The 115,343-nt window shown below is 63.5% G+C and carries 78 protein-coding genes, 3 tRNA genes, 2 pseudogenes and 1 other annotated feature (2 of these 84 cut by a window edge); of the genes and pseudogenes, 43 read left to right on the plus strand and 40 right to left on the minus strand.

Annotated features, from left to right (window positions below):
• Together FHR66_RS07165 and FHR66_RS07170 are read left to right on the plus strand one after the other, a co-directional pair.
• Positions 1-135, plus strand: the 3' end of a protein-coding gene (locus tag FHR66_RS07165) for a YqaA family protein (protein WP_160964919.1). Its footprint begins 480 nt before the window's first position; the window shows 135 of its 615 coding nt (coding positions 481-615); the start codon falls outside the window, past its left edge; the stop codon is at positions 133-135.
• Entirely contained in the window at positions 132-938 is an 807-nt protein-coding gene (locus tag FHR66_RS07170) for a peptidoglycan DD-metalloendopeptidase family protein (protein WP_160964917.1), read from the plus strand. The genes FHR66_RS07165 and FHR66_RS07170 overlap by 4 nt, the downstream gene beginning before the upstream one ends.
• A gap of 338 nt (positions 939-1,276) precedes the next feature.
• Here FHR66_RS07170 and FHR66_RS07175 read toward each other — a convergent pair whose 3' ends face one another.
• Together FHR66_RS07175 and yhbY are read right to left on the minus strand one after the other, a co-directional pair.
• A complete protein-coding gene (locus tag FHR66_RS07175) occupies positions 1,277-1,651 on the minus strand; it encodes an Mth938-like domain-containing protein (RefSeq protein WP_160964915.1) in 375 nt (124 codons plus the stop codon).
• A gap of 19 nt (positions 1,652-1,670) precedes the next feature.
• Positions 1,671-1,976 carry a ribosome assembly RNA-binding protein YhbY gene (gene yhbY / locus FHR66_RS07180; protein WP_160964913.1) on the minus strand — a complete coding sequence of 102 codons (306 nt, stop codon included), beginning with the start codon at positions 1,974-1,976 and terminating at the stop codon, positions 1,671-1,673.
• Between the two features lie 66 nt (positions 1,977-2,042).
• On the opposite strand from yhbY, the gene rlmE reads away from it, so the two are divergent.
• The 21 genes from rlmE (at position 2,043) to FHR66_RS07285 (ending at position 24,090) form a co-directional block, all read left to right on the plus strand.
• Positions 2,043-2,675 (plus strand): 23S rRNA (uridine(2552)-2'-O)-methyltransferase RlmE, encoded by a 633-nt coding sequence (gene rlmE, locus FHR66_RS07185; protein WP_017910618.1) that lies wholly within the window; start codon positions 2,043-2,045, stop codon positions 2,673-2,675.
• Between the two features lie 71 nt (positions 2,676-2,746).
• Entirely contained in the window at positions 2,747-4,684 is a 1,938-nt protein-coding gene (gene ftsH / locus FHR66_RS07190; protein ID WP_160964911.1) for an ATP-dependent zinc metalloprotease FtsH, read from the plus strand.
• A 280-nt stretch (positions 4,685-4,964) separates the two neighbouring features.
• Complete coding sequence (gene folP, locus FHR66_RS07195) at positions 4,965-5,867, plus strand: dihydropteroate synthase (protein ID WP_160964909.1); 903 nt, start codon at positions 4,965-4,967, stop codon at positions 5,865-5,867.
• Positions 5,867-6,817 carry a tRNA (adenosine(37)-N6)-dimethylallyltransferase MiaA gene (gene miaA, locus FHR66_RS07200; protein WP_167087611.1) on the plus strand — a complete coding sequence of 317 codons (951 nt, stop codon included), beginning with the start codon at positions 5,867-5,869 and terminating at the stop codon, positions 6,815-6,817. Before folP ends, miaA begins: the two co-directional genes overlap by 1 nt.
• A gap of 106 nt (positions 6,818-6,923) precedes the next feature.
• Positions 6,924-7,199 carry an RNA chaperone Hfq gene (gene hfq / locus FHR66_RS07205; RefSeq protein WP_010341316.1) on the plus strand — a complete coding sequence of 92 codons (276 nt, stop codon included), beginning with the start codon at positions 6,924-6,926 and terminating at the stop codon, positions 7,197-7,199.
• A gap of 26 nt (positions 7,200-7,225) precedes the next feature.
• The gene (gene hflX, locus FHR66_RS07210) at positions 7,226-8,551 is read left to right on the plus strand and encodes a ribosome rescue GTPase HflX (protein ID WP_160964905.1); all 1,326 of its coding nucleotides are present in this window, start codon (positions 7,226-7,228) and stop codon (positions 8,549-8,551) included.
• 160 nt (positions 8,552-8,711) lie between these two features.
• Positions 8,712-9,206, plus strand: coding sequence for a CinA family protein (locus FHR66_RS07215; protein ID WP_048489001.1), 495 nt, complete (start codon positions 8,712-8,714; stop codon positions 9,204-9,206).
• Between the two features lie 34 nt (positions 9,207-9,240).
• A complete protein-coding gene (gene ubiB / locus FHR66_RS07220) occupies positions 9,241-10,917 on the plus strand; it encodes a 2-polyprenylphenol 6-hydroxylase (RefSeq protein WP_160965205.1) in 1,677 nt (558 codons plus the stop codon).
• Between the two features lie 345 nt (positions 10,918-11,262).
• On the plus strand, positions 11,263-11,898 hold the full coding sequence (gene lexA / locus FHR66_RS07225; RefSeq protein ID WP_160964903.1) for a transcriptional repressor LexA: 636 nt from the start codon (positions 11,263-11,265) through the stop codon (positions 11,896-11,898).
• A 196-nt stretch (positions 11,899-12,094) separates the two neighbouring features.
• The gene (gene recA, locus FHR66_RS07230) at positions 12,095-13,132 is read left to right on the plus strand and encodes a recombinase RecA (RefSeq protein WP_160964901.1); all 1,038 of its coding nucleotides are present in this window, start codon (positions 12,095-12,097) and stop codon (positions 13,130-13,132) included.
• Positions 13,133-13,247: 115 nt separating this feature from the next.
• On the plus strand, positions 13,248-13,742 hold the full coding sequence (gene recX / locus FHR66_RS07235) for a recombination regulator RecX (RefSeq protein WP_160964899.1): 495 nt from the start codon (positions 13,248-13,250) through the stop codon (positions 13,740-13,742).
• A 105-nt stretch (positions 13,743-13,847) separates the two neighbouring features.
• The gene (alaS, locus tag FHR66_RS07240; RefSeq protein WP_160964897.1) at positions 13,848-16,499 is read left to right on the plus strand and encodes an alanine--tRNA ligase; all 2,652 of its coding nucleotides are present in this window, start codon (positions 13,848-13,850) and stop codon (positions 16,497-16,499) included.
• Positions 16,500-16,635: 136 nt separating this feature from the next.
• Positions 16,636-16,851, plus strand: a complete 216-nt coding sequence (csrA, locus tag FHR66_RS07245) for a carbon storage regulator CsrA (RefSeq protein WP_160964895.1) — start codon at positions 16,636-16,638, stop codon at positions 16,849-16,851.
• 82 nt (positions 16,852-16,933) lie between these two features.
• A tRNA-Ser gene (locus FHR66_RS07250) sits at positions 16,934-17,026 on the plus strand.
• A gap of 69 nt (positions 17,027-17,095) precedes the next feature.
• On the plus strand, positions 17,096-18,556 hold the full coding sequence (locus tag FHR66_RS07255; RefSeq protein ID WP_237475225.1) for a site-specific integrase: 1,461 nt from the start codon (positions 17,096-17,098) through the stop codon (positions 18,554-18,556).
• 24 nt (positions 18,557-18,580) lie between these two features.
• Positions 18,581-19,102, plus strand: coding sequence for a hypothetical protein (locus FHR66_RS07260; protein ID WP_160964893.1), 522 nt, complete (start codon positions 18,581-18,583; stop codon positions 19,100-19,102).
• A 277-nt stretch (positions 19,103-19,379) separates the two neighbouring features.
• A complete protein-coding gene (locus tag FHR66_RS07265; RefSeq protein WP_160964891.1) occupies positions 19,380-19,784 on the plus strand; it encodes an H-NS histone family protein in 405 nt (134 codons plus the stop codon).
• Positions 19,785-19,974: 190 nt separating this feature from the next.
• Positions 19,975-20,445, plus strand: a complete 471-nt coding sequence (locus FHR66_RS07270; protein ID WP_237475224.1) for a hypothetical protein — start codon at positions 19,975-19,977, stop codon at positions 20,443-20,445.
• 365 nt (positions 20,446-20,810) lie between these two features.
• Positions 20,811-21,143, plus strand: coding sequence for a hypothetical protein (locus FHR66_RS21040; RefSeq protein WP_237475223.1), 333 nt, complete (start codon positions 20,811-20,813; stop codon positions 21,141-21,143).
• Positions 21,144-21,674: 531 nt separating this feature from the next.
• On the plus strand, positions 21,675-23,687 hold the full coding sequence (locus FHR66_RS21045; RefSeq protein WP_237475222.1) for a BbrUII/HgiDII family restriction enzyme: 2,013 nt from the start codon (positions 21,675-21,677) through the stop codon (positions 23,685-23,687).
• The gene (locus FHR66_RS07285; protein ID WP_160964889.1) at positions 23,680-24,090 is read left to right on the plus strand and encodes a very short patch repair endonuclease; all 411 of its coding nucleotides are present in this window, start codon (positions 23,680-23,682) and stop codon (positions 24,088-24,090) included. The genes FHR66_RS21045 and FHR66_RS07285 overlap by 8 nt, the downstream gene beginning before the upstream one ends.
• A gap of 12 nt (positions 24,091-24,102) precedes the next feature.
• Here the strand turns inward: FHR66_RS07285 and FHR66_RS07290 are convergent, their stop codons facing one another.
• From FHR66_RS07290 to FHR66_RS07305, 4 genes are all read right to left on the minus strand, one after another.
• Positions 24,103-25,149 carry a DNA cytosine methyltransferase gene (locus tag FHR66_RS07290; RefSeq protein WP_160964887.1) on the minus strand — a complete coding sequence of 349 codons (1,047 nt, stop codon included), beginning with the start codon at positions 25,147-25,149 and terminating at the stop codon, positions 24,103-24,105.
• A 129-nt stretch (positions 25,150-25,278) separates the two neighbouring features.
• Complete coding sequence (locus FHR66_RS07295; RefSeq protein WP_202394544.1) at positions 25,279-25,662, minus strand: hypothetical protein; 384 nt, start codon at positions 25,660-25,662, stop codon at positions 25,279-25,281.
• Positions 25,659-25,973, minus strand: a complete 315-nt coding sequence (locus FHR66_RS07300; protein WP_160964885.1) for a hypothetical protein — start codon at positions 25,971-25,973, stop codon at positions 25,659-25,661. Before FHR66_RS07300 ends, FHR66_RS07295 begins: the two co-directional genes overlap by 4 nt.
• A gap of 49 nt (positions 25,974-26,022) precedes the next feature.
• Entirely contained in the window at positions 26,023-26,787 is a 765-nt protein-coding gene (locus FHR66_RS07305) for a hypothetical protein (RefSeq protein ID WP_160964883.1), read from the minus strand.
• 111 nt (positions 26,788-26,898) lie between these two features.
• Here FHR66_RS07305 and FHR66_RS07310 point away from each other — a divergent pair, with 111 nt between their 5' ends.
• Positions 26,899-27,240, plus strand: coding sequence for a helix-turn-helix domain-containing protein (locus FHR66_RS07310; protein ID WP_160964881.1), 342 nt, complete (start codon positions 26,899-26,901; stop codon positions 27,238-27,240).
• Positions 27,241-27,400: 160 nt separating this feature from the next.
• On the plus strand, positions 27,401-28,474 hold the full coding sequence (locus tag FHR66_RS07315) for a CHAT domain-containing protein (RefSeq protein WP_167087613.1): 1,074 nt from the start codon (positions 27,401-27,403) through the stop codon (positions 28,472-28,474).
• 171 nt (positions 28,475-28,645) lie between these two features.
• Here the strand turns inward: FHR66_RS07315 and FHR66_RS07320 are convergent, their stop codons facing one another.
• The 4 genes from FHR66_RS07320 to FHR66_RS07335 form a co-directional block, all read right to left on the minus strand.
• On the minus strand, positions 28,646-29,914 hold the full coding sequence (locus FHR66_RS07320; protein ID WP_160964877.1) for an ATP-binding domain-containing protein: 1,269 nt from the start codon (positions 29,912-29,914) through the stop codon (positions 28,646-28,648).
• On the minus strand, positions 29,911-31,695 hold the full coding sequence (locus FHR66_RS07325; RefSeq protein ID WP_160964875.1) for an ATP-dependent nuclease: 1,785 nt from the start codon (positions 31,693-31,695) through the stop codon (positions 29,911-29,913). Before FHR66_RS07325 ends, FHR66_RS07320 begins: the two co-directional genes overlap by 4 nt.
• Before the next feature lie 84 nt (positions 31,696-31,779).
• On the minus strand, positions 31,780-32,736 hold the full coding sequence (locus FHR66_RS07330; protein ID WP_155617086.1) for a hypothetical protein: 957 nt from the start codon (positions 32,734-32,736) through the stop codon (positions 31,780-31,782).
• A gap of 1,144 nt (positions 32,737-33,880) precedes the next feature.
• A complete protein-coding gene (locus tag FHR66_RS07335; protein ID WP_160964873.1) occupies positions 33,881-35,272 on the minus strand; it encodes a tyrosine-type recombinase/integrase in 1,392 nt (463 codons plus the stop codon).
• Positions 35,273-35,722: 450 nt separating this feature from the next.
• On the opposite strand from FHR66_RS07335, the gene FHR66_RS07340 reads away from it, so the two are divergent.
• Entirely contained in the window at positions 35,723-36,184 is a 462-nt protein-coding gene (locus FHR66_RS07340) for a hypothetical protein (RefSeq protein WP_160964871.1), read from the plus strand.
• Positions 36,185-36,290: 106 nt separating this feature from the next.
• Here FHR66_RS07340 and FHR66_RS07345 read toward each other — a convergent pair whose 3' ends face one another.
• Positions 36,291-36,719, minus strand: a complete 429-nt coding sequence (locus FHR66_RS07345; protein ID WP_237475221.1) for a hypothetical protein — start codon at positions 36,717-36,719, stop codon at positions 36,291-36,293.
• Positions 36,720-36,989: 270 nt separating this feature from the next.
• Between FHR66_RS07345 and FHR66_RS07350 the strand changes: the two genes are divergently transcribed.
• The 7 genes from FHR66_RS07350 to FHR66_RS07380 all read left to right on the plus strand — a co-directional run bounded on the left by FHR66_RS07350 (position 36,990) and on the right by FHR66_RS07380 (position 44,129).
• A complete protein-coding gene (locus tag FHR66_RS07350) occupies positions 36,990-37,469 on the plus strand; it encodes a JAB domain-containing protein (protein ID WP_160964869.1) in 480 nt (159 codons plus the stop codon).
• A 69-nt stretch (positions 37,470-37,538) separates the two neighbouring features.
• Positions 37,539-37,739 carry a hypothetical protein gene (locus FHR66_RS07355; RefSeq protein WP_160964867.1) on the plus strand — a complete coding sequence of 67 codons (201 nt, stop codon included), beginning with the start codon at positions 37,539-37,541 and terminating at the stop codon, positions 37,737-37,739.
• A 108-nt stretch (positions 37,740-37,847) separates the two neighbouring features.
• Positions 37,848-38,537 (plus strand): thermonuclease family protein, encoded by a 690-nt coding sequence (locus FHR66_RS07360; RefSeq protein ID WP_160964865.1) that lies wholly within the window; start codon positions 37,848-37,850, stop codon positions 38,535-38,537.
• 117 nt (positions 38,538-38,654) lie between these two features.
• Positions 38,655-39,314 carry a DUF1629 domain-containing protein gene (locus FHR66_RS07365; RefSeq protein WP_160964863.1) on the plus strand — a complete coding sequence of 220 codons (660 nt, stop codon included), beginning with the start codon at positions 38,655-38,657 and terminating at the stop codon, positions 39,312-39,314.
• A gap of 36 nt (positions 39,315-39,350) precedes the next feature.
• Positions 39,351-41,924, plus strand: coding sequence for an XVIPCD domain-containing protein (locus tag FHR66_RS07370; protein WP_167087615.1), 2,574 nt, complete (start codon positions 39,351-39,353; stop codon positions 41,922-41,924).
• A gap of 151 nt (positions 41,925-42,075) precedes the next feature.
• Positions 42,076-43,524: a hypothetical protein gene (locus FHR66_RS07375; RefSeq protein ID WP_160964859.1), complete on the plus strand. Its 1,449-nt coding sequence runs from the start codon at positions 42,076-42,078 to the stop codon at positions 43,522-43,524.
• Between the two features lie 11 nt (positions 43,525-43,535).
• Positions 43,536-44,129: a hypothetical protein gene (locus FHR66_RS07380; RefSeq protein WP_160964857.1), complete on the plus strand. Its 594-nt coding sequence runs from the start codon at positions 43,536-43,538 to the stop codon at positions 44,127-44,129.
• Positions 44,130-44,301: 172 nt separating this feature from the next.
• Here the strand turns inward: FHR66_RS07380 and FHR66_RS07385 are convergent.
• From FHR66_RS07385 to FHR66_RS21055, 4 genes and pseudogenes are all read right to left on the minus strand, one after another.
• Positions 44,302-45,594, minus strand: a pseudogene (locus FHR66_RS07385) (UvrD-helicase domain-containing protein); the annotation flags it as partial.
• Between the two features lie 17 nt (positions 45,595-45,611).
• Positions 45,612-46,837 (minus strand): IS3 family transposase gene (locus FHR66_RS07390; RefSeq protein WP_160964855.1). Its coding sequence is split into 2 segments (ribosomal slippage): positions 45,612-46,552 and positions 46,552-46,837, totalling 1,227 coding nucleotides; the frame shifts between segments, so codons are not numbered across the junction.
• Positions 46,443-46,559, minus strand: a sequence feature (AL1L pseudoknot). (Overlaps the previous gene by 117 nt.)
• Before the next feature lie 640 nt (positions 46,838-47,477).
• A pseudogene (locus FHR66_RS21050) lies at positions 47,478-48,437 on the minus strand (UvrD-helicase domain-containing protein); the annotation flags it as partial.
• Entirely contained in the window at positions 48,395-48,706 is a 312-nt protein-coding gene (locus FHR66_RS21055; RefSeq protein ID WP_343160652.1) for a hypothetical protein, read from the minus strand. The pseudogene FHR66_RS21050 and the gene FHR66_RS21055, both read right to left, overlap by 43 nt.
• 902 nt (positions 48,707-49,608) lie before the next feature.
• Between FHR66_RS21055 and FHR66_RS07400 the strand changes: the two genes are divergently transcribed.
• A complete protein-coding gene (locus FHR66_RS07400) occupies positions 49,609-50,346 on the plus strand; it encodes a hypothetical protein (RefSeq protein WP_160964853.1) in 738 nt (245 codons plus the stop codon).
• Positions 50,347-50,388: 42 nt separating this feature from the next.
• Here the strand turns inward: FHR66_RS07400 and FHR66_RS07405 are convergent, their stop codons facing one another.
• Positions 50,389-50,691 (minus strand): hypothetical protein, encoded by a 303-nt coding sequence (locus FHR66_RS07405; RefSeq protein WP_160964851.1) that lies wholly within the window; start codon positions 50,689-50,691, stop codon positions 50,389-50,391.
• A gap of 265 nt (positions 50,692-50,956) precedes the next feature.
• On the opposite strand from FHR66_RS07405, the gene FHR66_RS07410 reads away from it, so the two are divergent.
• Entirely contained in the window at positions 50,957-52,567 is a 1,611-nt protein-coding gene (locus tag FHR66_RS07410; RefSeq protein WP_160964849.1) for a MobA/MobL family protein, read from the plus strand.
• Positions 52,568-52,618: 51 nt separating this feature from the next.
• Here the strand turns inward: FHR66_RS07410 and FHR66_RS07415 are convergent, their stop codons facing one another.
• From FHR66_RS07415 to FHR66_RS07475, 13 genes are all read right to left on the minus strand, one after another.
• Positions 52,619-52,984, minus strand: a complete 366-nt coding sequence (locus tag FHR66_RS07415; RefSeq protein ID WP_058359053.1) for a hypothetical protein — start codon at positions 52,982-52,984, stop codon at positions 52,619-52,621.
• An 838-nt stretch (positions 52,985-53,822) separates the two neighbouring features.
• On the minus strand, positions 53,823-54,992 hold the full coding sequence (gene ampC, locus FHR66_RS07420) for a class C beta-lactamase (RefSeq protein WP_160964847.1): 1,170 nt from the start codon (positions 54,990-54,992) through the stop codon (positions 53,823-53,825).
• 144 nt (positions 54,993-55,136) lie between these two features.
• On the minus strand, positions 55,137-56,363 hold the full coding sequence (locus tag FHR66_RS07425; RefSeq protein WP_202394543.1) for an aminotransferase class V-fold PLP-dependent enzyme: 1,227 nt from the start codon (positions 56,361-56,363) through the stop codon (positions 55,137-55,139).
• 67 nt (positions 56,364-56,430) lie between these two features.
• Entirely contained in the window at positions 56,431-57,372 is a 942-nt protein-coding gene (locus FHR66_RS07430) for a 2OG-Fe(II) oxygenase family protein (protein WP_167087617.1), read from the minus strand.
• A gap of 37 nt (positions 57,373-57,409) precedes the next feature.
• Positions 57,410-58,369, minus strand: a complete 960-nt coding sequence (locus FHR66_RS07435; protein WP_160964845.1) for a 2OG-Fe(II) oxygenase family protein — start codon at positions 58,367-58,369, stop codon at positions 57,410-57,412.
• 58 nt (positions 58,370-58,427) lie between these two features.
• Positions 58,428-59,408, minus strand: coding sequence for a 2OG-Fe(II) oxygenase family protein (locus FHR66_RS07440; protein ID WP_456361733.1), 981 nt, complete (start codon positions 59,406-59,408; stop codon positions 58,428-58,430).
• Between the two features lie 63 nt (positions 59,409-59,471).
• A complete protein-coding gene (locus tag FHR66_RS07445) occupies positions 59,472-70,697 on the minus strand; it encodes a non-ribosomal peptide synthetase (RefSeq protein WP_237475220.1) in 11,226 nt (3,741 codons plus the stop codon).
• Positions 70,694-71,929 carry an ABC transporter permease gene (locus FHR66_RS07450; protein ID WP_160964841.1) on the minus strand — a complete coding sequence of 412 codons (1,236 nt, stop codon included), beginning with the start codon at positions 71,927-71,929 and terminating at the stop codon, positions 70,694-70,696. Before FHR66_RS07450 ends, FHR66_RS07445 begins: the two co-directional genes overlap by 4 nt.
• Positions 71,930-71,939: 10 nt before the next feature.
• The gene (locus tag FHR66_RS07455; RefSeq protein WP_160964839.1) at positions 71,940-73,253 is read right to left on the minus strand and encodes an ABC transporter permease; all 1,314 of its coding nucleotides are present in this window, start codon (positions 73,251-73,253) and stop codon (positions 71,940-71,942) included.
• Between the two features lie 67 nt (positions 73,254-73,320).
• Positions 73,321-88,467, minus strand: a complete 15,147-nt coding sequence (locus FHR66_RS07460) for a non-ribosomal peptide synthetase/type I polyketide synthase (protein ID WP_167087619.1) — start codon at positions 88,465-88,467, stop codon at positions 73,321-73,323.
• Positions 88,464-90,167 carry a cyclic peptide export ABC transporter gene (locus FHR66_RS07465; RefSeq protein ID WP_160969564.1) on the minus strand — a complete coding sequence of 568 codons (1,704 nt, stop codon included), beginning with the start codon at positions 90,165-90,167 and terminating at the stop codon, positions 88,464-88,466. The genes FHR66_RS07460 and FHR66_RS07465 overlap by 4 nt, the downstream gene beginning before the upstream one ends.
• 22 nt (positions 90,168-90,189) lie before the next feature.
• On the minus strand, positions 90,190-93,381 hold the full coding sequence (locus tag FHR66_RS07470; protein WP_167087622.1) for a non-ribosomal peptide synthetase: 3,192 nt from the start codon (positions 93,379-93,381) through the stop codon (positions 90,190-90,192).
• Between the two features lie 114 nt (positions 93,382-93,495).
• Complete coding sequence (locus FHR66_RS07475) at positions 93,496-95,811, minus strand: M28 family peptidase (protein ID WP_160969568.1); 2,316 nt, start codon at positions 95,809-95,811, stop codon at positions 93,496-93,498.
• 519 nt (positions 95,812-96,330) lie between these two features.
• Between FHR66_RS07475 and FHR66_RS07480 the strand changes: the two genes are divergently transcribed.
• From FHR66_RS07480 to FHR66_RS07495, 4 genes are all read left to right on the plus strand, one after another.
• A complete protein-coding gene (locus FHR66_RS07480; protein ID WP_160969570.1) occupies positions 96,331-97,239 on the plus strand; it encodes a CmcJ/NvfI family oxidoreductase in 909 nt (302 codons plus the stop codon).
• Positions 97,240-97,320: 81 nt separating this feature from the next.
• Positions 97,321-97,578: a hypothetical protein gene (locus FHR66_RS07485; RefSeq protein WP_160969572.1), complete on the plus strand. Its 258-nt coding sequence runs from the start codon at positions 97,321-97,323 to the stop codon at positions 97,576-97,578.
• Between the two features lie 74 nt (positions 97,579-97,652).
• Positions 97,653-99,119: a phenylacetate--CoA ligase family protein gene (locus tag FHR66_RS07490; protein ID WP_160969574.1), complete on the plus strand. Its 1,467-nt coding sequence runs from the start codon at positions 97,653-97,655 to the stop codon at positions 99,117-99,119.
• A 60-nt stretch (positions 99,120-99,179) separates the two neighbouring features.
• On the plus strand, positions 99,180-100,211 hold the full coding sequence (locus tag FHR66_RS07495) for an alpha/beta fold hydrolase (protein ID WP_160969576.1): 1,032 nt from the start codon (positions 99,180-99,182) through the stop codon (positions 100,209-100,211).
• Positions 100,212-100,326: 115 nt separating this feature from the next.
• Here FHR66_RS07495 and FHR66_RS07500 read toward each other — a convergent pair whose 3' ends face one another.
• The gene (locus FHR66_RS07500) at positions 100,327-101,199 is read right to left on the minus strand and encodes a TauD/TfdA dioxygenase family protein (RefSeq protein ID WP_237475423.1); all 873 of its coding nucleotides are present in this window, start codon (positions 101,197-101,199) and stop codon (positions 100,327-100,329) included.
• Between the two features lie 716 nt (positions 101,200-101,915).
• On the opposite strand from FHR66_RS07500, the gene FHR66_RS07505 reads away from it, so the two are divergent.
• Positions 101,916-102,368, plus strand: a complete 453-nt coding sequence (locus FHR66_RS07505) for a hypothetical protein (protein ID WP_167087624.1) — start codon at positions 101,916-101,918, stop codon at positions 102,366-102,368.
• Between the two features lie 134 nt (positions 102,369-102,502).
• Here FHR66_RS07505 and FHR66_RS07510 read toward each other — a convergent pair whose 3' ends face one another.
• From FHR66_RS07510 to FHR66_RS07530, 5 genes are all read right to left on the minus strand, one after another.
• Entirely contained in the window at positions 102,503-103,090 is a 588-nt protein-coding gene (locus tag FHR66_RS07510) for a hypothetical protein (RefSeq protein WP_237475424.1), read from the minus strand.
• Between the two features lie 879 nt (positions 103,091-103,969).
• On the minus strand, positions 103,970-104,140 hold the full coding sequence (locus tag FHR66_RS07515; RefSeq protein ID WP_160969582.1) for a CsbD family protein: 171 nt from the start codon (positions 104,138-104,140) through the stop codon (positions 103,970-103,972).
• Between the two features lie 296 nt (positions 104,141-104,436).
• Positions 104,437-104,988 (minus strand): CPBP family intramembrane glutamic endopeptidase, encoded by a 552-nt coding sequence (locus FHR66_RS07520; protein ID WP_202394922.1) that lies wholly within the window; start codon positions 104,986-104,988, stop codon positions 104,437-104,439.
• Positions 104,989-105,739: 751 nt separating this feature from the next.
• Positions 105,740-107,878: a glycogen debranching protein GlgX gene (gene glgX, locus FHR66_RS07525; RefSeq protein WP_160969584.1), complete on the minus strand. Its 2,139-nt coding sequence runs from the start codon at positions 107,876-107,878 to the stop codon at positions 105,740-105,742.
• A gap of 237 nt (positions 107,879-108,115) precedes the next feature.
• On the minus strand, positions 108,116-108,817 hold the full coding sequence (locus tag FHR66_RS07530) for a pirin family protein (protein ID WP_160969586.1): 702 nt from the start codon (positions 108,815-108,817) through the stop codon (positions 108,116-108,118).
• 150 nt (positions 108,818-108,967) lie between these two features.
• On the opposite strand from FHR66_RS07530, the gene FHR66_RS07535 reads away from it, so the two are divergent.
• From FHR66_RS07535 to FHR66_RS07545, 3 genes are all read left to right on the plus strand, one after another.
• Positions 108,968-109,903: a LysR substrate-binding domain-containing protein gene (locus FHR66_RS07535; protein ID WP_160969588.1), complete on the plus strand. Its 936-nt coding sequence runs from the start codon at positions 108,968-108,970 to the stop codon at positions 109,901-109,903.
• 352 nt (positions 109,904-110,255) lie between these two features.
• The gene (locus FHR66_RS07540; protein ID WP_160969590.1) at positions 110,256-111,245 is read left to right on the plus strand and encodes a DedA family protein/thiosulfate sulfurtransferase GlpE; all 990 of its coding nucleotides are present in this window, start codon (positions 110,256-110,258) and stop codon (positions 111,243-111,245) included.
• A 371-nt stretch (positions 111,246-111,616) separates the two neighbouring features.
• Positions 111,617-112,411, plus strand: coding sequence for an SDR family NAD(P)-dependent oxidoreductase (locus tag FHR66_RS07545; RefSeq protein WP_160969592.1), 795 nt, complete (start codon positions 111,617-111,619; stop codon positions 112,409-112,411).
• A gap of 222 nt (positions 112,412-112,633) precedes the next feature.
• On the opposite strand, the gene FHR66_RS07550 is transcribed toward FHR66_RS07545, so the two are convergent.
• From FHR66_RS07550 to FHR66_RS07570, 5 genes are all read right to left on the minus strand, one after another.
• A tRNA-Arg gene (locus FHR66_RS07550) sits at positions 112,634-112,710 on the minus strand.
• Between the two features lie 170 nt (positions 112,711-112,880).
• A tRNA-Arg gene (locus FHR66_RS07555) sits at positions 112,881-112,957 on the minus strand.
• A gap of 62 nt (positions 112,958-113,019) precedes the next feature.
• Complete coding sequence (locus FHR66_RS07560) at positions 113,020-113,883, minus strand: alpha/beta hydrolase family protein (RefSeq protein WP_160969594.1); 864 nt, start codon at positions 113,881-113,883, stop codon at positions 113,020-113,022.
• Complete coding sequence (gene thiD, locus FHR66_RS07565) at positions 113,883-114,692, minus strand: bifunctional hydroxymethylpyrimidine kinase/phosphomethylpyrimidine kinase (RefSeq protein ID WP_160969596.1); 810 nt, start codon at positions 114,690-114,692, stop codon at positions 113,883-113,885. Before thiD ends, FHR66_RS07560 begins: the two co-directional genes overlap by 1 nt.
• A gap of 46 nt (positions 114,693-114,738) precedes the next feature.
• On the minus strand, positions 114,739-115,343 hold the 3' portion of the coding sequence (locus FHR66_RS07570) for a YoaK family protein (protein WP_160969598.1). 64 nt of this gene lie beyond the right edge of the window; only the last 605 of its 669 coding nucleotides appear in the window; its start codon lies off the right edge, out of view; its stop codon occupies positions 114,739-114,741.

Genomic DNA, 115,343 nt, shown 5'->3' on the forward strand with positions numbered 1-115,343 from the left:
GCCGGGGCGATCCGCCTCGGCGGGCCGCGCGCGGAAGCCGCGTTGCGCCGCTGGATCGAGCCGCTCGGCTGGGTCGCCTCGGCGATCCTGGCGTTGCTGGTGGTGTGGGTCATATGGAGAGCGAAGGTCGGATGAGCGTCGATCGGGTGGTGCGGAACGGCCTGCGTTGCGGCCTGGGTATGCTGGTCGCAGTGGCGCTCGGCGCCTGCAGCAGCGCCACGGTGGTACGCACGCCCGGCGGTACTCCCGTGCGCGGCAGCGCTGCAGCTTCGGCGCCGCGGGTCTCCGTGCCCAAGCCCGGCGTCAGCGCCACCGTGCGCCGCGGCGACACGCTGTACGCGATCGCCCGCGCCAACAACATCACGCCGCAGGACCTGGCGGGTTGGAACGGCCTGCAGCCGCCGTACACCATCTATCCGGGGCAGTCGCTGAAGCTGTATCCGCCGGGCGGGGCAGTGGCCGCACGACCGGGTAGCGGTCCGGTGACGCCGCCGCCGACATCCGGCGCTGGTGCTGGCGCCGCGGCCCGGCCGCAGGCTGTGCCGGCCCCGGCGCCGGTCAGCAGCGGCTTCTCCTGGCGTTGGCCGGCCGATGGCGTGGTGGTCAGCCGCTTCGTCGGCGGCGAGGCGACCAAGCAGGGCATCGACATCGGCGGCAGCAACGGCGAAGCGGTGCGCGCCGCGGCCGACGGCGTGGTGGTCTATTCCGGCGCCGGCCTGGTCGGCTATGGCGAACTGATCATCGTCAAGCACAACGAACAGTGGCTGTCGGCCTATGGTCACAACCGCAAGCGCCTGGTCAACGAGGGCCAGAACGTCAAGGCCGGCCAGCAGATCGCCGAGATGGGCCACAGCGGCGCGGCCCGCGACATGTTGCACTTCGAGATCCGCTACAACGGCAAGCCGGTCGACCCGCTGCTGTATCTGCCGCCGAAGTAACCGGCCGCGTTGTTACGTGGGTGGATACCCGGCCCGGCGCAGCGCGCGTACGCAATCTGTGGTGCGTTTGTAGGAGCGGCTTCAGCCGCGACCGGAGGCGCCGAGGAATGTCCGGTCGCGGCTGAAGCCGCTCCTACCCAGCGAATGTCGGCTGAGGGCTTCGATCACGCATGCGCCACGACGGCGACACCGGGCGAGCAGGACATTCACCGCGGCGCGTCAATCTTGTCCTTGTAGGAGCGACCGCGCCGTCGGCGACGTCCGCTTGCGGCTCAAGCAGCCCAGATGAAAGCACGGCAGCGGACTGCGTGGGCCGCAGTCCACAGGCATGCTCCGCCTCAACCTTCGAGCAGGAACCCGACCGCCACGCGCCGGCCTTCGGCGGCCAGGACGTTGTAGGTGCGCGCCGCGGCGGCGTTGTTCATCACCTCGATGCCGATGCCGCGGGTCAGGAACAGCGCCATCACCGCCGCGGCCGGAAACACCTGGCGTTCGCCGGTGCCGAGGATCACCAGGGCCGGGTTGAGTTCCAGCAGCGGTTGCAGATGCTGCGGCTGCAGGTCGCCGGCCGGTAGTGCCTGCCAGTCCTCGACCAGGGTATCCGGTGCAAGGATGAAGCTGCGCGTCAGCAGCCGGTCGTTCACCTTGGCCTGGCGGCCGTCGGCCATGCGCAGGGCGTAGGCGTAGTCGGGCAGGTCCTGGGTCAGTTGCATGGGGTCACCGGAGGCGCGCTCAGGCGCGCGGCAGCACGATCTGCCGGTCTTCCTTGGCCGGGCGATACAGGATCGCGGTGTGGCCGATCCGCTGCACCAGCGCGCTGTGCGACTGCTCCACCAGGCTGCCGATGGCGGCGTCGCGGGCCTCGCGGTCGTCGCCGCCGACCTTCACCTTGACCAGTTCGTGGCGCTCCAGCACCTCGTCCAGTTCGGCCAGGAAGGCCGGGGTGACGCCCTTGCTGCCGATCTGCAACAGGGGTTTGAGGTCGTGGGCCAGGCCGCGCAGGAAGCGGTTCTGGGCCGAGGTCAGGCTGATCGACATGCAGGTGGGAGCAGGGTTGGCAAGGGCGATCAGGGTATCATGGCTGCCCCTTCCGACCGTGCGTCCATGGCCACCCGCAGCAAAAGCAGCCAACGCTGGCTCCGCGAACATTTCGCCGATCCCTTCGTGAAGAAGGCCCAGGCCGAAGGCATGCGCTCGCGCGCGGCTTACAAGCTGGAGGAGCTGCTGCAGCGCGACAGGCTGCTGAAGCCGGACATGGTGGTGGTCGATCTGGGCGCCGCCCCGGGTGGCTGGTCGCAGCAGGTGCGCAAGTCGATGGGCGACCGCGGCCGGGTGCTGGCCCTGGACATCCTGGAGATGCCGCCGCTGGCCGGCGTGGAGTTCCTTCACGGTGACTTCAGGGAGGACGCGGTGCTATCGCAGTTCGAGGCCATGCTGGGCGATACCCCGGTAGACCTTGTGCTGTCGGATATGGCCCCCAATAAGAGCGGAATGGATGCGGTCGACCAGCCGCGGATGATGCATCTGGCGGAATTGGCGATGGCGTTCGCCGACAGCCACCTGAAGCCGAATGGTGCGTTCCTGATCAAGCTGTTCCAGGGCGTGGGGTTCGACGACTACATCCGCGACATGCGCCGCCGCTATGAGAAGGTGACCATTCGCAAGCCGGCCGCGTCGCGCAAGCGCTCGCCGGAGGTCTACGCCCTCGGACAGGGCAAGCGCGCCCAGATCAAGTAAGCTGAACGCAAGGCTGAATCCGCAATGCCACGCATCGAGACAGAGTTGAAGGGACACCGGAGCCAATGAGGATGAACGACTTGACCAAGAATCTGCTGTTGTGGGTAGTCGTCGCCGTCGTGCTGATGGTGGTGTTCCAGAGCTTCTCGCCGCGTCTCGCGGGTGGCCCGGGCAGCGACACCGTGACCTACACGCAGTTCCTGAAGGACGTGGACGCCGGGCGGGTGAAGTCGGTCGACTTCACCGACGACACCGGGCAGTCGGTCACCGCGATCCGCTTCAAGCGCACCGACAACAGCGAGGGCACGGTCTACGGGCCGCGCGACGACAAGCTGGTCGACGTGCTGTACAGCAAGAACGTGGAGATGACCCGGCAGAAGCCGGCCAACGGCCCGGGCTTCTGGTCGCTGGTGCTGAACTTCCTGCCGGTCATCCTGATCATCGGCTTCTGGCTGTTCATCATGCGCCAGATGCAGGGCGGTGGCGGCGGTGCCAAGGGCGCGATGTCCTTCGGCAAGTCGCGGGCCAAGCTGCAGGGCGAAGACCAGATCAAGATCACCTTCGCCGACGTCGCTGGTTGCGACGAGGCCAAGGAAGAAGTCGGCGAACTGGTCGACTTCCTGCGCGACCCGACCAAGTTCACCAAGCTCGGCGGCAAGATCCCGCGCGGCGTGCTGATGGTCGGCCCGCCGGGAACCGGCAAGACCCTGCTGGCCAAGGCCATCGCCGGCGAGGCCAAGGTGCCGTTCTTCAGCATCTCCGGTTCGGATTTCGTGGAAATGTTCGTCGGCGTCGGCGCCAGCCGCGTGCGCGACATGTTCGAACAGGCCAAGAAGCACGCGCCGTGCATCATCTTCATCGACGAAATCGATGCGGTCGGCCGTCACCGCGGCGCCGGCCTGGGCGGCGGCCATGACGAGCGCGAGCAGACCCTCAACCAGCTGCTGGTGGAGATGGACGGCTTCGAAGGCGGCGAGGGCGTGATCGTGATCGCCGCGACCAACCGTCCGGACGTGCTGGATCCTGCGCTGCTGCGCCCGGGCCGTTTCGACCGTCAGGTCGTGGTGGGCCTGCCGGACGTGCGCGGCCGCGAGCAGATCCTCAAGGTGCACATGCGCAAGCTGCCGCTGGCCGACGACATCGAGCCGATGGTGATCGCGCGCGGCACGCCGGGCTTCTCCGGCGCCGACCTGGCCAACCTGTGCAACGAGGCGGCCCTGTTCGCCGCGCGCGAGTCGGTCAAGGAAGTGCGCATGGACCACTTCGACCGCGCCCGCGACAAGATCCTGATGGGCGCCGAGCGCCGCTCGATGGCGATGAGCGAGGACGAGAAGACGCTCACCGCCTATCACGAGGCCGGCCACGCCATCGTCGGCCGGCTGGTGCCCGAGCACGACCCGGTCTACAAGGTCACGATCATCCCGCGCGGCCGCGCGCTGGGCGTGACCATGTACCTGCCGGAAGGCGACAAGTACTCGATGAACCGCGTGGCGATCGAGTCGCAGCTGTGCTCGCTGTACGGCGGCCGCGTCGCCGAAGAGCTGATCTTCGGCACCGACAAGGTCACCACCGGCGCGTCCAACGACATCGAGCGTGCGACCAAGATGGCGCGCAACATGGTCACCAAGTGGGGCCTGTCCGACGAGTTGGGGCCGATCGCCTACGGCGAGGAGGACGACGAAGTGTTCCTGGGCCGTTCGGTGACCCAGCACAAGAGCGTCTCCGACGACACCGCGCGTCGCATCGATGAAGTGGTGCGGTCGATCCTCGACAAGGCGTATGCGAAGACCACGCAGATCCTCACCGAGAATCTGGACAAGCTGCACGTGATGGCTAAGTTGCTGCTGGAGTACGAGACCATCGACGTGCCGCAGATCGACGCGATCATGGAAGGCCGCGATCCGCCGCCGCCGATGGGCTGGAACAGGTCCGGCAAGGACGGCGGCAATAACGACAAGGGCAGTTCGCGTCCGCTGCCGCCGATCGCCGGGCCTGCCGAGCAGGTGTAAGCGCGTCGGTGCTTCAAGCACGGAAAAGCCAGGGAGCGATCCCTGGCTTTTTTGTTGGCAGCGGTGCGGGGCCGATCGCATCGGCCCATGCCGATTCGCCGCCTGCGCGCGCGTGGGCGACAATGGCGCTGCGCTGGCCGCAGCTCGTCGCGTCGATGCGATGTGCGTGCCGCGGAAATGCCGTCGCATGCATCCGCCGCCCTGCGTGTGCGGCGGATGCAGCATGGCGCTGCCAGCGCCGTCCCGCCGCCTGCCACGGCCACCACCAGGAGACCCGCCGATGTTCGACACCTCGCCCAGCCTGCAGTGCGGCGCCCACCGGCTCGTGCTCGATCGCCCACGGGTGATGGGCATCGTCAACGTCACCCCGGATTCGTTCTCCGACGGCGGCGCGCATGCCAGCGTGGATGCGGCGGTGGCGCACGGCCTACGCCTGGCCGCGGAGGGTGCCGACCTGCTGGACATCGGCGGCGAGTCGACCCGCCCGGGCGCGACGCCGGTGCCGGTGGAAGAGGAACTGCGGCGGGTGATCCCGGTGATCGAGCGGCTGGCCGCGCAGACCGCGTTGCCGCTGAGCGTGGATAGCTTCAAGCCGGAGGTGATGCGCGCCGCGGTCGCCGCCGGCGCCGGCATGATCAACGACGTGCAGGCGCTGCGGCAGCCCGGCGCGCTGGACGTTGCCGCGGAACTCGGGGTACCGGTGGTGCTGATGCATATGCCCGCCGATGCCTACGCTGCCGGCAGCGCGCCCGGCTACGACGACGTGGTCGGCGAGGTGCACCGGTTCCTGGCCGAGCGCATCTTCGCTGCGGAGATGGCTGGCATCGACAAGCGGCGTCTTGTGGTCGATCCGGGCTTCGGCTTCGGCAAGAGCACCGCCGACAACCTGCAGCTACTGGCGCAGTTGGCGCGGCTGGTCGAGTTGGGCGTGCCGGTGCTGGCCGGCCTGTCGCGCAAGCGCAGCATCGGCGAGCTGACCGGGCGCGAGGCGCCGGAGCAGCGGGTGGCCGGCTCGGTCGCCGCGCATCTGCTGGCCGCGCAACGCGGCGCCATGCTGCTGCGCGTGCACGACGTCGCCGCCACCGTCGACGCGCTGAAGGTCTGGCAGGCACTGCAGGCGGTGCCGTTGCCGCGTGCGGCCACATCGTCCCCGGCGACGATCCGCTGGCCGGACGAGGACTGATGGCGGCCGACCGGCGCCCGCGCGCGATCGCATTGATGGGCCCGACCGCCTCGGGCAAGACCGCCGCGGCGATCGCCCTGGCCGAACGCTGCGGCGGCGAGATCGTCAGCGTCGATTCGGCGCTGGTCTACCGCGGCCTGGACATCGGCGCGGCCAAGCCCGATGCGGCCGAGCGCGCGCGGGTGCCGCACCATCTGCTGGACCTGCGCGATCCCTGGCAGGCCTATTCGGCGGCCGAGTTCGCCGCCGACGCGCGCGCTGCGCTGGAGGCGATCGTCGCCCGCGGCCGCCTGCCGATCCTGGCCGGCGGCACCGGCCTGTACTTCCAGGCGCTGCTGGAGGGGCTGGCGCCGATGCCGGCGGCCGACCCGCAGGTGCGTGCGGCGTTGGTTGCGCAGGCCCAGGCCGAAGGCTGGGCGGCGCTGCACGCGGAACTGCAGCGGATCGACCCGCTGGCCGCGCAGCGGATCCGTCCTGGCGACGCCCAGCGCATCCAGCGTGCGCTGGAGGTGTACCGGCTCAGCGGCCGGCCGATCAGTGCATGGCAGGCAGATCCGGGCCCGCCGCGGCTGCCGCTGCGGGTGCTGAAACTGGTGCTGGCGCCGGCCGATCGCGCCGTGCTGCATGGACGCATCGAAGCCCGCTTCGACGCGATGCTGGGGCAGGGCTTCCTCGACGAAGTGCGCGCCTTGCGTACGCTGCCCGGGATGCAGGCGGTGGCGCAGCCGCTGGAATTGCCGGCGGTGCGCGCGGTCGGCTACCGCCAGGCCTGGGAGTACCTGGACGGCGTTGGCGATGCGGCCGACTTCCGCGCCCGCGCCATCGCCGCCACCCGGCAGCTGGCCAAGCGTCAGCTCACCTGGCTGCGCGGCGAGCAGGACGCGCGCTGGTTCGACCCCGCTCGCGACGCCGGGCACCTGCGGGCCGCGCTGGACGACTTCCTCGGCTGATCGGCGCCGCTGGCGCCCGCGGTTGTGTACCATCGACGTTCCGGACCACGGCAGGGGAGCTGCAGTGCCGTCCCGGACCATAAAAACAATAATTTGGGAGTCAAGCATGTCCAAGGGGCAATCCTTGCAGGATCCTTTCCTCAACGCGTTGCGTCGCGAACGGGTCCCTGTCTCGGTGTATCTGGTCAACGGCATCAAGCTGCAGGGCACGATCGAGTCGTTCGATCAGTTCGTGGTCCTGCTGCGCAATACCGTCAGCCAGATGGTCTACAAACACGCCATTTCCACCGTGGTGCCGGCGCGCAACGTGCGCGTGGGGCCCGGCGGCGGTTATGTGCAGCAGAACGAAGGTGGCAGTGCGGGTGATGATGAAGTCGAGTAGTTCGGTGGCCAAGCGCGGAGCCGCGGGTGTTTGATCGGTCACGCCGCGGCGAACACGCACTGCTGATCCAGCCCTACGCGGGCGGCCCATTGGAAGACGATGTGCTGGAGGAGTTCGCCGACCTGGCGCGCTCGGCCGGTGCCAGCATCGCCGCCACCGTGACCGCGCGCATCGACAAGCCGAGTCCGGCGACGCTGATCGGCAGCGGCAAGCTGGAGGAGGTCAAGGCCGCCGCCGACGCCAGCGGCGCGGATCTGGTGCTGGTCAACCACGCGCTCAGTCCCGGCCAGGAGCGCAACCTGGAGAAGCTCCTGGAGCGGCGCGTGCTCGATCGCACCGGGCTGATCCTGGACATCTTCGCCCAGCGCGCGCGCAGCCACGAAGGCAAGCTGCAGGTCGAACTCGCCCAGTTGCGGCACATGGCCACGCGCCTGGTGCGCGGCTGGACCCACCTGGAGCGCCAGCGCGGCGGCTCGATCGGCCTGCGCGGCCCCGGCGAAACCCAGCTCGAAACCGACCGCCGCCTGCTGCAGAAGCGGGTGGAGCAGTTGCAGAAGCGGCTGGAGAAGGTCGAGGTGCAGCACACCCAGATGCGCCGTGCACGCGTGCGCAGCGAACTGCCGCGGATCGCGGTGGTGGGCTATACCAACGCCGGCAAGTCGACCCTGTTCAATGCGCTGACCGGCGCCGAGGCCTACGCCGCCGACCAGTTGTTCGCGACCCTGGACCCGACCGTGCGGCGCATCGCGCTGCCCGGCGGCAATGCGATGCTGGCCGATACGGTCGGCTTCGTGCGCAACCTGCCGCACGAACTGGTGGCGGCGTTCCGCTCGACCCTGTCCGAGGCGCGCGAGGCCGATCTGCTGCTGCACGTGGTCGACGCGGCCGACCCGCTGCGCGAGGAGCGCATCGCCCAGGTCGACGAGGTGCTGCACGCGGTCGGTGCCGGCGAATTGCCGCAGTTGCTGGTGTTCAACAAGATCGACCGCATCGACGGCGCCGAAGTGCGCCACGACGCGCAGGACGGCGTGCCGGACACGGCGCGGCGCGAGCGGGTGTGGATCTCCGCGCGCGACGGGCGCGGCCTGGACCTGCTGCAGCATGTGCTCGGCCAGCGTCTGGGCCTGCGCCACGTGCAGGGCAGCCTGCGCCTGCCGCCCAGCGCCGGACGCTTGCGCTCGCAGTTGCACCAGTTGCAGGTGATCCGCAGCGAGCAGGCCGACGAGGATGGCTGGCTGCTGCAGGTGGACATTCCGATCACCGAGGCCGAGCGCCTGGCCGCCGCCGCCGACGGCGCGCCGATCCGCGCGCTGCTGCCTCCACGCGAGCAGGAGGAGTGGCAACGGCGCTGAGTGTCGCGTCGGCGTCGCCACGGTCGACGCCGACGGGCGGGCCGGCGCGGCAGCGGCCCATGCGCCGCGTTGGCTGACGGCCGGCCATCCGCCGGCGCGCACAGGCGCGACAGCCACGGCGAATTGGGCTACAAAGCGCACTGGTTTCCCGAGCTGTGCCATGACGCTTCCCACCGATTCGGAGTTGTTGCAACAGGCCACCGCGCTCAGCGACCGCTTGCGCACCGCGCGCGAGCGCCTGGTCACCGCCGAAAGCTGCAGCGGCGGCTGGATCGCCAAGGTGATGACCGACGTCGCCGGGTCTTCGGCCTGGTTCGACTGCGGCATCGTCGCCTACAGCTACGAGGCCAAGCAGGCGTTGCTGGGCGTGCGCCCGCAGACGCTGGAGCATCACGGCGCGGTCAGCCGCGAGACGGTGATCGAGATGGTCTCCGGGGCGCTGGTCAATTCCGGCGCCAGCGTCGCGGTCGCGGTGACCGGCATCGCCGGCCCTGGCGGCGGTTCGCCGGACAAGCCGGTCGGCAGCGTGTGGCTGGGCTGGAAGCGCCGTGGCGGCTACGCCAGCGCGCAGTTGTTTCATTTCCCGGGCGACCGCGACGCGGTGCGCCGGCAGACCGTGGCCGCGGCCCTGCGCGGCCTGGACGCGTTGCTGTGATCGTGGCCGCGCGCCTTCCCCGAGGATGAGCGCGATGTGGGAGGCGTTGAGCACCGTCCGCGACCTGGGACGCCTGCAGGAAATCGCCTCGGTGCTGATCCGCTACGGGTTCGGCGACGTGGTCCGGCGCATCGGCATGGCCGACGTGCTGGAACGCGCCGGGCGCCTGCTGCACTGGCACAACGCCGAGGAGATGTTGCGCATGTCGGCGCCGCAGCGGGTGCGACGCGCGCTGCAGGACCTCGGCCCGACCTTCGTCAAGCTCGGCCAGGTGCTGGCCACTCGCGTGGACCTGCTGCCGCCGGAGTGGATCGACGAACTGGGCGAACTGCAGAACGCCGCGCCGGCGCTGGACTATCCGCAGATCCTGCCGCAGTTGATCGAGGCGCTCGGCGAGGAGCCGACGGCGATCTTCGCCAGGCTCGAGGAAACTCCGCTGGCCGCCGCCTCGCTGGCGCAGACCCACCGGGCGTGGCTGCACGACGGCACCGCGGTGGTGATCAAGGTGCGCCGCCCCGGCATCCGCGAGGTGATCGAGGCCGACCTGCGGCTGCTGGCGCGGCTGGCCGAGATCGTCGAAGCGCGCGCGCCGGACCTGAAGCGCTACCACCCGGCCGCGGTGGTCCACCAGTTCACCCTGTCGCTGCGTCGCGAGCTGGATTTCGCCGGCGAATGCCGCAATGCCGAGCGCATCGCCGCCAACTTCCAGGGACACGACGAGATCGTAATCCCGCGGGTGCACTGGCAGTGGACCTGCGAAACGTTGAACGTGCAGGACTTCGTCGCCGGCATCGGCGGCCGTGACCTGGCCGGAGTCGAAGCCGCTGGCCTGGACCGGCGGCAACTGGCGCGCACCGGCGCCGAGATCGTGCTGAAGATGGTGCTGGAGGACGGCTGTTTCCACGCCGATCCGCATCCGGGCAACATCTTCTATCTGCCGGGCGAGCGCATCGCGGTGATCGACTTCGGCATGGTCGGGCGCATTTCCGAGCAGCGCCGCTACCAGGTGGTGCAACTGCTGCACGGCCTGGTCACGCAGGACGCCGAGGCGGTCGCCGACATCCTGCTGGAGTGGACCGACGGCGAGGTCGAGGTCGACGAGGCGCGCCTGCAACTGGAGATCGCCGCCTTCGTCGACCAGTACCGCGGCGTGCCGCTGAAGGACCTGCGGGTCGGCGCCATGCTCGGCGACGTCACCGCGCTGCTGCGCCAGCACGCGCTGGCGCTGCCGGCCGACCTGGCGCTGATGATCAAGACCTTCCTGACCCTGGAAGGGGTGGGGCGCCAGCTCGATCCGGACTTCGACATGGCCGGCGCCGCCGCCCCGTACCTGGAGCGGGTGATGCTGCAGCGGTTCGCGCCGCGGGCGATGGCCAGGCGCGGCCGCCGCACCGTGCTGGGCGCGCTGGAACTGCTCGGCGACCTGCCGCGCGATACGCGCCGGCTGCTGCAGGCGGCGCGACGCGGACGCCTGCAGTTGAACGTGGAGACCGGCTCGCTGAAGGGCTTCGGCGACCAGGTCAACCGCGCCGCCAACCGCCTGACCATGGGTATCGTCACCGCCGCGCTGATCATCGGCTCGTCGATCGTGATGAACAGCGTCGGCGGCATTTCCAGCCGCTGGCTGCTGGCCATTGGCGTCTGCGGCTTCGTCGGCGCAGCGCTGTCGGGGGTGTGGATCCTGTTTTCGATCTGGCGCAGCGGGCGCTGAGCGCCGCGAGCCTTCGAGCGCGGTCCGCCGCAGGCGTCGAGGCTGCTGGCCAAGCATCGCGCCGCTTCCAATCGAACCGCTTCCACAGGAGTGTCGGCGCGCGTCCTCCCCTGTGGGAGGGGCTTCAGCCCCGACGCGATGTAACCAAGTCGCTCGGCACACATCGCTCTGACACTCTGTAACGACCTGGAAGAACGCGAGAGGCCGCGACGCATCTGCCAATGATGGGCTGCCATCGCAGACTGTCGCGCCGCCCAGCCGCAGCGGCCGGCGACGCCGCCCGCCGGCACCCCGGATTCACACGCCAGTTGCTCGCCAGTCGATTTAGTAGTATTACTACTAACCATGGAACTCACCGAAACCCAGCAGGCGATCCTCGACCTGATCGCCGAGCGCATCGAACACGATGGCGTGCCGCCATCGCAGACCGAGATCGCCCGTGCTTTCGGCTTCAAAGGCGTGCGCGCGGCCCAATATCACCTGGAAGCGCTGGAACAGGCCGGGGCGATCCGCCGCGTGCCCGGGCAGGCGCGCGGTATTCGCTTGCTCGGCGGGGCGGCGGCCCCGGCGCCCGCGCCGCAGGTGGACAGCGCCGACGTGCTGCGCCTGCCGGTGCTCGGACGCGTCGCGGCCGGCCTGCCGATCGGCGCGGACATCGGTTCGGACGACTTCGTGGTGCTGGACCGGGTGTTCTTCTCGCCGGCGCCGGACTACCTGCTGAAGGTGCAGGGCGACTCCATGCGCGACGAAGGCATCTTCGACGGCGACCTGATCGGCGTGCATCGCACCCGCGATGCCCGTTCCGGGCAGATCGTGGTGGCGCGCATCGACGAGGAGATCACGGTCAAGCTGCTGAAGATCGGCAAGGACCGCATCCGCCTGCTGCCGCGCAATCCGGACTACGCGCCGATCGAGGTGTTGCCGGACCAGGAGTTCGCCATCGAAGGCCTGTACTGCGGCCTGCTGCGTCCCAACCGCTGATGCCGTACCGGGAGCAGGGCATGCACTACAGTGCCGGCCGGACTTTTCCGACCCCAGACATCGCCATTCGCCGCTGCCGCAGCCCGGTCCGGACGAATTATTTTCATCTCGCCACGCACTGTCTCAGTCCGTGCGATACCAGGCCTTTACATTGACCTCACTCCGCAAATCCTCCTCACCTTCCAAGGACACCACAATGGACGAGAACAAGAAGCGCGCGCTCGCTGCCGCCCTGAGCCAGATCGAGAAGCAGTTCGGCAAGGGCTCGGTGATGCGGATGGGCGATCGCGTCATCGAAGCAGTGGAAGTGATTCCGACCGGCTCGCTGATGCTGGACATCGCGCTGGGCATCGGCGGCCTGCCGAAGGGCCGCGTGGTCGAGATCTACGGTCCTGAATCCTCGGGCAAGACCACCCTGACCCTGCAGGCCATCGCCCAGTGTCAGAAGAACGGCGGCACCGCCGCGTTCATCGACGCCGAGCACGCGCTGGATCCGATCTACGCCGCCAAGCTGGGCGTCAACGTCGACGAGCTGCTGCTGTCGCAGCCGGACACCGGCGAGCAGGCGCTGGAAATCGCCGACATGCTGGTGCGCTCGGGATCGGTGGACATCGTGGTGGTCGACTCGGTCGCCGCGCTGACCCCCAAGGCCGAAATCGAAGGCGAGATGGGCGATCAGTTGCCGGGCCTGCAGGCACGCCTGATGAGCCAGGCGCTGCGCAAGCTCACCGGCAACATCAAGCGCTCCAACACCCTGGTGGTGTTCATCAACCAGTTGCGCATGAAGATCGGCGTGATGATGCCGGGCCAGAGCCCGGAAGTGACCACTGGCGGCAACGCGCTCAAGTTCTACGCCTCGGTGCGCCTGGATATCCGCCGCATCGGCGCGATCAAGAAGGGCGACGAGATCATCGGCAACCAGACCAAGATCAAGGTGGTCAAGAACAAGCTGGCGCCGCCGTTCAAGCAGGTCATCACCGAGATCCTGTACGGCGAGGGCATCAGCCGCGAAGGCGAACTGATCGACATGGGCGTGGAAGCCAAGCTGGTCGAGAAGGCGGGTGCCTGGTACAGCTACGGCAGCGAGCGTATCGGCCAGGGCAAGGACAATTCTCGCCAGTACCTGCGCGACAACCCGCAGGTGGCGGCGAAGCTGGAAAGCGAGCTGCGCGAGAAGTTCCAGCCTGCGGAAATCGCGCCGAGCGAGGCCGAGGCGGAAGACGCCGACGCGTAATGGTTTTCTGCCGGGGGAGCGGTGGAGTCAGTGCCGCTTGTCTCCCTCGGCAGTCTTGAGCAAACCAGGAGGGCGCGCGCCAGGGACGGCGCATTTGAATGGGGTGGCATGGCCCATGAGCGACGAACAGGGACAAGAAGCACCACGCCGGCGTCGCCGGCAACCGGAGCAGACTCCGTTGCAGAAGGCGCTGGGCCTGCTGGTGCGGCGCGAGCATTCGCGCAAGGAACTGACCCGTAAACTGCGTGCGCGTGGGGTGGAAGCCGACGCCGCCGCCGAAGCGGTGGAGCGCTTGACCGGCGAGGGCTGGCAGGACGACGGCCGTTTCGCCGAACTGCTGGTGCGCAGCCGCGCCGGGGCAGGTTACGGCCCGCTGCATATCCGTGCCGAGCTTGGCACCCACGGCCTGGACAGCGAGGCCATCGCCACCGCGATGGGCGCCTTCGAGGGCGACTGGACCGAAAACGCCCGCGATCTGGTCCGGCGCCGCTTCGGTGCTGCCGGGGCGATGGATCTGCCGCAGCAGCGTAAGGCCGCCGATCTACTGGCGCGGCGCGGTTTCGATGGGGATAGCATCCGCGCCGCCGTGCGCGACGCTGCGGAGGACTGAGCGGGCCGGGCCTGCTACCCTTGGCGAGTTGTCTTGTCCGGTTTCCGGGGCGCCCTCATCTACGAGGGATGCCAGGAAGCCCGTCCGCTCGTCTATAGCCAGCCCATGAACGCACCCGCCAAATTCTCCACCTCCCAGATCCGCAGCGACTTCCTCGACTTCTTCAGGGGCAAGGGCCATACCATCGTGCCGTCCGCACCGCTGGTGCCCGGCAACGATCCGACGCTGCTGTTCACCAATTCCGGCATGGTGCAGTTCAAGGACGTGTTCCTGGGCGCCGAGAAGCGCAGCTACGTGCGCGCGGCGGACGTCCAGCGCTGCCTGCGCGCCGGCGGCAAGCACAATGACCTCGATTCGGTCGGCTACACCGCGCGCCATCACACCTTCTTCGAAATGCTCGGCAACTGGTCGTTCGGCGACTACTTCAAGAAGGACGCCATCGCCTGGGCCTGGGAGTTGCTGACCCAGGTCTGGAAGCTGCCGGCCGAGCGCCTGCTGGTCACCGTCTATCACACCGACGACGAGGCCTACGGCCTGTGGCGCGACATGATCGGCGTGCCTGCCGAGCGCATCGTGCGCATCGGCGACAACAAGGGGGCGCCCTACGCCTCGGACAACTTCTGGCAGATGGCCGACACCGGCCCCTGCGGCCCGTGCACCGAGATCTTCTACGACCACGGCGCGCACATCGCCGGCGGTCCGCCGGGATCGCCCGACGAGGATGGCGACCGCTTCATCGAGATCTGGAATCTGGTGTTCATGCAGTTCGATCGCCAGCCCGACGGCACGTTGGTGCCGCTGCCGGCACCCTGCGTGGACACCGGCATGGGTCTGGAGCGCCTGGCGGCGATCCTGCAGCACGTGCACACCAACTACGAGATCGACCTGTTCCAGACGCTGATCCGCAAGGCGTCCGAGCTGACCGGCACCGCCGACCTCGAGAACAAGTCGCTGCGCGTGATCGCCGATCACATCCGCGCCTGCGCGTTCCTGATCGTCGACGGCGTGCTGCCGTCCAACGAAGGCCGCGGCTACGTGCTGCGCCGGATCATCCGCCGCGCCCTGCGCCATGGCTGGATGCTCGGCGTGCGCCAGCCGTTCTTCAGCAAGCTGGTGCCGACCCTGGTGGAGCTGATGGGCGAGGCCTATCCGGAACTGGCCGCGGCCCAGGACACCGTGCTGCGTGCGCTGCAGGCCGAGGAGGAGCGCTTTGCCGAAACCCTCGACGCCGGCATGAAGATCTTCGAGGACGTCGCCGCCAAGGCGCAGGATGGGGTGATCGCCGGCGAGGATGCTTTCCGCCTGTACGACACCTATGGCTTCCCGCTGGACCTGACCCAGGACATCGCCCGCGAGCGCGACCTGCGCGTGGACGAGCAGGGTTTCGAGACCGCGATGGACGAGCAGCGCCGGCGCGCGCGTGAAGCCGGCAAGTTCGGTGGCGGCGTGCAGCTGCCGGCGGATCTGGTGGCGACCCTGGCCCCGACCGTGTTCCTGGGTTACGACAGCCTGCAGGCCGATGGCCTGCGCGTGGTCGCCCTGCTCAAGGACGGTCGCCCGGTGCAGTCGGCTGAGGCCGGCGACGCGGTGATCGTGCTGACCGACAAGACCCCGTTCTATGCCGAATCCGGCGGCCAGGTCGGCGATCTCGGCACATTGACCGCCGCCGGTACCCGCCTGACGGTCACCGACACACAAAAATTCGCCGGCCAGTTCCATGGCCACGTCGGCACGCTGGAAGAAGGCAGCCTGAAGCTCGGCGATGTGCTCGCCGGCCAGGTCGATGCCGAGCGCCGCGGCGCCACCATCCTCAATCACTCGGCGACGCACCTGCTGCATGCCGCCCTGCGCGAAGTGCTGGGCACTCATGTCCAGCAGAAGGGCTCGCTGGTGGCGCCGGATCGCCTGCGCTTCGACTTCTCGCACTTCCAGCCGATCGGAGCCGAGGAACTGGCGCTGATCGAGCGCAAGGTCAATCAGCAGGTCCGCGCCAACAACGCTGTCGAAGTCCATCAGATGGGCATGCAGGAAGCGCTGGATTTCGGTGCGATGGCGCTGTTCGGCGAAAAGTACGGCGAGCGCGTGCGCGTGCTCAAGATGGGCGACTACTCCACCGAACTGTGCGGCGGCACGCATGTCGGGCGGACTGGCGACATCGGCCTGTTCAAGATCACCAGCGAAGGCGGCGTCTCCGCCGGCGTGCGCCGCATCGAGGCGGTGACCGGGCAGGGCGCGCTGGACTATGTGGCGGCTGAGGAGGCCCGGCTGCGCGAGGCGGCCGACCTGGTCGGCGGCAACAGCCACGACGTGGTCGACAAGATCCGTCAGCTCGGCGATCGGTACAAGCGCATGGAGCGCGAGTTGGAGGCGCTGAAGTCCAAGCTGGCGTCCGGTGCCACCGCCGACCTGGCCGGATCGGCGGTCGACGTCGCCGGCGTGAAGGTCCTGGCGGTGCGGCTGGAAGGCTTCGATGCCAAGGCCCTGCGCGAGGCAATGGACCGCCTGAAGCAGCAGTTGGGCGACAGCGTGATCGTGTTGGCCGGCGCCAGCGAGGGCAAGGTCGCCCTGGTCGCCGGCGTGAACGGCAGCCCAATGGGACGGGTCAAGGCGGGGGAACTGTTGAGCCACATCGCCGGTCAGATCTCGGGCAAGGGCGGCGGCCGCCCGGACCTCGCCCAGGGTGGTGGCGAGGACGGGCCCGCCCTTGCCCCTGCACTCGCTGGCGTCCCCGCCTGGGTCAAGCAACATCTCCCCTGAACATACGCGCGGCGCGCCTTGCTGGCAGGGCGCGGCTTCCCGTAACATCACCCCTCTTTTCACTTTCATTATGGGGCGTGCCGCAGCGCGGGCGCCGTGCCGGTGAAGCCCACCGGTTCCCTGGAGAATTCTAAAAATGTTGATCCTGACTCGCCGGGTAGGCGAAACCTTGATGATCGGCGATTCGGTCACCGTGACGGTGCTTGGGGTCAAGGGCAATCAAGTGCGTATCGGCATCACCGCGCCGAAGGATGTGGCGGTGCATCGCGAAGAGATCTACCAGCGCATCCAGCGCGGCGACGAGCCGAACTCGCACGGCGGTGGTCACGGCGGCGATCAATCTGCCGATTGATGCGTCGAAAGGGTTTACCTGAGACCCCACAACCCGGTATTCTTCGCGCCCGGTCGCGGAAATATCCGCAGCGCAGAAATCCGGAGTGATGCCCGAGTGGCTGAAGGGGCTCCCCTGCTAAGGGAGTATAGGGTCAAAAGCTCTATCGAGGGTTCGAATCCCTCTCACTCCGCCAGTGTCAAGGAAACGCCCGCAAATCAACGATTTGCGGGCGTTTTTCTTTTCGACCACCTTGGACACTCGCTTGGACACTTCCATGCGAGTAGCGCACTACCTCACCCGCGGCGAGACCGGCCGCTTCTACGTTCGTTTGCGCATTCCTGCGGATCTGCAGGCGCGCTTCGGCCGAAAAGTCGTCAAGCGCAGCACCGGCACGACGTGCGATCGCGCCGCGCTTGGCTACGCGTTGCTGATGCAGCAGCGCTATGCTCGAGCCTTCGCAGCCATCAGGAACGGCAGCATGGGATCGGAGCTGGATGAGCTCTTGAGGAGCCTGGAGGGCACGTCGTCGCTCGAACTGATCCTCAAGGACGTGAAGCTGCCGGGCGGGGCCTCGTTCGGGCAGGTGGAGATCAACGACGACAAGGACCTGTCGCTGTTCAAGCAACTGGCGGCGCAGCACTCGGTGTCCTTGCCGTCGTCTACACCGTTCCCGCCGCGCAGGGTCGTCAAGCCCATCGGTGAGGCTCGCCCTGTCGGCCTGACCCTCGCAGATGCGCGCGACAAGTATCTGGTCAGCATCCAGGGCAAGAACACCGCCAAGACCATCGTTCAGAAAACCCGGGCCTTGAAGGACCTGGAGGTCTTCGTGGCCAGCCAGCGCAAAGGCAAGCGTCCCGTGTTGCTGAAGGAGCTGGCGCGCACCGACTTCTCGGAGTGGTTCCTGCACGAGACCGCGCAGAAGCGGGTCATCACCTACATCACCAACCGGTTTTCGGCCTGCGCAGACTTCATCAAGTGGGCGCAGACGGCTGGGCACTACCCGCAGGGCGACAACCCGGCTTCTGGGCACGCCTCCGTGCCCAAGCAGCTGAAGAAGCAGCGGGCGAAGAGCCATGGCTCGCAGGCGTTCACCCCCGACCAGGTCAAGCGCATCTTTGATCCGGAGAACTTCAAGCAGCTGAAGGGCGACGCGGCGCGGTGGCTCCCGCTCATCCTGCTTTACACCGGCGCCCGCTCCAACGAGGTGGCCCGGTTGGAACTGGAGGACTGCCGGGAGGAAGACGGCATCCCCATCTTCCACTTCACCTGGATGGGCGAGGACAAGAGCCTCAAGACCGATGCCAGCGATCGGAAGACACCCGTGCACCCGGACCTCATCAAGATGGGCTTGTGGGAGCGCGTGGAGCGGCTCAAGGCCGCCGGTGAGACAAAGCTCTTCCCCGAGCTGAGCTTCGACGCCAAGAACGGCCCGGCCGGCCGGACCCAGCACGCGTTTTCACGCTACCTGGTCAAGCTGGGCATCAAGGCGCGGGGCGGCGGCAGGGTGGGGCACCACAGCTTCCGAGACACCGTCATCGGCGCGCTGAAGGCCGCCGGGGTCCATCGGGAGTTGCGGGAGGAATACACGGGGCACGAGCTGTCGGATCGGCAGGAGCATGCCCATGCGTATGAGACGGAGTTTAGTCCGAGGGCGCTGGCTGAGGCTTGCCATCCCGCTTTGACTTGGCAGTTGGATACAAAGCTCATTGAGGGCTTTGCCTAATTAATCTTGGTATCGAGGTTGTGTGTGAGCGACTATCACGTGAAGCTTGTCAATGTAAGGTTTAAGAAAATCAAAGAATCTGGAGAAGCGACGGCTGATCAGGTTAGAAACAACTCTTGGGTGGTAAACGCAGGCTTGCCGGTTGAAGTGCAAAGGGGAATAAGAGATTTTGAGTTTGAAGAAGGCTTTGATGGAGAATTGATAGGTGACGAAGATTTTGTGGTCGAAGCATCTGAGCTTGATGGCCGCTGGATCGAGGGCTTTGATATGGCCGTTGGTAGTGAGCTAATGAAGTGTGTATTTTCGGACTCGTTTACCGGCGTGCTGGTCTTCGAGGCCTTATTCATAGGCAGGGGGAGAAAGTCCATATCGCTGCCGAAAAGGTTTCTGGTGTTTCAGGCTGGGAATTCGGGGGCACTCTATTCGTGTCCAGATGTCAATTCTGCTTGGGCGGCAGCTGCCAAGTTGATCAATGGACAAGCACTGAGTAGTGAAGTAAAAGGGCTCAGTCTGTCGCTTCCCCGGAGGCGCGGTCCGCACCCTTGACGGAGTTTGGATTGCCAGTCCACAAGCGCGGAACATCACCAATCTCTTGGTCTTGCCATAGGCTGGGCCTCTCTGGTGCCAGACGAAGAATGCTGCTCTGCCACTGATGTATGCATACATCAGTGGCCGCATCGGCCTCAGCTCTCGCTTGTTCTACCGGGAGCCTCGTTAAGGCAGCCAAAAAGGCTCGATTCCAAAAATCTTCGATTGTCATTGCAGCCATCTCTCAGTGCGGGTAGGCTTTAATAGATCGAATTTCTAATTTGTCAAATTCTCAATGGCCCAATCGTCTCTCGCAACCATCGCTAGCGCTAAATCCAAGCTTGAAGAGGAGCTCCGCAAGCTTGAAGAGCAAGAAGCAACCCTCCGCCAAGAACAGGCTGCTTCGGCTGTAACCGAGATCATCGGCCTGCTGTCCCAATACGGCGAGCACTTCACCCCGAAGCAGAAGGCCGAGCTGGCGGTGGCCATTGGGGTCAGTAGCCCAGGCCGTGGCCTCAAGGCTGCTCCTGCCAAGGCCAAGAAGGAAGTCGCCCCCAAGTATTGGCTACCCCATACCCACGAGACCTGGAGCGGCCGTGGCCGTCCTCCGCGTGCCTTCACGGCTTGGGAGGGCACCGCTGCCTACAAGCAGTGGAAGGCCAGTCACCCGGACGAGAAGTTTCCGAAGTATCCCGGGTAGCCGTCTGGGACGTTTATTTAGAAGAAGCCCTGGATTGCCGGGGCTTCTTGCTTTGGGAAGCTGAGAAAATTTCCAGATGCTGTCTCGCTCTGTGCGACACCTCTCCTATCTACTCCTGCCGTGGCGCGCATCGAATGTGGGGTGCTGGCCGCGAGGGCTGACAAATCAACCAGCGAGGGAGAGAAGAATCATGAGTGACTTGCACTTGGATGCGAACAGCGTTTTCAACGGAATTGTCGTTGCTTTGCTGCTTGGAGGAGGTGGTTGGGCGTTGGGTTGGGCAAGGATGCGGCTAGGTCTGATGAACGACAGGATCACCCTTAAAATCCATCGCGCTGAGCTAAACAAGGTGTTGAACCTTCAGCGGGATCCGGCAAAAGTTACAGCGTTTCTTCTCACCCAACTCCTCTGCTGCTTCGCCATCTTGGGCGTGGCAATGGCGTATTCGACGATCGCTTTTATGGATGGGGGAGCGAAATGGATGGGGCCAGTTGTGTCGATCCTTGGATTGGCCATTTACACCTGTGCCGTCTATGCGATCGGCATCATCATTCGAGTGAAGAAGGGGGCCAAGTATGTGCAGCGTCAGGAAGCGAAAGTTGCGGCGCTTGAGGAGGGGCTTGAGCGACGGAATGTCGCAAAGCAAAAAGCACGGGAATAGTGCTGTAGTTTGCTCACTGGCCCGCGTAAGAGTTTTCTGATGCTGCGGTCAGCCTTCAACTGATCGCACGTCCGTGCGCCTTATGACATCCTGTCTCCGTCGTCTAGGCCACTTCACCCACCATGGTTGGGGGACGGGGGCCAGAACCTCCACCTAAGCGCCGACGACCAGAGGCCTCGCATGCGAGGCCTTTGCTTTTGCGCCTGGGGCTCCTTGGCCAGGCGGGAGCGGGCGTGAGAAGGCCGCCGGCCGGAAGCATCTGTCTATCCTCGTAGACGTTTTGAGCAGCCTTCTTGCTGGTGCTTGCCCGCCCATCTGGCCAGCAGTAGCGTTTCCGCAACGCTTCCCTCGTCAAGGAACGAACGATGAAAACCCTCTCCGGAGCATTGCTCGGATTGGCCGTGCTGGCTGGTGGCCTCTCTCCGGTCGCCAAGGCAGCGGACCAAGTGATGAACCCTGGCGACGTCATCGAGGGCATGGGGGAGCGCGTGCCGCCAGGCAAGAAGAACGTCAGCCTTTCCCCGCTGTTCAAGGCTTACACCTTCGAAAAGGCCGGCCTCAAGTTCCTACAAATAAACTCGCTGCAGGACGAGGTCATCACGGTCATTGTCGTGACCCCGGGCGCTGAGACGCGCCTGCCGATCGGGTCGGCCGCGGGCCAGCCGCTGCTCGTGCTCAAGGGCGATACCGCCAGCTGAGCCGGTATCCCGCAGGAGCTATCCCGGGTGAGCGTCATGTCGAGAGGTTCAGGCTGACCCTAGTTGCTGCCTGGCCGCGTCGGACCAGCCAAGAGAAAGTCCCAGGCGACCTGAGGCTTTGGAGGAGGCGTGTTGTGCCGGCACGCGAGCAGCTCAGGTCGCAGTTGTTCGGCAGCGGTCAGGGTCAGAACGCGCAACCATGCCTCCGGCATGTCGTATGTGCACAAGGTGCGTTTGAAGGTCTGGCGACCAACCACGGGTTGCAAATCAACGGAGACGTGCGGGAGATAGGACCAGAGTCCGGGCGGGACTCAAACGGAGTCGTGTGTCCCGTGTTGCGCCTGACTCTCCTACAGCACGCAAACCAGGAATGACGCCTGACTTGTGAACCTCCAATGTGGCTTCACGCAAAGGGGGCGCTAGCGTAATCTGCTGGTGTCGGCGAACAAGAGTGTGGCACTGAGAAGGGCAATCGCAGGTAGGAGCGCCCACTTAGCACGCAACGAAAGAGTCCGTAATGAGGGAACGGAGATGCCAAAGAAAGTTGTAAAGAAAGGGGTGGCTACCAAATCCTCAGGACAAGGGGGAGGAGCCTCCTCGGGAAAGAAGTACACCTTGCAGATTGAGCTTGGTGTTCTTGACCACCTGGCGGGCAATCTTTACAGCAACGTTCCTGCCGTCTTGACGGAGATGGTGGCTAACGCATGGGATGCCGATGCCAAAGAGGTTCGAATAGATGTCGACCTCAAAGCGGGAAAAATCGTTGTGACCGATGACGGATTTGGCATGACGGCAAAGGACATCAACGAAAAATTCTTGACAGTCGGCTATCGCAAGCGGGAGCAGCCTGGTGGTGACGTGACCCCTGGAGGGCGGCCCGTGATGGGGCGTAAGGGAGTCGGGAAACTCGCACCCTTCTCCATTGCTGACAGCATTGAAGTCTATTCGAGAAGCAAGAATCAAAAGTCCGGCCTTTTGATGACGACCGCCGGTATCAGGGCGGCCAAGAAGCGCAAAAAGGCTTATCATCCGGATGTGCGCGACTCGTCTGAGCTTATTCCAAAAAAGGGGACAAGAATTGTCCTCACTGAGCTAAAAATGGAGAGGTTTCGCCGGCCTAATTTCCGAGATAGGCTTGCGCGACGTTTCTCGGTTATCGGGACATCTGAGTTCAGAGTTTTCTTGGACGGAGTCGAGATAACAGGAGTTGATCGAGGCGACCTTCAAGTCCTGCAATATATTTGGACTATCGGAAGTTGGAAAAAGCCGGACTGGTGCGCTGCCAAGCGAGAGTCCGAGTTGCCCGAAAAGCTTGAAGGTTGGACAGGCGATTGGAAGGTAAAGGGGTGGATTGGGACCTCGCATAAACCTAAAGACCTAGAGAAGGTTTCTGGAAACTTAAATGGCGTTGTTGTGTTGGCACGAGGGAGGCTTTTTCAGGAGAATATATTAGCCAACTTCAATGATGGCAGGCATTACACTAAATATTTGACTGGTCAAATTGATGTCGATTTTTTAGATGATGGCGATGACGACATGGCGACTAGCGATAGGCAGCGCCTTATCGAGGACGACGAGCGCTATGTTCATCTTCAAGCTTATTTAAAGTCCATTTTGAATAAATTGGAGGCCCAGTGGAGTGTTTGGCGTTCCCTGGATGACCCGGAGGTGGTCGAAGATAAGTATCCTCAAGTCAGAAAATGGATAGATTCTCTAGGCGACGAGCGCCATAAAAAAGATGCTAGGAAGTTGATTGGAGCTGTAGAGCGCCTGGCTTTGGCTGAGTCAGAGAAGGTTGAGGTTTTAAAACACTCTATATTCGGCTTTGAGCGAATGAAGTTGAAAGGAAGAACGGCGGAGTTGGCTGAGGCTGTTTCACTCAGTGATGCCGCGTTAATTAAATTGTTTGCCGACCAAGATGCTTTAGAGGCGGGTGTTTATCGCGACATTGTTAAAAGTCGACTCGGTGAGATTCATCTGTTGCGAGATGCTGTGGAGAAGAATGAAAAAGAGAAAGTCATTCAGCAGTTGCTATTCGACCGTCTGTGGCTTCTAGATCCATCATGGGAAAGGGCTACTGGCAGCCCTAGCATTGAAAAGCAGTTTAAACAATTATTCCCCAACCCCAAAAGCGAAAAAGACGAAGGGGAGTCAAAGGGTCGCTTTGACATAACTTATAAGACGGCTGCTGGAAAGCACATCATTGTTGAGTTGAAAAGAGCCAACCGCAAGGTGACTCTGGCAGAGTTGTCAGAGCAAGGTATGAAGTATGTAGATGAACTAACTCGGCTTCTTCATAAGCACGGGGCAATTAAGGTGGGATTTAGTCCGGACATTGAAGTAATATTTGTTTTGGGAAACCGACTTCCTGAGCAGGAAAATAATGTTCAGAGATATAAGAATCAAATGGACGCTATATCCACCGGTTCTCGCGTTAAGACATACGAAGAGCTTGTTTCTCAAGCGCTAGATGCTTATCAGGATTATTTGGAGCAAACTAAAGAGCTTGGTTCACTCTCCGAGTTAATAGAAAGCATTGGTTGACACTCTTTCTAAAGATGCTCGCAGCGCATTAATGCGCTCGGTGAGGCAAAAAAACACTTCTCCTGAAGTGATTGTCCGTCGAGCGGCTCACGCATTGGGTGCACGGTTTAGGCTGCATAAGAAGAGTCTTCCTGGTCGCCCAGACATAGTATTCCCCTCAAGGAAGCTCTGCGTTTTTGTTCACGGTTGTTTCTGGCATCGACATCCAGGCTGCCGGTTGGCGTCTACTCCAGGAACTAATGTCGATTTCTGGCTAGAGAAATTTCGAAGAAATGTAGACAGAGATGCGCGCAAGTCTGAGGAGCTAAAGTCGCTAGGGTGGAGAGTGGAGGTGATTTGGGAGTGCGAAACTCGAAATCAAGAGTTGTTGCGCAATCGCTTAAAGGAAATCCTTTTCCTTTAAGGGTTTTTCTTGTCAGGCTAGGTTTAACTCTTTGAGGTGCTGGCGGAAACTCATTGCGATGACTTCGCCAAGGCGCACGGGAACGGCGTTTCCAATCAGTCTGCCCACTGTCTTGAAGTGGATGGGTTGGCCCTTCTCCGTGAACTGATAGCTCTTCGGAAACGTTTGAAAGATTGCTGCTTCTCGAAGTGAAATTGCTCTGTCTTGCACGGGATGACCAAATCTTCCATTGCCAAATCCATAACACAGAGTGGTCATTGTTGGCGCAGGCTGATCCCAGCGCATTCGGCCATAGACTGAATTAAACGTCTTGCCAGACTCCTCTTTGTGGCAATCCGCTATCAGATCGCTATCCCAATCTGCCCACGTTCCTCCAGGTTTAGACTGCCTGATTCTTTTGAGGTTTATTTCTTTAAGGCTGGCTGCCGTGTGAAGTGGGTCTTTAATGTCGGTCTGGCCCGCAGACAATTCAGGCAGATCGCCAATAGTATCCTTCACGGTTTTATGTTTCCGCGAATGTGTTGGGTCTATAAGTTTGATGCTGCCAAGTCGAGATGCTAGGAACACAAGGCGCCGGCGTTTCTGAGGTATCCCATATTCTCGGCAATCGACTACCCCATACCAAATATGATATCCATCAAATGCTTCGAGGAATTTTTGGAACACTTCATGGGTGGGGAGCTGTGGGACGTTCTCCATTGTTACCAAGTCGGGCTGAGTTTCTTTTACCAGCCGCGCGAACGACTTAAGAAGCCCCCACTTGGCATCTTTGGAAGTATCTTTTCCTTTGGCATACGTCGAAAATGGCTGGCACGGAGCGCATCCAGCCAATAGTGAATATTTGCTTTTTAGGAAGTGACGATTTATGTCTGCCGGGCCAAGGGATTCAACATCCTTTTCCAAGAATTTGGCCCCGGTGTTGTTGTGCTCATACGGAAACCGGCAGGCAGGGTCAACATCAATGCCTGCTCTCACCCAAATTCCTTGGCGCTTCAGTCCATGAGTAAGGCCACCAGCCCCGCAGAAGAGGTCAACGCAGGCGACAGGGATTTCTTGCATGTTTCCATTGACTCCGGTTCAAGACCATTGCCCAGAGCGATGCTCATAGACCCGCTAATTGTAACGCCGTGCCGTGCCCTTTGAACGCTTTGGAAGAGATTGGCAAGGCAGTGAGGGAGTCTTCCGTGACTAAGGCTGGGTCAGTTGGACCCACAGCACCAGCAACACCATCGGCAGCCCGCTCAGGAGCGAAAAGACCCAGAAGGCTCCCATCAATGCCAGTGGCGTCATCACCCACCACTGTCCAGCTGTGAACCCCTGGTCGCGCTGCCGAGCCGCGGAGGCCTCCTGCGGATGGAGCCGCTCCGCTTTCCGCAGACCGCGCCGGGCCATCAGCGGCCCAACGATGAAGCCAAACGGCCCGAGCAGGAGCAGGCTCCACGAGAACCACCAGAAGAACCGGTTGTGGGGCGTCATGACTTTCTTGGGGGCGACGCGCGGTGCGCCGTCCCCACGGAACCCGCCCGCAGCATCCGCCGGCGTGCCGGCCATCGGGTCAGGGTTGGTCTTCATTTCGCGTAGGCCCTCCAGGTTCCGGATTCCCGCACGTAGCGCAGGTTCTTGCTCAGCGGAATCGGCACCTGCCGGCCCTCAATGTTGAGCACGGCTTGGCCGCGGGTATCGCAGCGGTAGCCATCGGCGCCTTCCGCTTCCACGCAGCCGGTGAGTTCGAAGTTCTGGATGTCGGTGACTTGGCCAGCCCCGCTCTGCTGAAGCAGCCTGACGAATGCTTCCTTGGCGTCGTCGGTCGACGGCTTGCCGCTGCAGGCGGTGAGGCCCAAGGCCATGGTCAACGCGACCAGGCCGATCCATGCTTTTTTCATGTCGTTCCTTTGATGAGGGATGGGTGGGGAAGGCGGGCGAGGTCAGGGACTACTGTTTGTCGCGGTTGCCGTCCGGCTTGAAGCCGGCGATCCAGAGCCGGGTGTCCTTGAACGGCGTCAGCATTCCCGAGGGGCCGGGATGCAGGTCGGCGGTCTGGAGGAACCCGGAGACCCAGGCCACGCGCAGGGCGACGTCGACGGCGCGATCGGCGACGCCAGGCCGGCTTACGTTGACGACGAACGGTTGCGCCGGCGGGTTGGGACCCGTGGACCGCTGCGCGCCGGTGTTCCCCTTGCTGGGCGGCACGCGAATGCCGTTGAGGGCGTCCCGGCCTTTCCAGAGAGCCGACGTGTTGAGTTCGGCCGTCTCGCCCAGGTCGTCGGTCTCGGTCAGCTGGGCGTCGGCGCAGGCCCGGAACGTCTCCGTGCTCGAGGCGGCGGGGCTGGTCCAGATGCGCGCTTCGACGGTCCAGCAGGGCAGCTTCTCGCCCCACTCGGTGTAGGTCAGCGCCACCCTGGGCCATTCCAGGCGACCGGCCTGGGCAGCCTGGTGGTTGTCGCCCTTGAAGAGGCCGGGCAGCTTCCCGGCGCCACTAAGGGGCGTGTAGATCGAGCCAGTTCCCTGACTGCCGGCTTTGGTGCTTGCGGTGGGCTTGATGCCCACCATCTGCTTGCCAGCGTCCTTGAGGCTGCCGCCGAGCTGGCGGAAGAAGCCGGGCTTGGGGTCGGAGCCGTCCTGGGCCTGGGCGGAGGTGGGAGCGACCAGCGTCAATGCCAGGAGCGCAGAGAGCGCTCCTTGTCCTGCGTGCTTCATAAGAAAAGCCCCTGTAGACCGCCGGCCTGGCGGCATTTACGATAATCGCAGATGAGAAGCCCGCATCCAAGCGGCACACTGAGGGAATTCAGCTTTCGTGCAATCTTCTCGATGCCCAAACCCAAGACACCGGCCACGGTCTATGGCATGCGCCTGCGCAGTGCGCGGATGGCCATGGGCTGGACCCAGGCCGAACTGGCCGAGCGCATTGGGATGGTGGACAGCGTCTCTGGGGCAACGCGCATGAGCCGTTACGAGACGGGGCAGCATGATCCCGATCCCGCAACAGCAGAGGCGCTAGCGAAAGCATTGAAGCTGCCGGTGGCCTACTTCCACGCAACATCCGACCTGTTGGCGGACATCATCCTTCTCGTATCACGCCTACCGGTGGCGAAGCAGAAGGAAGCGCTGGAACGCCTCAAGGATCTTGCAGGCAAGCACTCCGGCGAATGACGGAGATAGTCGAGCCGGTGCTGACCGATGCTTGGCCGAATCTCAGGCAACGAGATTGTCAAGGCCTAGGATTAGGGATAAGGGATGTTGCCGCACCGGACACCAACGGGTGTTACGCCTTGGTGCGAGCACTGCCTCTAACCTGCATCGAGGAAATCCAATGTCAGTCGACCAGCGCCGCAGGGATGTCGAAAGACATCAAAAGGAAATAGCCCGGCTCCAGACCGAAAAATCTCGAGAAGAGACCAAGGCCGTTGGGGAGAAGAAGAAAGCGTTCGATGCGACGGCGGCCGCAAGTCGGACAAGGTCTGTTTCCACACAGCAGTCGAAGCTGCGCGAGGCCCAGCGCCATGAAGGCAGTGCCGTCGCAATTCAAAAGAAGATAGCTGATCTTGAGACGAAGATAGCCCGGGAGTATGAGCGATTAGGAAATGCCAACCGGCAGCTTTCCGCAGCGCAAGCTCAGGAGCAAAAAAAGCAAGTCCAGGAGGAAAAGAAGAGAGATGCTGAGCGTAAGCGGGCAATGGTAGCGAGCGCGCAAGAGCTGTCTAGGGTCCAAGGCCGTCTTACGCACCACGACCATTTACACCGAAGCACTGAGGCTACTTTGCAGCGGTTACAGGAGTTGCCAGAGCGGCTGACGGTTCTATTTCTCGCGTCTAACCCTTTGGATCAGCAGCAACTTCGACTAGATGAAGAGGCCCGCTTGATCTTGGAGATGATTCGGAAGTCGGAACATCGCGACGTAGTGAAGTTGGAGTCTAGGTGGGCCGTCCAGCCCCTCGATGTGCTGCAAGCGATCAACGAGTGCAGGCCTGGTGTGATTCATTTTAGCGGCCACGGATCCGAAGAGGACGAAATCCTTTTTCAAGACAGCGAGGGTCGGACCAAGCTGGTAAGTAAAGAAGCTATCGTGCAGACAATGATGGCAGCGTCTGGTGACATCCAGCTTGTATTTTTCAACACATGCTTCTCCTACGGACAGGCCGAGGCAATTGTGGCGCATGTTCCATGTGCCATCGGAATGAATACCTCGATCGGGGACACAGCTGCCCGCGTGTTTGCAGCCCAGTTTTACTCTGCGATAGGGTTCGGGCACTCCGTTTCAAGGGCCTTTCAACAAGCGAAAGCTGCCTTGATGTTGGAAGGGATTCCCGAAGAGCAGACGCCGGAGCTATTCACCGCGGAAGGTGTAGATGCCTCAGCCCTGTTGCTCGTTCAGCTCCCTGGTTGATCGACTTAATGACTGCGAAAGACGCCTCAGGTGCTGGCCGTCGGGCTTGCTCAACTAGGGTGCGAGTCGAGAGATAGTGGGATCGTCTCGTAGGGTTTGATGGGGGAATGATCCTCGCGGCATCGGTGAGATGAGGGCCGTCGCCTTCGCGGCAATGGTGAAGACGGGGTGTCATTGCTGTTTGAAGGGTGGCGCATCAAGGTTGTTCTTCGCCTGAACAAGGACGATACACTCCTCCTTCGCCCGCGTCACCGCGTTGTAGAGCAGCCGCCGCTTCTGTTCGTTGTCTCCTGACGTTGCCGCAGGCCAAAGAACGACAACGTGGTCAAACTCCCTGTTCTTTGCTCGGTGCACGGACATGGCCTTGTAGCCGAAATCCGAAGAGCGCTGAAACTTCGCACGGTTGGCGAAAATCTGTTTGATCGTGTCTGAAAGCATCTGTCGAGAGATGGCCACCTCACGCCTGGTTCGAACTAGACGGTCGACCCACTTGGAAACCTCAGCATAAAGGGCAGGGTCTCCTAGGACTCTCACCGCGTCCAGGGCGTCAGCAGGCGTGGTCATGGCAGGCGCAACTATCCGCGCCAAAAGTGCTTCCACGACTTTTGCCTCGGCGTGTTCCCAGCCGATGCGATACGGACCATTGCCATGCTTTGTGGCTCTAGTGGCGGAAACTTCCACAACGCCTTCGGCGAAGGTCTTCACTACAGGGGATATCACCGCCAAGGTCTTTCCCCTCACCTTCCATCCGATTTGATTGCTCAAGAACGTAGCGGCCAGCGGAGCATTGGCCGTTGCTCGGAACGAAAATCCTCGACCAATGGAGAGTTCCATTCCAGACCTTAAAGCCGCGGCGGCATCCAGCAAAGAACCCACGTTGGTCCGCATTGTCCGCTCTAGCCTTACGTGGTCTTCCTGAAGTTGGAGCCACTCCCATGCCGGATTGGGGCGGAGGGCTGGGTCCAGGCATTGGAACTCATCTGCGGCGATGAGCGTCGTCAGTTCTGTTGAAAGGTGGCGAACGATATCAAGCCGGTTTGCCGAAAGGTCCTGAGCCTCGTCAATGATCAAGGTGGGGTAGGACGCCTTCACCCAGAGAACTACTTCGCGGTGGGCGAGTAGTGCTCCGGCCACCCGACATGTTTCGTCGTAGTCCGACTCACGTGGCTCGCCGTAGCGCTCGTGGGTAGCCAGTGATTGCCAGCGTCGAACAATCCGAGCAGCGAAGCTGTCCAAGGTGGTGCAGTCATAGCGGCGCGCCAAGCCCGGGACGCCCGCGAGTCGGTCATCAAGGCGACGGCGGGAGCCATGCATGAAGGTGAGTGCCAATACCTTGCAACCTTCGGCCATCGGCTCTTGTGCGATGACCTCTGCAAGCCTTTGCATTAGGTGGTATGTCTTTCCGCTTCCAGCTCCACCTGAAAAAACGGTGACAGTCATGGCTGGAATACCCAGCCGCTCTTGCTCTGTGCAAAGTGAGCGCTTCCCGTATCGGAGCAGGCCATAGCCATCCCTTCAAATAGTTCGGACGCCCGGCTTCTGCATGCCTCGTTGTCGACGATAGCCTCAGCAAGAGTTTCGTAGAGGACAAGGTCGCACTTCTTTGTCTTTGCATAGGCAACCACCTCCGGCACGCCTGCGTCGCGCAACGCTGGGACTTCTCGTGCGACTACGGCAATCGCAGTTGGGTCAGCAGAAAAAATCCAGGCCAAGAGGTCCTCAAGCATTTGACCTTCAGGCCACCTGATTATCGAACCAGGAGGGACACCCGCTTTTGTTAGTTCCGCGGTGTATCGCAAACCCTCTGCATCGCCATCCACCAGGCAGCAAACGCGTGGATGCACCCGCTGAAGGTCGATCCAAGTCTCTACGACCTTGGCATCCTCGGTAGGAACAAGGCCGACTTCCAGGCCGAAGGAGTGGGCATGCTCGCCCGCCCAGCCTTGCCTAAGCATCAGCGGCTTGAGGAGCGTCTGCAGTAACAGATGATCTGAACGCCCCTCAGGGACCAGCACAAACGAGTGCATGAGGGCGTTTATGACCTCTGTCCGGTTGTGCTGATAGAACTTGCGCTGCCAGTTGGCCGCTTGGCCGTCGAGATTCTTCTCCAAGAAAGGCTTGGCGGTCAGAATTCCGTCAGTGTTTCTGAGCAGCAAAACGGAGGTGGGGTCAGCCATTGCCGCAATGGTTGGAGAGTGGGTCGTAACAAATGTTTGTGAGGACAGTGCCTGCACCCTCAGCACAATCTGCTGCTGGGTTGCCGGAGGTAGATGAAGCTCTGGCTCTTCCAAGGCCATGGTGAAGCCTTCGCCGCCTTTAGCACGGAGTCTTCCAAGCTCCAGGAGAAGGAACAGCCCCTGCAACGAAATCAATCCGTTTCCTTGGCGAGCGGCGGGCACGCTGGGTCCATTCGTCATAGCGTAGTGGGGTGCCACGGCATCCAGCACGGAACGGCTGTCCGTGGAGGTGACGCGAAGCTTCAGCTTGGGAGAGCCGGCGATACACCGTGCAACCTCGTCGTTCACGCTGTTGATGAGGGGCGCAATCTGCTCGTCGTCCTCAATGGCCGCGTCAGGTAATCGCAGCTGGTCCCGCTGGGCGAGGATAGCGCCTGCTGGCTGAGCGGCTGCGGCGTGGATGGTCCTGCGGAAGAGTTCGCTACCCCACGACAGCACTCGGTCCCACGTCCGACTCGCTCTGACAAGGAAGAACCCAAACTGCTGTATGAGTCGACTGGGCACCGCAACGGGCGAGTCTTCATCGAACGGATCGAGTGCGCCATCGTGATCGTGGAAGTAGCGCACGACCTCCACGGTGAGTGACAACCGGTCGAAGTAGGCTTGGACGCCAATCTGGCAACACAGACGTGTGGCGCTCTCGGTTGGCAACGGATGAACCGTGCCAGTTGTATCGTCTAGCCACTTGGGAACAGCGCGACCATCCCTAAACCATTCGGAGTGCTGGTTGGGGTCGTCGCCTTCAAAGCCGGTGATCGTAGCAATCAGTTTGATGCGATCATCTGGCAACGGGTCCGAGCCAAAGAAGTCGTGCTCTGTCAGATCCCGTATAAGGCGGTCCCTGCCGAGCAGCAGAGTAAGCGCCTCGATGACCGTTGTTTTGCCAGTGTTGTTGCTTCCGACAAGCACTACATGTTTATTGAAGCGTAGGTAGCCTTGACGGACGCCACGAAAGCTCTGGATGGAAAGATCTGCGACTCGCATGATTCCCCTAGGCGTTGCTGGCCGATGGTTTTTCCCACGAATGAAGTTGTCTCGTCAAAGGAAAGAGGGCAAGGCTCTCATTTCCTAGCGGTCACGCTCTCTTTCGGCGACATGGCGGTGATACGAACAGAGCGCTTCACCATGATCGTCTAGTCCTAGCGGCTCGGAACAAACGAGGCACTCGCTTGGCTCGAGTTCAAAGCCGCACGCGAAGCAAATCTCCTCACTGTGAACGTAAGCTTCCTCTTGACACTCGGGACAGGTATCCAGAGGATCAGGTTCGCCATCCTTCGCAGCTAAGAAGCTTGCGCCAGAAAAGTGGCTGGGAAGTATGCGGCCGAGCCACTCCTGATTAGAACTGGTGTGACCGCAAGCTCTGCACGCCCACTGAGCCTCAAATGGATTGGTGTTTTGTGGGTGGGTCTGCCTGATAAGCTGGGAGCTACATTCAGGACATCCCTCGCGCTCAATAGCATCCGTTAGCAGGCCAGGGCCATCGATTTGCGCATAAGAAGCCCTGCACTCCGCTCTGAGGCGATCTTCGACCTCCTTTTCTTCCACAAGTAAGGCCCATGCGCTCTCGTCGATCTCCTCCTGAGGATCGACCCCCAAATGCTTTGGCATGAACTGAGAGAGAAAAAGAAGGCCATCAGCGAAAGCGCCTCGGATCTGACTAACATCATCAACGTGGTGATGCTCAACGCGGTTCCGGATTCCCGTGATCCGCTGCAAGAGGTTAGAGTCCACGTCAATGCCGCAGGACTTAAAGCGTGCAATGATCTCAGATACGTCAACTGTTGTTTTACCTGACTTTTCGAAGATTACGTTCCCATCATCGTCCAAGGAAGGTAAGATTTGCTTCCAAATCAGAATCTCGTCTTCAGGAGATAGGCGGCGAAGCTTCTCTTTACAAAGAAGCAAGATGCCGGCGGTCAGGTTTCGGACTGCTGACGAGAGGCGAGGTGGGGAGCCCTCATTGAAATCCTCCACGCCAACCTGTATTGCGTTAAGCGCGTTACGGTATATCGGATGCTCCGGCATGACCTGTCCCCCCTCTCGGTTTCTTCAAGCATAGAACTTTCTGGGTTCGGATAGGACTCCCAAACTGCCCTTTTATGTGAGTCGGTAGGTTCGCTGGCGGGAAGTATCGAGCCAAGACCTTGATTTCCTTGGTCCGCGCCACGGCCGACTTCTTGTAGAAGTAGGCTTGTCAGGGCCGGCACTTCTTTTCTTCCGCAACACCGGAATGCTCTCTGGGATCCGTGCTGTGGCCTGTGACCAAGGTGGTCTGCCGCACCGGAGCTTCTACCTACCAACAAAGCGTGGCAAGGCCAGTGCACCGGGATAGCTTTATCCAGAGTTTTTTTGAAGTGGCACATCCGATAGAGTGGGTGATAGTAATGCTTCGCCATTGGGGAACAGTGGTTTGACTCTCGGGTGAGCACCTTGCGATCAGTCCAGCAGATCTCAGCTTTCTTGATGCGTTGCTCAAACGTTTGGCGCAGGGCTGGAAACGCGCCCTCTTTAATCCCGCGTGAGCGCACGTATCGCATGAACTTGCTTCTGAGCGACGCCGCGGTGTCACGTGCTGGTTCTTGCTGGATAGCAGGAAACAGCTGCTGTTCTTGCTTTTCACGGATGGATGCAACGTAGTCCAGAAAGCCAGCGTCTAGCAAGACTTGTGGCACGGGGATCGACCAGGCGCAACTGATCCGTCGACTCTGATGCCTGTAGGCATTGAGGTCTTGCGTGCGCTTGGCGGCGCGCCCCCAACCCACGATGCAAGTCACTCCGTGTTGCTCCACGAAGTCCTCGATCGAAAGGCGCAGCACCTCCGACGCTCGAAGTCCCATGTAGAGTCCGAGGAAGGGGGCCCAGAAAAGCAGCGGATCGGTTGCCCAGCGCTCGTAGCTTGGAGAGGCAAAGATCGCTGCAATCTCGCGGTCGGTAAACGTGCGGCCGCGGGGATGAGGAGTCTTCGGGCGAAAGTATAAGGCAGCCAAATCGCTCGGCGAGCGGGTTACCGCTTTGCCAGGTGGGCGTTGGCTGGGGCTAGGTGACAGGTCGGCGCTAGGAGTGCTGGTGATGCTCATAGTGGAACTCCGGAAATGGTAGTGGGAATTGGAGAGGGACATGGGGCGCTGACGCTTGAGTCGGCTGTGGTGGTCGTTGGGTCTAGGCAAAGTCATGGATAGAACTTTTGCTTGTCCCGCAACCGTTCCTTGAACTGTCCCGCCTGATACTTCGGCAGCTCGACCGACGGCCGATACAACTCCAAGGCCCGTGCCTGTTTCACGCGGATTCGGTCGGGGCGCTTATGGAGGTAGTAGTCCTGCAAGACCGGCACCTTCTTGCTCAGCGAATGCCCGGTGATGAGGGCGACCTCTTCTTGGGGCACGTCGCGGTGGTAGAGCTCGGTGGCGATCGTGTGGCGGAACGCATGGAAGCCAACTCCTTTCGGGAATCCAAGATCCTTCAGGTAGCTGCTGAACTGGTTGAGTAGCCCCTGGCTGTAGCGCGCGTTCGTCTCCCCGGTCTTCTTGTTCACGCCAGCGGACAGGTGGGGGAACAGCCGGGGATGGCCGCACGCCTTCATGTCTTCCAGGAAGTCGAGGAAGCCCGCATCGAGGATGGGTTGGGCAAGGGGAATCACCCGCACCGCGGAGTCCCCCTTGAGGCTCTGGCGGCTCCGCGTGCCAACCTTGCCGGCCAAGTCCTCGTCGATCGTCTTGCGGATGGAAATGCACCACATCCCACGCTCCTGGATGATGTCCGCCACCTTGAGCTGGGCGACCTCCCCAACTCGCGCGCCGGTATAGAGCCCGATGATCGGGCCCCACCACCGGTGCGGCCATTTCTTGGCCCAGGGGATGAAGTTGCTTGGGTCGAAGATGCGCTGCAGTTCCTCGTCGCTGAAGAGGCGGTCGGGCTTGCTGGTGTCCTGGAGCAAGTCCTTCTTTATTTCACGGAAGGGCTCCATCGGTGAGACGGGAATGGCCTTGGCTTTGACCAGCGTGCTGAAGAACGTGGCGAGGAAGCGGCGGTGCAGTTCCAGCGTCGCGGGCGCCGGCGGCTCGACCTTGATGGCTTGGCCGCGCACGATCAGGTCTTCGGCGGACAAGGACTTGAGCTCTGCATCCGAAGCCGCGCCTGGGGGAGCCCAGCGGATGAGATCCCACAGGCGGTAGATGTGCTGGTGGTCGATGCGAGAGACCCGAATGTCGCCGCAGACGCGTTGCAGAAGGCCCAGCGTGCGAGCCGTGGCTTCGATGGTGCGCGGCCGCAGGTTGCGGCGGGTCATGTCGCGCAGGTAGTCGGCGATCTCCTCCGACAACTGCCGACCGGGCGTGGCCAGGGGTAGGGGTTCCGGATACCGGGTGCCGTCCTTCCGGACTCGGATGCGCTGCGTTTTCTCGCAGGCGGCTTGGAGAAGTTCTTCCAGGCCGATAAGGGCCTCGCGTCCTCGGAGGCGCACGTTGTTGAACGTGACGCGGCCGACTCGGACGCTGCCAAAGCTCAGTTCGCCGAAGGGGTGGTCGTTGTATTTCTGTAGCTCATTGGTGGGGTCGTTTGCCATTGCTGTGCTTCCATCGGTAGATGGAAGCTTGATACGTCGGCCTCAAAATTCGTCAATCCAAAATCGGAGTTTTTCTGCGCCACCGATCATCACCTCAGGCATTGCCGGATCCGGGATGAATTAAGCCGTGGCTGGTGGCTCAACTTAACCTTGCAAATTCCTATTGCTCCTATATGTGGCAAGGGTTTCAGGTGGGCGAGGGTGGCTCTTTGCTGAGACTTTACTGTAGTGTTTAAAATTAATTGGTTAGCTAAAAACTGAAAATATTTCAATTTTAAAATGAACGAAAGTTAAATGTTAGTTAATATTAGTTAGTTTATTTTCTATTTTAGTTACTTGGCGGTGTTGGAATTGAGATGCAGTGAGGGCGGCCCCGCGTCGGAGCGTGTCGCGCTGTCCATGTCAAACTGAGAAATAGCGTTGAGCCTATGTCCGCGAGGAGCCTAAAGCATGGATCACTTTGAAGGCGTGGTATTGGACTACCTGCGCGCGGACCGGGCGCTGTTCGTCAACAGCCAGTGCTGCATCCAACTCAACGATGGGGCCAACCCGGACACCAGCGGCCCGCATTGGTATTGCGACGCTGTGGCCGTGAGCTTCAAGGAACAGATGGCCTACCTGTGTGAGATCACCTATGCGACTGGGGCATCGTCGCTCTTAGGCCGGCTGCGGTCTTGGGATGAGCATTGGGGAGGACTGAAGGTCGCCCTGGCGCGCGACAGTGGCGTGCCGGCAGCATGGCCCCTTAGGCCGTGGCTTTTCGTGCCGGAAGCACATGCAGAGCGGCTGAAGAGCGGCCTCGCGTCGCTGCGCTCCCTGCCGAGTCCGCGAATCACCTTCCTTGAAGAGGTCGTGCCCTGGCGCTACCGGTCCTGGAACCGCGGTTCCTATGAAGATGCTCCGGGTCTATGAAACCCGGTGGCGTAGGCGGCTAGGGCATCGCTGGATCGACCGGAAGCATGGCTTACCTCCTCGCATTACCGCACTGGAGCCCCGTTACACGACATCCTCGCTCGTCTTAGGATGGGCGGCTATTTTTCGTTGGAATAAGAGCGACAACAATTTTGGTCCCTTTTGGGATGTCCTTGCGCACTTTGGCCTCTCGGCAATCCTCTATGAGGTCGAACCACGGATCCATGTAGCCGCCAGGGACCTTGAGAAGGTAGTGATAGCTTACGTATCTGACCCGGCTGTGGACGCACACGATGGTGCCGCTGGGAAGCTTCGAAGGAGGGTTCCAGTCAGCGATGACTTTTACGCCTTTGCTGTAAAGAACCCTGGCGATTTCATCGATCTCAAATCCCTCTTGCTCATCATCTATCCCGGCGCGCTTCTCTCTTTCTAGAAGACGCTTTGCTCGAGAGTATGGGATGTTCAAAAGGGACGCCACGCAAGCAGCGGCGCAACCCCATTCGTCTACCTGGCTTACAAGATCGTATTTGGGCATCTTTCTCATCCTTGGATTGCTCTGGCTAGCCTACTGTAAGGGCTTTCTCTTTGAGGGGGTTGGGTTTCAAGGCCTTTCATCTCCACCAGCGCTGGGCCTCTTGAAGGGAATCCTAGCTTCGCTGTCCCGACCGCAAGGGCAGGCCTCCTCCACGTTGTTCCGGCCCTCCGCTGCGCGCCGCAGGCGGTGCTCACTGCCGGGTGCGGTAGGGCCGGACGCTTCGCCTGCCGGTTCCCACGAGGCGCACAACGCGCTGGTGGAGAAGAACCGATGAAGCGCACCCAAGACCGGAAGGCCCAATACCAACTCCAGATGGACGAGGAGGGCATCCTGCTCGCAGCAGCCACCATCCTGGAGCAACGCCTCCAGCGGCTGGGCAAAATCCACAGCCCCGAGCAGGCAGGCAGCTACCTGGTCGCCCGCTGCGCCCACCTGCCGCACGAAGTCTTCGGCTGCATCTTCCTCGACACCAAGCACCACATCCTGGCCACCGAGCACCTCTTCAGCGGCACCACCGACGCATGCGAAGTCCACAACCGAGTCGTCGCCAAGCGCGCCCTGGACCTCAACGCCGTCGCCGTCATCCTCTTCCACAACCATCCGAGCGGGAACCCGGAGCCCAGCCAAGCCGACCGCCAAGTCACCGAGCGCCTGAAGCAGGCGCTGGCGCTTCTCGACATCCGAGTCCTTGACCACCTGGTCATCGGTGGCCGACAGCACGTCAGCCTGGCCAGCAGGGGGTGGGCATAGCCCACCCCTTCACCTTGGCAGTCTGCCGAAGCTAGACTGCCAAGGCAGATGCACATCCATGGAGCAGGAATGAAGGCGTTTTACGTGCGCGGGATTGTTTGGGAGACCGACGGCAAGAGTCCCGCGTTGCCGATGGAAGCCACGGTCGAGTGCGAGAGCGAAGAGCACATTGCTGACGCGCTCAGCGATACATACGGTTGGCTGGTCAGTGACTTCGTCGTCGTGGAAGAGACCGGCGGCGTCCACATCAGGAACGCAAGTCGGGATTGAAGGATTGGCGAATTGGGCGGCGCCCCTTTGCCACTTCCGCTAAAGTGTCGGCCCCTGTTTGAACTGGCGCTCGCCACCCGAGCGTGCGCTTAGAGGAAGTCGTTGTTGATGGCGTTGAAGGGTCTGGTGGTTCTGGTTCTGTTTTTGGTTTTTGCTTCGATTCCTGGCGTGGCAGCAGAGTTGGTCGGCCGCGCGACCGTCACGGACGGGGACACCCTCACCGTGGCGAAGCAGCGTATCCGCCTGTGGGGCATCGATGCCCCGGAAAGCACCCAGCAATGCACCACCAAGGACGGACGTGCCTGGCCTTGTGGTCGGCGGTCCGCCGCCGCGCTGGACGGCTACCTGTTGGACAAGACCGTTCGTTGCCAGCCCAGGGACACGGACCGCTATGGCAGGGTGGTCGCGGAGTGCTTCGTTCAAGGGCAGTCGGTCAACCGCTGGATGGTGAGCTCCGGTTGGGCGGTCGCGTATCGCCAATACGCAACGGCGTTCATCGCAGACGAAGCCGACGCGCGCCAGCAGCGGCGCAACCTCTGGCAGGGGCCGTTTCAGATGCCCGCGGACTACCGCCGCAGCAAGCGCGAGCAGGCGGCACGCCAGACTCCAGTGGCCGCGACACCTGCGCCGGACGGATGTCGCATCAAGGGCAACATCTCCCGCCAAGGCAAGAAGATCTACCACTCGCTCGGCCAACGGGACTACGAGCGGACCAGCATCGACCAGGCACGCGGCGAGCGCATGTTCTGTAGCCCCGAGGAAGCCATGCGGGCAGGGTGGGAGCCGGCAAAGCGCTGAGTCCCTTGGACACAGCACGGGTGGCGGCGGACATGTCACGACCCTTGCCCATTTGTCTGCCCAAGCAGCAGCTGATGGCGCTAGACTCAGGTCACAGCAATCGATGGACTTGAGCCTATGGACGGGGTGCAACGCATGGAAACGATGATGACCAATGAGCCTAAAAAGGGTGAGTTCTTCCAACTGCAGCCAGACGCTCGGCGTGGAGGAAAAGGGCATGGGGTGGTCTTTGAAAACGAGAAGGTTCTGCGAACGCCTCCGCGCCTCATCGTGAAGCCAAAGGAAGGCGGGTTCCCGCCATTGCACGAAACCCCGCGCCTCGTTTACCACCCCAGTGAGGGTGTGTTGCCTGAAGACCTAGAGGGCGGCTTCAGCGGCTATTGGTTGGTTTCCGAACGGCTGCGCCTTGTGATGGAGTCAGTGGACGCGGACGCCTTCGCCTTCGCTGACGCTGACTATCGCTTGGCCGATGGCTCCAAAGGCCCGACCGTCTTCCTCTGCGATGTTGTCCGCACCTTGGATGCCTTGGACGAAGAGGCCTCTGAACTCAACATCGAGATCAGTGACGACTTCGAAGAGGGGAAATACTACGACCTCACCGGCGACATCAGGCTGGCCTTCAGGCGGGATGTGCTGGGTTCGGCGCATGTTTTCAGGTTGCCTTTCCATGGCGGCGTCTTCTGCGATAGAGCGTTCAAGGAGGCCGTTGAGGCAGCGGGCATCGTCACGCCTAGCAAGTCCAATGGGCTTTGGTTCTACGACGTTGTGAACCGCTGATTTGCGAACACGGGCAGCAAGGAAGGAGCCTGATCCATGGCGAACTATCGGACGCTTTTCCAAGACCATCACAACATCGAACAGCAGACGCTGAAGAACAGCGAGTTGTTGGCAAAGTTGCAAGAGGTCGGGAAGTTTCATATCCATGCCTCTGAGAACCGTTTGTTCCTGCCGGCTAGTCCTCAACTGGCTGACGCGCTTGGGGTGACGCCACACAGCGGTGGCCCTTTGGCGGACTACCAAAAGGGCATGCTTGAACGATTGAGTCGCATCCAATCGACGCGAGATGGCCAAGCTGCTTTGATGGGCGACCCTGATGCGATTGATCGAGTCGCCCAGCGTGTAGAGAAGTTGCGCGACACGGTCAAGGTCGGGCTGATCAATGGCGACTTGAACACCAACACCCCCGTTGGCGAAACTCCGGCACAAACCAGTGAGAGGGTTCGTCAGTTCTTTCGCGATATCCCTGCTTATTACCAGACCCACGCGCAGCAGATAGAGGCGCTGAAGGGTTTCACAGGTGTGGACCACGGCTGGGGTGCCGTCGCGCATTCCGAGTCGCGCATCGTCACCACGCTCAACCAAATCCAGGTCAGTAACACCGCGATCGTTCGGGGCGGGGACATTGAACTTCAGCGCAGTGGGCTGTCGCTCGCCATCGCCAACGCCCACCACGACGGGCGCGTGGTCTTGTCCGAGCAGGGCATCCTCAAGGTCGAGCAAGTCCTGGGCGAGGAAGCCGCACAGAACCTTCGTGTCCCACGCGGCCAGCGCGGCGAAGTCGCCATGCAGTTGTTGATGGGTGAAGCCTCTGCCCGTGGCCTGACCCGTGCCGGCGGACTTCTGGCCACAGGCGCGGATGTGGTCATGACTGCCCGCACGGCCTCGGCGCTGATGGAGCAGGGCAACACCTCGGCTGCGCAGTCGGAGGTTCAGCACGCCATTGCGCGCAACGCGGGCGGCTGGGCCGGCGGCGCGGCCACCGCGGCCGCGCTGGGCAGCAGCAGTGGGTTTGTGCCCGCGGCGCTGGTGGTGGGCGACGCAGTCTTGATGAGCAAGGCCTTCGACAAGGCCGTGGACCTCAAAGAAAACCGCGACATCTTCCACCAGACCGACAAGGCCGGGGTGGACTGGCAGTTCAACGGCCGCAACTGGGACCGCCAGGGCCAGCTGCAAGAGGGTCAGGGCAAGGCGGTTGAGCAGGACGTGGTGGCCAGCTACGCCAAGTCCCAGGAGCTGGGGGCGATGGCGAATGCCAAAGCCGCCGAGTTCGCGCTGGGCAAGGCGCCCCCGCCGCAGGACCCGTTCAACCTCCCGGCCCAGCCCGGCGATCGGATTGGGTTGGACAATCAAAATTGGCACCGCAATCCGACCACGGAGGCCTGGGAGCGCCAGGTCAAGACCGGTGTGTCGGGTGCCGATGATCGCGGCGTCTACGAGCCGCAGATCGCAAACGCGGAACAGACGCAGCGTTTGAACCAGGATGCTCTGGCACGGATCGAGGGCAACATCGCCACCGGCCGTGAGGCCATCGCCCAGGCCTACCTGGAGAGCCATGCCGCCCAGCGCGGGCAGGACTACGGCGTGGAGGTGCCCGCCGCGGTGGAGAACGCCCGGGCCAAGCCCGACCAGGTGCAGGGACACGACGGCCAGCTCTACCAGCGCACTGCTGAGGGGCAGTGGGCGGGCAAGGACGGGGTGGCCGCCGGTAACTTGGCAGTGGAGCTGGAGCTCACCAACCAGATGCGCCAGCCGTCACTGGAGCGCGCCCAGGAAACCCTGGCGGCCATTGAGGCTCGCCCTGCGCCGACGCCTGCGCAGATGGAGCACAACGAGCTCCTGCATCGCTACCGGGCTGCCGGCATCGACCTCAACGCCCAGGAGAACAACCTGCAGGCGGTGGAACTCGCCACCCAGCGCACGAAGGAGGCCGAAGGCCTTACCGGCCCGACGATGCAGCAGCTGAAGCCGAACGAGCAGGGGCAATACGGCTACGACAGCCCGATTGCCCACTACCAGGTCGGCCAAGACGGGGTGGCCCACCAGGTCGCGGTGACCACCTCCGAGGAGTTGCGCCAAGCCAAGGCCGAGCTGGGACAGCCAGCCATGGCGCACGTGCCGACACTGGGCGCGGTATCGGTCACCGCGCCAGGCCGCAGCAAGGAGCAGGAGGCCGAACCGGCACAGGAGAAGGGGGCGCAGGGTCCGATGCTGGCCGACAACCCCGCGCACCCGGACCACCCCACCTACCAGACCATCCATTCCTGGGTGCAAGGCACTCGGAACTGGAACGACGAGGAGAGTCGGAACGTCACCGCCGCGCTCTACAAGCAGCAAACCGAAGATCCGCTGGTGAAGCGAGTAGATAGGGTGACCGGCGTGCTGGGCAACGATGGGGCCCAGCACGTGCTGGCGGTCTACGCGCCGTTTGGCGACAAGCTGCCGATCTTCCACGCTCGGGTGGATGGGCGGGAAGCCGCCCAGCAGCCGGCGGAGCAGAATCTCCAGCAGGCCGAGGTCATCAAGCAGGACCAGGTGCGGCAACAGCAATTGGAGCAGACCCAGCAGCAGACCCAGCAGCGCGAGCAGGGACCACGGATGACGATGTAGCACTTGGTATATGGTCTGGATTGATCGCTTATACGGGGGTGGCATGCAACTTGTAGGACAGCCATTGGCAAAAGGCACGCTGCTGCGCAATACCCATGCTGGAAGCATCGAGCACTGCAGCCGTGTGATGGCAGCATCGGAGGTGCGCTGAATGAAGCCACACGACAGCAACGACGAACTTGCCTCCAGTATTGAGGACCTGCTCACAGATGCAGTAAGCGAGGTTCACTCCTTCAATGACATGACTGAGGACGAGCGTGACGAGGCAATCCTGCCTTTCACCACCTATGCGTATAAAATTCCTGCATCACGCCACCGGCTATTCCCCACGTCAAGGCGAGGCTATCTGTCGATCTGTAAGGCGGGGCAACTCTGGCACCAGAATGATATGCAGGCGCGGTATGCCATGCCGCTGGCTGAAGTGCACGAACACGCATTGCTGAGCTTTGGCGACATGATCAGCGGCGATGCGCTTGCTCATCACTCGGAAGACGAGGAACTGAAGCACGTGTTCAAGGCTATTCTCACGGCTCGCGTGGAAGGCGCATCGCGCGAGTTGGCGCAATACTTCCCTTGCCAGATTTTCTCTGAGCCTTGCAAGAGCTTCAGCGTTGGCCCCGTGCAGTTTCTGTGCCTTGCCGATTGGCTTGACTTTGTTGAAAGGCGCGCGGGTCGTCCGCTTGCATGGACCAACATAGTCAGATGGCGAGCGGAGGCGCGGGTTCCTTTGCCTAGCACTATCGATGAGTTGAAGATTGTCGCAGGAGACAAGTTTGCGGCGGTCACCTACGATGACCTTAGCAATGCCAAGCGTGCACTGGAAGCCATTGGCCGCGCCTATCTTGTGGCTACCATCATTGTGGATCGCCGGTCCCAGGCGCGCGCAGATGAGTGTGCTCGCCTTGCCGCTACAGTAGCCATTGATTCCATGATGCTGGCATTGGGACACCGTGTCTTCCAAGAAATCAGGGCCCCGCTTGAGGAAACTACGCCGGTGCTAACACGACGGCTGCGTCAACCAGCTTTGCATGACATTTCCGAGGGCTGGAGACTTGCAATGCCCGGAATTTTGGGTGGACAGGAACGTCAGAACCAGATCATTGACCACACCGAGCCGCTACGCATCCGCTGTGGCGAAGCTATTGCCGCGTTCATCAGCCCTTCCCCAAAGGGGGCGGCGAAATCGCTTTACCGGCATTGGTTTGAGGGGATGCATTGGATGGGTGATGCGTGGAGAAGCAAGTCCGACCCAGTAGCGCTGGTAAAGATCGGTGTTGCGCTCGACATTCTGACCCACGGTGGCGAGGATCATAAGATCAAGCAGCTTGCGTGCGCGCTGTTGAAACGCAAAGAAAAGGAAGTGCTCGCAGGCGGCCACACCATCCAGAAACTGACGGACGACATCTACAAAAGGGGGCGATCTCAGATCGGGCACGGAAAGCGTCTGGCGCTCGGCGATGAGCTGCCGATCGACCTTTCTGTGGCAATCCAGTTCGCAAAGGATATTTTCCTTCAATACATCATGGAGCTGGTGGCGTATGAGGGGGAAGATACATTTGAAAGCTACGTTCGCTATTTGACGAATCGCTCGGAAAAATAACGGAGGCTCGCATGAACGAGTTCACCAAGCAGGACTTGCCGCGCCTGGTTGCAGCCGCGATTGAAGAAGCTGGCCTCGATCACCGTGACTTTCCAAGCCTGACGATGCGCGTCCTGACCAGTGGAGCTGTGGATCTTAGGTCTGCCAGCGTTGGCGGTCACGCGGTCCACCCAACCCGGGGTACTTTGGGGTGGATCATCGTCAACCCTGCGAACGCCGGGGGAACGCGGGTATCGAAAAACGCACTCAATTTGGTGGCTTTGGCGGGTGCGGTGATTACGGCAGCGTCCGGCGCGACGTCAGTAACTTCGTGTATGGCGCTGTTGCTGACGCTCGTAGCAGCGTTTAGCGCAGCAATCAATCGGGACGAAGCCGCGCTGCTCTTCGCGCTCAAGCAACTGGAACAGGAGGGCAGGACTCGCACCCCGGTGGCTGTTGCTGGAAAAATGACTACTTTGCTGGAGCGTCCGATATCGTCGGCCGATGTGTTGGACGTAGTGAATCAGCTGCGGGCGGCGGGTGTCCCCTTTCAGCACGAGGGGGACCCAAGCGAAGAAATCGTGTGCAAGGAGGTAACCGTGTTCTTGCCGCAGCGTCGCCTCTAGACCGGCATTCGAACCTTGCAGGCCTGTTCCCCAGCGAATTCAGTTCTTGAATATTTAAGTCAAGGCTAAGATAGGCCGGAGTAATGGATCGTGTTAGATGATGGCGCCCACGCTTGCTAAGGAGCCACGCGATCAGTTTTTATTTTAATTTTGGTCGCAGAACAGCGAGAGTTTATTTTAAGGTTGTTCTAGATGACAGGCTGGTTTGGCCAATCGGCGATCTGTGCGCGTAGTTGCGCTTTGGGGGCTTGTAGCTGCAGATGGGGAAGTTAGAACAGGAGCGAAACTCCCCGTAGGGCCCAGTGCGCAGCACCAGCACGCCTTGCTTGCAGGCAGGGCAAGTCTCTTCTTTGAGGGCGTTGCCGTCGGTGTCGGTGAGCACCACGGCCTCGTCTTCTACCAACTCCCGAAGGAACGTGGAGCGTTGGCCTTTAGTGGTGAACATCGCCACGGTGCGTCGAGCGCGGGTCAGTGCGACGTAGAACAGGCGACGTTCCTCCCCCTGCGGGAAGTTATCCCCGTCGGGCATGGCCAAGGCCAGAACCGGATCGTCGGTGCGGGTGTTGGGGAAGCTGCGCCCCTTCAGGACACTGAGCATTTCCGGCAAGACGACATAGTCCGCTTCGCTGCCCTTGGAGCGGTGGATGGTCAGAAATGACACGTCTACCCAGCGATTGAAGCGCCGTTGGTTCGTCGGCACGTATTGCTTGTCCGCGTTGTAGCGGCCCAGCACGTAGACCGAGATCTTGCCGTTGCGGCCCGGTGGAATGATCTCGTCGCGCACGCGCTCGGCCAGGTTCATCACGAACCGGTCGATCGCATCTGCCAATTTTTCCTTGCTGTCCACTTGGAATGCCTGGAGCACCGGGCCTTGGGCCGGGGTAGCCGAATGCACGCGCTTGGCAATCTGGGCAGGATTTTTTGACACGAACGCGCTGGACACGTCGCACAATGCTTGCGGGCAACGGAAGGTTTGTTCGAGTTTGAGCACCTGGCCATGGCCAAACCACTCCCGAAAGCCCGTCATTACCGACACGTCTGCGCCGGCGAACCGATTGATGGATTGCCAGTCGTCGCCCACCGCGAAAAAGAAGTGGCCGGGTGGTTGGACCAAGGCGCGGCACAAGCGGGCCCGGGCGCGCGAGGCGTCCTGAAACTCATCGGCCATCACCAAATCGTAGGGCGACTCCACGCGGCTGCTTTCCAGGTGCCCGGCGGCCAGGTTGAGCATGTCCTCAAAGTCGATTCCGCCTTCGGCCGCCAGTGCCTCGTCCCACGCGGCCATCACAGGAGCGGCGATGTCCAGGAACATCTGGTGGCGGTGCTTGAAGGTGTCCTGCGGCATCGCGTCCAACCGCTGCTGCAGGGCGTGAACGCTCAAACCGTTGCTCTTGGCGTGGCTCATGAAAGTGCGAACCAGCCCGATAAGCTCGATCGACTCCATGAACCGCCCCGGCTTTCCCGGAGGCCCCTTGGTTTGAGTCACGCCGACATGGCGGACTCAGGGGAGTGGGAATAGTAGTTGGCCTCAGCCTCGGTCGGCGGGATATTCCCGATCGGCTCCAGCAATCGGCGGTTGTTGAACCAGTCGACCCAGTTGAGCGTGGCCCACTCGACCTCCTCGCGCGTGCGCCAAGACGACGTGCGATGGATCACCTCGGCCTTGTAGAGGCCGTTGATGGTCTCGGCCAGCGCGTTGTCGTAGGAGTCTCCCACGCTGCCGACCGAGGGCTCCAGGCCGGCCTCAGCGAGCCGCTCCGTGTAGCGGATCGACACGTACTGAACGCCTCGGTCGCTGTGGTGAATCAGGCGATCCGGGCCGACCGGCTTCCTTGCGTAGAGCGCCTGTTCGAGCGCGTCGAGCACGAAGTCCGTCTGCATCGAGGACGACGCCTTCCAGCCCACGATGCGACGGGCGAAGACGTCGATGACGAAGGCGACATAGACCCATCCTTGCCACGTCGAGACGTAGGTGAAATCGCTGACCCACAGCGCGTTCGGCCGATCGGCCTTGAAGTGCCGATTCACATGATCGAGCGGACACGGCGCCTTCGGGTCGCTCACCGTCGTTCGCACGGTCTTGCCTCGAATGACGCCCCGCAAACCCTGCCGCTTCATCAGCCGCTGTACGGTGCATCGCGCCACGTCGAACTGCTCGCGTCGCATCTGCCGCCAGACCTTGCGTACACCGTAGACCTTGAAGTTTTCGTCCCACACGCGCTGGACCTGCGCCATCAATGTCTCGTCGGTCTTCGCGCGCAGGCAGCGCAACGCGGGATCGGCCATCCTGGCCGCGTGCGCGTGGTAGGTCGACGGGGAGATCGGCAGCACTCTGCAGATCGGCTCGACCCCGTGGACGGCACGATGCTCATCGATGAACTGCTTCATCGCTTGAAGGGGCGGTCGAGCTCCGCCTGCGCAAAATACGCCGATGCCTTGCGCAGGATTTCGTTGACCTGGCGCAGCTCGCGAACCTCGCGCTCAAGGGCCTTGATGCGCTCCTTCTCGGACGTCGTCATCCCCTCGCGCTTGCCAACGTCGCGCTCGTGCTGCCTCACCCACCCCCGTAGCGTCTCGGCCGTGCAACCCACCTTGGCCGACACCGACACCATCGCCGCCCATTGCGAGTCGTACTCGCCCTGGTGCTCCAGGACCAGCTTCACCGACCGTTCCCGGATCTCCGGGGAGAACTTGCTTGCTCTGCTCATGGCTCCATCTTCTCAAGTAATGGAGCCTCCGGAATTCCCGGGGCGGTTCATCCATGGGCTTTTGCCCATCCTTGGGAATCTCCCGGTCCGGGTTGGGATCGAGCACCAGGCCACAGTCGGTCAATTCGCGTTCCAAGCGATCAAGGTCGTTGTCGGTCCGCCGACGCAAACCGTGAGAGGTGGTTTCAAACATCGCCGTGCCTTTCTCCGCGTGCAACTGCCGCTTCCAGATCACCCCCTCCAGGTAGTTCTCGAAATGGGGTGGGGGCACTCCCTGGGCGTCGAGTGCAAAGTGCTCGTGGAACAGGTCCAGGTCGGGGTAATAGAAGTCCGGGCGGTATTGCCGGTGCATTTCATCGGCAGTGCGGTGCGGATAGGGCGCTTCGTAGCGGTATTCGACCCCGTTCAAGAAGAGGAAGTTGGCGATCATCACCTCTTCCAGGCTCTTCACCCGCTCGCCCCGGTTGGTGACCAGTGTTCCCTTGCCTCGGGCGTCCCACACGTCGGCGGGTTCAGGCGCGCCAAAGGCGGGCAGATCCCGCCCAAAGACGAAGCGGAACATGTCCCATTGTTTGGCGAAATCGACCGAGCGCTCTTTCAATTGATCGACGATCTCGGTGAGCTTGCGCACCCCGCCGGCTGCGTCGGTGGCCCAGTCGGGGATGTCAGGCTTTTCCCCAGTGGCCTTGCCGATGAGGCGCAAGCCCAAGGCGTGGAAGGTGGACGCCTCCACGGTCATGCCTCCCATGCCAAGGCGCTCAAACGCTCGCGCCGCACGATCCTTCAGTTCTTCAGCGGCTTGCTTGTTGAAGGCCAGCAGAACAATCCGTTTTGGGTCAACGAATCCCCGGTGGATGGCGTAGGCCGCCTTGGCCACCATAGTGGACGTCTTGCCCGAGCCGGCTGAGGCCACGACCTGCACCCGGTTGTCGAAGCACACCACGGCCCGAGCTTGCTCCGGGGTCAGCGGTTTGCTCTCCACCCGGTCGAGCAGATCCTTGCAGGCCACCAGCTCGCGCTCGACGTGGGCGGCATTGAGCGTGGCCCAGGCAGGGCGTTGGTCGGCCTCCCACGCGGCCAGCGAGCGTTCGATCGCCTGGGCCGCCGGGCCTAAGCGCACGGCCACGCCGGGCTTCTTCATGCGAGATCGAACAGCGGCGGGTTGAACGGTCGGTCGGGCCGCCAGGACGGCTTCCTGCTGCTCGTGGGTGAACCAGCGCCGCTGCTCGGTGCAGGACCGTTCCTGCTCGGCTTTGAGGTCCAGCCAGTGGTCAATCGTGCGCTGCTCGCCCTGGAGGAACGCCACATCGTCGCGCAGGCGCTTTTCCGTCAGGGCAACGTTCAGCGCTTGGGAGAGGGCTTCGCCTTGGGCGTTGGGCAGCCCATCTGCTTTAACCTCTTGGCCTTGACCGGGGTGGAACGTGATGTCTGTCCACAACGACCCGGCCTGGACGCGGTAAGTAGTTTCCTCCTCGACGTTGACCCGGTGGACTCGGCCCGATAGCGTCAAGGCGAGCTCCAAGCCCTCGAGACGCAAGCGCCAATCCGATGATCCGGTCAGATGCTGGCCCCACCACGAGGGGGCCCATTCCTTCGCCATTGCTTGTCCCGTATTCCGCTGGAAACGCCAGCGGGATGCGTCACCGCGCCGACTGCTCCATGGTAATCCCCCGGGCCGCGCCGTTCATGGACAAGCCGTAGACCGTGAGGGTGCCGCTTTCCCTTTGCCACGTGCCGTTGAACCTGCGCGCGGTAAACCTCGGCCGATGGGGCCGGGCTGGGGCGCTTGTGGCGCCGTAGGTTGCACATGTGACAAGCGGCCACGACGTTGTCGGCCACATTCTTGCCGCCGTCTTGGCGGGCCGGCAAGCAGTGTTCGGCCGTGCATTGGTAACAGCGCGACGCGCGCAGGGGGCAGGTTCAGTTCGCCGGGGGAATACAGCCACATCGGGGTGTCGGAGTAGTAGCAGCGGCCGCCCTGGCGTGGAACGAACGAGTGCGAAGGGTTTTGAGGGTTTTCTTTCTCAATGGTGGGCTCCGGAACCGATAAGAATATTCCCGCGCCCTCACTGGGTGGACTTCGGGCACCCGGAGCCGTTTGGCATGCGGGCATAACATCTACGCTCAGCTACCGGCGCTGCCTTTTTTACTCTGCCGGTAACATTGTTCAAGGCCCCTTCCTATGCCAACAAAGCGGAGGTGCTCAAAAGCGGAGGTGCTCAATGTCTGACGCCAAAAATTGGCTTGATAATTATAACTGGGTTATTACAATTCCGGACTGTAACACCGCCGCAAAACTTTAAAGGAAAAAACATGTTATATACAAGCTATGCAAAATTATACCGTTACACCGACGAGCCAACCGGACTGTCACTTCACATTGCCGTTTTCGCTGAGGGCGTGGAGCAGTGCGAGCTGGAGCACTATTTGAGTCCTCTAGAGCCGCTGGACTCGGTCTGGACATTCAGTGAAGATACGCCAATGTCCGATGTGGAGCGCCTCAGAATTATGGACAACCGTCGTGACCGCGGGTGGACCATACTGGGGTCAAATCACGTGATTTAATCGAATTTTGTGCACGGATTCTACTAGGTGCACAAAGCGAGCGCAGGCAACGTAGACGCCACCGAGGTATCAGCGGGGGCCTTGGACGGCCGCATGTAGGGAGCCCATCGGGCCTCGCTGAGGAGACGTCGAAACCAGAGTTTTCCGGTGAGGCAGAGGGCATGGGTATTGTGCAATCATGCCGCAACTGCCGCCAGGGGAGAGCCATGAATAGAGTCCAGCAGGCATTGAAGGTGTCTAGCGAATACACGAATGCCTTCAGAGATATGGTCAACGAATGCGTGAGCTGGAAAGGGGAGCCGGCCAAGCGCCTCAAGCTTGAGAAGGAGGAGGATTGGAGCTTCGTCTGTGTGGCCATGGACATTCTTGGCGATACCGGCCTAGCCATCCGCAATGTGTTGTCATTTGGCCTTGATGGACCTACCAAATACAAAGATACCGGTGAAAAGTATTTGCGGTTGTATGGTCTTTTGGGGGCCACCTACAGCCAGCAACGGGCGGCGCTCAAGCTTCATAAGTTGACGAACTGTCCCCGCGTCAAAGAGTTCGGCGACCGGGCACGCCGTCTCCAGGCCACCGTTTTGCGCCACCAGATCGCGGCGCATAGTTTGGACAACATGAATAAGTCCGGCCAAGTCGTAGCTGCATTCGTCCCGGTGCGGCTCGACCTTGAAGGATTCAACTGCACGGTTACCAAGAACCGAGGTGACGCGTCCAAGTCTCACGACTTGGCTGAGGCTATTGGCGAGCACTGTGAGTTCATGGCGGATATTTTGGATGCTATATATGAAAAGTGCGCCAAGACGTTTTTTAAGAATGATGCGGCCAGGCGAGCAGTGTATTTGAAAAATCTGGAAGAGCTTCGCGAAATTCGGGGTGGTGCCATCGTATTTCAGGTTGGGGACACAAAAATTGTTGTGAATTCTGTGGATTCCAAGGGGTAACGTCAGCGACCTAGCCTATCCATCTAAACGCTCTAACTCTTCTCATCCTGGCAGTGCCAATCGATTGATGCCGCGCGAACGAGCATCGTCGTTAATGTCGTGATCTTTGCGGTGTTCCATATGTCGCAAAAGCGCTCCGACAAATTCTGCGTCGTCTAGTGTTTCAGCGCCTGTGAGGAAGACCAAGTCAGCCACCCGAGCGCGTCGCTGCGCCTCCTCCCGTTTCGCTGTCTCCCTGGCCTTTGACTCGCGGCGCTGGCTTGCTAAAAGCTCGCGCGCTTGGAGCTGGGCGAGGCGCTCAGTCGCACGGTGGATTCGGTCGTGGTAGTGATTTGTTGTGCTCATGCTTTTCTCCTGCTCTGCAGCTATGAGTCAATCAGAGAAACGGCTCTCGTCAAGTTCCTGCCGTCATGAAAATTTGAACTCCCCCGAAATCCAAAAGATCTGAAAAACAAGGCTTAAAAGAAATAAGCAAGAGCGCACCTAGGCATCACAAGTGATGCGTGCGCAAAGGGCTTCGCCCCTTGAACCCCAAGCGCCCAAGGCGCTTGCGAAAATCCAAAGCCGAGGCATAAACCAAGCAACCCCACTGCTTCGGAGCCGCCGCCTCATGGCCATCTACCACGCCAACATCAAGACGTTCAGCCGCGCCAAGGGACATTCGTCCATTGCTGCGGCCGCCTACCGCGCAGGCCTGCTTCTCGAGGACGAGAAGACCGGGCAGCGCCACGACTACCGCCGTCGGGACGGCGTGGTCGAAACGCGCTGCATCGCCCCCGAGCACGCGCCCGACTGGGCCGTCATCCCCGCTCAGCTCTGGCCTGCCGCTGAGGCCGCCGAGCGCCGCAAGGACGCCACGGTCGCGCGTGAGTTCGAGTTCGCCTTGCCCCACGAGCTCGACGAGGCTCAGCGCTCCGCTCTGGCCGTCGAGGTCACCCGCGCCCTGGTCGGCCGCTATGGCTTTGCGGCACAGGCCAGCATCCACAGCCCCGGCTCGCGGGATGGCCTGAACTACCACGTCCACGTCCTGGCGACGACGCGGCGCATCGGGCCGGACGGTCTCGTAGACAAAACACGCGAGTTGGATGGCGGGCCATCGGGCAGGGCAGAGATCGAATGGGTGCGCGAGTTGATTGCTTCCACCATCAACGCTCACCTCAAGGCCGCCGACCTGGATATCCAGGTGGACCACCGCAGCCTGAAGGAACAGGCCGACGATGCGCTTGCCCGGGGTGACGTGACGGCGGCCGCCGTCTTTTTCCGCGAGCCCACTCGGCACGTCGGGAAGAACGGCACCGCCGTGCAGCGGCGGGGCGGTGTCTCCGATCGCGCGGCCGCCAACCGTCGGATTGAAGAATCCAACGAAGAGACGTTCCAGAAGCTCATCGCGGTGTTCGAAGAGGAAGGGCGCGCCATGCCGGTGCCCGACGGCCACAGCCAGGCGCATGCCGAGCGCGAGGCTCGCCGTCCTCCGGCGGTGCTCTCCCTGTCGCTGGGCCGAGGGGCAGGGCACATCGAGATGCCCCGCAGCATGGCGTCCATCGCTCGGGGCCTGGGACTGATGGATGAGGCAGACGGGGCGGCGCCGCGCCGCGAGCCGCTCTCCGCCCAGGTCCTCTTCGCCGAAGCGACCAGCGAGTGGACCGAGCACGTCGACCACAGTCTGGCCCGAACCCTCCACGCGACCCGGCAGCTGATGGCGTGGGCGACGGAGCGGGCGGCCGCCTTTGCCGAGAGCACCCGACTCCGCTCAGACCTGCGGGAGCTGGTCCGGCGACTTCGCCGCTTCAAATCAAGCCTGGTGAAGTTCGCGCGCCGGCTGCAGGCCGAGCGGCGTGCCTCCAGGCTCCATCACATGGCGGAGCGGGCCTGGGAGGAGTTCACCGTCAACCATCCTCAGCCAGGCACGTCTTGGACGGAGAAGGACTGGAAGCAGCGGCGGGGTCGGCGCTTGAGCGCCTTGGAAAGTCGGACCGCCGAGCTGGCCGCGGCGCGGGCTCGGGTGACACCGGAGCAGCAAGCCTTCTGTGAGCAGGAGGCAGGAGAGAGTGGCCGCCATCTGGAAGCCTGGAGCCAGGAGATGCTTGAGCGCTATCCCCTTGAGCTCGACCGACCGTTGGTCTTTGGCGGGCAGGACACCCAACCGGAACCGCTCTACGACCCGCCAGTCCTGGACCGTGCACCGAGCGGCCCCCGTCCACCGCGCCCACGCCTCCACTGAAACAACGGTGCCCCGCTTGCGGGGCACTTTGTTGTGGGGCGTCGGTGCGTATCAGTGAAGCGTGGGCTTCTTCTTGTTCGCCACCGGATCGGGGGCCGCCTTGCGTCGGCGGTTCGTGCGCCACTCTTCTACGGACGGCATGTCGCGCACCACGATCGCCTCCCGGGTTCGGATCTCTTGCAGGCGCGGTGCTTGCGGTGGCGATGATGGTGGCAGCGTCGGCGCGGGTTTGGGCGGGGCATAGTCGTGGACGGAAGGCGCGGCGTTGCCTCCGCCGTGCTGGCGCATCATTTCGGCGGCCACGTCCAGCGCATGCCGGATGTCGTCAATGCGGTCGGGCAGGCGGCAATGCCGCTCCTGGCAAAGGAGCCCGCTGATGAGACGGCTGGCGATATGAAGGGTCAGTTCGGATTGCATGGATGCTCCTTGGAGCCTGTGGGGGAGCCCTCATCCAAGCACCAAGCCGCCATACCGCAAGCGCAAATTCCTGCGCTATTTCACAAATATTAATAGGCGCTGCAAAGTTGGCTTTCCCATGTCCATGGATGCCTAGAAGGGGTCAGACGACGGTCAAGGATCGGCATCGCCGGTGCGCCGGCTCTGGTGGGCGCTGTTGCTCCCGATCACCTGCCGTTGGTGAGCCCTGGGACTTGCTCGCCTGGACGGCGAGCGGCATGGGCCTGGGGGATCCACATTGCATTCCGCCTCGGCTAGGATCCCGGACGCAGGACCATCCCTTGGACACAATTTGCGGGTGTCTAGGTGGGAAAAGACGATCGGCATCAATGGGTTAGAGGAATTTAAATTGTGTCCCTCTCACTCCGCCAGTGTCAAGGAAACGCTCGCAAATCAACGATTTGTGGGCGTTTTTCTTTTTCGCCACCTTGGACACTCGCTTGGACACTTCCATGCGAGTCGCGCACTACCTCACCCGCGGCGAGACTGGCCGCTACTACGTTCGTTTGCGCGTTCCTGCTGACCTGCAGGCACGCCTCGGGCGCAAGCGCACCCAGCGAGAAGATCAGCACGATCTGCGATCACGCCTTCCTTGGCGATGCGTTGCTGCTTTGACGCTGCTGGACGGTGCTTCGTCCGGGTGGCCACAGAGCACGACAAGCACCTGTCGCTCCTTCAGCAATTGGCCGGACGGCACTCGGTGCGTCGTGCGCATGTTGGAGCTCAGGGCCATCGAGCCGATCAGCGAAGCTCGCATGTGCTTTTATGTCGTGTGCACCCGGCGAAGCGGAAAAGGCGCTTAGTGTGAATGCCCGTTTGGCAAGCCGCGTGCGACATCCAGCACGGCATTGGCCAGGCGCAGTCGCGCTTCCATGGAGATGTTTCGATTGATCAGCAGGACGATGCCGATCCTGTCCGACGGATTGAAGGCAATGTATGCGCCAAAGCCCCGGGTCGAGCCGGTTTTGTTGATCAGCACATTCTGCTGTGGCTGCAATGGTGGCGTTAGCGTGTCCACAGCATTGCTCTCGTAGATGACCTTCTGGGAACTGTTCGTCAACAGCCCGTTCTGGTTGGTGGGGTAGGGAATCTGTTCCCAGACCAGGTCCTGGGTCATGTCACCGAGCTTGAAGTAGCCGGTGTGGGTGTCTTTGATGGCTTGCCTCAGCGCAGGCTGCACTTCGATCAGGTCGAGATTGATTTCGACAAAGCGCAGCAGATCCTTGGCTGTGGTTTTTATGCCGTATGTCGGTTCCCATAGAGCGCCTGGCTTCATGCGTACCGGGGCATTGTTCTCGTCGTAGCCCTGCGCGTACAGCGCCTGTTTTCCGGGCGGAACGTAGAGGTAGGTGTTGGGCAACGCAAGCCTGGGAAGCAGGATGCCTTCCATCGCCTTGCGAAACGGGACATGCATGCTTTTTGCCGTGATCAGCCCCAACATGCCAATGCTCGGGTTTGCGTAAGTGCGCTTCGTGCCTGCGGGGTACTGAGGCTTCCATGCCTGAAAATAGGCAGTTACCTGAGCGTCGCTTTTGACATCCTCCGGCATCTGCATCGGGAAGCCGCCTGCTGTATGCGTCGCGAGATTGAGCAGCGTGACCTTGTCGAAGTCGTGACCCTTCATCTCCGGCAGATATTTGCTGGGGTGATCCATTAGGGACAGCTTGTGGTTGACCTGCGCATAGGCGGCTAAGGTGGCGGTGAAAGTCTTGCTGATCGAGCCGATTTCGAACAAGGTGTCCTTGCTGATCTTCGCCTGCGTCGTTCGCGAGGACACGCCGTAGGTGGCGTAGTAGTCCGTTCCATCGACCGTTATGGCAATGGCCACGCCGGGCACGTCGTACTGCTGCATGAAAGTCTGCACGGTGTGCTGTAGCTGCTTCTGCGCATCTGCCCGCGAAGTGGGCACGTCCTTCGCGCTGCCGATGGCGGCAACGAAAAGCAAACAGAAGGCCAAAAGCCTCTTCATCGTCTATATCCTGCCTTTTCCTACCTGCTTGAGATTGTGGCGATCACGTCCACTGCGTGGACCGTGCCGCTTTCGCGTTCTACAGGATGGACAAAAAGGCAGCGGGAGGGAAGCGGCCCATTTGCGCTAGCCGCCCGGTGCCGGCTAAACGACCGCCGATCGGCGCCTCGATGACGGTTTGCGCATGAGCGCAGCCAAGCATTCGACCAGATAGTCGATGTCCGAACAGGTGTTGTAGACGTGAGGAGATAGCCGAAGCAGCGCCACGTCCTGGCGCTCGATGACGGAAACCTCGAGATGGAACCGGTTCCAAAGCACGCCTTGCAATTGTGCCGGCGTTGCCGCCGAAGGTAGCTCGAAGGCGATCATTGGCCCACTCAACGAAGGGTCGGTGGGCGTCGCAGCGATCAGGCCCAGCGTTGCGAGGCGTTCCCGCGCATACCCGGCCAGCATGCGCATATGGGCGATGGCCTGGTCCGGCTTGAAAGAGCGGTGGAAGGCGATGGCCTCCGGCAGGGCGAGCCATGGGCAGATGTCGCGTGTTCCCTCGCATTCAAGCCGACGCAGCCGAGGTGTGCTCCCGAATCGATCACGTTCGTCTGGCGCCGATGCGGCCTGTGCGCTGTGGTGCCCCCAACTGATCGTCAGTGGTTGCAGTCGCTCTTCCCGCTCGCGTCCCAGATAGAGAAAACTGGCACCGCTCGGCCCAAGCAGCCACTTGTGGCAACTGCCGACGTAGAAATCGCAGGGGATCTGTTGCAGCCGCAGTGCGCTGGCCGCCACAGCATGCGCGCCGTCGACCACGCTGATGATGCCGCGCTTTTGCGCTTCTTCGCAGATCCGCCGGGCGGGCAGTACCAGCCCGGTTGCCGAGGCGATATGACTGAAGAAGAGCAGGCGAGTACGCGGTCCCATGGCGTGAACGGCCGCTTGCACGATCTCCTCGGGGTCCGACGGCATGGGCGGAGCCTGGAAAGTGCGAAGCGCCAGGCCGTGCCGGTCCGCAATGCGTTCCCAGCACCATCGCATGGTCAGGTATTCCTGGTCGCTGAGCAGGATTTCGCCGGGAGTGGCAAGCGCCAGCGAGGATGCCACCAGGCTTGTCGCGGCACTGACGCTCGCGGTGAAAACAAGGCGGTTGGGGGCGCAATCCAGGAATTCGGCCAACTGCTCGCGTGCGCGCCAGAGCAGGTCGGGCACCTGGCGCAACAGGAAGTCAGTTGGTTCCTGTGCAAGCCGGTGCCGAAGCGCCGCGGCTGTGTCGAATACGGCGCGCGGAAGTGGGCCGAATGAGCCAGCGTTCAGATAGACGACGGAGGGCGGTAACAGCATGCGCTCACGCACGCGCGTCGCGTCGATGTGCGAAATCATGAACGGGCACTCCCGGTGGGATGACGGCGCGCTGGCGGGCATTGATAGCGTGGCCATGCCGAATGTACTAAGGTTGAGGTGACATGACGTGCATCTCCATGTAATTGGCGCCGCACCACTCTCCGAACGTGGCACGCTCGCCGCTCAGGTCGTCGCCCATGCCAAGCGCCTTGGCTAGCGGCACCGAGAAGGTGAATTCCGAACGCGGCCGCAGGAAGAGCACGCTCGATGTGCGATTGCTGCCGATCCGTTGCGTCCTGCTCGGTGATACCACCCGGTGCTGCGGTGCCTTGATCTTCCCATCGGAAACCAGGGGCGCGATGGACCCGCAGAAAACCACTACGCACCCTGGACGTGGCGCCAACTCGACGAAGTGCCCGTCGAGTTCCACCTGCAGGCTGACGAATCCGTTTGGGCATGGGGTCTGCAGGATCAGTGAGACGATCGACAGATCGTAGTGAGGCGCCATGCGGTTGGGCTGCTGTTCGGCGCAACGGTCTTCGGGGACATCGGGGAAGTAGCGGAATCGCAGTACCGGATCGCAATCGAGCAGGGTGTCGATATCGGTGTGGAGATGGACATCCATGCTCCGCAGCACGGCTTTCGCCGTCTGCTGCGAAATCGCGTAGTAGATGTCGAAGTAATTGCTCCACAGCCGTTGGAAGTCCTGCGTGGGAAACAGGTTGCCGGAGATTCCCATCGAGTAGACCATCGCGTAATCGGAGTACTCGCCGGTATTGGTGCAGCGCGCAGTGCTTTCGGAGCCCAGCGGAGAAAAGCCACGGCGCATGTTCGGTCTACTGTTGGTGACAGCCTGCTTTGCAGCGTCGTCGGCATTGGCGAAGAACGTCATCGCGGCGTTTCCGGCCTGGATGTGCGCATCGTTCAGTGGGCCGTTCACCTCGAGATAGAAGACGCCTTGCTCGCTCGCGCAACGTCGCAGTTCTTCCATCTGCTCGCCACGCATGATGTTTTCCAGCGCGAAAGTCGGAACGGTCCGTTCGTTCATGCGTTTGCACTCCTTCTGTGATGGGTCGCTTCAACGGTCAAGCGAGGGCTGGGGCAAGCGAACCGCTGGCCGCGGAGCGGAGATTGACGTAGTTGCCGCCGATCCATTCGCCGAACGTGGCGGTGTCGCCGGTGAAATCGACGTCCAGGCCGGCGGCCTTGGCAAGCGCGACCGAGAATCGAAAATCTGGCTTCGGACGCAGGAAAAACACGCTGGAAGTTCGCGCGCTGCCGCTGCGCTGGCTGATCGACGGCGAAGCGACCTGATGCCGCGGTGCCTTGATCCTTCCATTCGATACGAGCGGAGCGACTGCGCCGCAGAACACCACCATGCAACCAGGCAGCGGTGGAAGATCGACGTAGCGGCCGTCCACGGCGCACTGCAGGCTGACGAAGCCGTTGGCGCAGGGCGTCTGCTGGATGGTGGTAATGATGGAGAGATCGTAGTGCGGCGCCATGCGGCGTGGCTCCTGTTCCGCGCATCGGTCTTCAGGCACTTCGGGGAAGTAGCGGAAACGCAGCAATGGATCGCATTCCAGGAACGCATCCAGCCCCTCGTCGGGATCCACGTCGGCGGCCTGCAGGGCGCACCGTGCGATGTCCTTGGTAACGCCGTAAAAACGATCGAAGTAAGCGGTCCAGACGTCCTCGAAGGGCTTGGAGGGGAACAGGTTTTGCGAAAGGCCGATCGAGTAGACCATCGAGTAGTCCGTGTATTGGCCGCCTTTGGTGATTTTTGCGGTACTTTCCGCCTCGAGGTCGGAGAGTCCCCGTCGGATGTTGGGGGTGAGATTGCGCAGCGCGTTCTTTTGTTCCGCGCTGCCGTTCTCGAACAGGTCCATGACGGCCTCCATCGCCCTCCGATGCTGTAGTTTCAGGTCGTCGTCCTCCCTGATGTAGAAAACGCCGGTCTCGAACAGAGACTTGCGTAAAGAATCGGTGCGAATGCGCTGCTTGAGCTCATCCAGTTCAAAGACATGGATCCCGGTGTCGGTCATGTGTGTCGCCTCGGCGCTGGTGATATGCAGATGTCGTGTGCGGCTCAGGTCACGTGGGTCAGGTCTGGCCATTGGCCTTGATCAGGTCGAGAAGCCCGTGCTGCAGATAGTCGCCGTAGGAGAGCGCCCTGTTGGTGTAGGCGGGACGATGTTGCGCAGGGGCGAACGGCGTGATAGTGCTTCTGTAGGAGAGGTTGGCAAAGAAGGGTATGGAAAGCCGCTCGGCATTGATGAACTTGACCCGGTGCATCGGCGCTGGGTAGTAGTCGTGCGTGATATGCGCCATGTAGGTCCCGCAATTGACCAGGAAGTGCTCTTCGGATGCGGGGATGTCCACATAGCCTTCTGCGGTCTCGACCTGAAGGTTGGGAACGGCGGTCTGATAGAGGACGGTGATCAGCGAGACGTCCTGGTGATGCTCGAAGCTGAGTTTCGTTCCATCGGCTGCGATTTTGACTGGCGGATAGTCTTCAAGGTACGGGTAGCGGATCAGTGACACCGCCGACAAGGTGTCTTGCGCGGTGAAGTGGGGCTCAAAGAACGTTTCATCCTTGCCCAGAGCGATGGCGAAACCGCGCAGGACCAAGGATGCGACGTCGAACACGTCCGTGTAGTAGCGCTCGTAGAATGGGCGAAAGCCGGGATGCCTTTCCTCGTCGGGCCAGATGTTGACTTCGTGGGAAGGCAGTCCTTCCCTGATCGATGCGTGCTCCGCGTCGAATGATGGGTTCAGATAGCAGAACGATTCGTTGGCCTTCCTGCCCTGAACTGCCATGTAGTAGCCGTTGCGGTTCCTCGGATTGGTCGGGTTGTAGGCATTGATCGCCAAGGCCCATTTCTCTGCCTCGGACATGGCCATGTGCCAGTCCGTGGTTACCTTCTGCAGCGCTGCCAGATCGACGCCGTGATTGGCTGCATAGAAGAATCCGGAACTGCGGCAAGCGCGGTCTATTTCGTCGGCGGCAGCGCGCTTGGCGGCCGGGTCGCTGCCGGCGAGTCTGGAAATGTCGATCACCGGTACGTCTGCATGGCTGTTCATGGTCATCTCTGTCGCTAAGGGAAGTTGTCGATGCGTCAGGCGGATGTCGTGTTGCGCTCGGGTCTAGATGGTCGCCCTTTCCTGGATCAGGGATGCCGTCGTCGAACACACCTTGCCTACGGTCGCTTTCTCGTGGATCCAGGAGAAATGACTGTTGTCTCCGAGGGTCTGCAGTGTGAAGGACGACGGCGGCAGCAACGTATCGAGATTGTTGAAAGGCGAACTCGCGTAGTACTCGAAGACCTTGCGCTGCTCGTCGCTGCGATGGTCGGCAATGGGCTCAACGGCCTTGAAGAGCACGATGTTGTCGGCGGTTTCCGCCAGCGTTGCCAGCGCCTTTTGATTTGGTCTGTAGCGGTGATTGATCGGATCGAGCGAGTTTGCATGTTTAGGCAGGCATAGATCGTCCACCGCCTTCTCGACGTTGAAGAACGAATCGACCATGAGCAGATTCGAAACCGCTTCACCCTCGCGCAGCAGTTGCAGCGACATCTCCAGGGAGACCACGCCGCCGAAGCTCCATCCGAAGAAGTTGTAGGCGCCGCTTGGTTGCAGCTGGCGTACGTGGTGCATGTAGTACTTGGCGATTTCCTCGAAGGACTGCATGGGGCTGTGCAGGTGCACGTTGTTGAACAGCACCAGGCGCAGGGTCGGGAGCTGTTTCGCCAGGTTGTTGAGGTAGCTTTCCGCGCCGCCTTCGCCGGGCGGAAGGACGAACAGCGTGGGGCCGGCCGTGGCTTCGTTGATGACGAAGTAGGGCTCGAAATCCACGGTGCGGGGACGCGCGGGGTAGGGCTTTGCGGGTTCGGCGCGTTGCGTCGCGTGCTTGCCCATATACGCGCAGAACGTTTGCAGCGCCGCTTCCAGCGACCTGGAAAATTGCCTGGCCTGTTCGGCAGCCAAACGACTGTCCACATCCACTACCATCCGCGTCCCGATGCAGCGTGCGGTGATATCTATTACGCAGTCGCTCGCGTGTTGATCGCTGCCGGACGTGCTGATGCCGCACATCGCCGGGTCCAGTCGCCAGCGCGCGGTGCCATCGTGCGCATCGCCTGCGTCGGCGGTGCCAGGATCGGCGAAGCTACCCAGGTAGTTGAAGCTGACCTCGGGAAGTGGAGCAGCGTCGCTGCCGTAGACACCGCGGAGCGCGCCGTAGCCGACGCCATTGGAGGGAACGCAATCGCGGTTCGCGCGTGTCGCCGCCAGGCTTTGCCCCATGTCGTCCTCGCCGACGATGGCGAGTGGATACATGGCGGTGAACCACCCTAAGACGTCCTGTACGTCCGGGGCATCGTGCAGTATTTCCCGGCCATGGCTTTCCATGGTAACGAAATGACGGGTCCGGCCGGTAACGCCGCGCAGCGCTCGAGCCAGCGCGGCAAGCATCAGGTCGAGCGTGTGCGCCTCACCGGCTCTGCGCCCGCGGCCGATCAACACCGCCGTGTCTTCGTCGCTGAGCGCGAAGCGCGTGCGATGGCCGGCGGCTGTGGACGGGTCCGCGCGTAGCACCGGCCGGTCCGCCGTGACCTGTTGCGCGATCTGCTGCCAATGCTGCACTTCTCCGGCTGCCGGGACATACGCTTGCAACGCCTGGGCCCAGCGGAGGATGTCGCCCGCCGGCGGATCCAGTTCTGCGCCATGGTAGAGGGCTTCCAGATCGCGACACAGGATTTCCCAGCTCACCGAATCCACGATCAGGTGATGCAAGGACATCCAGATGCGCGCCGAACCGTCGGCGAATCCATGTACCACGGCAGCCCTGCACAGCGGCCCGCGCTCGAGGTCGAAGCCGCCCTGTAGTGCAGCCAGTTGCCACGCCAGTGTGTCTTCGCCGGAGACGCGCAGATCGATAGCGTGGAGCGGAATGTCGCTGTCCTGAGCGTAGAACTGGGTGATGCCCGTGGGGGCGATCGTCGCGGTTCTATACCTGAGGCGGAGTGCATCGTGGTGTCGCGACAGCTTGCCGAGCGCAATGCGCAGCCGGTCGGTGTCCAGCGCAGGAGTGCGGATGGTCAGGTACTGGTTCCAGTGCCCACGGTCGTGCAACTCCTTGGCGAAGAACCATGCCTGGATGGGCAGCAGCGGACATTCGCCGGCAGGTGCCGCATGGGCCTGCGCAGGCAACCTGTCTGCCGGATCCTTCAGGACATGTTCGGCGAACGCGGAAACAGTGGGAAAGTCGAAGATGTGCTTCACGCTGACCTTATGGCCGAACTTCCTGCGGATCTGGCTGGTCAGGTGCAGAGCGGCGATGCTGTCGCCGCCGATCTGGAAGAAGTTATCGTGGATCCCAACCGCCCGGCCATGCAGAACGTCGCTCCAGATGCGGCAAAGGCGCGATTCGATCCGTTGCGAGGGCGCCGCATAGATTGCGCCGGGTTCCTCTGGGCACAGGCGCGCCAACGCGCCGGTGTCGAGCTTGCCGTTCACGGTCAGTGGTAGAGCATGCTCCAACCTGACCAGGCTCGAGGGCATCATCGCCCCTGGCAGCTTCGAACGCAGATGGCGGGACAGGGCATGTTCGTCGAGCGCTGGTTCGGCGACGTAGTAGCAGACAAGCCTGTCGCCGCCGTCTTCGTCGTCGCAGCGGGCGATCACGGCGCATTGCGTCATGCCCGGGAAGGACGCGGCTACCTCCTCGACCTCGCCGGTTTCGATGCGAATGCCGTTGATCTTCACCTGCCGGTCGTTGCGGCCGAAGAACTCCAGTTCGCCGCTGTGGCGGCGCCGGGCCAGGTCGCCGGTCTTGTACAGGATGCCGTTGCGCCCTTGTTGTCGATCCTCTGCGCTCTGGAAGGGATTGGCGATGAAGCGTTCGCGCGTCAGTTCGTCGCGGTGGAGATAACCTGCGCCGACGCAATCGCCCACCAAGTGAATCTCGCCAAGGCCACCCGTCGGCAGTTCGCGCAGTGTGTCGTCAAGGATGAGCAGCGCGCTGTTCGGGATGGCTTGGCCAATGTCGTTGCGGTACGGCGCGTCGGGCGCGAAGTACCTGATGGTGTTGTAGACGCTGGTTTCGGTGGTTCCGTAGGCGTTGTACAAGGGCCCCCGATACTCCTGGCGGATCTTCTCGAAGTGATGGCGTCGAAATGTTTCGCCCGCGACAAGCACTGCGCATAGGTGATCGAATCGGGACAGGTCGAACAGTTGCAGGTGGGTCGGGGTGCCACTGATATAGCTCAGGCGTTCCTGGTTCATGCGTCGATAGAATGCGTCGTTGAACACCAGTGTGGACTCGGGAATGATCAAGGTATTGCCGCTCAGGATCGACAACACCAGCTGCTCCACCGAGAAATCGAACACGTAGTTGGCGAGGAAGAGGACACCCCGGCGCGGCGATCCGGCCTCGGCATCGCCGAAGTAGCGACGTGCCAGGCCATCGCGGAAGCTCAGCACATTGCGGTGCCTCACCAGGACGGCCTTGGGCCTGCCGGTGGTGCCCGACGTGTAGATCGCGTAGGCGCGGTGGCCGCCGTCGGCAGTCGTCGCCGGGTTCGGCAACGTTGCGTCCTGCAGTGGCAGCGTCTGCACGTTCACGACTGGTATGTCGTGATGGCGTGCCAGTTGCTGGACGCGCTGTTCGTGGGCGGCTTCCGTCACCACGATCCGTGCGCGCGTGTCTTCCAGCATGAACGCGATGCGTTCGTCCGGGTAGCCGGGGTCGATGGGCACATAGGCAGCGCCGGCCTTCCATGCGGCGAGAATGGCGATCACGGACCACTCTGTCTTGTCCAGCACCAGCGCGACGAAATCGTCGGGTTCGAGCGATATGCGGTTCAGCAGGACATGCGCCAGTTGGTTGGCGCGTGCGTTGAGGTCGGCATATGTCAGGCGTGTGTCGCCATGCACCAGGGCGACATCGTGCGGCATGTCTGCGGCGATCCGCTCGAAGGCGGCGTGCAAGGTCTCGGCCGGTCGCGGTACGGCCAGGGGCGCCGCCGGCAGTGCACGCAGGTCCGTGCCGACATAGCGGATGTCGGACAACGCAGCGGACTCGGCCATCGGCGCGAGACGGCAGAACTCCTGAAGGATATGCCGATAGGTGGCGATGATGCCGTCGATGCTCGCGGCATCAAACAGCGACGCGGCATAAGTGAAGTTGACCCCAAGCCCGTCGGCCTTTTCGGAAACGGTCACGGATAGGTCGAACTTGGCCGTGGTTCTGCCTTCGTCCTCTGGCACGTGCACATGGATCGCCGACCAACCAGTCTCCACCGACTCCCTGTTCAGCAGGCTGAAGACCGCCTGGACGATAGGATGGCGGCTGGTGTCCTTGGCGACTTCCAGGCGCTTGACCAGTTGTTCGAACGGTAGGTCCTCGTGCAGTTGCGCCTGCAGCACGACGCCGCCGACGTCTCGCAGGTAGTCCAGCAGTCGGCCACTGCCGTCGATGCTGGTCCTCAGCACCAGCAGGTTGACGAAGAACCCCACCACGCCATCGAAATCGGCGTGCCTGCGGTTGGCCGATGGGGTGCCGACGATCAAATCGTCTTGCCCGCTGTAGACCTTGAGCGTGAGGTAGTAGGCGGCGAGCAGTACGCTGAAGAAACTGGTGCGCGTGGTCTGCGCCAGGACCTTCAGTTGGTCGGAGGTGCCGACGTCGATGTCGAAGACGATCTCCCGGCCGAGATAGTCGAATTGCGCTGGGCGCGGATGGTCGATCGGCAGGTTGAGCGGCTGCCAGCCGGCGAGCGAACGTTCCCAGTAGTGGAACAACGCGTCCATGCGCTGCTCGGTGAGCTGTTGCTGCTGCCAGAGAGCGAAGTCCGCGTAGGTCGCCTTCAGTGGTGGCAGTGCGTCGTATGCTGTTCCTTGCAGCAGTGCCTGCAGTTCCTCGCGGAAAATCCGCCACGACCAGCCGTCGAAGCAACTGTGGTGGAAAACCAGGCTGGCCACGATGCGATGGGGCATGCCGCCGACGGTAAGAAGGTGGGCGCGAAGCGGGAGTTCTTCGTTCAGTCTGAACACATGGCCGGCTTCGGCCACGAGCAGCGTATCCAGCGCATTGCGGTCGGATACATCGGAACATCGCAGTTCGAACCGCAGCAAGGCTTGCTCTGCCGGGAGAATGCGCTGGATGCGGCGGCCCTCATCCGTGCCTTGCAGGAGGGTGCGTAGCGCCGCATGGCGTCGCAGCAGGGCGCGAAGCGCTGCTGCGACGTCGTCCTGTGCGGTGGGGCGGTCCAGGTCGATCGCCAAGGCGAAGGGGATATTGTAGGCGGCGGTGCCATCGACCAGGTCGTCGATGAACAACAGGCGTTCCTGCGCGAGGGAAGCCGGCGTCGTCGCGCCGGACGCCTCGGCCAGGCCGGCGGGCGAGGCACGATCGGTGCCGGTGGCATGTGCGTTGGCTTTGAGGAAGCGGGCCTGCGCGGCGATGTTCGGATGTGCGAACACCGCGGCGACATTGAAGTTCTGCGCGAAATGTTGGGTAATGGCCTGCGCCAGCTTGATGGCGCGGAGGCTGTCGCCGCCGACGCCGAAGAAATCGTCGCGGCTGCCAATCCGGTCCGGGGCCAGACCGATGACATGTGACCAGAGCCGGCAGAGTTCCCGCTCCACCTCGTTTGCGGGAGGGGCGTAGTCGGTGTCGGTGCCAATCGCGAACTCCGTAGGCGGCAGGCGCTTGACATCCAGCTTGCCGCTGCCGGTCACCGGAATCTCGGGAATCCGGATGATGCGTACAGGAACGATGGCCTGTGGCAACCTGGCCCTCATCCACTGCAGAAGTTCGGTCTCCTGCAACTGGCCGGCGCTGAGGTAGAAGGCGACCAGATACTTCTGCGAAGCGCCGCTGGCGGCGGAATCCGCGTACTCGCGAGCCAGCACGATCGCACGTGCGATGCCCGGATAGGACGACAGGGTCGCCTCGATCTCGCCCAGCTCCACGCGCTGGCCGCGGATCTTCACCTGCATGTCGTTGCGGCCGAGATACTCGAGTTCGCCGTTGGGCAGCCAACGCACCAGGTCACCGGTCTTGTACAGGCGTGCATTGACTCCCTGCGTCATCTCTTCAGCCGTCTGGAACGGATTGGAGACGAAGCGCTCCGCGGTCAACTCGGGGCGATTCAGGTAACCCCGCGCCACGCCGATGCCACCGATGTAGAGTTCGCCCACGCCGCCGACCGGCACGCGCTGCATGCCCGGGTTCAGGACGTAGCAGGCGGTATTGGCGACCGGATGGCCGATACTCTTGTCCAGGCGCGGTACGTGCCTGGGGTACAGGCGCTTGTGGCTGGTGATGGAGATCTCGGTCGGTCCGTAGCCATTGATGATCAGGCCATCGAAGGTGGAACGGATCTTGTCGAAGACCGGTGTGGTGAAGTCCTCGCCGATGGCATCGATTCGCTTCAACGAGGGAATGCTGCCGTATTCGTACAGGGACAGCACCGATGGCGTTCCGGACAGGTAGGTGACCCCGTGCAGGTTCATGTAGGCATACAGCCGTGACGTGTCGCTGCGCATCGCGTCGTCGAGCATCACCAGGGTCTGCCCGGACAGCAGGGCATCGGTCATCTGCTCGACGAAATGGTCGAAGACATAGTTGGAGAAGGACAGAATGGCTTCGTCGCCTTGGTCCTTGCGCAGCCCGAACAACTGCTCGAGCGACGCATGCAGGTTTACTACGCCCCGGTGCTCGATGAGCACGGCCTTCGGCCGGCCGGTGGTGCCGGACGTGTAGATGGCATAGGCCAGATCGGTGCTGGCGGCGGGGCTCTCCAGGTTGTCCGCCGCATGGCGTTCCAGAGGCAGGTCCTGTAGGCCAAGCACCTGACAGTGAAGGTCGTCCACGAGCTGGTCCAGACGCCCTGCGTGGGCAACGTCGGCCAGGACCAGTTGCGCCTGGGTGTCTTCGAGGACGAAGCGGATCCGCTCGTCCGGGTAGGACGGGTCGATCGGCACGTATGCCGCGCCGGTCTTCCACACGGCGAGGATCGCCGCGATCATCCACTCGCTCTTGTCGACCACCAAGCCGACCAGATCGTCGGGCCTCAGCGCGACGTGTGCGAGCAACAGGCGCGCGAGCTGATTTGCGCGCCGGTTCAGTTCGCGGTAGCTCAGCCGCCGCTCGCCCGCCACCACCGCGATCGCGTCCGGCCAGCGCTCCGCCGCGATTTCGAATGCCGCGTGCAAGGTGCGCTCGGCGGGAAAATCGGTCCAAGTCCGGTTCCAGGCCTCGAATCGGCGGCGATCGCCGTCGCTGATCAGTTCCAGCGCGTGTACCGGGCGTTCGAAGTCGTGCGGAATCTGCTGGAACACCGCGTCCAGCGTTTCCAGCAAGTTGTCGATCGTGTCGTCATCGAACAGTTCGCCGGCATACCACAGATCGACTTCGAGCGCGTCGCCATGTTCCCGTGCAACCACGGCGATCGGATAATCGACTTTGTCTGCGTCGTAAGACTTTTCGAAGTGCAGGTACTCGTGGTGCAGCGCGGCTTCGTCTTCTCCGAGCAGCCGTGGATAGTTTTCCAGCACCAGCAAGGTTTCGAACAGGCGCCGCTTGCTGCCTGTGGTCTGGACCATGAACAGCTCTACCGCACTGCGGCTGTTCATCCGGTTGATGGTTTCCTGGATGTCGATCAGTGCTGCGGCGATCGTCTTGCCTGCCTGCTCGGCATGATCGACGATCGCGGGTAGAGTATTGATGTAGAGGCCGACCGAATCCTCGATGCCATCGACCGGCAAGCCGCGACCGGAGACGACCGTGCCCACTGCGGTGATGGGGTGGCCGCCGAGCGCGAACAGTACCTTGTGCCACGCGAACTGCAGCACCGAATGCATGGTCACCCGGTTCTGCGCGCACCAGCGCTTGATTGCGGCCACACAGCGCGCATCCACGGACAAGGTCCTGGTACGGTGTTCGAGAATCCTGTCGTAGTCGCCGAAATCGGCCTTGTAGCGGTGCTGCGCGTTGACGATGCCGGCGAAATCGCCTCTGTCGCTCAGACGTTCGAACTGTTCCTGCCAGTACTGCAGGTGCTCGTGCCGATGCGATTCCAGGTAGCGCTGTGCGGCGACGTAGGCGGTGTCCTCCTGCAGTTCGATCGACTCGCCGCGCCGCAGCTGGATGTAGAACCGGTGTACGGTGTCGTGCAGCAGCGGAAGGCTCCAGCCATCCAGGATGATGTGGTGGCAACTGAACAGAAGCGAGTAAAGCTGCTCTTCCTGCTTGATCAGGTAGACCCGGAACAGTTGGCCTTGATCGAGTTCGTAAGGTTCCATCCGGTCGTGTCGCTGCAGCGCCGCCAGGTAGGCGTCGCGCTCGCCGCGGTCGTGCATCTGGCTCAGGTCGATGTAGCGCCACGCCAGTGAGCGATCGTTGCGTTCGATCCGCTGCAGGGCCTCTTCTCGCCACTCGAAGCGCAGGGACAAGCTCGGATACTTGCGTTGCGCAAGACTCCATGCCTGGCGCATGGCATCGGCATCGATGGCGCGGTGGTAGTGGTGAAGCGACTGCATGACGTAGGCGTCATTGGTGGCCGCGCTCTTCATCCACTGGTAGAGCATGCCTTGCTGCAGTCCGGTGGCCAGCATCGTGACGCCGTCGCTGCCGTCGCCGCCGTCCTCGCTGCGCGGGACGACCGGCGCTTCGGCCTCCTGCGCCACTTTGAGGGTCAGGTGATGGGACAACTGGCCGAACGTCTTCAGCCGATATACGTCCTCGACGCTGACTGCGATGCGGATCCGCTGCCATATCCGCATGATCAGCTGCAGGCAACTGATGCTCTGGCCGCCCTGGCGGAAGAAATCGTCGTCCTCGCCGATCTCGCCGGCGCGGATGCCGAGCACTTCGCCCCACTCAGCCTTCAACACGCCAACGACGCCTTCCTCCGCCAACGCGGCGCTGTCCTGGTCCAGGAGCGACGTGGGCAGGGCATGCAGCCCGACGTCGGGCAGGGCATGACGGTCGACCTTGCCATTGACGTTCACCGGCAGGATGTCCATGCGCACCATGCGTGCGGGCACCATCACGCGGATCAGGCGCGATTCGAGGAAGGCCAGCAGGTCGGCTTCGGAGACCGGCTGATCGGTCTCGGCGACGTAGTAGCCGATCAGGCGCCAGTTTCCGGTTTCGATCGAGTCGCCGCGCGCTACCACCACGCATTGGCGAACGCCGGGAAATTCCAGTGCCCGCGCCTCGATTTCGCCAGGTTCGACGCGAACGCCATTGAGCTTGAGCTGGAAATCGCTGCGCCCCATGAATTCGATCTGGCCATCGGGCAGGAACTTCGCCAGATCGCCGGTCTTGTAGATGCGGGCGTTGCGGCCCGCAAGCCGCTCCTGCTCGGTCTGGAAAGGATTGGCCAGGAAGCGCTCGGCGGTCAGCTCCGGGCGGTTCAGATACCCGCTCGCCACACCGGCACCGCCGATGTACAACTCGCCGATGGCGCCGATCGGCACCTGTTTCATGTTCTGGCTGAGGATGTAGCACTTCACGTTGCGCAGCGGCCGGCCGATGCTGCGGTCGTTGCGGGTGGCGTCTCCCGGCGGGTACTCCTTGATGGCGGTGACGAATGCGGTTTCGGTGAACGCGTATTCGTTGACGATCCTGCCCTGGAACTTCTCGCGCAGGGTCCGCAGACCCGATGGCGTCAGTTCCTCTCCCACCAGCAGCAGACGTTTCAGCGAGCTGCAGTGGCTGAGGTCGAAATGCTGGAGTACAGAGCGCGTCCCGTTGAGGTAGCTGATCTGGTGGTCGGCGACGAAACGGGGAAAGCGCAGCGGATCCAGCCTCACGTCGTCCGGAACCACGACCAGGGTGTGCGAGTTGATCAGGGCGATCAAGGTCTGCCGCATGAATGGCTCGAACACCAGTGCAGCGAACAGGGCGACGTGCTCGATGCCCGCATGACGCATCCGGTAGCGCTCGGAGAGGTCGGTGATGCTGTTGACGACGCTGCGATGGAGCTTGGCCACCCCTTTGGGAACGCCGGTGGTCCCGGAGGTATAGGTGACATAGGCGACCTGATCGGACCCGAGGCCCAGGTTCGGATTCGTGGCGGTGACATTGTCGTCCTGCAATGCCTGCTCGATGTCGACGAGTTCGACGTCAAGGCCGGCGTCGGACAGCATCTCCCGAAGCCGATCGAAATAGTGGCGATGGGTCAGGATGCGCCGCGAACCGGTGTCCTGCATGGTGAACTGGATGCGCTCGGGCGGGTAACTCGGATCGAATGGGGTATAGGCCGCGCCCGCCTTCCACAGCGCAAGTGTCGCGACGACGATCCTGTAGCTCTTGTCGAGATACAGCCCGACGATCTCGCCGGGCTTCACGCCCTCCCGCAGCAGCCAATGCGCCATGCGGTTGCATCGCCTGTTCAGCTCGCTATAGGAAAGCCGATCCTGGCCGCAGACAACGGCGCAGCGCTCGGGCGATGCGCCGGCCGCTTGCTCGAACAACTCGTCCAGGCGCGAAGCTTCCGGGAAGTCGCCGTCGGTGGCGTTCCATTGCTGCAGCTGTTGCTTCTGGTCTTCGGAGATCAATTCCAGATCGATCATCGTGCCGTGCGGTCGTGCCACGATCTGGTGCAGCACTTCCACGACGATGTCGAGAACGCCGCGCATGGTCTGGTCTTCGAACAGATCGGGCGCGTAGCTCATGCGCAATTGCAGGCGGCGGTCGGCACGGTCGTCGTGCACGAGCAGCGCCAGCGGCAAGGCCGTCGCCGAGGATGGCAGGCGATCGGCAGCGTCGAGCACGACGGCGTCGAAGCAGCCCTGACCGAGCAGCGCGTCCGCGAGGACAAACGCGTCATCCTGGCGCAGGTCGCGTTCGATTTCCTGGGTCGCCTGCAGACAGCTCAGGGACGATTGCAGCCGATGATCGATGATGGATGGTTGCAGCCTCCGTGGCGCGTCGCCGCTTGCGTCGCGGCTGCTACGGATATAACCAACCACCGTCTGCGCACCGTTGCCATAGGCCTCCAGCACCCTATGCAGGCTCACCAGCGCCATCGCCGCTATCGAGGTGTCCGGATTGCCAGCGATGAAATCCATCAGGCTGGCATATCCGGCGTGCTCTATCACCGCCGACACGGTATGCGCCGAACCGAAGTCGCGGCCGTCGTCCCTGACGACGATCTTGTGGCGCCATGTATCCTTCAGAAGGATGTCGAGATCGCAGCGATCATTCCGTGCGGCATCGATGCGCTGGCGCCAGTCGGCGACGCTTGAAAGGAGTAGTGAGTTGCTCATGTCGTAATAAGCTCCCTGCTGTTGCGGCAATGGGGTGGCATTGCCGCTGATACGAGACGTGGCGCCGGATGGCTGACGCAGGCTTTTCATGCCGAGCGGGTTGCTTCCGCCGGCGGTACGCGCGAGGCGCGTAATGCCGGCGCCAGTACCGCGCCCTGGCCGAGCAGCAGCAGTACGACCATGCCCACGAGGATGTAGAGCGGAGAGAGCCTGGTCAGTTCGAACGAGCTCATCAGCCAGACGTTCAGTCCGATCGCGAGTACGCTGCCAAGCGCCACGCCGATCATGCCGATCAGCAGGTTTTCGGTTAGGAAGTAGTTGACGATGTCGCGCTGGGTCGCGCCCAGGGCGCGGCGCACGCCGATTTGCTTTCGTCGCTGGCCGACCCAGAAGCTGGTCAGCCCGACGATCCCCGCCGCGGTGACGCCGAGCAGCACCAGGGAGATGGCCCCCATCAAGTAGGCCGTTCCGCGGTCGCTTTTATAGACCTGTTCGCGCACCGTCGTGAAGGTGCGAACGCCTCGCTCGGCCGGGAAAACGCGCATGCGATCGAGCTTGACCAAGGTCGCTGGCGCCGAGCGCATTACCGCGTCCAGCTGCCCCGGCTTGGCACGCACCAGGTAGGTGCTGTCGCTGCGCGTGAGCCGCATCGGTAGCAGCGTGACGTTGTCCATGTAGCCATAGCTGTCGGCGCCGGACCACGAGGCCTGTAGATGATCGACGATGCCGATCACGGTGCTCGGCGTTGGATCAGTGTTCCCCAGGTAAATTGCCTTGCCCAGCGCACCGCCGTCCGGAAAGACCTTGTCCGCGAGCGCCTTGGTAATGATCACCTGGCCCGGCCAGGCGAAGTCGTGCTCGTCGCCGGTCTGGATTTCGCTCGGATGGAAGTTGCGTCCGGCGATCAGCCTGGCGCCCATCGTGGAGAGACCATGGTCGTCGACGAAGTACAGCTCGGTGCGGGCCATTCGTTCCCGTGCATTCGGATCCAGACGGACGCCCTCTGGCCAGCTGTCTCCGCCCAGGGGGAACGAATTGCTTTCGGTGGCGTCCTCCACACCCGGCAAGCGGCGCAACGCCATCAGATCAGCGTCGATCAGCGGCGGCATGTCCTTGGGCGCAACGCCAACACGGTCGCTCTGGATCGTCAGCAGCTCGTGTTCCGCCAGGCCGGTGGGTCGGTAGATACGTTCGATGCGGTGCTGGATGATGCACAGCGCATTGCAGACGACTGCCAGCGTGAGTGCGATCTGCAATGCGATCAGGATGGTGCCGGCCTTGTGTTTCTTGAGCGCGGCAAGAATGGGAGCAAGTTGTCGCATGGTTGTCGCCTCAGTTCGCTTTCAGTTGCCAGGCCGGCTGCACCTGTGCCGCGCGCCAAATCGGGTAGAGCGCCGCGATGACGGTGGCCAGCGTCGCCACCACCAGGGTCAGTGCCGCCAAAGACACGTTCAGCTCGGCCAGGCGCGCGATTTCCGGCTCGAACACCAGGTCGGTGCCGAGCATTCCCAGGCCGGTCAGCAGCAAACCGAGCACGCCGCCGGCCAGGCCGACGGTGCCGGCTTCCACGAGGAACTGCATGTAGATGGCGCTGCGCGGCGCGCCCAGCGCACGACGGATGCCGATCTCCGCTGCGCGGCGCATGAACTTGGCCAGCAACAGGCCGATGGTGTTGACCAGGCAGATCAACAGGAAGCCCAGGCCCAGCAGCGCCGATATCTTCGACTCCGGCGGCACGATCTTCAGGTAGTCGAGCCATTGCGCCACGTCGCGCAGGCGCGCGTTGGGCGGCCAGTTGAAGCGTCCGGACTGCTGCTGTTGTGCCGAATAGTTGCGCAGGTAGTTCAGATAGGATTCCGCGCTCGCCTTGTCGGGCAGTTCGACCCAATAGGCGATCCATGCGCATTCGGACTGCAGCCATGCCTCCCATCCCGCGCCGGGCGTCTTGTAGCAGCTGCGGGTGCCATTGGTCGGCAATTGCAGGCTGATGGCATGGGTGAACGGGATGAACAGCTGCGCGGGTTTGTCGAATCCTCCGGTATTGGCCGCGTCGTAGAACAGCGGCTGGGGATTCCAGCGATCCATCACCCCGCGGATGCGGTAGCTCCTGCCATCGATATTGATTTCCTTGCCGACACTGTTCGCACCCTTGAAGAGGCTGTCGTTGAGCGAGCGGCTGATCACCGCCACGGCCGCGCGTGACTCGTCCTCGGCCGCCGACCATCCCCCGCCGTAGAGGAAAGGAACGCCGAACATCGGGAAGGCATCCGAGTAGGTCGCGTAGCTGCTCACCTGAAACGGTAGAAGCGCCATGTCGGCGGGCACGATCGATGCCTTGATCGGGTAGAGCGCTGTCTGCCGCATCGCGCGATGGTCGCGCATCAGGGCGATGGTGTCCTTGTAGCTCAAGGCACGCGGTGGCTCGCCACCGTTCTCGATGTTTTCGGTGGGTCCCCAGTTGTCGATCTGCGCCACGAACAGCTGTGCGGACTTTTCCGGAATCGGGTTGCTCGAGGTGGCGCGGAATACGGCGTAGGTTGTCATCGATGCGGCTACGCCGACGGCGATCGACAGCACCATCAAGCCGGTTAACACGGGATTGCGCATCAGGCTGCGCAAGCCAAGGTGGAAGTAGTAGCCAAACATCGTCGCTCCTTCATCAATCGCTGACCAAGGCACCGTTCGCGGGCGCCAGGAATTCGTCCCGTGGTTCCTATGCCTCTGTCGCCAGCCGGGTCTCGTGCCGCAACGTATTGGCGTCGAGGAATCTGCAGATGTCCGGCGCGTAGCTTTCCAGGGCTTCGCTGGTCAGCAGGATGTTGTGGTGATATGGCACCTTCAGCTCGGTCACGTCCCCGCGGATGTACTTCTTGAAGAATTCGTATTTCTCCGGGCGATCGGAGTCCTTGGCGATGATCATCAGTACGTTTCCATGGAAGGGGGATGGATCGCGGTAGTAGGCCAGGCGGATGTTGTTGCTCTGGATGGCGCTCATCCGCGCGATCATGGTTTGCTTCAGGTCCTCCGACGCCGTCTGGTAGTCCCTGTAGCTGGAAAGGCGCGATTCGAGGTCCAGGCGGTGCTCTTCGACGGCCTGCTGCGGCCACTCCTCGTCGTAGAGCGGTGCGCCGTCGATCATGATCAGCTTGGCCACCGCCAGGCCGCGTTTCTGCATTTCGGCCGACATGGCGTGGGCGACGATGGCGCCGAACGACCAGCCGAGCAGGTGATAGGGCCCCATGGGCTGGATGACCTGGATCTGCTCGATATAGTCGGCGCACATGTCGGTGATCGTCTCCGGCAACGTGTCGTCGTCGTTCAGTCCGCGCGCCTCCAGCGCATAGACCGGCAGATCCGCGGGAAGGTGCCGCAGCAGCGCCATGTACGGGCGCCCGAATCCGCTGCCGGGGTGGATGCAGAACAAGGGGGGACGTTCACCGCTGCGCTTGAGCGCTAGTGGCTTGCCCTGCGGCGGGCGCTTGGTGAGATCGTCGATCTTTAACGCGATGCGCTCGATGGTCTCCTCCTCGAAGACGATGCGGATCGGTAGGTTCACGTTAAACGCCTTGTTGACGCGGGCTACCAGCAGCGTGGCGAGCAGCGAGTCACCGCCCAGGTCGAAGAATGCGTCGCGCACCCCGATGTCCTGGATGCCCAGTAGTTGCTGCCATATCTCCAGGAGCTGGAACTCGATGGTGGTGCTCGGCGCGACGCAGGCGGTGCCGCCGCCACGGACATAGAGCTGCATGCCCGCCGCGTCCTGGGGCGACTTGTCGATCCACTTCTCCATGCGCGCCTGCAGGTCCACGGTCGAATGGACGAGCTGCGGCACATCCGACCAGGACAGGGCGTATACAAGCGCTTGCGCGCCTTCACGGCCATCGACGCCATGGGCGTTTTCCTTGGCGGGCTCGCCGGCGAAGTGCCAGCCGTCCCAGTTGATGCTGAGCCATGCCTCGTCGCCTTGCGCATGCCGCGCGGTGGCAAAGGCGTCCATGTAGGCGTTCGCGGCGGCGTATGCCGAAAAGCCCAGGCCGCCCAGCACGCTCGACAGCGATGACATCAGGACGCAAAAGTCTACGTGCCGGTGTTTCAGCACGCGCTGCAGCACCATCGTGCCCTTGACCTTGGGAAGGAACTGGGCGCGGCTGCGCTCGAGCGTCGTGTCGGCCAGGGAGTGCATCGAATCGCGGACCTGGCCCGCGCAATGGATCACGCCGTCGATGTTGCCGAAACGGATTTCGGCCTGCTCGAAGGCATCGATCATCTGTGCCTCGTCGGTAACGTCGGCCTGGCAGACGAGGACCTGCGCGCCCCTGGACTCGAGCGCGAGCAGCCGTCCCAGCTTCGGAACCACAGGATCGCTCGGGCTGCGCTCGGCAATCCAGTTGGCCCATAGCGAACGCGGCGGCAATTCGTCGCGCACGATCAGTACCAACTTGGCGGACATCGCTGACAGGTGTTCGGCGAGCGCGTATCCGACCTTGCCCAGACCGCCGGTGATCACGTAGACGCCGCCGCGTTTGATGCGTGGCTGCAGGTGCTCGTCCGGCACCTTGCGGGGCTCGTAGGTTTGCGTCCAGCGCGCTCCGTTGCGAAAGGCGACGACGCTGTCGTTGCGTTCGGTCATCAGTTCGCCGAAGAGGCTGGCGCTTGCCGCGGACAGGGCGCCCTCGCTGCGGTCTTCCGTGTACGGGTCACTGAGATCGATAAGTCGCGAGCGCAGGTTCGGATGTTCTTGCGGTGCAACCTTGCACAGGCCGAGGATCGGTGCATGGTGCGGCGCGAGCAGTTCCGCGCCGGTCACACGAAACAGGTCGTGCGTCACCACGTGCATCGCCGCGTCGTCGGCCTGCAGCCGCGCCATCAGGATGGCGATGGCGAACGCCAGGCTGCAGTAGCCGTTGCGCTGCTGCGCCAGGAACAGGTCGAAGCCGCGCAGTTCGCTCTGCGCCTGGGAGCGGTCCAACGACCAGAGGTGCACCAGGCGATCGATGCGCAGACCGTCGCGTTCCAGGTTGTCGGCAAGTTCACCATAGTGGCGCGGGTCGTCGGCAACGATCGCGTAGTCGTCCGGACCGAGACGGGCGAATAGATCGCCATTGCACACCGTGATCGTCCGCTGCCCCGCGTGACGCAGTTGCTGCACGAGGCGCTCGCCAATTCCACCGCGATCGGCCATCACCACCCAGGTCAGCGGATGCGTGGCGTGAGCGCTGCCCGGCCTGGCCTTGCTGCCGCGTAACCGCCACAACGGAGCGTAGAACCAGTCTTGCTGATGCGGACGGCGCGCGTCGGCAGACGGTGCTGCCTGCGCAACATGACGGGGGGCATCCACCCAGAACCGGCGGCGCTGGAACGGATAGGTCGGCAGCGGCACGCGTCGCCTGCGCGCGGGGGCGTGATAGGCGGCCCAGTCGATGACGCCGGCGCCATGCACCCAGATCTGGCCGATGCAACGCTGCAGCGATCGGGCGTCATGATCCGATGTGGTGGCGTGGCCGAGGGCCGGGACCACGGTATGCGCGCTTGCATGCACGCGCTGCCGGGCGAAGCCGCTCAGCGCCTGCCCGGGGCCCACCTCGACGAAGACGCATCGGCTCCTCAGTGGCGAGGTCGGCGACAGCAGGACGTCCATGCCTTCGGCGAAGCGGACCGTGCCGCGCAGGTGCCGCACCCAGTATTCCACGTCGGTCGCTTCCTCAGCGGAAATGAAGCCGCCGCTGAGGTTCGACACGTAGGCGAGGCGCGGCGCATGCATCGACACGGTGCTCAGCGTCTTGCGCCATGCAGCGAGCATCGGCTCCATCATCGCCGAATGGAAGGCGTGCGATGTTTCCAGTTCCCGGCAGTCGATGCCCTCGGCGACCAACTTTTCACGTAGTGCAGCGATGGCGGCGGGGGCGCCGGACACCGTGCATTTGCCCTTGGCGTTGACTGCGGCGATGTCCACAGCGCAGCCGGACAGCCTCGTCCGCAGGCGTTCCTCGTCCTCGCGCACGGATAGCATCCGCCCTGGTGCCATTGCCTGCATCAGGCGGCCGCGCGTTGCGACCAGCCTCAATCCATCCTGCAGGGAAAATACGCCCGCCAGGCAAGCGGCGACGTATTCGCCCAGGCTGTGGCCGATCATCGCATCCGGAGTGAGTCCGTAGGACTGCAGCAGCCGGGCCATGCTGTACTCCACGGCGAACAGGGCCGGCTGTGCGAGCCAGGTCTGGACCAATTGCCGGTTGGCATCCTCGCGTGCCTCGTGCGGTGGATACAGCAACTCGCGCAGGTCCAGGCCAAGCGCGGTACGCAATTCTTCCGCACAGGCGTCCAGTTGTTCGCGGAACACTGGTTCGGTCTTGTACAACTCGCCGGCCATGCCTGCGTGCTGCGCTCCCTGTCCGGGGAACATCCAGATCAGCGAAGCATGCGGGTCCGACGTGTTGGTCGCCTCGGCCGGGGCCGAGGTTAGCGCTGTGGCGGCGTCCGCGGCCGTCGTGCAGACCACCGCCCGGCGCCAGGCGTGCGCCGTGCGGCCGGTTTGCAGCGTGTAGGCAACATCTGCCAGCGGCGCCGCCTGGTCGCTACGCAGATAGTCCGCAAGCCGCGTACTCGCCGCCTGCAAGGCCTCCGCGCTGCGTGCCGACAGTAACAGCAACTGCGCCGGCCGCGTTGCCGAGTCGCTCCCCGCCGGCGGCGCTTCCTCCAGTACGACGTGCGCGTTGGTGCCGCCGATACCGAACGCGCTGACGCCGGCGCGGCGCGGCCCGTCCTGCGTGGGCCAGGGGCGCAGTTTGGTATTCACGTAGAACGGACTGGCGGCGAAGTCGATCTCGGGGTTGGGCTGGAGGTAGTTGATGCTCGGCGGCAACTGCCCGTGCTTGAGTGCCTCCACCGTCTTGATCAGGCCGGCCATGCCGGCCGCGGTATCCAGGTGACCGATGTTGGGTTTGACCGATCCGATCGCGCAGCGTTGCGCAGGCTCGCCCGCGAAGGCGTGGCTGAGTGCGCGCATTTCGATCGGATCGCCCAGCACGGTGCCGGTGCCATGCGCTTCCACGTAGCCGATGCTCGCCGGCGATACGTCCGCGTTGCGCTGAGCCTGCTGGATGACCCGCGCCTGTCCGATCACGCTCGGGGCGGTGTAGCCGACCTTGTCGGCGCCATCGTTGTTGACCGCCGATCCTTTGATCACGGCGTGAATGGTGTCGTTATCGGCCAGAGCATGGTCCAGCCGCTTGAGCAGTACCACGCCCGCCCCGTTGCCGGCCCGCGTTCCCCGCGCGTCACGGTCGAACGCACGGCAATGGCCGTCCGGCGAGTTGATGTTGCCTTCCTCGTATCGATAGCCGCCTGGACCGAATTCGGCGATGCCGGCCGCACCGGCAAGCGCCATCCGGCTCTCGCCTTGCGCAACGCTGCGGCAGGCAAGGTGCACGGCCACCAGTGAGGTGGAACAGGCGGTGTTGACGTTGACGGCCGGGCCCGACAGGTTCAGCTTGTAAGAGATGCGCGTGGCGGCGAAGTCCTTGCTGTTGGCGTGCACGATGCTGGTGCCCAGCGCCGAAAAGGCGTCCAGCTGCGGCAGCAGGTGTTGCAGCACGTATTGGTTTTCGCCAACGCCGACGAAGACGCCGACCGGCCGTTCGCTTCGGGCATCGCCGTAGCCTGCGGTCTCCAACGCCTCATGCGCGCATTCCAGCAGGATGCGCTGCTGCGGATCGGTCACTTCCGCCTCGCGCGGGGTGAAGCCGAAATAGTCGGCGTCGAAGTCGGTCACGTTGTCCAGCAGGCTTCGCACCGGCACGAACCCGGGATGGTCGAGCAGGGCCGGTTCCACTGCGGCATCCAGCAGCTCTTCCCGGCTGAAGCGGCGCAGCGATTCCACGCCGTTGGCGATGTTGGCCCACAAGGTCGCGACGTCGCTGGCGCCGGGAAAACGGCCGGCCATGCCGATCACCGCGATCGCGCATCCCGGATCGGAGGCGGCGGACTGCTCCGGCGTCGGGCCGACCGCCGCCGGTTGCTGTATGCCGACCGATATGTGCTCAGACAGTCTGGCGATGGTCGGGTGCGCGAACAGGTCGGTGATGGAGATGTCGACACCGATGTTGTCGTGGATCTTCTGCCGCAGCGCGATGATGTGCAGCGAGGTGCCGCCCACATCGAAGAAGTTGTCGTGCATGCCGACGCGATCGAGCGCGAGAAGTTCCTGCCAGATGCCGGCCAGCAGCGTTTCGGCCTGGCTTCGGGGTGGGACGTAGTCGTGGCGCGCGAAGGCGCCATCGTCGGGCGCCGGCAACGCGTTGCGGTCGAGTTTGCCGCCTGGGGTCAGCGGCAATGTGTGCAGGATGACGAACGCGGCTGGCACCATGTAGTCGGGCAGGCCGGCGGCCAGGTGCGCGCGTAGTCGCGCGATCAGTTCGGAAGTGCCGTCGTTGCTGCCCGGTTCGCTGTGCGCACGGGGGACGACATAGGCGACCAGGCGCCTGTCTGTGCCCTCGCCACGCGCGAGCACGACGTTGTCGCGCACGTTGGGGTGCGCGGCCAGACGCGCCTCGATCTCGCCCAGTTCGATACGGAAGCCGCGCAGCTTGACCTGGTGGTCGTTGCGGCCGAGAAATTCGATGCTGCCGTCAGGCAGGTGGCGCGCCAGGTCGCCGGAGCGGTACAGGCGGGCGTCGGGATCGGCGACGAACGGGTCCGGCAGGAAGCGTTCGGCGCTGAGCGCCGGACGGTTCAGGTAGCCGCGGGCAACGCCGACGCCGCCGATGCACAGTTCCCCCACTGCGCCGGGCGGCACCAGTTGACCGTGCGCGTCGAGGATGTAGACGCGGGTATTGGCGACGGGGCGGCCGATGAGCGTTGCCGGGTCTTGCGCACGTACCACCTGGCTGGTGGCGTTGACGGTCGTCTCGGTCGGGCCGTAGCAGTTGAACAGCGTCGGCCTGACGCCCCCGTCGCCGAACCAGACCTGCAGCGCGTGCCGGCTGGTCGCTTCGCCACCGATGACGATGTGGCGCAGCGTCCGCGGTGCACGCGCTTCGCTCCATGCGTCGGCCCACTGCGACCAGAGCGAGGTGGGCAGGCTGAGCGCGGTGATGCCATGGGCGGTGCAAAGCTCGTTGAACGTGGACGCGGAGGCTAGCCAGGCATCGGTCCGCAGCACCAACGTGGCGCCGCTGCAAAGCGCGCCGAAGATTTCCTCCACCGAGACGTCGAAGCATGGCGACGAGAACTGCAGGAGGCGATCGTGCGCAGTCAGCCCGTAGAGGCTTTTCAGTGCCCAGATCTGATTGCAGACCGAGCCATGTTCGATCATTACGCCCTTGGGAGTTCCGGTGGACCCAGAGGTGTAGATGACGTAGGCCAGATGACGGGCGTGCAGGCCGAGGGCGTGCGGATCCGGATCGGTCTGCGGCTGCTGGTGCCAGGCCGGATGCGGGTGGTCCAGGTCCAGCACGTGGCGGCCCGGCAGCGCCTCGTCGCCGAGGGCGATGCGGCCGGCGGCGTCGACCAGCAGCAGGGCCGGATCGGCGTCGTCGAGGATCTGCTGCAGGCGTGCGGCGGGATAGTCCGGATCCAGCGGCACGTAGGCGCCGCCGGCCTTGAGGATGGCGAGCAGGCCCACGACCATGGCGAAGGAGCGCTGCACGCACAGGGCGACCAGGCCATCGGGGCGCAGGCCCTGGGCGATGAGGTGGTGCGCGAGCTGGTTGGCCTGTGCGTTGAGCGCGGCGTAGCTGAGCGTGTGCGTGTCCAGGACCAGGGCCGTGGCATGCGGGCTGCGTTGCACCTGCTCCTCGAACAGCTGGTGGAGGCAGCGATCGTCGGGATAGGGGGCCGCGGTCTGGTTCCAGGTCTCCAGCAACAGCTGGCGCTCCTGCGGTGCCAGCAGGTCGATGCGGGACAGCGGCTGGTCGTCGGCCTGGACCATGGCCGCGAGCAGGGTCATCAGGTAGCCGGCCTGGCGCGCGATGGTGGCCGCATCGAACAGGTCGGTGGCGTAGTGGAGGTGGCCCTGGATGACGTCGCCGACCTCGCCCAGGCTGAGCTCCAGGTCGAACTTGATCCGGTCGAAGGGCGTGGCCAGCGGTTCGGCCAGCAGGCCGGGCAGGTCGAGCGTGCCGGGATCGTTGTTCTGCCAGTCGAACAGGACCTGGAACAGCGGGGCGTGCTCCAGCTGTCGTGGCGGATTGATCCGCTCGACGATCTGCTCGAAGGGAACGTCCTGGTGGTCCTGGGCACCCAGGGCGGCGGCGCGCACGCGTTCGAGCAGGCCACCGACGGTCGGCTCGCCGGACAGGTCGACGCGCAGCGGCAAGGTGTTGACGAAGAAGCCGACCAGCGGCTCGATCTCCTGCCGGCTGCGGTTGGCCGACGGGGTGCCGATGACCACGTCGTGCTGGCCGGCCAGACGCGCCAGCACGGCGGCCCAGGCGGCGGCCAGGGTCATGAACAGGGTGGTCTGGTGCTGTTGGCCGAGGCGTTTGAGTGCGCGGGTCAGCGTGGCATCGAGCGCGATCGGCACGCTGGCGCCGGCATGGGATGGCGTGGCCGGGCGTGGCCGGTCGGTCGGCAGGGTGAGCAGGACCGGTGCATCGGCCAGGCAGCGGCTCCAGTAGTCCAGTTGCTTGCCCAGGCGCTCGACGGTGAACCAGCGCCGCTGCCAGGCGGCGTAGTCCGGGTACTGCACGGCCAGCGGCGGCAGCGGATCGGGCTGGCCGGCGACCATGGCCCGGTAGAGCGCACCGAGTTCGTTGATCAGGATGCCCAGCGACCAGCCATCGGAGACGATGTGGTGCTGGGTGATCAGCAGCACGTGGTCGGCCTGTCCCAGGCGCAGCAGGCGACCGCGGATGAGCGGGCCGCGCGCCAGGTCGAAGGGAGCGAGGACTTCGTCGAGGGCGAGCCTGTCGATGGCCGCGGCCTGGTCGGGCTGGAGGCCGAGGTCGTGCTCGACCAGGGGGAAGGCCTGTCCGGCGGGCAGCAGGTGCGCCAGCGGTTGACCATCGGCACTGGTGGCGAAGACGGTGCGCAAGGCGGCATGCCGCTGGAGCAGGGCGTCCAGGGCACGGCGCAGGGCGAGCGGATCGAGGTCGCCGCGCAGGCGCAGGGCGCCGGGCATGTGGTAGGCGGTGCCGGTGCCTTCGAGCTGGGCCAGGAACCACAGGCGCTGCTGGGCGAAGGACAGCGGCAGGGTGTCGCCGTGGTGGACCGGGACGATGGCCGGCAACGACGCCGTGGCGGCGCCGCTCTGGTGGCGGGTGACGACGTGTGCCAGTTCGCGCAGCGTCGGGTGGGCGAAGACCTCGGCCAGCGACAGGCGGACGCCGCAGGCCGCCTCGATGCGGCTAAGCAGGCGCACGGCGAGCAGAGAGTTGCCGCCGAGGGCGAAGAACTGGTCGTGGCGGCCGATCCGTTCGCGCCCCAGCAACCGGCACCAGGCCTCGGCGAGGATGGCCTCGGTGCCCGGGTGCGGCGGCGCGTAGGCATGCCGGGCGAAGGCGTCGTCCTGCGGCGCGGGCAAGGCCTTGCGGTCGAGCTTGCCGTTGGCGCTCAGCGGCAGGGCAGGCAGGCACACGAACGCGGCCGGCACCATGTAGTCGGGCAGGGTGCGGGCCAGGAACGTACGCAAGGTGGTGACCAGCGCATCGCTGGGCGCATCGGCGGGCGTCTCGCGCGGGACGACATAGGCGACCAGGCGCATGTGCGCTGCCTCGCCCAGGGCCAGCACGACGGTGCTGTGCACGGCTGGGTGTTCGGCAATGCGCGCCTCGATCTCGCCCAGTTCGATGCGGAAGCCGCGCAGCTTGACCTGGTGGTCGATGCGGCCGAGGAACTCGATGGCGCCATCGGCGCGGTAGCGCGCCAGATCGCCGGTCCGGTACAGACGTGCCTCAGGATCGGCGGCGAAGGGATCGGGGAGGAAGCGCTCGGCGGTGAGCTGGGGGCGGTTCAAATACCCTCTGGCCACGCCGACGCCGCCGATATGCAGTTCGCCGACGGCGCCGAGCGGCACCGGTTGGCCGTTGCCGTCGAGCAGGTAGATCGTGGTGTTGGCGATGGGACGGCCGATGGGCACGCTCTCCCCGGCGAAGGCGGGCGGGCAGGTCCAGGCGGTCACATCGATCGCCGCTTCGGTGGGGCCGTAGAGGTTGTGGAGGGCGCTCCAGGGCAGGCGCCGTTGGGCCAGGCGCACGCTGCTGGCGGGCAGGGCCTCGCCGCTGCAGACCAGGTGGCGCAGCGTGGTGCAGCGTTCCACGCCGGGGGTCTGCAGGAACAGGGCCAGCATGGAGGGCACGAAATGCGCGGTGGTAACGCCGTGTTGCACGAACAGTGCGGCCAGGGCATCGGGATCCTTGTGCGCCCCCGGCGGCGCCAGGGCCAGGGTGGCCCCGTTCAGCAGTGGCCAGAAGAACTCCCAGACCGATACGTCGAAGCCGAAGGGAGTCTTCTGCACGACGACGTCGCGGGCGTCGAGGCGATAGGCCTGCTGCATCCAGACCAGGCGGTTGACGAGGGCGCGGTGCTCGTTCTGGGCGCCCTTGGGGGTTCCGGTGGACCCGGAGGTGTAGATGACGTAGGCCAGATGGCGGGCGTGCAGGCCGAGGGCATGCGGATCCGGATCGGTCTGCGGCTGCTGGTGCCAGGCCGGATGCGGATGATCCAGGTCCAGCACGTGGCGGCCCGGCAGCGCCTCGTCGCCGAGGGCGATGCGGCCGGCGGCATCGACCAGCAGCAGGGCCGGATCGGCGTCGTCGAGGATCTGCTGCAGGCGTGCGGCGGGATAGTCCGGATCCAGCGGCACGTAGGCGCCGCCGGCCTTGAGGATGGCGAGCAGGCCCACGACCATGGCGAAGGAGCGCTGCACGCACAGGGCGACCAGGCCATCGGGGCGCAGGCGCTGGGCGATGAGGTGGTGCGCGAGCTGGTTGGCCTGTGCGTTGAGCGCGGCGTAGCTGAGCGTGTGCGTGTCCAGGACCAGGGCCGTGGCATGCGGGCTGCGTTGCACCTGCTCCTCGAACAGTTGGTGGAGGCAGCGATCGTCGGGATAGGGGGCCGTGGTCTGGTTCCAGGTCTCCAGCAACAGCTGGCGCTCCTGCGGTGCCAGCAGGTCGATGCGGGACAGCGGCTGGTCGTCGGCCTGGACCATGGCCGCGAGCAGGGTCATCAGGTAGCCGGCCTGGCGCGCGATGGTGGCCGCATCGAACAGGTCGGTGGCGTAGTGGAGGTGGCCCTGGATGACGTCGCCAACCTCGCCCAGGCTGAGCTCCAGGTCGAACTTGATCCGGTCGAAGGGCGTGGCCAGCGGTTCGGCCAGCAGGCCGGGCAGGTCGAGCGTGCCGGGATCGTTGTTCTGCCAGTCGAACAGGACCTGGAACAGCGGGGCGTGCTCCAGCTGTCGTGGCGGATTGATCCGCTCGACGATCTGCTCGAAGGGAACGTCCTGGTGGTCCTGGGCACCCAGGGCGGCGGCGCGCACGCGTTCGAGCAGGCCACCGACGGTCGGCTCGCCGGACAGGTCGATGCGCAGCGGCAAGGTGTTGACGAAGAAGCCGACCAACGGCTCGATCTCCTGCCGGCTGCGGTTGGCCGACGGTGTGCCGATGACCACGTCGTGCTGGCCGGCCAAGCGCGCCAGCACGGCGGCCCAGGCGGCGGCCAGGGTCATGAACAGGGTGGTCTGGTGCTGTTGGCCGAGGCGTTTGAGTGCGCAGGTCAGCGTGGCATCGAGCGCGATCGGCACGCTGGCGCCGGCATGGGACGGCGTGGCCGGGCGTGGCCGGTCGGTCGGCAGGGTGAGCAGGACCGGCGCATCGGCCAGGCAGCGGCTCCAGTAGTCCAGTTGCTTGCCCAGGCGCTCGGCGGTGAACCAGCGCCGCTGCCAGGCGGCGTAGTCCGGGTACTGCACGGCCAGCGGCGGCAGCGGATCGGGCTGGCCGGCGACCATGGCCCGGTAGAGCGCACCGAGTTCGTTGATCAGGATGCCCAGCGACCAGCCATCGGAGACGATGTGGTGCTGGGTGATCAGCAGCACGTGGTCGGCCTGTCCCAGGCGCAACAGGCGACCGCGGATGAGCGGGCCGCGCGCCAGGTCGAAGGGAGCGAGGACTTCGTCGAGGGCGAGCCTGGCGATGGCCGCGGCCTGGTCGGGCTGGAGGCCGAGGTCGTGCTCGACCAGGGGGAAGGCCTGTCCGGCGGGCAGCAGGTGCGCCAGCGGTTGACCATCGGCACTGGTGGCGAAGACGGTGCGCAAGGCGGCATGCCGCTGGAGCAGGGCGTCCAGGGCACGGCGCAGGGCGAGCGGATCGAGGTCGCCGCGCAGGCGCAGGGCGCCGGGCATGTGGTAGGCGGTGCCGGTGCCTTCGAGCTGGGCCAGGAACCACAGGCGCTGCTGGGCGAAGGACAGCGGCAGGGTGTCGCCGTGGTGGACCGGGACGATGGCCGGCAACGACGCCGTGGCGGCGCCGCTCTGGTGGCGGGTGACGGCGTGTGCCAGTTCGCGCAGCGTCGGGTGGGCGAAGACCTCGGCCAGCGACAGGCGGACGCCGCAGGCTGCCTCGATGCGGCTAAGCAGGCGCACGGCGAGCAGGGAGTTGCCGCCGAGGGCGAAGAACTGGTCGTGGCGGCCGATCCGTTCGCGCCCCAGCAACCGGCACCAGGCCTCGGCGAGGATGGCCTCGGTGCCCGGGTGCGGCGGCGCGTAGGCATGCCGGGCGAAGGCGTCGTCCTGCGGCGCGGGCAAGGCCTTGCGGTCGAGCTTGCCGTTGGCGCTCAGCGGCAGGGCAGGCAGGCACACGAACGCGGCCGGCACCATGTAGTCGGGCAGGGTCCGGGCCAGGAACGTACGCAAGGTGGTGACCAGCGCATCGCTGGGCGCATCGCTGGGCGCATCGGCGGGCGTCTCGCGCGGGACGACATAGGCGACCAGGCGCATGTGCGCTGCCTCGCCCAGGGCCAGCACGACGGTGCTGTGCACGGCCGGATGTTCGGCAATGCGCGCCTCGATCTCGCCCAGTTCGATGCGGAAGCCGCGCAGCTTGACCTGGTGGTCGATGCGGCCGAGGAACTCGATGGCGCCATCGGCGCGGTAGCGCGCCAGATCGCCGGTCCGGTACAGACGTGCCTCAGGATCGGCGGCGAAGGGATCGGGGAAGAAGCGCTCGGTGGTGAGCTGGGGGCGGTTCAAATACCCTCTGGCCACGCCGACGCCGCCGATATGCAGTTCGCCGACGGCGCCGAGCGGCACCGGTTGGCCGTTGCCGTCGAGCAGGTAGATCGTGGTGTTGGCGATGGGACGGCCGATGGGCACGCTCTCCCCGGCGAAGGCGGGCGGGCAGGTCCAGGCGGTCACATCGATCGCCGCTTCGGTGGGGCCGTAGAGGTTGTGGAGGGCGGTCCAGGGCAGGCGCCGTTGGGCCAGGCGCACGCTGCTGGCGGGCAGGGCCTCGCCGCTACAGACCAGGTGGCGCAGCGTGGTGCAGCGTTCCACGCCGGGGGTCTGCAGGAACAGGGCCAGCATGGAGGGCACGAAATGCGCGGTGGTAACGCCGTGGTGCACGAACAGTGCGGCCAGGGCATCGGGATCCTTGTGCGCCCCCGGCGGCGCCAGGGCCAGGGTGGCCCCGTTCAGCAGTGGCCAGAAGAACTCCCAGACCGATACGTCGAAGCCGAAGGGAGTCTTCTGCACGACGACATCGCGGGCGTCGAGGCGATAGGCCTGCTGCATCCAGACCAGGCGGTTGACGAGGGCGCGGTGCTCGTTCTGGGCGCCTTTGGGGGTTCCGGTGGACCCGGAGGTGTAGATGACGTAGGCCAGATGGCGGGCGTGCAGGCCGAGGGCATGCGGATCCGGATCGGTCTGCGGCTGCTGGTGCCAGGCCGGATGCGGGTGGTCCAGGTCCAGCACGTGGCGGCCCGGCAGCGCCCCGTCGCCGAGGGCGATGCGGCCGGCGGCATCGACCAGCAGCAGGGCCGGATCGGCGTCGTCGAGGATCTGCTGCAGGCGTGCGGCGGGATAGTCCGGATCCAGCGGCACGTAGGCGCCGCCGGCCTTGAGGATGGCGAGCAGGCCCACGACCATGGCGAAGGAGCGCTGCACGCACAGGGCGACCAGGCCATCGGGGCGCAGGCCCTGGGCGATGAGGTGGTGCGCGAGCTGGTTGGCTTGTGCGTTGAGCGCGGCGTAGCTGAGCGTGTGCGTGTCCAGGACCAGGGCCGTGGCGTGCGGGCTGCGCTGCACCTGCTCCTCGAACAGCTGGTGGAGGCAGCGATCGTCGGGATAGGGGGTCGCGGTCTGGTTCCAGGTCTCCAGCAACAGCTGGCGCTCCTGCGGCGCCAACAGGTCGATGCGGGACAGCGGCTGGTCTGGCGCATGTACGCTTGCCTCGAGCACGCGGACCAGCGCGTCTGCCATGCGCTCCATCGAGGCATCCTCGAAGAGGCTGCGGTTGAAGCGCCAATCCACGATCAATCCCGCATCCGACGCAACGGCGTCCACCTGCAGGTCGAACTTCACCGGAGCGCCGGGGTTGTCCAGTGCCTCGACGTCGATGCCAGGCAGGCGCAACCCGGCGCGCTCCTGTGTTTGCAGCGCCAGGAAAATTTGCACCAACGGCGTGTAGGCGGGGCTGCGCCCCGAGCACAAGGTGTCGACCAGGGTGTCGAAGGGCACGTCACGATGCTGCAGCGCTTCGATCACGGCCTCCCGGCTGAGCGCCAGGGCATCGGCGAACGTCATGTCGCCGCGCATTGGCACGCGTAGTACCAGCGTGTTGACGAACAAGCCGACGACCGTTTCCAGTTCCTTGCGTTGCCTGCCACTGACGGGGAAACCAAGAGTGATGTCGTCCTCGTTGCTGTAAGCAGACAGGACAGTGGCCAGTGCCGCATGCAGATACATGAAAAGCGTGGCGTTGCTGGCCTGGCATAGCGTCTGCGCGGCTTGCAGCCAGCGTTGCGGCAGAATCCGGCGGACGGTGCCGCCGTCGTAGACCTGGACTGCAGGCCGCGGTTTGTCCAGCGGCAGGCTGTGCAGCGCCGGCAAATCAGCCAGCTTTGCTTTCCAATAGTCGAGCTGCGCCAACTGATCGGGGCCCTCGGCCTGCTGGTTGCTCCATGCTGCGTAGTCGATGTAGTGGAGGGTCGGTGCCGGCAGCGCCGGCGGCGTGCCGGCGGAAAGCGCCGTATAGAGCGCGCTGATCTCGTGCTCCAGAATGCCGATGGACCACTCGTCCCCGGCGATGTGGTGGATGTTCAGCAGCAGCATCCAGTTGCCGTTGCCGAGGTCGCTGCAGGTGGCGCGGAGCAATGGTCCGGCGGCAAGGTCGAAACGCCACCGGTTCTCGCGCTGCAGCAAGCGCTGCAGGGCATGCTCGGCCTCATCGGAGGTGGCCATGGAGAGATCGAGGTGCTCGAATGCCACGCGCCCTGTGGGCTGCACGCATTGCCGCACCTCGCCATCTTCCTCGGCAAAGACGGTCCTCAAGGCCTCGTGGCGCGCCACCAGCGTATCCAGCGCGGCCTGCATGTGCGCGGCATCGAAACTGCCGCGCACGCGGTAGACCCCGACCATGTTGTATGCGCCATTCGCCTCCTCCAGCATGTGGAGCAGCCACATGCGGCGTTGCGCCATGGATGCCGGAGCCGATGTCCTCGTCTCCGGGGCCAGTGCCTGGATGCCCGCGACATGCCGCGTCTCCGACTTGGCCAGTTGTTGCAGGATGTCCTGCTTGTGCCGGCGCAAAAGATCGAGCAGTGCGCGATCCGGGGTGGGACCATCGAAGTGGACGCGCAGATCGCCGTTGTTCTCGGCCAGACGGATGCCGCTGCGAACGCATTCGCTCAGGAGATCGTGAATGTTCATGTGCGCGCAGACGTCCGTTCCAAAGTGAAAGGGTTCATGGCGGGCTGGCGGCTGCCTGGGGGGCTGTCGCGTTCCACGCAACAGGCATCGCTCGGAGTGTTTTGGGTGGTGGACGCGATCACGCCGTTGTCGAACTTCAGCACCTTGTCGGCGAGATGGAAGTAACGCTCGTCGTGACTGACCACGATCGAGGTCTTGCCCAGCTTCTTCAGCCCGGGCAGGAAGGTGCCGTAGAAGAACTCGCGAAACTCCACATCCTGGTCCGCGGCCCACTCGTCGAAGACGTAGATCTCCGACTGCTCGAAGTAGGCAATCAGCAGGGCCAGGCGCTTACGCTGGCCATAGGACAGCCTGGTGGTGGACAGGCGTCCGTGCTCGACGCTGACCTTGTCGGAGAGATGCAGCCTGTCCAGCCAGTCTCGCACCTGCTCGGGCTCAATCTCCTTGCCGTGCTTCGCCACCAGCGTTTCGAACAGGTAGTAATCCTGGAAAATCGCAGAAAAATACTGGAAGTGCGCCCGCTGGTCTGCCAACTGCACGCCATTGATCAGCACTTCGCCGGCATGGCGCTCGTACAATCCGGTCAGCAGCTTCGCCGCGGTGGTCTTGCCGCTTCCGTTGCCGCCGACGAAATAGACGATCTCGCCACGCGCGATGTCCAGGTCCAGCGGGCCGACATTGAACCCGGGACATTCTCCGTCCGGATTGTCATGGCGGAAAAACAGTCCTTTCGCCGACAGCGACTGAAACGGCTCCATCGCCAAAGGTGAGGAGGAGGCGGTATCCGTGGCATCGAGTCTGAGCGCATGCAGGTGCGCGATGGCCGCCTTGGCGGCATGCACGGTGCGGAACGAATTGATGAGGACCGTGAGCGGGCCGACGATATAGAAAATGGTCAGCACGAAGGTCACCACCGGTTCGCGGTCCGGCACGCCGATGTGCGAGGACAGGAACAGAAGCGTGCCGACCCCGATGAAGATGATCGCGGTCGCCCAGCTGTTGGAGATGTTGAGAAACAACTCCGCGGTCTTGGTGGCGTCCTTGTATTTTTGGGCGAATCCCTCCAGCTCATCCCGGATCAACCAGCCCTCCCGGTCCGGGTTCAGCTTGAGTTCCTTGCTGCCGTCGATGACCGCTTCGTAGCACTTGAACAGATCGTTCTCCACCTTGCGGCGCAACTGGAAGCGCGCCTCCGCCCGGTCGGCGATGACGACCTTGGCCACGTAGAGGCCGATGAGGAGGAGTACGAAGAAGACCAGGAACAGGCGGGATGAGATGACGGCGAGATAGACCAGGCACGCCAGCACCACGGTGATGTTGAACACGTAGTTGGGCAGCGCGACGAGGAAGTCGTGCAACGCAGGGACGTCGCGGGTGAGCGCGGCGTACAGCCGGTGGCGCCCGATGGCCTCGATTCTGCGAACCGATAGGTGGCTGATGGCCTGCACCAGCTTGTGACGGAGGCCATGCAGCATGTTGGCGCTGAGTCGCGACAGCGCCACCTGAGAAACCAGGCCGAACCCGACCATCAATACCAATGCGCCGGCAAATTCTGCGATTGCGTCCGGCGCGGCGACGGCGGCGCGCATGTCGCGGCCAACCAGGGCCAACAGCCAGATGTTGGCTGCGCCGGCAGCGATGCTGATCGCGCTGGCGAGCGCGATTTGCGGCTTGCTTTGCTTGACGACGTCCAACACCATGGCTTGATAGTCCGTTCTGCGCTCAAAGATCGATGAAGGTGTCCGATGACGCTTCCCGCAGATCGCATGTCGCGTGGCGCACGCGCTCCAGTTCCAGTTGCTGGATCAGCAAGCGGCCTTGTGCGGCGATCGTGGTGTTGGAGAACAGCAGCGGCAGGTCGACGCGCAGCGCGAATTCGCGTTCGATGGACGAGGCAAGCTTGAGCAGCAGCAAGGAGTCGCCGCCTCTCGAAAGAAAGTTCTCGTGAATGCCGATGCCTTGTTGCTGCAGCGTCTCCTGCCACAGCATGGTCAGACGGTGTTCGGTGTCATTGCGGGGTGACGCGTCGGCAGCCGCGCCGCGTGGTGCGGAGCCTGGCGCAGGCAATGCCTTGCGGTCCACCTTGCCGTTGGGGGTCAACGGCAGCGCGGAGAGCGGAATGAAGCGCGATGGCAGCATATGTGCCGGCAGGCGCATGGTCAGGAACCTGGCGAGATCGTCCAGAATCTCGGGCATGGCGGGATCTGCTTTGTCCTCGCCTGCCGGCGCCACGACGACATAGGCCAGCAGGATCCGGCCTTCGGCGACCCCCGCCGTGCCGTGGCCGACCACGGCGCATTCGGTGACCGCGGGGTGCTCCAGCAGGCATGCCTCGACTTCCCCTGGCTCGACCCGATAGCCGCGGATCTTCTCCTGATTGTCCTTGCGTCCTCTGTACTGCAGGCGGCCATCGCTGGTCCAGCGCGCCAGGTCGCCGGTCCGATAGACCCGAGTTTGCGCGTGGGGGTTGAATACGAACCGCTCCGCGGTGGGCGCGGGTTGGTTCAGATAGCCCCTGGCCAGACCGGCACCGGCGATATGGAGTTCGCCGACCATGCCGGTCGGAAGCGGATCGCCTGCCTCGTCCAGGACGTAGACCTGGGTGTTGTGGATAGGCCTTCCAATGGAGGCGTCCCCGCCTTTGCTGCGCAGGCAGACGGTGGAATAGGTCGTGCTTTCGGAGGGGCCGTAGAGGTCGTAGACCTTCACTGCCGCAAGCTGCATATAAAGCGCGTCCACCAACTCCTGCTGCAACAGTTCCCCGGCCAGGTTGAGGCAGCGCACAGAGGTGGGAATGGCTGCGGCATCGAGCAGTGCTCGGATCGCCGATGGAACCGTATTGATCAGCGAGACGCCGTCGAACTTCTGGTCCCTGAGCGCCAGCACGTTTTCTGCCAGGACGACGCGGCCGCCGATGGCGAGCGGCACGAAGAGTTCGAATACCGACAGGTCGAAGCAGATCGATGTTGCAGCGAGCACCGCGGACAACTCGCTGGCCGAATAGTGCGCGAGCGCCCATTGGATGAACGCGGCGGCGTTGCGATGCTCGATCAGGACGCCCTTGGGTCGCCCTGTCGAGCCGGAGGTGTAGATGACGTAGGCGACTTCCCGCGCGGACAGCCCGGTTGTCGCGCGCGCCGGATTCACCGCTGCACGCTCATCCTGTGCGGCCTTGGCGCAAGGGAGGTCCGTACGGATGGCTGACCCACCGACATCACCCAGGGCTTGGGCACCCACCGCGTCGGCGAGCAGGATCGCTGGGCGCGCATCGTCGAGAATGTGGTGTATCCGCGATGGTGGATAGGCAGGGTCGATCGGGACATAGGCAGAGCCGGACTTCAGCACGGCGAGCAACGCGACCACCAGTTCCAGCGATCTGCCATGGCACACACCCACCATGTGCCGAGGGCCGGCGCCTTGCTCGATCAGCCGGGCGGCCAGCAGGTTGGCCCTGCGGTTGAGTTCGGCATAAGTGAGCGTGGAATAGCCACACGCCACGGCGACGGCGTCGGGTGTACGCTCGGCCTGCTCTTCGAAGAAATCGTGGATGCACGCGTCCGGGCGCAACGCGACGTCGGCGCCTTGCCAGACGCTGAACTGATCCTGCGATTCCTCCGCGAGCAGGAGCCGGTACGCAGCGACCTGCTGTCTGCCATCGGCAGCGACCTGGTGCAGGACGTGCACGAGCCTGTCGAGCACGGCCTGCGCGTCGGTCTCGCCGAAATGGCCGAGCGCATAGTCCAGATGCAGCCGCACGTCCTGGTTTCCATAGTCGCAAAGCACGAAGGTCAGTGGGACACGCTCCTGCGAGTGCGACAGGTAATGCGTTTCCACCGGCTCGCCATGGATCTGGAAATCGAAATCCAACTTCTGATAGTTGAAGGCGATTTCGTATGGGAGATCGTCGCTGGTGCCGTGCTTTTCGCGAAGTGCCCTGACCAGGTCGCCGAGCGGGAAGCGGCCATGGCGATAGTCCTGCCGCAGCACCGAGGCCACGTATTCGACCAGCTGGATGAAGGAGATGCAGGGCTGCGCGGCGAACCGATGCATGTTGACGTTGACGATGGAGCCGATGGTGTCCTTGTCATCCGCATTGCGTCGGTTGTGCACAGGCGAGCCGATGACGAGATCGGTGCGCTGGTACGACCTGGAAAAATAGAGGTACAGCGCTGCATGCATCACCGCGACCAGATCGGCCTTCGCGTCGGCGGCCAGTTGCCGCAGCGAGGTGAGCAAGGCCGCATCCAGGACTGCACTGACACGCTTGCTGCCAATTGCTGCCGGCGCATGCAAAAGCGGGAACAGCGCATCCCTTGTGCCAGTGTGGCGCGAAAGCCAATGTTCGCGGCTGCGCAGATACTGCGGGCTGCCGCGATAGCCGGATTGGCGCAGCATGTGATCGAGGAAGGAGCAGGGTGGGCGGCCGAGCGCCACCTCAGGAGCGGTCTCGCCCAGGTCCGCGTACATCCCAAGAAAGCGACGCATCTGCAGGGCGAATCCCCAGCCATCCATGATGAGATGATGGGCTTTGGAGAAATACCAGTGCTCGCCGGATGCCAGCCGCAGCAGCGCATCTTCGAATACGTTCGATGCGATGTCGCCGAACGCCGTCGCCATGCGTTCCTCGATCCAGGCCAGCGCAGCCGCCGCGGTGGCAACATCCACGATGCGCAGTTCGGTCTGGCACACGTCGCTGAGAAACGGCGTGCAACGGCCCCCGACTTCGCGGAAACGCAGGCGATAGGCATCGTTTTCCTGCAACAGACGAGTGCGTGCCTGCCGAAAACGGCCAAGATCCAGCTCGCCGCGATAGACCTGATAGCCCCCGATGTTGTTCACCACCTTCCCGAAGAGCTGCCCCTCCAGATAGATGTCCTGCTGTGCCGGTGTCAATTCGAGAACCATGTGCTTCATCCAATCGCTTCCATCGCCATACGGTGATGCCGGACGTGCGCCGCCGCTTACGCCGCCGCCGTGCTCTTGCCTTGCTGGTGGTGCCAGGTATGGATCGGGAGCGCCTCTTTCGGGTCAGAGCGTGACGTCGCTGATGACGACGCTTTGGTCGCCGTCCTGGTAAGGCACGGCGCCGCTGTCCCTGGCCTTCGCCAGCGCGCCAGCCTGCTTGGTCAGGGGTGAGAATGACTTGACCAGCACGGTGGCCGGGCCCTTGTTGGCCATCGCGAGGGTGAGCTGCATGCCGTTGCATGACCTGCCTCGACAATTGAGGACCTTGTAGTGCCCGTAGCTGGAGCGGCTGCCCGCATAGTCCATCCGCTGGTCTGCGGTTTCGATCGAGTGCAATCCCATTGCCTCCGGGAAAAACAGGCCTACACGCCGGATCGAGGCATCCGCATCGATGCGAATGGTCGAGGTCCTTCCGGTGGCGGTTTGCTCCGTTCTCAGAACGGTCACGTTTGCCGGGCTCAGCGACGCGGATGCCACAGGCGCGGCGAGATAGGTCTCACCGGACTCGGGGAAGACGGGTTTCATGGACGCCCTGGCTCCCATTGCACGGGCCACAGCGAGAGGCGGCGACGCGGTTGACGAGACGAGATGGGCCTCGCCGCCGGCGCCCTGTACGTAGAGGATGTTCACCGCCTGCGGCTGCTCTGCGTCGTAGGCGGGGGCGTGCATCGAAAAGAAGGCGCTGCCGGCAACGACCAGCAACATCGCGGCGCCGCCGTAGCGCAGGGTCCTGGAGGGCGTGCCGGTCGGCATCAATGGCGCATGGAACGAGGCGGCCAGGCCGATGAGCACGCCCATGCTCACAGCGCCGATTGCCTCATTGAACCCGAGCAGCATTTCGAAGAGGAATGCCGCGTTCAGCAAGGTCGCGAACGCCACAGATGCCGGCAGCAACAGAACAAGCGGCAAGGCCTCGCGCAATCGCGGGGCAGCCAGGAGCAGCAGTGCCGCGGCCGACAGTGCCATGGAGGGAAGGATGAACAGGTAACTGATGCCGGGCAGGAACAGGGCCGTCACCACGCCAGCCAACAGCCACGCATATCCCACGCCGATCCAGCTTCCTTCGGGGCTGCTCCAGCGCCTGAGTGCGCGTTGCGTGGCCAATGTCGCCAGCAGCACGCACGTCCATAACAGCAACCGGTTGGCCGCGGTGGCGCTGTGCCATGACGGATCGCCCCCATTTGCCATGGACAGGGCGGCCGTCAGCAAGTAGCCGACCAGGCCGCCCAGCACGGCGCAGGCGACGACCAGCAAGAACCCGGTCAGGATGCTGACCCCGGCAATGGGCTGCCGCTGTCCGCGGCGCCAGTGGCACAACGCGAAGATGCCAAGCAGTGCGACGGCCAGGCCGGTGCCGGCGCTTGCCGGCCATCGAACCACGCCCACTCCCATGATGTCGGTGTACACCCGGCGGCCCATCGCCTCCGGTGCAGGAATGTCGCGATCCAGCAGCGAGACAAGCAGGCCGTAGACGTGATCGCCTTGTTGCTGAAGGCTACCGCGGTTCAGCGACTGCAGATTGTCGCGTGGCGTGTGGTAGTAGGCCATGTGATCGCCATAGGCGAAGTTGACGCCCTGCATGCCGTGCGATTTGAAGATCGTCAGGTCGGTGTCGTTGGGCAGCAGCGCATATGCTGTGTCGAGCAGGGAATTGGCCAGCGGCCGTGCGGAGCTGGCGGCGAAGGCGTCGACCAGCCAGCCGCTGGTGCTGCCGGTTTCGAACAACGCACTTTGTCCGGACGTGCCGCGTGCCTCGATGTTGATCGCCAATGCGAGACCGGCGGCGAGCGGGGACTGGGTGGCGAATGCGTGGGCACCCAGCAGTCCGGCTTCTTCGCCGTCCGTGAACAGGAAGCGAACGCTGTTCCTGCCTGCGGGACGTTGCGCAAGCATCCGCGCCGTCTCAAGCAGGATCGACACGCCCGCACCGTCGTCGCTTGCACCGGGGCCTGCATCGACCGAGTCGTAGTGCGCAGACAACAGCAACGTCTTGCCGTCTGCCGATCCCTCGCGCAGCGCGGTGATGTTCTCCACCTTGGCGCAGACGTAGACCCTAAGCTTGCGGCAGGACATGGCTTGTTGGACGTCCGGCTGATAGCCGTACGCGCGCAGTGTGGCGAGAATCCGCTGCCGTACTTTGTCGTTTTCTTCGCTGTCAACAGGATGTGGCAGCTGCTGCGGCAGGAGGTGCGTCAATACGTCGAAGGCCCGATCGGCGGAAAAACGGTCCGCGTCGGTTGCCGTGGCCGGAGGAACCGGCTCAAGACGCCACTTCGCGAGCGCCGCAAAGATAATGAATAGGCTGACGGAAACAATGAATGAAATATTCGCTACTTTCCCAATCCGTTTGGGGTCTGCCTGAACATTCGGTCGCGTCAAGGCCGTACTCCATGTAATTCAGCATAATGCAGCGTGCTGCAGGAATTGCAGTTCTCTGTGCGTCATCCTGGTTGCGTTGCAGCATGTCGCAAGTGAACTTGATCCTGGCGATGGTGCAGCGAAGGGATCGTTGCGACAGGCGCGAACTCTATGCATTTCCACGTTTTTTTTGGTAGACAATTCCAGCTCTGTTCGATTTCCAGATGGCGTTCCGTGTGGTTGCGCACTGTTTGCAAGTGGACAGGAAATCGCAGTCGAATGGTCACATTTTCCGTTTAGAACTGTCTTCGTAAATCTGTGCCGGATTGCGCGGCGTATCGCAGAATCTTCGTTGACAGTGCGAATCTCCCGAGAGTAGGATCGGTTCCTCGCTGAGGGGCTAGTGCCTGATTTTTCAGCAGTGCATATTCGACGCATTCGCGCTGCTGCCGCAATCGCGGCGGCTTACCAGCAGAGATCGCCGCTTACTCTGAGCGTTTCTGTCCCGACGTCAACGGCCATTGATAGGCGGTGAGAAGAATGGAAAGTGCACCTACGACGTTGTATTACTCCGCTCCGCTCACCCCAGGAGGTCGGGTGGACAACTGGCAATGCGACGCGGCCACGCGTCCGCCGGAGGTCATCTGCAACTTCCTGACAGTCGGGATCGAGCTAGGCGTAAACGATCTGCGAACCGCGCCCGATCTGAGTCCGACGCTGGATGGCTGGGGATTCCAGAAATTCGACGCCCCCACTGCAGTGGACCAGAAGGATTTTCTGGAGTACGGAAATGCGTCGATCGAGTCTTACATCGAGGAAACCAAGGACCTGCTGAAGAACGTGCTTGGCGCGGACGATGTCGTGCATTTCGATACATGCATCCGCCAGAAAGATACCGAATCCGCCGTCAAGCTGGTCAACAATCCGTTCGTCGGGCCGTACCAGCGCGTGCACGTTGACCAGAACCCAACCAGTGCGCAGGCGCGGCTCGATCATCATGCCAGCCACGCGCGGCATGTCAGCCGGTTTCAGATCATCAACGTCTGGCGTGCGTTCGTCGAGCCGGTCAAGAACTTTCCACTCGCGTTGCTCGACTACCGCACGGTGGATCCGGTAGAGGATCTGGTGGTCACGCGCAGGATCCTTCCGGAATGGATGCATGAGCGCTGGGTGCAGGACCGTGAAGGATTTTCGCTCAAGCACAGCGACGCGCATCGCTGGTATCACTGGAGTGGGCTGAGGCCGGAAGAAGTCATCCTGTTCAAATGCCACGACAGCGCCAGTAAGAGTCTGCTCACCTCGCATGGCAGTCTCTCGTCGGGAACCGACACCGGCTTGCGCGATGTCGCGGGGGTGTGTGCGCATACCGCCTTCTTCAATGCGCAGGGACCGGTCACGGGTCACCTACGCAGTTCGGCCGACCTGCGGTTTCTGGTGCTTTACAACTAGGGTCTCAGGTTGGCCATGTCGCTAGACGACCACCGCTTTCCATGTCCGAGTCACTGATCATGGTTTTCAAGGAGATTGGCAATGACGAACGAAGAAGAGCAGGTTGAATCGGTGGCAAAGCTGTACGCGAAAGCGACCGAAAACGATTGGCGCACGGTGCAGTCTGCTGCGCAGCACGCGCAAGCCGATCGCCCGGTGGCTGCAGGTGAAGAGCCGGTCGGCGGGCAGGCGTCTACCGAAGCGTCATCGTCGGCGAGTCCGATGACGACGGCCGAGACGGTCAAGCTGATGAATGTCGCCCGCTCGATTCTCGTGAACGAGAATGGCAGCGTCGGCTAGACATGGATGCGCTATCGGCGTCGTAGTGCCGCCCCGGCCTTCAGGGCGGTTTTTTTTGCAGGAGGAGTCGCAGGGTGTACTTCGTACACGAGAACCCGGTGCGCTCGTCCTTTCCGGATTTTCAGATGGCGCCAGGGAAAGGAGGCGTCCAGTTCATGCGGCACGACAGCGATCTGCTTGAGGCATCGCAGTCTGGCTCGATCCAGGCCTTGCACGCATTTCACGGTGCGCTTCTTCCCGGAACGATCGCTAACGCGCTCGATACCCCTTTTTATCGCGCGCACTGGTCAGGATGCTCGCTGCGGCATGTCGGCCTGGATAGCCTGGCAGAGTTGCCACCGGTCGAGAAGGATCACATCCGCGCGGCCGGCGATGCAGCGAGGAATCGCGCAGGGGTCATCTGCGACGATGTCTTCACCACGGGGACGACGGGAAATCCGCTGATCACGGTGCGCAGCGACCGTGAGCAGGCGTTCATCGCCGATTTTTTCGCGAGAGTGCTGCGCGACCGCCCACCGGGGCCACTGCTGCGTGGGCTGGAGTTCAAGAACCCGTATCACGGCCACCTGGTCCGGGTGCCCGGGGCTGCCCATTATCATCGTGTCAGCGTATTCGACGCGGGCAGTTTCGAGTACGGGCGGACCACTCTCCTGCGCAGCCACAACGACGCCAACGTGGATGCACGCTGCTCGGTGCTGATGGGGCTGGAGCGCTGCTTGCGCGCGTTTACCCTGGACACGTTGCGAACCTATCCGGATGGCTTCCCAGTCACGGCGCTTCGCCTGGTGGTTTCTTACTCGCAGTATCTGACGCAGGCCTGGCGCCGTAGGCTGCAGGAGACCTGGGCGGCGCCGGTCGTCGACCGGTTCGGCGTCAGCGAGGTGTTCGGCGGCGCCAGCCAGTGCCTGGCCTGTGGCTGGTACCACTTCGAGCCGTTCGTCATCGCAGAAGTGATCGGTGCCGAAAGCGGAAACCCCATTTCCGCGGGGCAGGGTCTGCTCGCCTTGACCGCGCTGTCTCCCTTCCAGCAGGCGCAGCCTCTGATCAGATACTTGACTGGAGACCTCGTCGAGGTGACGCACACCTCCTCGTGCCGTCCGGGCACGACAGCGATAAAGCCGCTGGGGCGCGCGCGATACGGCGTGCCGAAGCCTGGCGGTGATCGTTGGCTGGTCACTCCGGCGTCCGTGCTTGAGGCAGTGGACGAAGTGCCTGAGATCGAGCGCACGGCACGCTTCGCCGGCATCGAGCAGGTGCGCGATCCTCATGCGGTCGGTAACCCGAAATTCCGGACCCGCTGGTCGCAGCAGGGGGGCGTCGTCGCTGTCAAGGTCGAGGTGGCGCTTTGCGATGGCCTGTCCGAACGCCGCCGCTTCGATATCCTTGCCGAACTCCGGGACGAGGTCTTGCGTCGCAACAAGGCGTTGGCGGATGCGCTTCAAGACAACGCTGCGACGCTCGACGTCGACGCCTGCGACGGTATCGAGGAGGGCGATCTGATTGCGCAGGCGCATTCGGGTGGGGTATGGAGCGCGGCATGATGCTGGTCGAGCCGTACGACGTCAGGGTGTGCGGTGCGGCGTGTCCGCAGCATTCCGGCAATGAGCGAAGAGGGTCCGATGCGAGAGGATGAAGGTGAGTCCTTGTGTCTGCGTGGAGTACGGACATGGCACGAACAGTGCGTCCAGGGAGTTTTCGGGGACGTGTTGGGCAGGCCGGTCGACCGGATAGATTTCGACAGCAGCTTCTTCACCCTGGGGGGGACTTCTACGCAAGCGGCGCAGTTGGCCAGTCGGATCGGGGAAGCGTTCGACATCGCCGTTCCTGTGCAGGCGGTTTTCGAGCAGTCGACCGTGCGGGACCTGGGGCAGTGGCTCGAAGAACGCACCAAGCGTCTACCGCAAGGTGCGCCATTGGCGCTGAGTCCAGAAGGTCGCAATCGCACGCTGGTATGTATTCATCCTTCCAGCGGATTCGGTCGGCCTTACAGGGTGTTGCTGCCGCATCTGGCAGCCGATATGTCGGTCTACGCCCTGGAGGCGCGCGGCCTGCGCGACGGCGAAGCCTTGCCTGCGACGCTTGATGAGATGTGCGCCGACTACATAGGGCAGATCCAGCGACTTCAGGCGTGTGGTCCTTATCACTTGCTCGGTTGGTCTTTCGGAGCGATCCCGGCCCATGCCATCGCGACCGCTATGCAGGCGCGTGGGCTGGAGGTGGACAGTCTTGTCCTGATCGACGGGTTTCCCTTCGACGGCGAACCTTGGATCGAACAAATGGTGTCAAGCCATCGTGCGCATTGGAGCCAGGAAATATTGAGCTTCCGGGAAGTGCGTGATGCCTGTCCCGAGCGGCAGGCCGCCATGCTGGATCGTCTCTGTGCGATCAAGAGAAACAACGTGCGCCTGCAGGCATATGAGAATCGCGCTGTCTTCATGGGAGACGCGCTTCTGGTCAATTGCGGGGCGCATCCGTTCTCGTGGAACGCGTATGTGTCCGGAACGCTGCAGGAAGTGAGTGTTCCGTTTGGACACAATGTGCTGATGATGGAGGAAGCTGCTGCGTTCTACGGCCCCAAGATCGCCGATTACCTAGGCCGAGGCATACGGGGTGGCGCGCCGCGAGGCGCTTGATCCAGTGTTTTTCGCAACAAAGACTCGTCGCGCGGGTGGCCTAACGCACGTTCCGGCGGTCGTGGTGCCGCCGGAATGCGCGATCCAGTCGGGATCTGTCAGGGCCGGGTCCGCACTACTGGGGCGACTGCAGCATCTTTCCAGCGGGGCGGACGACGTACTCCCCATCAGGATGGAACTTCACGGCCTTGAGGAAGCGGATTCCCTGATATGCCTCTCTACGATGGACAAGCTGCATGTTGTCGTAGAGCAGCACGTCTCCCTGCTTCCATGGGTGTGAGTAGATGTTTTCTGGCTTCAGAATCTTCTCGAGAAGATACGCGGCCTTCTTGTCGCTATCTGCGATGCTTTCGCCGTCGGGTCCAATGAACTGGCGAGTGTTTTCGCTGATGTAGATGAACTCGTTTCCAGTGAACGGGTTGGTTTCAACCACCGGATGTGCCACGATGCTTGCGGCTTGCCGTGTCGACCAGAGTTTGCGTAGTTCGGACAGTTCGCTTGGGTCGATATCGAGATTGTCCACCGCGGTCGTCGCAAAACTTGTGGCGCCCTCGTTGTCGGTGGGAATCAGGCAATACAGCATGGCGATCGATGCGGGAGCTTCCCTGAATTCCTGGTCGGAGTGCCACACGTCGGTGGAGTCCGCTGCGAACCCGAGTGCAGAACCGTCGGGTTTCTTCAGGTTGGTAAGGTAGGCGATACTATCGGAAGGGCTGTTGAACGCCTTGGGAGGCGCTTCGATCTTGCCCGACCCAAGGCGTCGCGAAAAATGGATCAGATGGTGGTCTTCGAGAACCTGATCGCGGAAGATGAGCAGGCCGTGCACCGCAAGCAACTTCCGTATCTCGACGATGTCCTGGTCGGACGCCGACTTTATGTTGTAGTGCTGCAGTTCCTTGCCGTAGCGCGCCTGTCCCGGCAGCGAGTCGCCTTGATGGCCAAGCGCTTGGCGGCGCGAGATCTCTTCTACGGAGATATCAGAAAGCATTTGCAACCCTCCTTAGCTGGTGTTGGGATACTGCCTGTTGTTGATCGGTTCTCGCCTGCGTCGAGTCGAACGCTGTCCAACATGTGTTGGATCTGCATAGTGTCTTGGGAACGTCAGGAAAAAGCGCCTCCCCGGAAGCATCTCGATACTAGAGGATGGCGTCTAGGCAATCGTTAAATCGCTGCAGATGTCTACGATCGCATGCCCGGCAAGTTAATCGTGGCCACAAGCTATCGCGATGGCGAGGCACACCGTCAAGCGCTTCATGCCGCTGCCGTACGCGTCGCAAGTGAATGCCGCGACCATGTTTGCTGGTTCGCAGGAGCCAGTTCACTGTGCCGTTATCAGCAGTAGAGGTCGGTACGCTGGGTCGCAACGCAGAAGCGGTGTCGCATCGTGCGGGAGCAGCCTGAAGCGGACAAACGTCCTGCGATGATCGATGTTGAAGCTCAGCAGTTCAAAGTCGTTGCGGTAGGCATGAAGCAGGGTGTTCCTACCATTGGTTTCGCTGGTGCGTATAGCCATCGCCGTAGCTTCCTGGCAATCGAGCCTCGCTGGCGTGGTTCTTCTTTGCCAATGGGTAGTGTGGAGGACGCGTCCAAGAACAGTCCTGCACTAACAATCCTGCAGAAGCGGGTGCGAATCTTTGTTTCTCTTTCCCATTACGGGATGCACCGGGTGTCCGTCAACATCGGACTGCCCCTGCCGGCAGGGGCATGCGACCGAAGTGCCATTGGCGGGCGATCATAGTCTGCTTCCGGCACCTGGCATCAAAGAACGGCGGTCTCAGCAATCTTGAATGCCACTGTCGCGGCAACTCGAAAAATCCGCATGCGTTGGGCCGCGGCGTTTCGTTCTTGCGTTTATATAGAGGTGATGTCACACGGATCGGCTTCGTCATCACCTCGGTGCTGTGCCTTTGCCTGACAGGGCCAGCATCATCATCTTCCGAGCAGCCAACAGCAGCGCTGACATCTCTGCTGGAAGTAGATGGAACAGTCGAGAAGCTTGATGAAAAAAAAGGGTGTTTTCAAAACGTCAACTTCTCCGTTGCGGAGCCGGCACTGCATTTCGAAGATTTTAGTGTAGCCCCTGAGGCGATCTGTGTGGTCGCATCAATGCTGGATCGCTGTTCACGTCACCTTCGACATATGGACGGCATTCGGTAAAGATGAGGGTTTGCTTCGACGATCAAAGCCTCGGCACGCCAGAGCGACGCTCCAGGCGTGGCCCAGAATGACTAGCTCGGCGTCGTGATCGGATTGATCGATTTGACCCTGCATGACGTATCAAGCAGGATTGTTCAACTATCCGTGTTGAGCGTCATCATGATATGGATGATTATTTCATGTTCAAGTTGAAAGGAGATGCGCTTATTGCCCGCTTCATAATATAGCCAATGCTGACTGTTGCTGTCATCTGCCGTACCTTGGCCATACTTGCTGAGCAGCACGTTCTCCGTATCGCCGATCGTGATGCCTCTTGCTGTTTTGACCGAGGATGTGTTGATGGTTATCTGCGCGATCAGATAGCTATCGATGTCGCGCCGCTCTTCTTGCCAGAATAGGTTGGCCGTGTAGATTTCAAATCCGTTATATTGATGTTGGTAGTACTTGTAACTGATATCTCCGTCAGGCACATCGCCCACGAAATCTTCGCTGATTTGAGTGCCTGCCTGCTTTTTGGTCTGGTCACTCCATTTTTCTCCCAGGAAAAAAGAACGGTTATTGATTTTAACGCTAAAATCAGCTTCTGTTATTTTGGCGGGCGCTGCGAGAGTTGTTGCTGCAATGGCCATATTGGCCTGGGTGGCAGGAAGCAATAGGGCAAGCAGAAGTGATGCTATTCTGGGAGAGGTAATAATGTTGATAAATGTTTTATTTAAATTCATGAGGTGGCAAGAAGACTCGCAGTGGAAAGCGCTCTAACATTATCGGCTGTCGAGTCGTGCCAAGCAACGCGTAGCGGCGTCCATCGTGAAGGCGCTTGCCATTGGCTACCGTCTTCGCAGCTGCGTCACGTCAGCGGCAAACCCTGCTCAATGGCGTAACGATTGGTGCATCGTAGTCGACACCCGTGCCTGGAATGCATCGCGGCGATCGGCGCCTGCATCGACATCGCGTCACTGCCCAAGCCGCGTGCTGCTTGGAGAGCGAAGGACTGCACCTGGATATGGTCGCGGCGCTGCGCAGCCCAGCAATGACGTGGAAGGCGAGCCGGTGACACGTGTCGCTCAACGCCGCCAAGGCCATTCGGGGCATGGGCCGTTGCCAGCTTTCCGCAGTGCATGGCGAATTGGTAACCGATGCGGATAAATAAATGCACGCTGCCAGCGCGCGCGGGGCTTTGACAGCATGGAGTAGATCCGCTTCGCTTGGGCTGAATTGCGGCGGTTCAGCGTAGCCACACCGTCTCTGCTATATCGGCGCCTGTTAGTCCGAGAGTACGACGTACTTCTTCCGTACACAGTGACCTACGCGCAGTACTCGCATGGTTATCGATGTGCTCCAAGAGCTCCGTAGCGTCAAGCAACTTCAGGGCATGCTGGTGTGTGATCGACATGCGTGCTGTTGAGCGGAGGTGGCGACACGCCTGATGAACGCGGCAACGCATTTCGATACTGAGTTCGACTCGCGGTCCATGCTAGTGGGCTATACGAATCCGGAGAGTCGAAGGCATCGGATGAGTTCGCAGATCAGCGAGGTGGCATGTAGGCCGCTCCCAGAAGCTCCCCAGCCTTGCAAGGCGGGGGAGCACGAACGCCTGGAACTTAGCCGCGCGCGTTGTCGCGCGCCTTGCCCACTTCGCTCTGCACCTTGCCGGCGTTCTTTTGCATCTTGCCTTCGACTTCCTTCATCTTGTTGCCGGTCACCTTGCCGGCGACTTCCTTGACGGTGCCCTTGATCTGGTTCTTGGCGCCTTCGGTACGATTCTTGTCCATCGTTGACTCCGCAGTAGGGATGCCCTCAAGTGGGCATCTCCAAACTGCGCGCCGGCTGGTAGCGCTCGAGTGAAAGTCGAGCGGGCGCGCACGCATCGTTTAGGCGGCGGAAGGGTTGCGCCCCCATGCCCGCGCTATTCATCGAGCTTGTCATTGCGCATTCCCTGCGCTGGCGTGCTCCAGCGCCTTGTAATGTGGGCACGAGCACAGTGACGCGATCTTTCGTTTCCCGCTAGAAACGAAGCCATCCGTCAGCATCGGCAGGCCGATCGATGGCCTGCGCCAGCGCTGTGCACTCAATACCGGCCGAGATACAGCGTGATCACGCCCCAGGTGTCGATCAGGCCGTGCGCGAGAATCATTGCCCACAGGTTGCGCCTGGAACGCAGATAGGCGTACCCGAACAGCAGGCCGACCACGCCGGTCAGCAGGATGCCGGAAGCGCCCTGGGCGGCGTGCATCAAGCCGAACACCACGCCGCCGGCCAGCGCGGCAATCCAGCGGCCGCCGCGTATCCGCCCCAGCAGGGCATCGAGTTGATGCATGAGGAAGGCGCGGAACACCAGCTCTTCGCCGAGCGCTGCGCTCAGCCATGCCGCGCCGATCAGATGGGTCGTGGCCTGGACGTTGCCTTTGAGCGCGCCGTAGGCACTGTAGTCGGTCTTGTTTCCGGTGATGGTGTCGATCAGCGGTTGCAGCACCGGCGTGATGAAGCCGGCGGTCAGCAACACCAGTAGCGCGGTCCAGCCGATCACGGACACCAGGCGAGGGCGCGCCACGCCGCAGGCCATGCGCGAGCGCGTTTCGATCCATACCAGCGCGAGGCCGAGCAGGCCGACCACCGGCATTCGCCACGGGAACGGCAGCCACGGGTAGGACGCCAAGGAGAGGACCGCGACGCTCAGTGCGATGCGCAGCAGCGGGTGGCGCATGAAGGCCATGCTGGAAGCAGGGTGGAGAGTGCGTTGGGTCGAGTCGTGCATGCCGGATGTGGAAGCGAGTGAGCGCTCAGCGTAGCGAGCCGGCGTCATCGAATACCGTGCCGAAGGCCATGCAGGCCAGTTACACCTGCATGACGACGTCACCGGCGTAGCGTGATGCAAGCTCGCATCTCATCGGCACCGGGATGTTGCCACGGCTGGCACTTGCGCAAGCACAGATAGAAGTGAGAGGCGGATCGCGCTTCTCCAGCAGTTCCGTAAGGGCCGCAGCAGGTGACCGTCGCGGTTTGCGATACGCCTTCAGATCAGAAGGATCGCCGCCTGCCGGGTCCGCAAGCAGCCGCCGCAACAGCGCAGTGGCGCTGTGAGGCGCTGCGGCCTCATCGAAGTGGTCGACGTCTCTATTGCATGCGTGAGGCAGGCACGGCGATCAGGCAAGGTATTCACGCGCTGCCAGCAATTCGCACGCGTGCAGAACGTCTCTACGCGTCACTTGCCTTGCGTCTACCGACGGCGAGCGTGAGCGTGTGGTGTGCGCGCAGGTCGCAGCGTGAGGCCGGAGCACCGCCGGGCCGAGCTTGCCTTACGCTTCTCGCCGCCAGCATCGCATCCTGGCGGCGAGAAGTGACACGGGAACGGCGCGCTCAGCGGCCTGCAATCACGCAGACGCTGACGTCTGGCACTCGAACACGCTCACGCTGCGCGGCGGCGCCAGGAACTCGCTCGCGCCGGCCGGCATGCTGTCGACTTGCAGCGCGTCGTCGGTGGACAGCACCAGCTTCCAGTGCAGTTCCTCTTCCGACGAGGGCAGCACGAAGCTCACGCCCTCGTGGTAGGCATTGATGACGATCAGCAGGGTGTCGTCGTTGGCCAGCTCCTTGACGCCCGAGGTCTGGGCCTTGCCTTCCAGTAGCAGGCCGACCGAGCGCGCGCCGGCGTCGGTCCAGTGCGCATCGTCCATTTCGGTGCCGCCGGGGTTGAGCCAGGTCAGGTCTCGCACGCCCGCATCTTCGTTGTACTGGCCGTTGAGGAAGCGGCCGCGGGTCAGGATGCGATAGCGTCGGCGCAGGGCAGTAACCGCCTTGACGAACTCGGTGAGGCGTCCTTCGGTCGGGTCGCGCTCCCAGTCGATCCAGGTGATCTCGTTGTCCTGGCAGTAGGTGTTGTTGTTGCCGCCCTGGGTCTGCGCGCGCTCGTCGCCGGCCAGCAGCATCGGCGTGCCCTGGGCCAGCAGCAGCGTCGCCAGCAGGTTCTTCATCTGCCGCTCGCGCAACTGCAGGATGTCGGCATCGTCGGTCTCGCCTTCGGCGCCGTAGTTGCAGGAGCTGTCATGGTCGGAGCCGTCGCGGTTGTCTTCGCCGTTGGCCGCGTTGTGCTTCTCGTTGTAGCTGACCAGGTCGTGCAGTGTGAAGCCGTCGTGCGCGGTGATGAAGTTCACCGAGGCCCACGGCCGGCGCCCGCGGCGATCGAACAGATCGGCCGAGCCGGTGAAGCGGGTGGCGAATTCGGCGAGCTTGCCCTCGTCGCCTTTCCAGAAGGCGCGTGCGTTGTCGCGGAACTTGTCGTTCCATTCCGACCAGCCCGGCGGGAAGTGGCCGACCTGGTAGCCGCCCGGGCCGCAGTCCCAGGGTTCGGCGATGAGCTTGACCTGCGACAGCAGCGGGTCCTGGTTGCAGGCGTCGAGGAAACCGCCGCGCTGGTCGAAGCCGGTGGGTTCGCGGCCGAGGATGGTGGCCAGGTCGAAGCGGAAGCCGTCCACGTGCATCTCGCCGGCCCAGTAGCGCAGCGAGTCGTTGACGAACTGGATCACCCGCGAGTTGCTCAGGTTGAGCGTGTTGCCGGTGCCGGTGTCGTTGATGTAGTAGCGCTTGTCCTCGGCCAGCCGGTAGTAGCTGGCGTTGTCGATGCCACGGAAGGACAGGGTGGGGCCCAGTTCGCTGCCTTCGGCGGTGTGGTTGTAGACTACGTCGAGGATCACTTCCAGGCCCTGGCGGTGCAGCGCCTTGACCATGTCGCGGAACTCGTCGCGGTGGCCGCTGACCAGGTAGCGCGACTTGATCGCGAAGAAGCCGAGTGTGTTGTAGCCCCAGTAGTTGCGCAGGTCCTTGTCGAGCAGATGCTGATCGTCGAGGTAGGCGTGCACCGGCAGCAGTTCCACTGCGCTGACGCCCAGTTCCTTGATGTAGCGCAGCACCGGTTCCTGTGCCAGTCCCGCGCAGGTGCCGCGCAGCGCTTCCGGTACCTGCGGGTGGCGCATGGTGTAGCCGCGCACGTGGGTCTCGTAGACCAGGGTCTCGTTCCACGGCGTCAGCAGGCGCTCGTCGTCCTCCCAGTCGTAGGTATCTTCCACGACCACGCACTTGGGCATGAACGGCGCGCTGTCGCGCTCGTCGAAGCTGAGGTCGCCGTCCGCATGGCCGACGGTGTAGCCGTACAGTTCGTCGGCCCAGATCAGGTCGCCCTCGAGTTCGCGTGCGTACGGGTCGAGCAGCAGCTTGTTGGGATTGAAGCGGTGGCCTTCGCTGGGCGCATAGGGGCCGTGCACGCGATAGCCGTAGCGCTGGCCGGGCTTCACGTCGGGCAGATAGCCGTGCCAGATTTCGTTGGTGTATTCGGGCAGGTCCAGGCGCGTCTCGGCGCCGGCATCGTCGAACAGGCACAGCTCCACGCGGGTGGCGTGCGCCGAGAACAAGGCGAAGTTGGTGCCCTGACCGTCGAACACGGCGCCGCGGGGGAAGGGACGCCCTTCGCGGATGCGCGAGGGAGTGGCATAGGCGGCGCTGGTGGGGTGGCGCATCGGGCAGGCTCTCGGCCGGAACGCCGGCAGTAGGGGAGGGAGAGCGGAAGCATGGCCGCGAAGGCCGTGCAGGACGCGTTACGGGGCGCCGAGGGTGGCGTGAGGACATGGGCGGCACGAGGTGCAGCCGATGCAGGAATGACCCAGCGACGCCATGGCGCAGCTGGGCAGGCAGACGGCGCGAGACCATCGCGGCCCGGTCCGATACGGCCCCGGGCACGACCTGGCCTGGCGCGCTTAGCGCGGCAGGTCGAACAGCAGGAACTCGCTGTCCTTGGCATCGGCGAACTGCAGGCTCGCCTCGTCGATCGCCTGGAGCGCGTCGCCGGCCTGCAGGGTCTGGCCGTTGACGCTCAGCGTGCCGCGCACCACCTGTACGTAGGCGCCGCGCCCGGCCGCCAGCGGGTAATCCAGGCGCGCATCGCCGTCGAGGATCGAGGCATAGATGCGCGCGTCCTGGTGGATGCGCACCGCGCCGTCCTCGCCCTGCGGAGCGGCGATCAGGCGCAGCTGGCCGCGCTTGCTGTCCGGCGCGAAGTGCTTTTCCTCGTAGCCCGGATCGATCCCGGCGCGTTCGGGCATCACCCAGATCTGCAGAAAATGCACCGGTTCACTGGCGGAGTGGTTGAACTCGCTGTGGGTGACCCCGGAGCCGGCGCTCATGCGCTGCACGTCGCCGTAGCGCAGCACCGAGCCGTTGCCCATGCTGTCCTTGTGCTCCAGCGCGCCCTCGACCACGTAGGACAGGATCTCCATGTCGCGATGGGCGTGGGTGCCGAAGCCCTGACCCGGCTGCACGCGGTCTTCGTTGATCACCCGCAGCGGCCCGAAGCCCATGTGGCGCGGGTCGTGGTAGTGGCCGAAGGAGAAGGTGTGGCGCGAGGACAGCCAGCCGTGTTCGGCGCGGCCACGGGTGTTGGCGGGGCGGATCTGCAGCATGGGAGGCTCCTTGGTGGCGTTGATATGCAAGTGGATCGAAAGGGCTGAATTGGCGCGATTTGGCGTGCGCTTCGGCTTGGAAACAAGTATCCGCGCTGTCGCCGGGTTTGAAAAACGGATAGATTCGGCATCCATCATCGAAAAATTCGAATGCTCAAGCTCAGCCTCGACGCCCTGCAGATCCTCGACGCCATCGACCGCCGCGGCTCGTTCTCGGCCGCCGGCAAGGCCCTGCACAAGGTGCCGTCGACCATCTCCTACACGGTCGCCAAGCTCGAGGAGGATCTGGGCGTGCAACTGTTCGAGCGCCTAGGGCCGAAGGCGGTGCCGACCGCCGCGGGCGCCGAACTGCTGCGCGAAGGCCGGCATCTGCTGCGCGCGGCCGGCGATCTGGAATTGCGCGTGCGCCGCGTCGCCTCCGGCTGGGAGACCGAGTTCGCGCTGGGTCTGGATGCGGTGTTCGCGCCGGAATGCCTGGCGCAGGACATGGCGGCGTTCTACGCAGTCGCCGACCAGACCCGGCTGAGGGTGGTGCAGGAATCGCTGTCCGGCACCTGGGAGGCGCTGCTGGACCGGCGGGTGGATCTGCTGGTCGGTGCGGCCGGCGAAGGCCCCAGCGGCGGCGGTTACGTGGCCGAGCCCCTGGGCACGCTGCCGTTCGTGTTCGCGGTCGCGCCCGGGCACCCGCTGGCGCAGGCCCCGGAGCCGCTCAGCCGCAGCCAGTTGAGCGCGCATCGCGCGATCGCGGTGGCGGATTCGGCGCGGCGCCTGTTGCCGCGCACGGTCGGGCTGCTGTTCGGCCAGGACGCGCTGACCGTGCCGGACATGCGCAGCAAGTATCGGCTGCAGCTGGCCGGGCTCGGCTTCGGCTTCCTGCCCGAGCCCTACGCGCGTGCGGCGCTGGCGCGCGGCACGCTGGTGCGCAAGGCGGTGGAGGAGCCGAAGCCGGACGAGGTGTTCCAGCTGGCCTGGCGCAGCGGCGAGGAGGGCGCGGCGCTGGCCTGGTGGCGCGCGCGCATGCGCCAACCGGGCGTGTTCGCGGCGTGGCTGGCGCAGATGGCGGCGCGGCTGGACGAGGGCGTGTGAGCTTCGTCGGCCTGCACGCGGCGGCTCGGTAACGCGTTGAGACTGCGTTGCGTGCCGTGCTCCGGCGGTCCAGCCTGAGCGCGGTGTCTGCCTTGTCTCAATGCCGCGGGCGCTTTCTCTGCGTTCGGTGTCCGTCGCTCCGCAGGCGCCGCGCACTCGGGTTGGCGCCGGCCAAGGCGGCGCCTCGTAATCCCGCCAGCGCGGACGGCCAGCGCCTCTGGCCTCATGCGTGGCGCACGCTCCAGCGCGGCGATGGATGGGTCTGTTCCGCCGGTGACGCCGTGGCGCCCGCGCACCTGGCGGATGCCGGGAGGATAATGCGCGGCATCCTCCTCTCTCCACCCGGCAAGCCATGCAGGAATTGATTGCGCGCTATGGTCTGGGGCTGGTCTTCGTCAACGTCCTGGCCCTGTCGCTGGGCCTGCCGGTGCCGGCGCTGCCAACGCTGATCCTGGTCGGTGCGACCTATGCGCTGCTCGACGGGTCGGCGATGTGGACTGCGCTGCTGGGCGCCTTGTCGGTGTCGATCGCGGCCAGCCTGCTTGGCGACCTGCTGTGGTTCGGCGCCGGCCGCCGCTACGGCAACCGCACGCTGCAGTCGCTGTGCCGGCTGTCGCTGTCGCGCGACACCTGCATGAAGCGTACCGAGCGCTTCTATGCGCGCTGGGGCGTGCGCGTGCTGGCGGTGGCCAAGTTCGTGCCCGGCCTGTCGATGGTGTCGGTGCCGATGGCCGGCGCGATGCGTGTGCGCGCCGGGGCCTTCCTGCGCTACGACGCGCTGGGCGCGGCGCTGTGGGCGGGCGGCGGCTTGTTGCTGGGCCTGTGCTTCGCCGACCAGGTGCAGGACCTGCTGGATTGGCTGAGCCTGCTCGGCAGGCGCGCGGCGCTGCTGCTGGTCGGCCTGCTGGCGCTGTACGTCGGCTATCGCGCCTGGCGCCGGCACACGCTGCACAAGGCGATGGAGACCCTGCGCATCGACGTCGACGAACTGCATGCGCTGCTGCAGAGCGAGACGCCGCCACTGCTGCTGGACATTCGCGCACCGGGCTACCGCACGCTGGAGCCGTATGCCATTCCCGGCGCGCAGGAAGTGGACGATCGTCAGGTCGATGCGCTCGTCGCACGCTTGCCGCGCGATCGACGGATCGTCATCTACTGCGCCTGTCCCAACGAGGTGTCGGCCGCGGTGCTGGCCAAGCGCCTGCGCCAGCACGACTTCGAGGACGTGCTGCCGCTACGCGGTGGCCTGGATGCGTGGCGTGCGGCGGGTCATCCGGTGATCGTGCTGGACGCTGCGGCTGCAGTGGCGCCGTCGTCGAAGGGCACTACGATCGTGGCGTGAGTCGGCGTGCCGGGAATGTCATGCGTGTCGATGGCGCCTACGGACGCACAGGTCGCGCGTGCGCCCTGGCTAATGCGGACGAGTGCGTTCTCTGCAGGCGTGTGCGGGCGGCTGGGCAGGACCGGGCAAGTGATGTGGTCACGCGCTCGATTCTTTTGCCTGCGTCGCCTGCACCTCGCTGATGCGGCAACCCGCTGCAACGGGTGAGGTTTACATCGCTGCGTTCACGTGTCGTTCCTTGCCTTGCGATTGGATGCGCACATGATGCAGTCGACGGAACAACCGGCGCGGTCGGCGTGTGTCGGTGGTGCTCCCGCAGCGTGGGGCGCCGAAGCGGATCCTCATCCTCATCTTCGTGCATGGAGACAGTCATGAACATCGATCTATCCGGTAAAACCGCCCTCGTCACCGGCTCGACCGCCGGCATCGGCTTCGGGATCGCCAAGGGCTTGGCCGCGGCGGGTGCCGAGGTCGCGCTGAACGGTCGCGACGAGGCCCGCACCGAGGCCGCGGTTGCTGCCCTCAAGCGCGACGTCGCCACTGCCCGCGTGCGTGCCGTGGTGGGCGACGTGGCCACTGCGGCCGGCTGCGACGCGATCGTCGCGGCGCTTCCTGCAGTCGATATCCTGGTCAACAACGCCGGCATTTTCGGGATGCAGGACTTCTTCGAGACGCCCGACGCGGAATGGGAGCGCTTCCTCGCCGTCAACGTGATGTCCGGCGTGCGTCTTTCCCGAGCGTATCTGCCGGGGATGGCCGACAAGGGCTGGGGGCGTGTGCTCTTCGTCTCGTCGGAGTCCGGACTCAACATCCCGGTCGAGATGATTCACTACGGGGTGACCAAGACCGCCGATCTCGCCCTGTCGCGTGGGCTGGCCAAGCGCATGGCCGGCACTGGCGTTACCGTGAATGCCATCCTGCCGGGGCCGACGCTGACCGAAGGCGTCGCCGCCATGTTGTCCGACCAGGTGCAACAGTCCGGCAAGCCGCTGGACGAGGTCGCCGCCGACTTCGTCAAGGCGCACCGCGCCAGCTCGATCATCCGCCGTGCCGCCACGGTGGAGGAGGTTGCCAATCTCTGTGTCTACGTCGCTTCGCCGCAGGCGTCTGCGACCACTGGTGCGGCGTTGCGCGTCGATGGCGGCGTGGTGGACACCATCGCCTGAGTCAGCCGGGGGCCTCGGCACTCGTGCAGGTGAGGCCGAGGCGGTGTGTGTCCGCCTCGTCGCCTTGGTTGATCGTCTGTAATGCGAACGCCTGTACGCGGGCACCGTGATCGGCAGCATCGTCATGCTGCGGAGGAGCCGCTCGTCCTTGCGCGAGGCCTGCAATCGCCAACGCGCAGGCAAAAAAAACGACAAGCGCTGGCTTGTCGTTTTTGATCTGACTGGTGCGCCCGGAGAGATTCGAACTCCCGACCGCCTGGTTCGTAGCCAGGTACTCTATCCAACTGAGCTACGGGCGCGTTGTCAGGCGCGGGATTATTCACGACTTGCGGCGATTCGTCTACACCTGCGTGTCGTCGGCATGACGGTCGTGGGCGAGTGCGCCGCTGTGGGCTGCTTCGATGCGACCGGATCGCCGCGGCAGGGCAAAAAAAAACGACAAGCGGTGGCTTGTCGTTTTTCATCTGACTGGTGCGCCCGGAGAGATTCGAACTCCCGACCGCCTGGTTCGTAGCCAGGTACTCTATCCAACTGAGCTACGGGCGCGTCGTCAGGAGCGGAATTATGCGGGAGTCGATCTGGCCCGTCAATGCTCTTTCCGAAAAATTTCACTGATCGGCCAGCAGCGCCGCGGCCACGGCGGCGGGGCGCTTCATCCAGGCGAAATGATCGGCGGCCGCGCCCAGCTGCGCCGCGTCCAGGCAGTGGATCTGCGCGGCCGGCGTGGCCAGCTTGTCCAGCAAGCCGCGCAGCGAGGATTGCGGCGCCAGCCAGTCGTCCTGCAGCACGACGCCATGCACCGGCAGCGTCAGTTGCGCCAACTGCGCTTCCAGGTCGGTGGCCATGCCGGCCGCAGCGTAGCGGCCACTGCGGCCCACGCGCGCCCAGTCGGCGATCAGGCCGCGCGCTTCGGTGCCGCCGAAGCCCAGGCGGCGGCCGTGCAGCACGCCTTGGCGCTGCGCCAGCCACGGCAGCAGGCGGTAGGCCAGCGGCAGCAGATAGCCGCGCGGTGCGGGAAAACGGCGCCAGTACGGCGTGCCGCTGGCGACCAACCACAACGCAGCGAACGCCTGCGGTTGCAGGCTGGCGTAGCAGCAGGCGAGCTGTCCGCCGAGGCTGTGGCCGCCGCCGACCAGCGGCGCCGCGATCCCGCACCCGGCGATCGCCGCCTGGCTGGCGGGCAGATCCAGTTGCAGCAGGGCGCGATAGCCCCAGTCGCAGCGCCGCGACGGCCGCAGCGTGCTGCTGCCGTTGCCGCGCCATTCGTGCAGGAACACCGCGACCCCGTGTGCGGCCAGCGCTTCGGCGAACGGCAGGTAGTGACGCGCGGCCACACCCAGCGCCGGCAGCCAAAGCAGCGCCTGCCGCGGCGCATCGGGAATGCGCGCCAGCAAGGTCCAGCGATGGCCGTCGGCCGCGGCGACGGGCAGGGCGTGCTCGGCGACCGCAGCACCAATGGGGGCGGCGCTCATCATGGGCCGCGCGCCGCGCCGAAATGGTCCAGCACCGCCACGTCGCTGCGGCCGGGCCGGTAGCTGCCACGCAGTGCGCGCGCCACGTAGTCGATCGCCGCTTCGCAGGCGGCCGGCAGGGCCAGGCCCTGGCACAGCTGTGCGGCGATCGCTGCGGCGAGGGTGCAGCCGGTGCCGTGTGCGTCCAGCGCCAGTCGCGCATGGCTGAATTCGCTGCGGCTGACGCCGTCGTCGTAGCGGTCGATCACCCGCTGGCCTTCCTGCAGGTGGCCGCCCTTGAGCAGCACCGCTTGCGCGCCGGCTTCGAGCAGCGCCGCGGTGGCGTGCTCGGCGTCGTCGGCGTTGTGGATCGGGCGGCCGAGCAGCAACTGCGCTTCCGGCACGTTCGGCGTCACCAGCGTCGCCAGCGGCAACAGGCGGCCGCGCAGCGCGTCCAGGGCGTCGTCCTGCAGCAGCTTGGCGCCGCTGGTGGCCACCATCACCGGGTCCAGCACCACCCAGGGCGGGCGATATTCTTCCAGCGCGTCGGCGACCAGGTGGATCACCTCGGCGTTGGCGAGCATGCCGAGCTTGACCGCGGCGATGTCGAAGTCGGCGAAGCAGGCGTCGATCTGCGCGCGCAGGAACGACAGCGGCGGCACGTGCACCGCGGTGACGCCGCGGGTGTGCTGGGCGGTCAGCGCGGCGGCCGCCGCCAGCCCGTGCACACGGTGCGCGGCGAAGGTCTTGAGATCGGCCTGGAGGCCGGCGCCACCGCCGGAATCGGTGCCGGCGATACTCAGTGCGGAGACGACGGTGGGTTCGCTCATGCGCCGATTGTGCAGGGCTGGCGCGGGTTATGCACTCGGCGTGCCCTCAGCGCTCGCGGCTGCGGTAATGCGCCTGCAGCGCATACAAGGTGCCGACCGTGCCGGTCAGCAGGGCAGGGCCGAGCAGTGCGTCGAAGCCGACATGGCGGTAGGCCCAGGCGCCGAGCACGCCGCCGCACAGGAAGCCGCCGATGATCAGCAGGCTCAGGCGGATGCGCCGGCGCGGCAGAGGCAGGCCGCGCAGCGCCTGGCCCAGGCCGATGCCCAGGTCGGTGAACATGCCGGTGAGGTGGGTGGTGCGCACCACCGCGCCGCTGTAGATGGTGGTGGTGGCGTTCTGCAGGCCGCAGGCGATCGCGGCGAGCACGGCGCCGGCGAGTTGCTGCTGCTTGAACGCCTGCATCGCCGCCAGCAGCAGCAGCGCCTCCAGCGCCAACGCCACGCCGTAGCGGCGGCCCAGGCGCAGGCGGCTGTCCTGCACGATGAAGCCGCCGAGCATCGATCCGCCGAGGAAGGCCAGGACCACGCCGGCCAGTTGCGCGATCGCGCGTGCGTCGCCGTCGGCCAGCGCTGCGCCGAGCAGGGTGGTGGTGCCGGTGAGGTGGGTGACCGCCTGATGTTCGAAGCCCAGATAGCCGACCACGTTGACCA

It is taken from the genome of Xanthomonas sp. F4, assembly GCF_011761895.1.

Excerpts from the sequence above, each read along its gene's own strand:
- FHR66_RS07170 (WP_160964917.1), top strand. The coding sequence starts at position 132 with ATGAGCGTCGATCGGGTGGTGCGGAACGGCCTGCGTTGCGGCCTGGGT.
- FHR66_RS07175 (WP_160964915.1), bottom strand. The coding sequence starts at position 1,651 with ATGCAACTGACCCAGGACCTGCCCGACTACGCCTACGCCCTGCGCATG.
- yhbY (WP_160964913.1), bottom strand. The coding sequence starts at position 1,976 with ATGTCGATCAGCCTGACCTCGGCCCAGAACCGCTTCCTGCGCGGCCTG.
- rlmE (WP_017910618.1), top strand. The coding sequence starts at position 2,043 with ATGGCCACCCGCAGCAAAAGCAGCCAACGCTGGCTCCGCGAACATTTC.
- ftsH (WP_160964911.1), top strand. The coding sequence starts at position 2,747 with ATGAACGACTTGACCAAGAATCTGCTGTTGTGGGTAGTCGTCGCCGTC.
- folP (WP_160964909.1), top strand. The coding sequence starts at position 4,965 with ATGTTCGACACCTCGCCCAGCCTGCAGTGCGGCGCCCACCGGCTCGTG.
- miaA (WP_167087611.1), top strand. The coding sequence starts at position 5,867 with ATGGCGGCCGACCGGCGCCCGCGCGCGATCGCATTGATGGGCCCGACC.
- hfq (WP_010341316.1), top strand. The coding sequence starts at position 6,924 with ATGTCCAAGGGGCAATCCTTGCAGGATCCTTTCCTCAACGCGTTGCGT.
- FHR66_RS07215 (WP_048489001.1), top strand. The coding sequence starts at position 8,712 with ATGACGCTTCCCACCGATTCGGAGTTGTTGCAACAGGCCACCGCGCTC.
- ubiB (WP_160965205.1), top strand. The coding sequence starts at position 9,241 with ATGTGGGAGGCGTTGAGCACCGTCCGCGACCTGGGACGCCTGCAGGAA.
- lexA (WP_160964903.1), top strand. The coding sequence starts at position 11,263 with ATGGAACTCACCGAAACCCAGCAGGCGATCCTCGACCTGATCGCCGAG.
- recA (WP_160964901.1), top strand. The coding sequence starts at position 12,095 with ATGGACGAGAACAAGAAGCGCGCGCTCGCTGCCGCCCTGAGCCAGATC.
- recX (WP_160964899.1), top strand. The coding sequence starts at position 13,248 with ATGAGCGACGAACAGGGACAAGAAGCACCACGCCGGCGTCGCCGGCAA.
- alaS (WP_160964897.1), top strand. The coding sequence starts at position 13,848 with ATGAACGCACCCGCCAAATTCTCCACCTCCCAGATCCGCAGCGACTTC.
- csrA (WP_160964895.1), top strand. The coding sequence starts at position 16,636 with ATGTTGATCCTGACTCGCCGGGTAGGCGAAACCTTGATGATCGGCGAT.
- FHR66_RS07265 (WP_160964891.1), top strand. The coding sequence starts at position 19,380 with ATGGCCCAATCGTCTCTCGCAACCATCGCTAGCGCTAAATCCAAGCTT.
- FHR66_RS07270 (WP_237475224.1), top strand. The coding sequence starts at position 19,975 with ATGAGTGACTTGCACTTGGATGCGAACAGCGTTTTCAACGGAATTGTC.
- FHR66_RS21040 (WP_237475223.1), top strand. The coding sequence starts at position 20,811 with ATGAAAACCCTCTCCGGAGCATTGCTCGGATTGGCCGTGCTGGCTGGT.
- FHR66_RS21045 (WP_237475222.1), top strand. The coding sequence starts at position 21,675 with ATGCCAAAGAAAGTTGTAAAGAAAGGGGTGGCTACCAAATCCTCAGGA.
- FHR66_RS07290 (WP_160964887.1), bottom strand. The coding sequence starts at position 25,149 with ATGCAAGAAATCCCTGTCGCCTGCGTTGACCTCTTCTGCGGGGCTGGT.
- FHR66_RS07295 (WP_202394544.1), bottom strand. The coding sequence starts at position 25,662 with ATGAAGACCAACCCTGACCCGATGGCCGGCACGCCGGCGGATGCTGCG.
- FHR66_RS07300 (WP_160964885.1), bottom strand. The coding sequence starts at position 25,973 with ATGAAAAAAGCATGGATCGGCCTGGTCGCGTTGACCATGGCCTTGGGC.
- FHR66_RS07305 (WP_160964883.1), bottom strand. The coding sequence starts at position 26,787 with ATGAAGCACGCAGGACAAGGAGCGCTCTCTGCGCTCCTGGCATTGACG.
- FHR66_RS07310 (WP_160964881.1), top strand. The coding sequence starts at position 26,899 with ATGCCCAAACCCAAGACACCGGCCACGGTCTATGGCATGCGCCTGCGC.
- FHR66_RS07315 (WP_167087613.1), top strand. The coding sequence starts at position 27,401 with ATGTCAGTCGACCAGCGCCGCAGGGATGTCGAAAGACATCAAAAGGAA.
- FHR66_RS07320 (WP_160964877.1), bottom strand. The coding sequence starts at position 29,914 with ATGACTGTCACCGTTTTTTCAGGTGGAGCTGGAAGCGGAAAGACATAC.
- FHR66_RS07325 (WP_160964875.1), bottom strand. The coding sequence starts at position 31,695 with ATGCGAGTCGCAGATCTTTCCATCCAGAGCTTTCGTGGCGTCCGTCAA.
- FHR66_RS07330 (WP_155617086.1), bottom strand. The coding sequence starts at position 32,736 with ATGCCGGAGCATCCGATATACCGTAACGCGCTTAACGCAATACAGGTT.
- FHR66_RS07335 (WP_160964873.1), bottom strand. The coding sequence starts at position 35,272 with ATGGCAAACGACCCCACCAATGAGCTACAGAAATACAACGACCACCCC.
- FHR66_RS07340 (WP_160964871.1), top strand. The coding sequence starts at position 35,723 with ATGGATCACTTTGAAGGCGTGGTATTGGACTACCTGCGCGCGGACCGG.
- FHR66_RS07345 (WP_237475221.1), bottom strand. The coding sequence starts at position 36,719 with ATGCCCAAATACGATCTTGTAAGCCAGGTAGACGAATGGGGTTGCGCC.
- FHR66_RS07350 (WP_160964869.1), top strand. The coding sequence starts at position 36,990 with ATGAAGCGCACCCAAGACCGGAAGGCCCAATACCAACTCCAGATGGAC.
- FHR66_RS07355 (WP_160964867.1), top strand. The coding sequence starts at position 37,539 with ATGAAGGCGTTTTACGTGCGCGGGATTGTTTGGGAGACCGACGGCAAG.
- FHR66_RS07360 (WP_160964865.1), top strand. The coding sequence starts at position 37,848 with ATGGCGTTGAAGGGTCTGGTGGTTCTGGTTCTGTTTTTGGTTTTTGCT.
- FHR66_RS07365 (WP_160964863.1), top strand. The coding sequence starts at position 38,655 with ATGGACGGGGTGCAACGCATGGAAACGATGATGACCAATGAGCCTAAA.
- FHR66_RS07370 (WP_167087615.1), top strand. The coding sequence starts at position 39,351 with ATGGCGAACTATCGGACGCTTTTCCAAGACCATCACAACATCGAACAG.
- FHR66_RS07375 (WP_160964859.1), top strand. The coding sequence starts at position 42,076 with ATGAAGCCACACGACAGCAACGACGAACTTGCCTCCAGTATTGAGGAC.
- FHR66_RS07380 (WP_160964857.1), top strand. The coding sequence starts at position 43,536 with ATGAACGAGTTCACCAAGCAGGACTTGCCGCGCCTGGTTGCAGCCGCG.
- FHR66_RS07400 (WP_160964853.1), top strand. The coding sequence starts at position 49,609 with ATGAATAGAGTCCAGCAGGCATTGAAGGTGTCTAGCGAATACACGAAT.
- FHR66_RS07405 (WP_160964851.1), bottom strand. The coding sequence starts at position 50,691 with ATGAGCACAACAAATCACTACCACGACCGAATCCACCGTGCGACTGAG.
- FHR66_RS07410 (WP_160964849.1), top strand. The coding sequence starts at position 50,957 with ATGGCCATCTACCACGCCAACATCAAGACGTTCAGCCGCGCCAAGGGA.
- FHR66_RS07415 (WP_058359053.1), bottom strand. The coding sequence starts at position 52,984 with ATGCAATCCGAACTGACCCTTCATATCGCCAGCCGTCTCATCAGCGGG.
- ampC (WP_160964847.1), bottom strand. The coding sequence starts at position 54,992 with ATGAAGAGGCTTTTGGCCTTCTGTTTGCTTTTCGTTGCCGCCATCGGC.
- FHR66_RS07425 (WP_202394543.1), bottom strand. The coding sequence starts at position 56,363 with ATGATTTCGCACATCGACGCGACGCGCGTGCGTGAGCGCATGCTGTTA.
- FHR66_RS07430 (WP_167087617.1), bottom strand. The coding sequence starts at position 57,372 with ATGAACGAACGGACCGTTCCGACTTTCGCGCTGGAAAACATCATGCGT.
- FHR66_RS07435 (WP_160964845.1), bottom strand. The coding sequence starts at position 58,369 with ATGACCGACACCGGGATCCATGTCTTTGAACTGGATGAGCTCAAGCAG.
- FHR66_RS07440 (WP_456361733.1), bottom strand. The coding sequence starts at position 59,408 with ATGAACAGCCATGCAGACGTACCGGTGATCGACATTTCCAGACTCGCC.
- FHR66_RS07445 (WP_237475220.1), bottom strand. The coding sequence starts at position 70,697 with ATGAAAAGCCTGCGTCAGCCATCCGGCGCCACGTCTCGTATCAGCGGC.
- FHR66_RS07450 (WP_160964841.1), bottom strand. The coding sequence starts at position 71,929 with ATGCGACAACTTGCTCCCATTCTTGCCGCGCTCAAGAAACACAAGGCC.
- FHR66_RS07455 (WP_160964839.1), bottom strand. The coding sequence starts at position 73,253 with ATGTTTGGCTACTACTTCCACCTTGGCTTGCGCAGCCTGATGCGCAAT.
- FHR66_RS07460 (WP_167087619.1), bottom strand. The coding sequence starts at position 88,467 with ATGAACATTCACGATCTCCTGAGCGAATGCGTTCGCAGCGGCATCCGT.
- FHR66_RS07465 (WP_160969564.1), bottom strand. The coding sequence starts at position 90,167 with ATGGTGTTGGACGTCGTCAAGCAAAGCAAGCCGCAAATCGCGCTCGCC.
- FHR66_RS07470 (WP_167087622.1), bottom strand. The coding sequence starts at position 93,381 with ATGAAGCACATGGTTCTCGAATTGACACCGGCACAGCAGGACATCTAT.
- FHR66_RS07480 (WP_160969570.1), top strand. The coding sequence starts at position 96,331 with ATGGAAAGTGCACCTACGACGTTGTATTACTCCGCTCCGCTCACCCCA.
- FHR66_RS07485 (WP_160969572.1), top strand. The coding sequence starts at position 97,321 with ATGACGAACGAAGAAGAGCAGGTTGAATCGGTGGCAAAGCTGTACGCG.
- FHR66_RS07495 (WP_160969576.1), top strand. The coding sequence starts at position 99,180 with ATGAGCGAAGAGGGTCCGATGCGAGAGGATGAAGGTGAGTCCTTGTGT.
- FHR66_RS07500 (WP_237475423.1), bottom strand. The coding sequence starts at position 101,199 with ATGCTTTCTGATATCTCCGTAGAAGAGATCTCGCGCCGCCAAGCGCTT.
- FHR66_RS07505 (WP_167087624.1), top strand. The coding sequence starts at position 101,916 with ATGCGACCGAAGTGCCATTGGCGGGCGATCATAGTCTGCTTCCGGCAC.
- FHR66_RS07510 (WP_237475424.1), bottom strand. The coding sequence starts at position 103,090 with ATGAATTTAAATAAAACATTTATCAACATTATTACCTCTCCCAGAATA.
- FHR66_RS07515 (WP_160969582.1), bottom strand. The coding sequence starts at position 104,140 with ATGGACAAGAATCGTACCGAAGGCGCCAAGAACCAGATCAAGGGCACC.
- FHR66_RS07520 (WP_202394922.1), bottom strand. The coding sequence starts at position 104,988 with ATGCCGGTGGTCGGCCTGCTCGGCCTCGCGCTGGTATGGATCGAAACG.
- glgX (WP_160969584.1), bottom strand. The coding sequence starts at position 107,878 with ATGCGCCACCCCACCAGCGCCGCCTATGCCACTCCCTCGCGCATCCGC.
- FHR66_RS07530 (WP_160969586.1), bottom strand. The coding sequence starts at position 108,817 with ATGCTGCAGATCCGCCCCGCCAACACCCGTGGCCGCGCCGAACACGGC.
- FHR66_RS07535 (WP_160969588.1), top strand. The coding sequence starts at position 108,968 with ATGCTCAAGCTCAGCCTCGACGCCCTGCAGATCCTCGACGCCATCGAC.
- FHR66_RS07540 (WP_160969590.1), top strand. The coding sequence starts at position 110,256 with ATGCAGGAATTGATTGCGCGCTATGGTCTGGGGCTGGTCTTCGTCAAC.
- FHR66_RS07545 (WP_160969592.1), top strand. The coding sequence starts at position 111,617 with ATGAACATCGATCTATCCGGTAAAACCGCCCTCGTCACCGGCTCGACC.
- FHR66_RS07560 (WP_160969594.1), bottom strand. The coding sequence starts at position 113,883 with ATGAGCGCCGCCCCCATTGGTGCTGCGGTCGCCGAGCACGCCCTGCCC.
- thiD (WP_160969596.1), bottom strand. The coding sequence starts at position 114,692 with ATGAGCGAACCCACCGTCGTCTCCGCACTGAGTATCGCCGGCACCGAT.